We start from the raw sequence: 108,503 nt of genomic DNA, 5'->3' as shown, positions 1-108,503 counted from the left end.
AACAAACCGGACAGATTGTGTGCTACAAACCGGACATATCACGTGTTACTAACAACGCTTTACATTTTTGTTGACATAGCTCGCTTTTTATCATAGTTTAATTTTAGACTTTAAGAAGCGATAAATTGCTAATGGTGGAAAAAGTAAGTTTAAGGATAAATCTAACCTGGTAACCTTAACCGTTAAGAAAGGAGAGAGATCATGACTGAAAGCACTTACAAGGTTATTGAGATCGTGGGAACAAGTAAAAATTCGTGGGAAGATGCGGCGAAAAATGCCGTGGAAACTGCAGGAAAGACCCTCACCGACCTGCGGATCGCTGAAGTTGTTAAACTCGACGTGACCATCGAGGGCGGAAAAGTTGCTAATTTCCGGGCAAGAATCAACCTCTCATTCAAATATCAAGAATAAGACCTTTGCAAAATTGAAAATTGGCTTCAGAAAGGGCGAATTCGCAGCATCAGCGGAGCTGGATTGAAGATTCACGTAGCTAATGCAAGATTTTTTCGCAACCATTCTTCGCAAAGCGAAATGTCCGCAAAGGCAAATGTTTGAGCGCGCAGCGCAAGTTGTTGCCTTTGCAGTGAAGTGAGCGTTAGGGGGTGCATCACACGCGCCCCTCTGCCCTTAAGGCGGAATACATTCATGTCCCCCCATGGTCTGGCCGGGGTCAGAGCCCTGCCTCTTTTAAAATCTCCGGTACTACCTCCTCTTTCCCGATAGCCATAATATGGACCCCATCGCAGATCCGTTCCTCCTTGATCTCACGGATCATACGCCCGGCTATCTCGATCCCCTTGCCCAGGGCACTTCCCTTGGGGGCGGCGGCCATTTCATCAATCAGTTCCTGCGGCACCCTGACGCCCGGTACATTTTTATTCATGTAGCGGGCCATGGGGGCGGAGGTGAGAAGAATAATACCCGCCAGTATCTTCACGGGAAATTGACGGGCATAGGACATAAAATCTCTGAATTTATCCAGGTCGTAGATGGCCTGGGTCTGGATGAACTCCGCCCCGGCCTCTATCTTCTTTTCAAATTTGATCAACTGAGGCTCCAGGGGATTGGCCTCCGGGGTCACAATAGCCCCGGCACAGAAGGATACCGTACCGTCCAGTTCATTCCCCCCCAGGTCTTTACCCTTCTCGAGTAGGCGGATGGCCGCCAGAAGCTGGGAGGAATCCAGATCAAAAACCCCTCTCGCCTCCTTATGGTCACCTACCACGATGGAATCACCGGTCAGGCAGAGGACATTGCGTATCCCCCGACTATAGGCAAAGAGAAGATCAGCCTGGAGGGCCAACCTGTTCCGATCCCGGCAGGTCATCTGGAGAATAGGTTCCCCCCCCTGTTCCTTTACCAGAAGTGCTGCTCCCAGAGAGGGATAGCGCATGACGGAACTCTGGTGGTCGGTAAGATTTATCGCCGCCACGCAATCCTTCAGGAGGGCGATATGATGGATCATTTTTTCCAGGTTCGTTCCCTTGGGCGGACCAACCTCACTGGTAACGATAAACTTGCCAGAGGCTAAAGTTTCTTTAAAGCTTGCGGCCATGGCTTAGATACTCCTTTCTTCCTGGGGAACGAAAAAGACTCCTGGACGAGGAGCTACCTGGTGATTTCTCGGCCCCTGGTACCTCCGCATGAGGTCCAGCTTCCCTAAGTTCTCCAGGCGCTGGTAAATCAATGTCCAGGCGCAATCCTTTTGCGGGTCAATCTCACATTTTCCCTCCCTGGTTCCTCCGCAGGGACCATTGACGAGACCCTTGTGACAGGTGGTAACCGGGCAAATGCCCCCCGTCTCTCCGATGATGCAGATCCCACATTGGGAACAGACCTCATGAAATTCACCCAGACCTCGCTCTTTCCCGATAAAAAGGGTATCCAGGGCGGGTATCACGGCCCTCTCCAGCCTCCTGGCCACGGTCTGGACCCCAAAGGCACAGGTCATAATCAGAAGGACCTGGGCCTCGGAGATAGCTGATTGGTTTACGGCCAGCGCCTCCTGGGTGATTTCATCACAGGCCACGGGAAGTACCAGGTATCCGATCACCAGTCGGTTGGCGACCTCTAATTTTTCTTTCATCTGGAGGACCTCTGGCAGCCCGCCGGTACAGCAGAGGGTCACACAGGTCCCACATCCAATAATGAAAACCCGGCTATAGTCCCCCAATAAGCGTTCTATCTCCTCCATACTTTTTTGCCTTGTAATGGACCGAATCATGGAGTGCTCCTTTAGTTTTTACAATCCTTTAAACCCGCTTTCAGTAACCGCCGACTACCGCCTACCTCTCCAGGTCGCATCGGAGACAGCGGGTGGCCTCCTCCCTGGCCTGTTCCTCGGAAAAACCTGTTTCAATCTCGCGAAAATCTTGAATCCTCTCTTCCGGCCGGTGGGCGGGAACCTTCTGGCGAGGCATGACCTCCACCATCTCTTCCCCGGCGGCAAGGCGCACATCATCAACCACATGGACCTTTTCATCCCTGATCTCAATACGGGATGTGTCATTTCTCAGGTATTTATCAATGGCCAGGGCAGCCCGCCGCCCAGCCGCAATAGCATAGATCAAAAAAGTTGGTCCCGTAACAAAGTCCCCACCGGCAAATATCCCGGAAATGTTGGTAGATAAGGTGTTTGAGTCCACCTGGAGGGTCCCCCAGCGCGCCCGCTCTAACTTGCTGTCCGGGGGGAGGAAACTCAGGTCCGGCGCCTGGCCCACCGAGGGGATCAGGGTGTCCAGTTCCACAAAGAATTCTGATCCCTCTATGGGGACGGGCCGGCGGCGGCCGGAGACCTCCGTCTCCCCCAGACGCATTCGTATACACTCTATCCCTTTAAGTTTCCAGCCTTCGCTCACAATACGGGTGGGGCTGACGAGAAAGTGAAAATGAATACCCTCCTCCACGGCCTCCTGATATTCACTTTCTGTAACCGGCATCTCCTCCCGTGTACGGCGGTAAAAGACACTTACTTCTTCTGCACCCAGACGAAGGGCGGTACGGGCGGAATCCATCGCCACGTTTCCACCGCCAATGACCCCTACCCGTTTCCCCACAGAGACAGGCTTCCCTACCTTGACATCCACGAGAAATCTCAGGCCGTAGAGCAATCCCTCCAGACCCTCTACCTCTCCTGGTATCCCTAACTGACTGCTCCGCTGCGCCCCGGCAGCGATAAAGACCGCAGTGTAGCCCTCTTTCTTGAGGTCGTCCACCGTATAGTTCACATTGATGGGGGTACTGTAGCGGATCTCCACCCCCCTGGCCTGAATATGGGCGATCTCTCTTTCCATGACTTCCTTGGGAAGTCGGAAATCCGGGATGGCCACCCCTAACATTCCCCCTGCTACTGGCAGGGCCTCGAAAACTGTGGGGCGGTATCCCATCCTAACAAGAAAATAGGCACAGGAAAGCCCTGCCGGCCCGGCCCCTACAACGGCCACCCGCTCTTTCCTGGTCACGGGAAAGGGAGGAGGTGGTTCCCCGACATTCTCAAAGTACCAATCGGCGGCAAAGCGTTTTAAAGACTTGATGGCCACCGGAGCATCCAGCTCTCCCCTCCGGCACTTGAACTCACAGGGATGGCTGCAAATCCGTCCACAGATAGCGGGGAAGGGGTTCCTCTCCCGTATCAGTTCCGTGGCTTCAGCGTATCTCTCCTGGGCGATCAGGGCCACATAAGAAGGAACATCAATCCCGGCCGGACAGGTATGCTGACAGGCCGAGATAACCATGGCATCACAGACCGCTGCCGGACACTTATGCTCTTTGATATGGGTCTCATACTCTTCCCTAAAATAGGTCAGGGTAGAGAGTACGGGATTGGGACAGGTCTGCCCCAGGCCACATAGAGAACTCTTTTTCACGTTTTCGCCGATATTCCTCAGACGTTCAAGATCCCCTTCTCTCCCCTCTCCCCTGGTAATGCGGGTGAGGATCTTGAGCATCTGGAGGGTTCCGAGGCGACAGGGAGTGCATTTGCCACAGGACTCATCCTGGGTAAAGGTGAGAAAAAAGCGGGCGAGGTCCACCATGCAGGTATTCTCATCCATGACGATAAGCCCCCCCGATCCCATCATCGAGCCTACCTCCCGCAGAGAGTCATAATCAATAGGCAGGTCGAGAAAACGGGCCGGGATACACCCCCCTGAAGGCCCCCCCATCTGGGCGGCCTTGAAGTTGCGGCCCTTCGGGATACCCCCCCCGATATCGAAGATAACCTCCCTGAAGGTAGTACCCATGGGAACCTCCACCAGGCCGGTGTTATTGATCCGGCCGGTGAGGGAAAAGATCTTTGTCCCCTTACTCTTCTCTGTCCCGATATTTGCATACCATTCCCAGCCTTTCAGGATGATGGACCGTACATTGGCAAAGGTCTCCACATTATTGATGCAGGTGGGCTGCCCCCTCAGGCCAGCCTGGGCCGGGAAGGGGGGACGGATACGGGGCATCCCCCTTTTTCCCTCCACCGAGGTGATGAGGGCCGTTTCCTCCCCGCAGACGAAGGCCCCGGCCCCCTCTTTGATCTTAATTTGAAAGGAAAAATCCGTTCCTAAGATCCTGGACCCGAGAAGGCCAAGCTCTTTCGCCTGCCCCAGGGCGATCTTCAGGTGCCTGGTGGCGAGAGGGTATTCTGCCCGCACATAGATGTACCCCTCTGTGCTCCCCATGGCATAGGCGGCGATGAGCATCCCTTCCAGGACGAGATGAGGATTTCCTTCCAGCACACTGCGGTCCATGAAGGCCCCCGGATCTCCTTCGTCGGCGTTGCAGATCAGATACTTTGCCTTTCCGGGATTTTGCCGGGTAATGCGCCATTTAGTACCGGTAGGGAAGCCGGCCCCCCCCCGGCCACGGAGACCCGATTTTTCCACCCAGTCAATCACCTCTTCAGGGATCATGGAGGTCAGGGCCTTACCCAGAGCTGCATACCCTCCGCGGGCGATATAATCCCCTATCTCTGTGGGGTCAATCCGTCCATTATCACTGAAAACAATTCTCTTTTGTTTATCATAGAAGGGGATCTCATGATCGTAGATGAATTTCTTCCCCGTCACCGGATGGGTGTAAAGTAATCTCCCGATGACATTTTTCTGGATAAGGGTCTCGCGGACCACCTCCGGGACATCTTCCTTAGTCAACTGCTGATAGAAGATCTCCTCCGGCAGGATCACCGTCACAGGACCACGTTCACAGAATCCATGACACCCTGTCTTTTTGACATCAATCTTACCTTTAAGACCCTGTCTTTCTATCTCCTCCGTAAATGCCTTACGTACCTCCTCGGAGCCCCAGGCACTGCATCCTGTACCTCCACAGATCGTCACGCAGGGCTTGGCAGGATCCCTCTCTTGTATCAACTTCTGTCGGAAGTGGAGTAAATCTTCTACATTCCTCAATCTTTCCATGCAGACCTCTTTCACCCTAAAAACAGGAATAAATGCAGCCAAATCTTTGGCTATCTATAAGAATGCAAAACTGTCTCTATCTTCCTCGGATTCATCTTCCCATAGTAAGTGCGATTAACCACCATTACCGGTGCCAGGGCACAGGCACCGAGACAGGCCACCGTTTCCAGGGTAAAATGAGAATCCGGGGTAGTTTCTCCATCTTCGAGATTAAGTTCCCGCTGCACCACCCGCAAAACCCCTCTCCCCCCGCGCACATGACAGGCAGTACCCCGACAGACCCTGACCACGTTTCTCCCCCTCGGATACGTATAAAACTGGGAGTAAAAGGTGATGACACCCTGCACTTGAGAGGGAAAAACCTTTAAGACCCCGGCAATGTGAGGAAAGGTCTCTGGAGGAATATAACCAAAGACCTCCTGCACCTCCTGGAGAACCGGGATGAGGGCCTCGGGATCACCCCGGTAAGGGTTCAGAATCTCATTGAGCTTAGGCAGCGTCATCTCTGTCTGGTTCATCGTCAATCCTCTCAATTCTGACGGCACAACCTTTCTGAAGTTGTGATTTGGTCTCCTCATCCCAGAGGTGATCGAGGAGACGGTTCTCCCCCCTGCTGGGATAGCCATGGGAAGCAAAGATCAGCCCCCGGGGAAGATCAGGATCAAAGCGAATCCTGCTCTGTATCTCCCCCTTCCGCGAAATTATCCGTATCTCATCCCCTTCCGCAAGACCCAGGGCCGCCCCCTCCTCCGGCGAGATGGCTACGCAAGGATCGGGTGCCAATTTTTTCAGGCGTGAAGAGCGGGAGGTACGGGTCCCCCACCCGAGGTGGTGCCTGACCGCCCCTGTCATAAAGTAAAAGGGGAAATCCTCTTCTTTTTCTAAAAATTTCTGAGGTGTATCTGTCCCAGAAAGGAGAAATCTCGGTCGCACCTGCCCAGGGGAAAGCCGGCCCTCCCCTCTTACAAGGAGATGCGTGGGGATGCCCCCATAGAGAGGCGCCTTCTTTCCGATTTCCTCCCAGAGTTCCGTCGGCTCCTCCGGGGCAATCCTCTGGCCCAGTTTTTCCCCCAGACGCCGGAAGATCAGGCCATCGGGAAGACTATTCCCCAGGGGTGGGAAGACCTTGTTGATCTTCTGGATTCTGCCTTCAAGATTGATCACCGTTCCCTCCTTCTCGGCAAAAGATGCCGCCGGTAAAACCACCCGGGCCATGTTTGCCGTCTCGGTGAGATAGAGATCCTGTACCACAAGAAAGGGAATCCTGGCCAGAGCCCTCTCCACCCAGGCGCGATCGGGAAAGGAAATCAGAGGATTTTCACCCACGATATAGAGGGCATTAAGTTTCCCCTTGTCAGCGGCCTGGATCATCTCAAGCGCCGTCAGCCTTTCCTTCTCCGGTACCTGGTTGGCGTTCGCCCCCGAGGGCACAAAACCGGGCAGGAATTCAGGAACTAATCCCATACCCCAGGCCCCAAGGGTATTGTTCTCCTTGAGGAGGGGAAGGATACCGACGTCCCATTCTTCTGATTCTCCTTTCAGGATCATCAAATTAGACAAAGCCCTCACCAAGGCCACTCCCTCCGGCTGCTGGGTAACCCCATCTCCAAAGATGCAGAGGACTTTTGCGGCCTCACCGAGAAGCCTGGCAGCCTCGTGTAGTTTCTCATCACCGACACCGGCCTGTCTGGTCAGTAATTTCAGGTTTCCCCTTGTAAAGTTTTCTTCCCACTCTCGAAACCCGTCGGTATGGGCATGGACAAATTCCTTATTCCAGAAACCATTCTGGAGCATGATCCGGGTAATACCGTGGATGAGGCTCAGATCACCTCCCAGGGCCGGTCTCAGGTGCAAGGTGGCAAAACGGCTCAAGGGGGTCTTCCGGGGGTCAATGAGAATCAGGCGGGCCCCTGAATCACGGATGGCGCGTTTAAGGTAATAGCTCAGGACGGGGGCTGTCTCCGCCGGATTGGCCCCGATCACGAGAAAGAGATCCGCCTTTCCCAGTTCACTAAAGGATTTGAGCATCCCCGGTCGGCCCATGGCATCGAGTAGTACCTTAAAGGCCGGTGCAGCATAGAGACGACTTCCATTATCCACATGGGGAGACCCGAAGACGGATCGGGCGAGTTTCTGGAAGAGGTAGTTCTCCTCGTTGGTCAGGCGGGAGGAACCCAAAAATCCGATCGCCTCCCCCTTCTTCTTGTCCTTTATCGCTTTCAAGGAGGACGCCACAAGTTCCAAAGCCTCTTTCCAGGATGCCTCCTTCCAGCCCCCTTCCTCACGTAACAGGGGGGTACGCAACCGGTCCGGACTATGGATGAAATCCAATCCGAAGTGTCCCTTAACACAGAGAGTTACACCGTTACTGGAACCCTCTCCGTGGGGTCTCACCCGGATCAGGCGCCCATCCATAGATTCCAGCGCGACAGAACAACCGCAGGCACAGAGAGGACAAACGGTCTGGCTCACCTCCCTCCCCGTTCCCGGCCAGGGCAGCCCCACCTCTGTGAGAGCCCCTGTGGGGCATAGTGAAATACAGGTCCCACAAAAGGTACAATTGGATTTCTCAAGGGGTTGATTGAAGAGGGTACTGGGCCGGGCTTCGAAACCCCGGTTCAGATAATCGAGAACCCCTTCCACCACCAGGTCCTGATCCCCCCGAATACATTTGGCACAGAGGATACACTTACTCATGTCCCGCTTGAAGAAAGGATTTCTGTCCTCCGAGGGGAAATACTGGGGCATGGGATCCATATCTATCAGGCCTACTCCCAGATCGCTGGCAATCTGACGGAGCTGACACCGGTTTCCTTTATCACAGACCAGACAGGATTCAGGATGTGATGCTAAAAGCAGCTTCACCACTATGCGCCGGCATTCCAGGACCGGGGCTGAATCGGTTTTAATGATCATACCGGGCTGGATGGCAGTGACGCAGGCAGGAAGAAGAGCCTTCCGGTTTTCCTCTTCCACGAGACATATCCGGCAGGCTCCGATATCTTTCAGGTGCGGGTCATGACAAAGGGTAGGGATAGAAATACCCATCTCCCGTGCCAGGGCAAGGATGGTCATCCCTGTCTTTCCACTTACCGTGGTTCCGTTTATCGTCAGGGTGATGGTATCCAAAGTTCCTCCTTACAGTTCCATTGCTCTGAGGCTCATGGTACGGCCGGCTATTTTCGCAGTTTACTTCGCAGGTTTCAAGCCTGCGACTACTATCACTCCTATCACCACAGCCGGGACAGACAAGACCATCCTCTTGGCTGATTCCTGACCCTGACCCCCTAATAGAGCGTTTCGTAAGTTCCATGTCTTCTCAACAGACGAGAGTGTTCTGGAAACGGGACGGTTCTATTTATATTTGCAATCTCCTTTTCCCTTGCCTGCAATGTCGGCTTATGAGTTTTTATCATATTTAATAGGCCTCAATTGTATTTTGGCATATGCCGCTTAACTCGTTCCCAATTGCACTCAGGTGCAATTCTCCTCCCCAAAATGGGGGGATAGTTGCACCTCGGTGCGTTTATTCCAACTCTGGCTGAAGTGCCAGAATTCCCCTACCCATGATAAATCTTGTCACTAAGTTTATAGCTTAAAGTTTTGCCGCCTCGAGGTATTTGGAAATACGGTCCTCTGCCCCGATAGGAATGAAATGGACTCCCTGGCAGAGGTGCCTGAGCCCCTTCACCAGATCGCTGACAATTTCAATGCTGGCTTTCTCCTTATCCGGTGCCCTGGCCAGCTTTTCGATGACGAAGTTGGGCACCAGTCCCATCTTGACATGTTTGTTGAGGAAGAGACACATCTCCGCTGATCTCACGAGAATCACCTCTGCGATCACCGGGATCCGCATCGGTTCCACCCGTTTCATGAATTGGTTGAAGGAATCGAGATCGAAAACCGGTGTGGTAAGAAAATACTTGGTCCCTAAACTGGCCATTTCCTCCATTTCTTTCAATTCCAGGTCGGGCACCTTCTTACCACAACTGGCATCAATCCCCGCACCCACACAGAACCTACTTTTAACAGGTATCTCTCTCCCCGAAATGTCATGACCCTCACGGAGACCCTCGAGCACGGAGAAGAGCTTCCCCGAATCAACGTGAAAAAACATTATCTCCTGGAGGCTATCCCCGGTAATGCGGTAATCTTCCGTAAAGGTAAGAATATTTTCGATTCCTGCCTCGGAGGCGTGGAGGAGGTGATCCTGAAGGTCAAGCCGATTCTTCTCCCGACAGGTGGTCTGGAGGATAGGCTCAAATTTTTGTTCCTTCAACACCCGACAGGTTCCCATTATATCCGTAACCAATCCCTCGATCTTCAGTTCAGGAACGGTCAGGGCATCCACCCTTCCCCGGATCCGCTCCACACTTTGCGCGAGTTCCTGGACATCTGTACCGATAGGTGGCTGAACTTCTGAGGTCACCACAAATTTTTTGCTCTTTAAATTTTCTTCCAACTTCATAAATCTCTCCTCCTTACCCTTCACTTCTTTAAGCCCAAAAGTTTGGCCACCTCGAATTTCAATTGTTCCAGGGGAAGGGGTTTGGAAAAACAGGCATCCGCTCCATACTCCTTCATCTGTTTAAAGGCTTCATCATCAAGATAGGCCGAGAGAACGACGATCTTTGTATCCCTTGTTTCAGGATTGGACTTGATCTTCTGACAGACCTCATATCCGTTGATGTCAGGCATCATGATATCCAGGATTAAGAGATGGGGTTTGAAATGGCTTACCTGGAGGCCCGCCTCAAAACCATCTGACGCGGAGATCATCTCATATCCGTACTCATCCTCTTCGAGGGCCTGCACAATCGTCTCCACAATGATCCTGTCATCGTCCACAACAAGGATTTTCTTTCTTTCCTCTCCCCCTGGTTCTTCGGGCAGAGGCATTCCCCTCTCCTGGAGAAACTTATCCAGATCCTCTTTTTTAATCCTCCGATGCCCCCCCACAGTCTTATAAGCCTTGATGTAGCCTGCATCAATCCAATTGATGATCGTTTTGGACGAAACATTACAATACTTGCCTGCCTGAGAAACAGTCAGAATTTCCATGATTTTATCCTTTTTAGAAATATTATCAAATTTACTAACTTTCCTGATAATATAGAATTTATAACTTGTCAAGAAAAATTGGGGGGTCCCTTCAAATAGGTAAACCGATAGTAAAGGTAGTTCCCTTCCCCTCCTCACCGTCTACCCTGATCTCGCCACCATGACCTTTGATAATTCCATAGCAAACTGAAAGTCCTAAGCCTACCCCCTTTACCTTCTGTTTTGTGGTAAAAAAGGCCTCAAAGATTTTGTCCCTGATCTCTTCCGGAATTCCTATTCCTGTATCCTGAATATGAATCAGGACATTCTTTTTCTCCCTTGCCGTCCTGACGGTGAGGGTCCCTCCCTTGGGCATAGCCTCCATGGCATTTTTAATAATGTTCAGCATTACCTGCCTCATCTGATTTGTAGAGGCCATCACCTCCGGGATTTTACTATCCAAGTATGTCTCCACCTTGATATTCGATTCCCTCATCTGCTTCTCCATCACCGAGAGAATCTCCTCAATCAGCTCATTAATCCTGATGGGCGTCCTCTTTTCCTCTTCAGGCTTTGAGAAACTGAGCATGTTCCGGAGCATCTCCGAGAGCCTCTGAGTTTCCGAGAGGGATAATTCCAAAATCCTTCTCCGTTTACTCTGCGGGGGAATTTCAGTTTTGAGGAGTTCCAGTGTGTTCATAATACCGTAGATGGGGTTGTTCAACTCATGGGCGACCTGGGAAGTAAGTCTGCCCATAGCCGCCAGCTTTTCCGACTGGAGAAGGGCCTGCTGCGTCTTCTGGAGTTCTCTCTCTATCCTCAATCTCTCTCTCAAGTCCTTAAAGATACCCACACTGGCAACCTCTTTTCCCCCCCCATTGTAGATGATAGACGCCGAAAGGTCTCCCTCGATCAGTTCTCCATCCTTTCTCCGTTGTGTAATAGGAAAGGAAGTCAACTTTCCCACCCCTCCAAAATCAGGCATTTTCAGTTTCTTCATCACTTCCCTGGCTACGCCAGGTGGATAGATGTTGCTGATATTCATCTTTCCCACCACCTCCCCTGCCGTATAGCCCAGGATGTTTTCCGCTCCCCTGTTAAAGATGAGGATATTACCCTTCATATCAGTTACAAAGATCGCGTCAACCGAACTCTCAATCAGATTTGTTAAGAATTCGTTCGCCTCTCTCAGTTCTCTTTCCATCCTCTTTCTTTCGGAAACATCGTTCATGATCCCTTCATACCCTATGATCGTTCCCTTTTCATCCCTTTTTGCATGGGCAGTAACTAAAACCGTGATCTTCTCGCCATTCTTTTTCTTAAACTCCAATTCAAGCTCTTTAACGAATTCCTGTTTTTCAATCAAACCCTGAAAGGCCGTGCGATCTTCCGGCCTCATATAGAGATCCTTGGCGATATCAATCTGCAAAAATTCATTTTTATCCTGGTATCCCAACATCTCAAGCAAAGCCTGATTGCAGTCGAGAAAACGTCCCTCATTGGTACTGATATAGAGGCCATGCCGCACCCTTTCGAAGAGGTTACGGTATTTCTCCTCCGATTCCTTTAAATCCCTTTCGTACTTTTTTCTCTCCGTAATATCCCGGAGATAGGCATAGGTCCTTACCCCCCCCTGCTCCAACTTCTCAATGGTAATGCAGACCTCTGCATCCCTTTTTGTACCACTGCTCGTTATGATCTCCATCCCTGTACAGAGCCGTTTACTTTCATCCGCTCCCAATCCTGAATGCATTTGGGCAAGATAACCGATATCCCCCTCAATCAGGAGACAACGAAAATCCTTTCCTATCAATTTCTCTTTTGGGTATCCGGTCAGTTCAGAGGCAACGGTATTGGCGAACTCGATCCGGTACGCCTCATCGAAGACGATAATGCCATCATCACCCATCTCCGCGATCTTCTCAAAGCGTTTAGTCGCCTCATGGATGTCTTGCTGGATTACCTTTTGTTCAGACTCTTTTAACCTCTTCTCCAGATCGGTTACCTTTCGTTTCAGTGCTTCACAACTAAGGCTTTGTCTCATGATTGTCTACCCTCTTGCCCAACTTTACAATAACCGTAACTACTCGCTACAATTCACGGTAATTGCGGCCTGGGCAGAAGACCTGCCGCTTCGGCAATCTCCGACACCTTCTCCTCCCACTCAATGGCCATAATGTGTATCCCCCGGACGCCGGGGATCTCTTTTAACCTCTGGATCGTCTCCACGCAGATATTTATCCCCTCCTCTGCCTGCTGCTCCTTCGGCACCCCTTTCATCCTCTCAATCATCTCATCCGGCACATCCATTCCCGGCACCTGATTTTTCATGTACCGTGCCATCCCTACCGATTTAAATGGCGTCACCCCTGCCAGGATTGCACATTTCTCATGCAACCCCCGGTCTCTCACCATCACCATCCAGCGTTCAAACCGCTCCAGGTTATAGATACACTGTGTCTGGATAAATTCACAGCCGGCCTTTACCTTCTTTCCCAACCGGGGCGCCCGTATCTCAAAGGGATCTGCAAAGGGATTCTCCGCCGCCCCGATGAAGAGCATCGGTTTTCCCTTGATCTCCTCTCCACCAATAAATCTTCCCTCATCCCTCATTGTTCTCACTGCCTGAATCAACTGGATCGAATCTATGTCAAATACATTCTTCGCCTTCGGATGATCTCCGAACTTCTGATGATCACCGGAAAGACAGAGGATGTTGTTGATCGAAAGCGCCGCTGCGCCAAGAATGTCACTCTGGAGAGCAATTCGATTCCGGTCCCGGCAGACCACCTGGAGGATCGGATCAAACCCCATCTCCTTCAAGATCACACAGGAGGAAAGAGAGGACATTCTTACTACCGAGGTCTGATTATCCGTTACATTGACCGCATCCACCACTCCCTTGAGCAGCTCTCCCTTTTTACGCACTACTTCCGCATCGGCACCTCGCGGTGGCCCGCACTCCGAAGTAACTACAAATCCTCCTGCATCCAGGATCCGCTCAATGTTTGATCTGGTGTTTGTCATAGCCTCAAATCCTCCCTTACTCTCTTCCTCGGTCCCCCATCTCTTGCCGTCGTCCAATCCTTAACCGGGATAATCTCTTCATAGCGATCCATCTGGCCGAGTTCCTGCAACCGATCTATGATCAACTGCCAGCCACAGTCAACCTCTTTGTCAATCTCACACTTGCCTCCTGAAGAACCGCCACATGGACCATTAAGCAAGCTCTTCGCACAACGGGCAATCGGACATATTCCACCCGTCTTATCCAGGATGCAGCTCCCACAGCCCTGGCATCGCTCCGACCATACCCCCTGCTCCAGGGTCACCCCTAAGAAGGTGGTATTGACCGCCGGCACCACCAATTTCGACCGGTAAGTCTCTGCCACATATTGAACCCCGGCCCCACAGGCCATGGAGAGGATTAGCTCATAGTCTCCCACAAAGGGGCGGATCTGATCAATGTATTCATAATCACATTGACGTTCCAGGGTGTGTTCCTTTATCTCAACCTCATCCCCATCCTTTGCTCGGGAGAGTCGCAACTCCGAAGCGAGGACTCCTACCTCCCTCTGTCCTCCCACCGCACAGACCGTCACACATTCATTGCACCCGAGAAGGAGAATCTTCTTATAGGGTTTGACCATCTCTAAAATCTCCTCCAGGGGTTTACGATTTGCTACAATCATTGCTTCCTCCGATAATTACAGCGCCATAGAGACTTTACAGCCCCCCTGTCCTGTAATTCTTTACTCTGTAACTACTCAGGTGTTTAGGCTGAAGACCAAAGGCTGAAGTGTCCTAAAAGTCTTCAGCCTTCAGTCTATCTACCTGTTTTTACGGGAGACGGTCCCAGGGATCGAATCTTCTCCGTCATTTCTTTGGCTACTGCGGCAAACCGCTGCCCCTCAGCAGCAGACATGTTGTACATCTCTAACCGTGAACCACCAATCCCCGACTCATCCAGTAATTCTTTCACATACTGAACACGCTTCTTCGCCCTTAGATTACCTTTAAGAAAATGGCATTCTCCTTCGAGACATCCGGCCACAAATACACCATCCACCCCAGACTCAAAGGTGCGAAGAATCATCAGGATATCCACCCTTCCCGTACAGGGGACCTTCACAATCTTCACATTGCTGGGATAATCGAGCCTCATCGAACCTGCCAGGTCCGCTGCGGTATAGGCTCAATACTCACAACAAAAAGCGAGAACCTCCGGCTCAAAACCGTTATTTTCCACCATACCTCTTTATCCTACCTGTTGACACACGTCATATGTCATATGTCTTATGTCTTATGTCTTTTATATTACGACTTATGACGTATGACGTATGACTGATGTTTTATGACATGAGTGCCTGGCATTTGGCCTCAAGCTGGGCTTCGCGAAAATGCATCAGTTCTATGGCCATAGCTGGACATTCCGCCGCACAGGATCCACACCCCTTACACTTCGCAATATCAATCTCCGCCTCACCCCGGACGTTGATCACCGGCACTTCATAGGGACAGACCCTTACGCAGGTCAGACATGCCGCACACCGCTCACCATCTACCACCGCCACAACTCCCCCTACCAGTATCTTCTCTTTGGACAGGATGGTACAGGCCCGGGCCGCGGCGGCCATTGCCTGAGAGATACTCTCGCTGATCAATTTCGGGCCGTGTCCCGTCCCTGCCAGATAGAGACCATCGGTAGCAAAATCCACCGGTCTCAACTTCATATGGGCTTCTAAGAAAAACCCCTCTGCCGTGCGGGGTACTTTCAAGAGGTTCGCTAATTCCTTATTCCCCCTCGGAATGGTAGCGGCAGACAGAACCAGAAGGTCAGGCTTTAAAGCGACCCGTTCCCCGATGGTATCATCCATAAGGGAAACAAAGAGATTTTTACCCTCCTTCTTGACTTCAGGTTTATTGCCGGGGTCATATTTGACAAACATAATCCCTTCCTTACGGGCCTTCGTATAGTAAGATTCGAGGAGTCCATAGGTTCGCATATCTCTATAGAGGATATAGATTTTCGCACCGGGACTGAGTGCCTTCAATTTGAGGGCATTCTTCACCGCCTCCGCGCAACAAACCCGGCTACAGTAAGGCCGTTCTTCATTCCTCGATCCTACACACTGAATCATCACCACCTGTCTTAACTGTGTCGTTTCCTCCGGATGGGAGGCAATGCTGCCTTCCAGTTCCAACTGGGTAACAATACGGGGGTCTTCCCCATAGAGATATTCAGTGGGTTTCCATTCTTCGGCGCCTGTGGCCACGATCGTTATCCCATGCTCGATCTTCTGATAGTACATAGTCGGCGCCACCATGATCCCGGTGGAAAAGTTCCCTCTAGAGCCGCTGAAATCAACGACCAGCGCATTGGTGATGACGACGATTAAAGGATGAGCGGTCACCTGCCCGATCAAATCCTGCAAATATTCCTGGACGTCTTCGCCCTCGATTGTATAATGGATGTTCCTCGCATTCCCTCCCAGCTCGGCCTCTTTTTCAATCAAAAAGACCTCATACCCCTGCTGAGCCAGCTTGAGGGAGGCGGTTATCCCCGCTACCCCTCCTCCGATGACTAATCCCTTCGGGATGACCGACACGATTGATTCATGGAGAGGCTGAACCAATCTCGCATTGGCCATGGCCATCCGGACGAGGTCTTTAGCCTTAATGGTCGCTTTTTCTTTCTCGTGCATGTGGACCCAAGAGCACTGGTCACGAATGTTGGCCATCTCAAAGAGGTATTTGTTCAGCCCGGCCTCCCGGACAGTCTCACGGAACAGAGGTTCGTGTGTCCTCGGGGAACAGGAGGCAACGACGACACGGTTCAGTTTGTACTCCCTGATCGCATCTTTAATCTTTTCCTGGCTATCCTGGGAACAAGCGTAAAGACTCTCATCTGTGTAAACCACATTCTCCAAGTTGCGCGCATACTCCTTCACCCCGGGAACATTGACCACACCTCCAATATTGGTCCCGCAGTGGCAGACGAAGACACCGATCCGTGGTTCCCCGCCCCGGACATCAATCTCAGGAGGGAGGTCCTTCTTCTTCATCATGGTTCCCCGCACCCCGGCAAGGAGACCAGAGGCGTTTGTTACCGCGGCGCTGGCCTGGGCAACCGTCTCGGGAATATCCTTGGGTCCCTGAAAAGTACCGCACACATAGATACCGGACCGGCTGGTATCAAGAGGGGAAAACCCACCGGTCTTGCAGAACCCGTAGGCATCCAGCTCAAGGCCAAGTGTCTGAGCAACCTCTCTTGCACCCTTTGAGGGTGTAAGACCCACGGAAAGGACAACCAGATCGAATTCCTCCTCCTGGAGATGATTTTCGGAATCCACATAGGTGATCATCAGGTTTTTTGACTTTGGTCTCTCCGCCACCCGGGAGACCATCGAACGGATAAACCGGACCCCATGTTCCTCTTTTGCCCTCTCATAATAGGCATCGAAACCCTTTCCATGGGCGCGGATATCCATATAAAAGAGCGTGGGTTCCACATCCGGCTGATGTTCACGCGCGATGACCGCCTCTTTGATGGCATACATACAGCAGATTGAACTGCAATATTCATTGCCGCCCATCTCGGTCATATCTCTGGAGCCAGAGCATTGGATCCAGGCAATCTTCTTCGGGGTTTTCTGATCCGAGGGTCTTAAGATAGTTCCCTGAAATGGACCGGAGGGACTGAGGATCCGCTCAAATTGGATGCTGGTAATAACATTGGGAAAACGGCCATATCCATAGGCGGTCAATCGTCTCGCATCGAATTCGTCAAATCCCGGGCTCAGGATGATGGAGCCCACTTCCATGACGACCATTTCTTCCTGCTGGTCAAGATCAATGGCCCCTGCCTGACAGGCTTCCACACATTTCTTCTGACATTTTCCTCTGCTTAAAAAGAGGCAACTCTTTTCGTCTATAACTGCCTTCAACGGGACGGCCTGGGGAAAGAGGATATAGATGGGCTTTCGCCTGGCCAAACCTTCTTCAAATTCAGAAGGCACACCCTTTTTCATGATACAGGCCTCAATACACGCCCCACAACCTGTGCATTTGGAAATATCAATGTAACGGGGCTTCTTCCTTACGGTAACTCTGAAGTTTCCGGGCTCCCCCTCTACCTTTACTACCTCAGAGTAGGTGAGGACCTCTATATTCAGGTGACGACCTGCCTCGACCAGTTTGGGGGAGACGATACACATGGCACAATCGTTGGTGGGAAAGGTCTTGTCCAGTTGGGCCATGACGCCGCCAATCGCCGGCGAGGACTCCACCAGGTAAACATAGTAACCGGATTCGGCCAGGTCAAGGGAAGCCTGGATTCCCGCGATCCCGCCTCCTACAACCATGACGGCCCCTATTTTATCGGTCATATATCCCTCACAATGGATAAAATTCTAAACAAATTCAAATATCAAAATTTTAAACTTTTTTGTTTGAGTCATTTGTATTTTGAACATTTGTGCTTGTTTAGGATTTAGTATTTCGTATTTAGAATTTCTCTGCATGAATAAGCTTTAAATCAATCCCTTTTTACTCAGCATTTTGGTGGGGTCAACAATATGCCGGCCCAACCATTTTTTTACATCTTTATGGCCGAGTGCCAATCCCATTAACTCTGTAAAATAGAGGATAGGGAGGTTAAAGTTTTCTCCTGCCTCCTTTTCCAGCTCCTCCTGGCGGGTATCGAGATTGGCCTGACAGATAGGACAACCTACAACGATGCAATCTGCCTCTGCCTCTCTGGCCATAGAGAGGAGGCGTCCAGTCAATTTTTTTACAATATCTGTCCGCGCCAGCATCAGGGAGGATCCACAACAGTCAGTTTTATACGACCAAGGTATCGGCTCGGCGTCAATCGCTTCCACCACCCTGTCCATATGCTGAGGGTTTTCATGTTCTTTCACTCCCGTAAGCTGCGGGGGGCGAACGGCAAGACACCCGTAATAACAGACGACCTTAAGCCCGGAAAGGGGTCTGACCAGCCTCTTCTTCATCTCCTCTAAGACCGGCTCGTCGGAAAAGAATTCAAGGGCATACCGGATGGGAACACCTCCCTCCCCTATTTCCTTTTCCGCTGCCTTAAGCCGGCTAAAACAGGCTACACAGGGGACAAGCAGTTCCCTGGCGGATTTGTTGGCAATGTCAAGATTCCGGCCGGCAAGCGCGATGGACAACCGCTCATCCGTACAGTGGGCGGAACTTGCACCGCAGCAGTTCCAGTCCTCAAGCTCAGAAAGCTTGATACCGAGGATATCTGAGACGCCCCGGCATGACTCGTCATACTCCCTTGCCGTCCCGTGGAGGGAACATCCAGGGTAATAAGAAACTTCTTTCAACCTCTCTTTCCTTTCTCATAAACGTTGAAGATCTCCCTGATCTCTTTTTTAGAACTGAAGGGGGGGGGGAGGAGCCTAATCTTTCCCCGGCGGAACATCTTCCATCCCAACTCGGTGTCTTTGAGAAAGTCCCGGGTCTTAGACTTAAACTGGAAGATGAGGCCAAGCTCGTAAACCCTTCCCCCTTTTTTGATGGCATCCAAAAAGACGGAGTGGAAAATGGGAACGTCCTCTTCCCCTAACTTGACCCCCGCATGAATCGCCAAGTGCCTTAAGGTATCCATGACTCTGGCAATACTGATGTTATTGGGACAGCGAACGCCACAGGTATAACATGAGGCGCAAATCCAGATGGTCCTCGAAGAGAGAACCTTCTCCCGATGGCCGTACTGTATGTGGCGGAGGATCTGATGGGGAAGGATACCCATCGCATAGGCAACCGGACACCCTGCGGAACACTTCTGACACTGATAACAGCTATCTATTGTCTCACCGCTCGCATTAACTACTTCCGAGAGGAAAGAATCTCCCCTCTGGCCTCTCTTTTCGTCTTGATTCATCATTTATAAGACCTTCTTTTCCCTGAAGGTCGCAAATAGTTTGCGATATTAGCTATAAAGGTGGTACTTCTCCCTTAGTATCCAGGAGAGTTCCGGGAGGAAGGTAAACGCCCTTTCCACAATACATTCCTCAATAGTGGGAAACTGACATTTTTCCTGGATTTGTGCGGTTATCTCATCGCCCTCCTCGCTAATATCCCTAAGACAACACCTCGCTGGCGCCACCAATGCCCGTTCAGCAATCTCCTCAACTGTCAAATTCGTATACTGGGCAGCGACTTCCCAATAATCTATTAACCGATCAGCTAATGTCTCTGGTGTTTCTCTGGCGAGAATCGCTGATTCAGTGGGGATGATACCCCAGCATATAACACCATCGCCTCTCAGAAATTCAGCCACTGCACCGGCATATTCCCTGGGCATGAATTCAATTTGATAGGCATCAAAGGAGAGGATCTCAATCCCTAATTTCAGCAGGTAAGGCAAGTTCACATTAGCGCAAAGATGGAGACCCTTAGGACCTTCTAATCCCTGAAGAAAGCCCAGATAGTCTTTCTGAGCCTGGCGGTCGTTGTAACCGGAGTAACCACTAAACACGTAGCCTAGTCCTGGCTCATCCACCCAGACAAAGGCATCTGGATTCCTTTCTCTGAGCTCATGGTACTGGACATTTACCTTTTTCTGGATGAAGTCAAATAGAACAGCCCTTACCTCATCATTATAGATGATAGGCTTCCGATTCTCATCAATCACATTGAAGCCAAAACTCACTGGCCCGGTGATCTGCCCCCTGATGGCATAGCATCCTCCCGTCTCCCTCGCCAGAAATTTGTGATAAACCACCGAATACTTCTCGCTCAGGGCAAAGGTTTCGGTATCGTCCATTTTTTCAAAATAACCCCCCAGTTCCTGTTCAAACCTGACCGTACTAAAGTTAAGCCTCTTATTTTCAGTATCTACCACTATACCGGGGAAATTCTCTGATGCCTGGGCATACATATCCTCATAGAAGCTTACCCTGGGAAGCTGGGGCCAGAATGGAATATCCAGACTCAGGGCAAATTCAATGGCCTTCTCGATATCTGTATAGGGCATAATGCCCATCGCCGTTGTTCTGCATTGTGGCGGCTTAAGCATAATGATATTTCAGTAACTAACAAGCTTTACACAGGCAATTACAGGTAATCCAATAAGCCGTTCCCCATAATCAGGAAGTAAGCTCATAACCAACCCTTAGCAGTATTTTTTTAATGGACAGCGAGGCAGGTGAATCTTCGGGTAGCTCCAGTAAGGACTTACCTTTCAGGTTATATCCCCTCACATCGGGGTCATAGTCTATTCTTCCTGCATAAGTTTCGCCTGTGTTTCGTAAATATTCTTCCGCTTCCTCAGTAAATCTATAGTTCCCTATCAGGTAAAGGTGCTTATAGCTGATTTTTACCCCTCTTGCAACATGTTTAATCCTTTCTATGTGCTTTATTGACTTCTCTGAGGGATCTAATATGACAAACAAATCATCTATACGAGGTGTTATCTTTCGGTTCAAATGCTCTAACCCGGCAGGTGAATCCACCACTATTTTTTCATAGTTTTGAACCAGTTCAGAAATGGCATCCTTAATTATCTCATCGGCCATACAATAACAACCTGGGGTTAACTTTTCCCCCAGGGAGATAAGATCAAATTTTCCATCTTTATATAGACAATCACCACCTTTGATCATACCTCTTATTAAATCAGAAGTAGAACCATCATCTGTTCCCTTGATATCCCCCATTTCTCCAATAATATTGTAGAGCGCCTCCGATACGGTCCTTTTCCCTTCCTTTTCCAGATCCACACCAAGCATCCCAACTAAGCTTCCATCAGGATCAAGATCAACAAGCAAGATGGGATAGGCATTGATATATCTGGTAAATAAGACGACAAAGGACGATTTTCCCGTTCCCCCTCTTCCCGTAGAGACGATTATTTTACCCATACCTCATTAAACCAATTTTGCCCTGGCTAAAATATTCATGACAGCGAGGCAGGCAGGTGAATCTTCAGGCAAGTCGAGCAAGGATCTTCCTTTCAGGTTATACTCTTCCACATCGGTATCATAATCTATCTTCCCCAGGTAAGTTTCACCTGTAAGTTGCAGATATCTTTCTGACTCTTCATCAAACATATAATTTGCCACCAGATAAAAGTGGTTATAGTGGATCCCCACTGCCTTGGTAATATCCTTGACCCTTTCGATATGCTTCAGAGATTTCTCGGAGGGATCCAGGATAACAAACAGATCATCTATATCTGAAACTATCTTCCGATTTAAATGTTCCAGCCCTGCCGGTGAGTCTATGATAATATTCGTGTAGTTCTTGGCTACCCCGAGGATGGTTTTCTTTAATAGATGGTCAGGAAAGCAATAGCAGCCTTCGAAATCCTTTGTTCCCAGAGTGATAAGGTCAAACCTTACATCCTCATATAAGCAATCACTCCATATTAAAGACTCAAGCCTCTCGTTTACCGAAACCAGAGGACTCCCACCACCCTGCCTTTCATCAATAACATCATAGAGTACTTCACTTACCGTCCTTTTTCCTTCTCTGTGAAGATCAACTCCCAGCATATCTCCCAGACTAAGGTCAGGATCGAGGTCAATAAGGAGTGACGGGGGCTTGAGATAGCGACTGCTTAAGGCAACGAAGGTTGTTTTTCCTGCCCCCCCTCTTCCTGTGGAAACAATTTTTCTCGGCATTCTATTCTACACTTACAGCCATAGCCTTTCCCTTTTACGTCATACGTCTTTTGACTTACGACTTACGACTTACGACTTATGACTTATGACTATTTTCTATGGCGGAAGTTCACTAATTGGCGAAAGCTTTACTACCGCATTGTATTCAGGAGGGCAAACTTGAAGGCATGAGCTGCATTTAGAACACTTATTCTGATCAATAACCTTTACTTCCCCCTTCCCCCCTTTAATCGCCTCTGTTGGACAGACCAGGACACAATGTTCACATCCCCTATCACACTTCTCAGGGAGGATGTAATAGGCGATAAGCTCCTTACACACCAATGCCGGGCAACGTTTTTCCCCTATATGGGCCTCGTATTCATCTCGGAAATAGCGCAAGGTAGTAAGGATAGGATTAGGGGCTGTACTTCCCAAGCCACAAAGTGATCCCCCCTTCACGTCTTCAGCCAGGGCAAGGAGAAGATCAATGTCTTCCATTTTCCCTCTCCCTTTCGTGATGTCCTCCAGAATGTGGAGCAGATGTAAGGTCCCCAGGCGACACATAGTGCACTTACCACAGGATTCCCTCGTAACAAAGTCAAGAAAGAATTCGGCCGTATCAACAGCACAATCACCCTCATCCATAAAGATCATCCCACCTGAACCCATCATGGAGCCAGCCTCACGCAGGGAATCAAAGTCAACAGGGGTGTCAAGCAGACTTTCTGGAAGACAACCTCCTGAGGGACCACCAATCTGTACCCCTTTAAATCGTTTCCCATTTTGCATACCACCGGCAATATCATAAACAATCTCGCGTAATGTCGTCCCCATGGGCACCTCGGTGAGACCAGGATTGTTAACCTTGCCTGCCAGGGCAAACACCGCTGTACCCTTACTCCTTTTGGTACCAATCCCGGAAAACCAGTCTGCTCCCCACTCAATTATCAAAGGGACATAGGAAAAGGTTTTCACATTGTTTAACAGGGTAGGTTTGGCCCATAATCCAGCTTCTGCAAGACGAGGAGGTCTCGGTCTCGGTTCACTCCTCCTTCCTTCCATAGCAGAAACCAGTGCCGTCGCTTCACCAGAGACAAAAGCGCCAGCCCCCTTTGCTATCTCGATATGAAAACCAAAACCGCTACCCATAATATCATCCCCGAGGAAACCCAATTCCTTAGCCTGTCTCAAGGCAACCTGCGTTCGTTCAACTGCGAGAGGATATTCGGCACGAACATAGATATAACCCTCCCTGGCACCTATGGCATAGCCAGCAATAATCATCCCCTCGATAACTTGCTGTGGGTCGCTCTCCAGGATAACTCGATCCATAAATGCACCAGGGTCTCCTTCGTCTCCATTGCATATCACATATTTTGGTGTATCCTTAGCAGTGCGGCATAGTTCCCATTTACTGCCGGCAGGAAACCCGGCACCACCTCGCCCTCGGAGCCCTGACCCTTTTACCTTCCCAATTATCTCCTCAGGCGACATCCTCAGTGCTTTATCAAGACCACGATAGCCACCATTGGCGATATAGTGGTAGATATTTTTAGGGTCAATGTAGCCACAGCGACGTAGTATCAGACGTAACTCGTGTTCAAACCGGGAAAGTTCGGGGATATAGGGACCGTTCTCCCCCTCTGTCTCGAGGGTTCCCAGGGCAAGCTCCAGACAGGGGTCATCACCTAAGATGTAACCATCGATCAGACGTGGGACAAGCTCTGGAGTTATGTTATGATATACGATACGGAGGGATTCGAGTTTGGATATGGTAACCAATGGCTCGGCATAACATAGCCCCATGCACCCCGTCTCTATGACCGGGATTTCCATGCTTCGCCGAGCCAGTTCTTTATTGATGAGATCGGCTATATCTAAAGCGCCGGCTGCCCTACCACAGGTAGCTGTGCTTATGGTAATATAGATCCTATTCTGCAGGGTCTCCCATTCTGACCTTGCCTTATCCTCAACCTCCCTGAAAGTCATAGTATTATAATTTAATTGAGCCTGTTCCTGAAACTGTCAGGAACAGGTTTCTCTCCCTCCTGGAAGGCTGAGACCTTCTCTCAAGTCATCAAGGAGACAGAGAATCCTGCTTATAAGGTATCAGAGATTCCTCCACCTTAAAAGGTGTCATCCCCGGATAAATTTTAGTCTTTATTACTACAACGGGAGCCAGCATACAGCAGCCTATGCAGGCGACCCTCTCCATGCTAAATTTATAATCTTCGGTAGTCCCTCCTACCGTAATGTTTAACTCCCTCTCCAGGGCCTCCAGGATAAGGTTGCCCCCTGCCAGATGACAGGCGGTCCCAAGACAAACCCTGATCGGGTATTTACCAAGGGGAACAAAACGAAACTGATTATAGAAGGTAGCGACTCCCCAAACCAATACCTTCGGTATCCTGAGGAAGTTGGCTATCTCCTCCATTGCCTCCCGGGGGAGATAGCCCAACTCTTCCTGGATCTCCTGCAAGAGGGGGATCAACTCTCTCCTCTCTCCCCTGTACCCATGTATAATCCCGGCTAATTTCTCTCTTTCCTCCCCGGTCATCTCTTTTTTCAACTCTTCTTAATAAACTCGGGAAGGAATGCCGCCAATCCCATCGCCTCTCTGGGCCCAACCACAATTTCCCACCCCGGCAGGGCATCCTCTAATTCCCCTTTAATACGTGCCACCTTCCCGGGGATAACTAACTTTTTGTGTTTTACCCTCTCAGCGATGCCACATTTCTTGACGAATGCGGCAATAGAATCCCCGCTGAACTTACCCGCCGCCCAACCTGTAAGGACACCAAGCCCCTCTGTATCCTTCACACAGAGATAAGAGGGGATTTTAGTGGCCTCAATCGCCGACGCGACAATAAAGTATGTCAATGCCCAGTTTGAAGTGATCAGAACAGGCGACCCTTCAGCCGGTTCCCCTATTTCATAGTACTTCTCTTCTACCGCCAGGGGAAAGCGGGGGTCAGTATAGATATTAAGCCTCTGTACTAAAAGGGGAAGGAGAGAGTATTGGTCGAAATCGGAAAGGACGATTATGCCTGCGTATTTTACTATTAACAGGGCAGCGGCAAGGATCTCCTTCAGACCATCTTTGGCTATAAAACAAGGGAAGGTAATGGTTGGATAGCCGAGGGGTCTTACGCTCTGCTTTAAGGCCGCCTTCCTGATAAAAGTCTGATCTCTCATCGCCTCCATCAAGCTCTCAGAGCCCGGGTCCAGGATTAAATCTTCAACCCCCGCATCCTTTAACTTGCCAGTCAGAGATATCAACTCTTCTATACCTTTCCCACGAACCCCTATTGGTGTAAGCTTTTCTTTAATCTTCGGTATTGCCCTATCGAGGTTCTCTCCGGTTATCGGGTAGAGAAGGGGATTTCTGTCCGCACATATATCCCGGGCAGAAAAAAGGACATCCATATCCTGGGAGATCAATACCATGCCCGAGTCTACCGCATCATAGATTTTTTTCACCAGAGCTAAATACTTATTCTTCTCTCCCGATTCAAAGTATGGGGCCACAAGGTCCGCCTTCAGATTCAGACCAACCCAGGGGAACTGAAGATTTTTTATCTTTCTTATCTTCTCCTCCACTCTCGATTCATCTTCCCTGTCCGAGATGAGAAGAGCGATCCCTGGTGGGTGGATAAAGGTCTTATCATGACGATATATCACCTCCTCGTTCCCGATCTGCAACTTATCTTCTCCCGAGCCTATGGTAACGAGCCTTATTGGTGGCGCTAATAGATCCGCGAGCTTTGCCTTCACCTCTTCTGAGAGATAAGGGCACTTATCCACAGTCGCTCCGCCAGATACGAGCTTCATAGCGAAGGCAAAACAGGTGGGAAAACCACAATCTTTACACGGCTTCCTCCCGGGAAGCATCTTTACGATTTCAGACCCTGAAATTGGCATAACTACCCTCCTGATTGAATACTAATTTTGGAATTTTGAGAACTCCAGAGGTACAAGAAGGATGGTTCAATTTTCCTTCACCCTCTTTTTTCCCGGCAATTGCAGATAACGGGACGCCGGGGTTGGCGAATTCCCATTTACGATTCTCGAAAATCCAGATGTTGATAGCTGAACACTTACATTGAGATTATCCCGGAAGCTCAACCTCTCCCTTTACCCAGGGGTGTCCCACCCTTTCGAGGAATTCAGCGAGTTCATCGGTGCTTTTCACATCTTCTTCCGTAGCTATCTTATCATACACCCCATCCGCCTCGAGAGGTTCCCTGTACCTTTCCTTAATATCCTTGGGCAACCAGACCAACCTCTTCCTTCCTCCGTCTGCCTGGAAGAATTTTGGTGACCTCAGGAGCTCGAGAGCAAGGCCGCAAAAACCCTCTACCTGTTTGCCACCACTCGTGGCACCGGCCATACTGGAGAATTTCACCCCCGCCGGAGTGAGTCCCGTATAATCTCTATGGATGATGCCAAAGGCATCCACCTCAGGGATATAAAAACAGATAGCCTGAAAACAACCACAGGAGGTGTGAGGATGTTCAAAAGCGCTATGGAGATAGACTTTATCGTAGTTTCCCAGGGACTTTACCTTTACTACATCATCAGCCCCCCCATATTCCCCTTTGATAGGATCAAGACATTCTCCCTTCTGAAACCCGAATATAGGTCCTTCAGGGTCAAGTTTATAGGCAGCTTTACAATCAAACCAGTTCATCGCCCCACAGTTTGCCAACCGAGAGGGGACAATAATGCAGGAATGTGTGGGGGCAAAGCTCTGGCAGAGAACGCAGCAATAGAATTCGTCCACATCCTCATCCTTAAGACCCAGTGCCCTTTTATCTCTCGCCTCATAAACCTTTAAGGCTTCAGGAAGGAGTTCCTCCACCTTCTTCTCATCTGTAATGAAGGTAATGGAAATATTCTCGATAGCGGCAATTTCAGAGGTATAAAGGAATATCAGCATCTCTCCTATTTCCTTTAAGGAGTTAAGACCTTTCTTATAGGAATTCTTACTTAATCTGAGCCAGATATCGTTCCTCTGCGCTATATGCCAGAATCCCTCGATATAGTTGGCATACATGTGTATCCTTCTCTCGATGACCGGCTCCATATCTGGTTCAAGTTCCTCTCCGGCAACATCAATCAAAATCGCCAGGGGGTAACTCCCCCCCTCCTCCAGATCCTTCAGGTCCGGTCCGATAATCTCCACCTTCTCATGCTCTACCTCCTCAGGGCTCTTTAATCTTGCCCACTCAAACTTATGACTTATCTTAGGTCCGCCAAACTCAACATAGAGATCCTCTTTTCTTATGGCCTCACCCTCATACTGGGGACCAATGTCTACATGAAACTCTGACATTTCTTATCTCTCCTTTCTCATTCTTTTCCTTAAGACAGATTTATGAACTCATCCTCTAAGGTTGGATATTAAAGCCTCCAGGAATTCCTTCCATTGCTCATCCTTCTTGATATTGGGAAGTGAATAATTGGCATGGGGAAAGTAAAATTTACAAAGTGTCATGGTCTTTAAATGGGGGGCAAAATGCTTCAGTACAGAAAGACCTTGCTCGGCAAAATCACTCCTTATGCCAAAAAAGATTACCAGATCGTGGTTCCCTTCCTTTTTAACTCCCATCCAATCAGGGTCCTTGAGGGCATTTATTATCTCCACAACATCGTATTCGCTATCCGGCTTTACCCCTGCCTCCATCATCTTTACCTTAACATGCCCCGTAGCACATATCGGGATGCTGGCACTCTTTGCAATCTCAAAAGCGTACTCAATAAGAAACCTTCCGTTGAGCGAACCTTTGACCAGGAGAGGTCCAAGTACAAGAAGGGGTCTCTTCGCCCTTTTTATTAACTTAGCATATTCTCCAGCATCTTCTATCATCCTGGCCGATTTTATTCCTGTCAAGACATTTACCCGGTGAAACGGTACAGTTGCACTCATTTTCCCCTCCTCCTTTTAGATAACAGAATCCACAGAAACCTTGCTGGGGTAAGTGCCGATCAGAGTTGGAAGTCCCACAGGTTCCTTTGGTTTCCAGCCAATTTCTTGTAGATATACCCTCGCTTCCTTCTTATAGACTATGGGGAGATCGGCATCCCTGCGAACAAAGAGATGAAGATCTTCGGGAAGACCACCTCCCATGTATTTCTTGTACAGGGATATATAGTGATTCAGTTTTATCGCCCTTCCCTGGGGGGTATCATTCCTCCTTATGCACAGTTTGGCGATCATCACCATCGCCTTCTCCTTGGTCTCGCATACATAGGTGAGATGCTCAGGTGCAGGCTCTCCTGTATCAACGACTTCCTTCGTCCTTGCATCCATGACCCGCCAATCACCCTCCTCTTTTCTCGAGAGATATAGCCTCCTATATTTGGAGGAGTGAGGTCCCAGTATGACAGGAATACCCAATCTATTACATCCCGTACCAATAGCTGCCGCCTTCTGAGAATATGCCCCCCAGGCCACACCACAGGCACCGAGCCTGTTCAGGGTGTGATCGGCTACTACCTCGTAATTTCCCCTTAATGGGAGTTTGGCGAAGATATTAACTACCTTTATTGCCGCTCCCGTGATGTGGCTGTTAGCAACACAGGAACCTACATTTACTATCCCACCACCATCAAAATCGGGTGGGTATTTCTCATAGATGGTCTTGCCATCGGCATCCTTTTTCATACCCGCAACCATGGCCGCACAACCTGAGACAACGACGATATACTTCCTCTTGGCAAACTCCTCCACCATCTCGGCAAGGTCCTCTATATCAGGATAGTTGGAGCAACCGACGAAGGCAACAACTCCAGGGATCGTGCCCAGCGTTATGGAGGCCCCCACATTCCTGATCTCGGTATCCATAATAGGACCACGGCCTGCCCTTATCTTCCAGCTCTCCTTACTTGCCGCCGTCTGCATTATCTTGAAAATGGGAACTTCACGAGGACATTCCTCCTCACATTTTCCACAGCCGATACATCGTCTGAATTGCTCCCTTATGAGGTCAAAATTGCCCTTGGCAACCTCAATTATACCGTCACCAATGGAGAAGAGATTAGGGCATACCCGCTCACACATGCCACAATCGTTACATCTTTCTGCCAGTCCTTTAGCCTCTTCCTCAGATAGCCACTCTTTCTTCCTCTGGGGGGCAATCTCCATGGCAACCTTTACTGCCACCTCTGCTGCCTTCGCTGGTTCAAGGATAGCGAAATGTTTCTTCTCCCCGACCATCTGTTTTACTATCTCTTCCGTTGCCATCTCTGTGGCATCGGGAAGCCCATACATCGCCTTGTCCAAGGTGGCAATAAGCGCTGAGCCAGCTTTGGAGGCCTCTATCGGCATGTCAGTCCTGATGCACTGCTCATCGGTCATGATGACATCGGGGATACCTGTCCTGAGGAAGAAGAGCTGCCGGGAAAGCGGGCCAACGACCTTGGCCCTATCCGAGTATCTGGTTGTCTCCAGGGCAGTGCAGCATATACCACCGACCTCGACCTTGTCATAGAGGTTATTCGCCCTTAAGTAATCAATAAGTGCCGTAGAAGTAACCGGATTATGTCCCACCACTAAAATTACCGGCTTGGTCTTATCTATTGCCCCCCATCCCAGACCTACCAGGGGTGTCTCTGCAACGGAGGTAGGATAATTAAATCCCACGATCTGTGCGATATCGGCTGCCTCCATTCCCACATGATCCAACATACCGGCGTGCAGCGCTTTGGATTCATAATCCAGATAACTCCCCTCCTGCCCCGTATGAACGGAATCGAGAAGATGGGTAATCTCCTTATAGACATACTCGATAGCTATTTTAAGATCGCTTAGGGTCTCAGGCTTTAAGCCAATAACTGTCCTTATATGTGGCGCTTCCACCTCAATTCCTCTACCGAGATCTATCTTTTTATCCGGACCGTGCTTTTCAATCAGGTACTCCAGAATATGAGCGCCATGAGCAGTGTGGCATGAACATCCTATCAGGCAAGCTAAAAGCACCATCCTTGCCTGCTGCGTCGCGATATCAATACCACAGGCCCCTCTCCTGTCCTCAGTGAGATCACACTTCCCAAAGGTGCACAGGCAGCAAAGATCACAAAAAGGGGCATACCACGGCGCATACGTTTTGAGAAGCCTCATATCCCAATTTCTGAGAGCAGGAACCTCCGGCATTGGTGTGGGACCTACCGGTTCCCAGGCAATCTCTGCCTTTATCAACTTTTCAATTTCTTCTAACCTCTTTCTTATCTCCTTCAATTCAGCCATCTTTTCACCTCCTCACTAGATGGTTTCTCTCACCAATTTCAATGTCTCGGGATGTCTCAAAACAAGGATATTTGCCCCGGCCAGGAGAAGTGAGAGGGCTGTTATCCCTTCCCAGAGCAGGCCCTGTTCCTTGTTCTCTTTTGCTTGCTTTGCCTTCCAGCATTCATCACCAAGATTGGCAATAATCGGCATCTGTGTCATACTATCCTCGGTGACTATTCCGATCTGTTTTACCCTCTCCATTAAAGAAAAGCTGTACTCCATGCCATAGCCCAGCGGGGAGGATAGGGGATCAATGACAATCCTCTCCGGGGGGAGGAGCTTACAGAGTTTGACATTCAGTTCTTTAAGGAGATTGATATCGAGAGGTGTCTGGGCAATAGCGGTATGTCCATGGTCTAAGATTGCCTTTGCCACCACTGTATAATTCTCCTTTTGCACCGGACCCATAAGGAGATTCTCGCCATCACACACCTCGGCAACCTTAGAGAGAACTTCTCCGTCCTTTTTCTCATCCCCTGAGCCGTAGAGAACTAAGGGGAGATTTACCTCACCAATTATCCTCTTCACCATCGCTGCTGCCTCTTGAGCAGAGGTATCTTTCTCCGACGGATCGGTGCTGATAAGATAAAGGGCGATGGCATCTACGCCGAATTCCGCACATCTCTTGGCCCATTTTACCGGGTCGGATATTACATCCCGGAAAGGCTCGACTAAGTGATCTGGCCAATCCGTGGGTTTCATATCAAGGATTTGTAAGGCAAACCTCGGAGGGTTGGGACAGGATCCCTGGTCAAAGAAATGTAAGGGGAGCCTATTCTCCCCTCCGATCTTTATTGCCTTTTCTCCCTTGCCGATTGTCACCTCCCTTACCATTCCCGTATAAGCTTCAACTGGTGCCCTGTATTCCATTCTTTACCTCCTTCCCAGATAAGTAGCCTGTTCAACATCTCACAGATGCTTGAAAATCAAGGCTCTGTGAGCATCTCTTAATTCACTTCTACCGCAAATTTTGTTAAAATATCTCATCAATTCCATACGGAGGTCAGCAAAACTCAGCGAACTTGTTACACCACCTGAAACGATAATCCCAGGGGTTGAAAATCTGCCGTCTCCCGGCGCTCCAGTTTGGCTCTGATCTCTTCAAATCGCCTGACAGTTTCTTGTGAATACAGGCGGTCCCCACAGTGCAGGCAACCCTCAGCGTGCACCTTCAAGATGGCAGTATGAATCCCCCTTCGCAAGAGTTTCTCAACCTCTTTCGCCACCAATTCACCACCGCAAATCGGACACTTCTCAAATGGCATCATTGCTTCTTTCTCCTTTCCCGCCAGTTGATCCACAGATCGGGATCAGGCCGATAAACCATGATCAAGACGGCCCATCGGTTCTGCTCGTTATATGCCCAAACACTATGGACAGGATCGCCACCGAAGGTCCGACCGTATATCAGACAGCTCGGATACGGCCTGTTGGTCGGATAATCCTCGATGATTTCACCGTGAAGAACCGAGAAGTAGATTTCATCAAACGTGAGTTAATCGGCCCTCGGCTTCTTCATCAGCATGGTCGGTGATCCGAACTCGATTTGCTCGGATCGCTTCGATGATGCCGGTGATGCCCCTCCAGCCTTTCCTCGTTATAATTATCCGATAAAGCCACCGTTTTGCCTACCGGTTGCAGGCTAAAAGAAGCGCGATAGCATTTGTCGCGAAATCTTTTTCCTTTTAGCCTGATGTTAGCCGCCATTGCAAACAAATCAGACCGTGTCCTTATTTGCTCCAATTGGAGCCACCAAATCCGCCTGTCTTCATCACTGCCTTAATGTTATTGGGAGATGTAACCTTTAAATGAAGCTCACCCGGCTGAGCGTATCTGAAGTTCCGAGCGAAGCAAGGAATTTGGGCGGAGTGCCGAAGGCACGAAGCCAGATACGCTCTGTTATCTGCTGTTACGCCACTTTCGAATACAACACGATTGTTGAGGATGGATGAGCGTGTTTCGTGTTCGTAACGCCAATGAACTGCCGTCTTATCACATCGAGAATTGACGATGAGCTGGTCCATGGCGGTTCTCAAGTTGTTTCCTCCCATGGAACTATCTTCTCCAAGTCTGCTACAAGGGGTGGCAGGTCCTCCATGACCGTATCCCATACAATGTCGAGATTGATGTCAAAATACCCGTGGATCAATCGGTTGCGCAATCCAATCATTTTTTTCCAGGGTATATGGGGATGTTTCTCCCGAAAACCGATCGTCACACCATTTGCCGCCTCGCCAATTATCTCCAGAAGGTGTACCAGAGATAGTGATAGCATTTCGTCGCTATCTAAATCCTCCCTGGTGCGGTTTCGTGCAAAATGCATGGCCCTGCGAGCGGCATCGAGGATATGGCGGACACAAACGATGTCATCACGCTGCATATTGTACCACCGCTGCAGCTAAGACTTTATCCCTAAAATAGCGGCTCAGATCCTCGGGTGTGCGGAGATCCACCTTTCGTCCACCCATCATGGTGGATAATTCTTCTTCCATATCGAACAGACGGAAGAAACTGGGTGCCTTTCCGGGCTCGAATTCCACCAGGATGTCTATGTCGCTACCAGGTCCGAAATCATCTCGAAGAACGGAACCGAAGATGGATAGCTTTCGGATGTGATGCTTCTTACAGAATGATGCGATCTTGTCTTCAGGGAGTCCTATTTGATCTTTTTTTCTCACGGTTCCACCTTCACGATATCTATGGGAATGCTCTTATTGTTGCCTGGATTTGGACGGCTTGACATTCGTCTCACACCCATTATAGTGAGAGAGCTTTGCAAAAGGGGTTCATCGTGGCTCAAAATCTTTTTTCGCGTCTTGTGAGAGAAATTAATAAACCAACGAGAACAAACGGTGATATAAACATTTGTCATCGAGAAAAAATCTTTGATTCGCCACTCAGAACCCCTTTTGCAAGTTATGCAAAGGTCCCAGTGAGTTGTCATATACATATTTTTCTCTGTGCGTAATTGCAGATAACTTGTTCACAGACGACAACGTCGCCTTTTCTTTGAGTTTAGCGGTGTAGATGACGTTGTCGTCTACACCGCCCTATAGATTATTCTCCTTCCCAAATTATTAACTTTCCAGCCAGGCATCGGAATATAGCGTCTCACCCATAAGAACCCTGGTTGTCTTCGCATATTCAATTTCTTTCTGAGATAGAGAGGAGAGAGCGATCTTCTCACCATCCATGATCCGGTATATAAGGTTAACGATCTCCGGCATCTCCCCTTTCACCAGGCTCATAAACTCTTTATCCAGGGGATCGGCGATGGCAGAATAAAGTCCCATTCTCTCCAGCATCACGAGGTAGGTACGGTTAAGGATTGGCCTCAGTTGAGCTGGTACCCCATTGGATACGTTGGAAAGTCCCACTGTTGATTTAACCCCGGGCAGGACATCTTGAAGTATCTTGATAAATTCCAAACAGACGACGGCGGACCTCTGTCCTTCACCGGCAGTGCCCACGGGGAGAATTATGGGGTCTATCCAGATATCTTCATTGGGAATCCCTAATTCATTGGCATACGCCACTGTGTCCATGATGCTCTCGATCTTAGAATCAACGTCAGGCGGCATCCCTTTATCCGTCATGACCGAGATTATCACATCACAGTTGTATTTATTAGCCAAAGGGAGCACCTGCTCTTTGGAGTCGGTCTTCCCCGAGGCAGAGTTGAGTAAAGGTCGCCTCTTGCAAGCCTTCAGGCCTGCTTCCATAGCCACGGGATTCATAGTATCTATGGAGAGAGGTAAATCGGTAACCTCCTGCACTGTATTGACCAGCCATTCCATTGTCTCTTCCGTGTCCTTCTTCATGGGACCAACATTCAGGTCAATATAATCAGCTCCCGCCTCAGCTTGAGCCCTTGACAAGTCCTGAATTACCTTTGCATTTCTCTCCCTTATCGCTATGGAGACATCCTTTGCAATAACATGTATATTCTCACCTATAATTATCATCTTTTCCTCCATCATTTGTAAGTGTTCAGCTCTCAGCCGTCAGCTTTCAGTAAGAACAAAAGCTTGCCCTCCTTCTTTGGGTACCAAGGCGCCCACAGGACAAACGTCAACGCACTCGATACAGGTCTGGCACCCGGATACACTTAGAGGCTCGTCCCCAAAGGTGGTAACCCGCCGTTGAAAGCCACGATAGGCAAAACCAATAGCTCCTACACCGAGCTTCTCCTCACACACCCAAACACACCTGCCACAGAGGACACATTTATCAGGGATATATGTAAATACAGGACTGCTTGTATCTACCGGCAGATCCCGGAGAACTTTCCTGAATCTCTCTGTATTAAGTTTCACACCCAGATGCCTGGCAATCCTGTGTAATTCACATGAGCCCTTTTTAGGGCAGTGGGCACAATCGAGCAAATGGTTACTCAAAATCAGCTCAAATGCTGTTCTTGCCAGCCTTAAGGCCTTTGACCCCTTGGTATCAACTACCATCCCTTCTGTTACTGATGTCGTACAGGCAGTAACCGGCCTTTCCCTCCCCTCTACCTCCACAAAACATAAGCGACAGGAGGCAAAAGGTTCACCTCTTTCCCTGATGGCGCATAAATTGGGAATATAGACACCGTTATCGAGAGCTGCCCATAGTATCTTACTACCTACGAGAGTCTCTACTTCTCTACCATCTATATGGAGATGTACAGTTTTCACTGCCCGATTGTAAGCCTCCAGCTCTCAGTTGTCAGCTTTCAGCTAAAACAGGAAGATGCATAAATTCTAAATTCTGACCCCTGATCGCTAATGGCTAATGGCTGATGGCTTACTTATGGTTTAATCCCCGCAGCAAGTTTGGCAGCCTTGACGGTGTTCATCATCAACATCGTAATGGTCATCGGTCCGACGCCGCCGGGGACAGGGGTAATGGCGCTCGCCTTCTCCTTGACCCCTTCAAAATCAACATCTCCACAGAGCTTGGCCTTCCCCTCCGGAGTCATCCCGATCCGGTTGACACCCACATCAATGACCACAACCCCTTCTTTCACCATATCCGCTGTGACCGCATTGGGCTTCCCTGCCGCCACGATGAGGATGTCTGCCCTCTTGGTATGGAAAGCGATATCCTTTGTACCTGTGTGGCAGACCGTCACCGTCGCATTGGCCCCTTTCTGTTTCTGTAAGAGAATATTGACGATCGGTTTTCCCACGATGTTCGATCTGCCCACCACCACCACCTCAGCGCCATCTATTTTCACGCCTGACCGGATCAGGAGTTGCTGGATACCTGCTGGAGTACAGGGAAGGTAGTCGGCCCCACCGATCACCATTTTCCCTACGTTGACCGGGTGGAAGCCATCCACATCCTTTCGGGGATCAATGGCGTAGAGGACCTTCGTCTCATTGATGTGCTTTGGTAAAGGAAGCTGAACCAGGATCCCATGGATCTTCGGGTCATTGTTATACTGCTCAATCAGCCTGAGCAACTGCTCCTCCGTAATATCTTCCGGTTGATTGTCCTGAAGAGAGTAAAACCCTAACTCCTTGGCTGTCTTCTGCTTCCCGGTAACATAGCTCACCGAGGCAGGGTTCTGGCCTACCAGGATAGTAACTAAACCCGGCTCCATATTATACTTCTCTTTTAATAGAGCCGTCTCCTGTTTCAACTCCTCCCGGATCTGCCCGGCGATTTCATTGCCATTGATAAGCTTTGCCGTCATCTTTTTTCCTCCTTGGCGAAAATGCAGGGAATGCCCCCTACCATTTAAAAGAGCCCCATTACCCTACCGGTTTGTACATCAACATCCACCCTTCTAAAGGCCGGATCAGAACTGGTCCCTGGCATCAGGCTGATGGCCCCCGTCATCGGACAGAGGAACTTCGCACCGGCAAAGATCAGTACATCGCGAACCGGCAGGACCCACCCCTTGGGCACCCCCTTCAAAGTTGGGTCATGGGAGAGGGAGAGGTGTGTTTTTACCATCATCGTATTGAAATCCTTCATTGCAGGATCGGCCTCAAGGCGTTTGGCCTTGGCCTCGGCCTCAGGGGTCCAGCTAACACCGTCGGCACCGTATACTTCCCTGGCAACTGTCTCAACCCGCTGCCGCAGCGGCATCTCAAGAGGATAAAGGAACTTGAAGTCAACTTTGTCCTTACAAGCATCCATAACAACGTCGGCAAACTCCAGGGCGCCTTCACCACCTTTGAGCCAGTGTTCCGAAAGAGCGCAACGGGCACCTGCCTGCTCCGCATACTTTCGTACCATGGCAATTTCATCCTTGGTATCTGTATGGAAGGAATTAATGCAGACCACCGGACTGATCCCTGATTTCTTTACCGTTGCAATGTGGTGCAACAAATTGGCAATCCCCTTCTCCAGAAGCCCTAAATTTTCTTTTGTATACTCTTCGGGAAGGGGCCGTCCTGCCACCACTGTCGGCCCGCCACCGTGCATCTTCAGGGCCCTGATCGTTGCCGTCAGTACCGAAACATTAGGAACAAGACCACTGATCCGGCATTTCACGTTCCAGAATTTCTCAAAACCGATATCGGCAGCAAAACCGCTCTCGGTGACGTGATAATCAAACATCTTTAAACCAATGCGATCTGCAATAATAGAGGATTGACCAACGGCAATGTTGGCAAAGGGACCGGCATGTACCAGGCATGGCTGGTATTCCACCGTGCACATCAGGGTGGGATTGATGGTATTCCGCATCCAGGCAGTCATCGCACCTGCGCATTCAAGGTCTGTAGTAGTGACCGGCTTACCCTTTTTGTCATAGGCAACAATAATATTGCCCAGTCTCTCCCGCAGGTCCGGGAGGTCACGGACAATGGAAAGGATCGCCATGATCTCCGAGCTAACCGTAATGCCGAATTTGGAGGCCATCATGTAACCATCCATCCTGCCTCCCATGCCGATAATAATGTTCCGCAAAGACTGGGCGCAAAAATCCATGACCCAACCCATCTCTATATTGGTAGGGTCAATGTCTAAACGTTTGAGTTTACGCTTGGTCAGCTCGGCATCGTCGTAGTTTCGTTCGTGCTGCATCCGGGCAGTCAGGGCGACCATGGCCAGGTTGTGGGCATTGGTAATGTCGTTGATGTCGCCGGTGAGACCCAGAGAAAATTCAGTCATCGGAATGAGCAGGGAGATACCACCTCCGGCGGCCGTCCCCTTAATATTCATCGTGGGGCCACCCGAAGGCTGGCGGATACAACCACCAACATTTTTGCCCCTTTTGCCTAACCCCTCCAGCAATCCCATGAGTGTAGTCGTTTTTCCTTCTCCGAGGGGCGTAGGGGTAATGGCCGTAACTTCGATGTATTTTCCGTCTGGCCTATCTTTCAGTCGCTCAATAATCTTCATGAAGTCAAGTTTACATAATCTCCCCTGGGGAATAATCTCATCCTTTTGCAAACCCAGTCTCTCCCGCCATTCTTCGGGGGTAGGCATATTTTCCTCAGCCGCTTCCGCAATCTGCCAATCTGCATACTTTCTTGGATCTAAATCTGCAACCTTAGCACCCATCATTCATACTCCTCCTTCTTGAATTTTATGGCATAATTTCCATTTATAGAAATTCTGACGCTCGCCTTTTTAAGGGTTTATTGATTTTTTGTCAAGGGATATTTTATTAGAACCCTCTTCCCAAACTTGAAAAAATACTGGGGTCTATGACGTCCTATTTCTTAACTGACAGGTATCCTTTGGCCAGGGATGTATTGACGCGGACGACTTCCCTGTTTATATCCCTCATCGGGTAATCCTCTGTAATTTCAGGAAGCTGATCCGCCTGCTGTGAAGCGCTGATCACGGAACCAGCCGGGACATAGCGGTGATCCGCCACGGTCACCCCCATGAGGATCACCCCCGGTTCGATGACACAGCGCCTCCCCACAGAGGATTTAAAGACCAGGGCCTTCATTCCGACAAAGGTATCATCCATAATAACGGCCGGCCCATGAATCTGTGCCTGATGGGCCAGGGAGACCCTCTTTCCAATATAAACGGCATACCGCCTGCCATTTACTTCGTATAGATTCTTCTCCACGGCCTTTCCCTCGCTCTCCGTCTCGAGGGCATGGATAACAACCCCGTCCTGGATATTTGAATCATCACCGACATAGAGGAGCTGCCCCTCATCACCGCGGACGGATGCCATCGGCGCAACCATGATGTTCCTGCCAAGAACGACGTTTCCGATAACAGCCGCCAGGGTGTGGACATAGGTCGAAGGATCAATGACCGGCTCCGATACCTTCGTGCAAAAATCCGTTAATACATTCTTCTCTATCATATCATCACTTCGCAGTTCTTCTCTTCAGCAGCTCTTCCCAGACCTCACTGACAATTTCTCTCGTCCTTTCCACCGAACCCTGGTTGTTAATGACAACGTCGGCATATTGGATCTTATCATCAATGGGCATCTGGGAGGCAAGTCTCTCCACGGCATCTTCCCGGGAGCATCCGTTTCTCTTCATCAATTTCTCTATCTGTTCATCAGGAGAAATATAGACCAGCACAACAACATCCACTAAATGCTGCAACCTGCCCTCGATGAGCAGAGGAACATCTGACAGGAATATCCCGTCTGGCTTGGTTTTCCCGATCTCGGTTATCCTCTTCCGCCATTCGGGAATGATATGGGGATGAACAATACGGCCGAGGACGGCTAATTTCTCTCTGTCTTTAAAGACGATGGCGCCTAATTTTGCCCGGTTTATCGTCCTGTCCTCATTGAGGATCTCTGCTCCAAAATACTCCACAATCGCCTTCCAGGCAGGACGATCCGGTTCCTCCACGTAGTGGGCAATTTCATCAAGGTCAATCAGACATGCCCCTTTCTCCTGAAACATCTTTGCTACCGTAGATTTTCCGGAGGCAATCCCACCTGTTAGACCCACATTCAACATAATGCCACATCCATCGTAACTACTCAGGAGCCAGAATCCAGAATAGAAGCAGTGTATGTCTTCCACAACAACCAATTTGGTAAATTCGGAAGTAGTTACCTGTTTCGCAAATAGATGATGCGAAGCCCTTCGAGGGTAAGCATTTCATCAACCACAGCGATGCTTTTTGTTTCAGGTGCGATGATCTTCGCCAGTCCCCCTGTTGCCACAACCAATGGATCTGATTTCACCTCCGCTTTCATACGATCAATGATACCATCCACAAGGCTCGCATAGCCATACACGATTCCTGCCTGCATACTGCTTACCGTATCCTTGCCGATGATGGACCTGGGTTTGCTCAATTCCACCCTCGGCAGCTTCGCCGCCCGGGCAAAGAGGGCCTCAGAGGAGATCGTAATACCGGGCGATATACATCCCCCCATATATTCCCCTTTGCCTGACACATAATCAAAGGTAGTGGCGGTGCCAAAATCTACGATAATAAGCTCCCTCCTGTGTTTTTCATAGGCCGCAACGGCATTGACAATCCGGTCGGCACCCACTTCCCTCGGATTATCATAAAAGATCGGCATTCCCGTCTTGATGCCTGGCCCGACAATCAAGGGCTTGATAGCAAAATATTTACTGCAAACCGGCTCTAAGATATTCAACATCGGCGGAACGACACAGGAAATGATAATATCCTTAATTACCTTCGAGCTGATCCTGCGTGATTTATACAGATTGAGGATCAGCATCCCGTACTCATCCACGGTATGATCAACAACTGTCCTGATCCTCCAGTCATGTACCAGTTTATCTCCATCATATAAACCAAGGACAGTGTCTGTATTTCCCACATCAATGGCTAAAAGCATATTAACCCTTTATGATGGAAACATCACCGGCTATGATCCGCCGGGTAATGTTATTTTCATTAAGCAGGAGGAGCGACCCGTCTCCATCAATACCCACTACTTCCCCTCTCTGCACCTCATCTCCAGACATCACCTGGATATGTCTTCCTTTAATGATATCGTATTTGAGCCACATATCCCTTATCGGATCGAATCCCTCCCTGATGTACCTTTTATACCATCTTTCAAAACTATCGTACAATTTAACGGTCAAATCAAGGCGGGAGATATCGCCCCCTGTTTCCTCTCTCAGGGATGTTGCAATATCTTGAATAGCCTCCCCGAATGCATCCCTTTTCATGTTAATATTGATACCGATCCCCACAATGATAAAATCAATCCCTTTCCCGGATGTCCGCATCTCCGCAAGGATACCGGTCACCTTTTTCCCGCCGACCTGCACATCATTCGGCCACTTAAGGGTAACAGAAGGACAATAGAAGGAGAGAAGCTCGGCTACAGCAACGCCTGCCATAAGGGTAATCTGGGAAGCACGGGCAGGTTCCGTGGGGGGTCTTATGATGATTGACGTATACAGATTACAGCCCGCAGGTGATTGCCACGCCCTACTCAAACGACCTCTTCCCTTTGTCTGAGCATCTGCAACGACAACGGTCCCCTCGGAAGCACCCTTTAAGGCAAGCTTGAAGGCAACATCGTTTGTGGAGGCGACTTCACGGAAGAAGTGTACGCTGCTCCCTATCAGTTTTCTCGAGAGAAGGTCCCTTAAGATGTCTTCACTAAAATCCACCGGCAGTTTTCCGTTATCCACAGCAGGTTATGGGTCATGGGTTATTAATCCTTCAAATCCCGATCCCTGTTTCCTGGCCTCTGTTCCCTGATTTGCAAGGATATATCCGATGCCGTTACGGAGTGGGTCAGTGCGCCTACCGAGATAAGATCAACTCCCGTCTCGGCAATCTGTTTCACATTGGAAAGGTTGACACCTCCCGATGCCTCAAGTGGTATTCTTCCCCTGATGAGGGAAACCGCTTCCCTCATCTCACCGATACTCATGTTATCGAGCATAATCACATCCACCCCCGAAGCAATGGCCTCTTCAACCTCCCTCAGATTCCTGACTTCAATCTCCACCTTCAATGTATGGGGAATACGATCCCGAACCCTGGCCACAGCACAGGATATACCACCTGCCGCGGCGATATGATTGTCTTTGATCAGGACACCATCATACAGGCCAAACCGGTGGTTAAAACCACCTCCGATCCTTACGGCATACCTGTCAAGAACCCTGAGACCCGGCACCGTCTTCCTCGTATCCAGGATTTTTGCCTGTGTCCCCTTGACCTCGTCTACATACTGTCTCGTCAATGTGGCAATGCCACACATCCTCTGAAAAAAATTGAGGGCCACCCTCTCCGCCGTCAGAATGGTGCTGAGCTTCCCGGAGATTTCCGCCAAGACATCACCCGGTGCCGCCATCTGACCATCTTCCCTCTCGCCAGTAAACTTTAAATCTCCATCCGAGAAGAGAAAAACCTCTTTGAAAATATCTATCCCCGCCACCACCAGCGCCGATCTGGCCACCGCCTGCGCATAACCAACTTCTTCACCTGTAAGCACAGCACCAGTTGTAACATCCCCTGTCCCTACATCCTCTTCCAGGGCTGCCTGTATCAGCCAGGGTACGATAGATTTCATAAAATACGAGATCACTCGCCACGCCCCTTTTTCTTAAATCCTACTAAGCACTAAATCCTAAAACAAATCCAAATTTCAAAACTATTTTACTCTAATAAATTTCAAGGTGCGCTCTTCCAAATCATATTGTTTTGAATTTTTAATTTTGGCCATTTGAGTTTGTTTAGGATTTAGGATTTCGTGCTTAGGGTCTCCATTCCCATCTCCCGAACCTTTCTGATGGCTGCCTCCAGCATAACATGTTTATCCCTCAGTTCCCTGAATTTCTCCTCTTCCTTTTTAACCACTGTCTCCGCAGCCCTTGTCAGGAAATCACGGTTGGCCAGTTTTTTCGAGACAAAGGTCAGTTCCCTGGTCACCTTCGCTATTTCCTTTTCGAGTCTTGCCTTCTCTGCGGCAATATCGGCCATCCCTTCCAACAGAACAAAGATCCGCATGGAACCGACGACACCCGTCGCCGCACCCTTCGGTTCTCCCACATCACCCCTGATGGTCAGGGTCTCGAGATGGGCCAGATCCACGATGTAATCTTTCCCCTCTTCTATAACGGCACTCAATTCCTTATCCGGGACAGAGATAATCACCTTTATCCTCTGCGACGGCGCTATATTCATCTCGCCCCTGATATTCCTGATCTTACTGATCACCTCCATAATAACGGCCATCTTTTTTTCTGCCTCCGGATCCCGATTGTCATCATCGGCAGAAGGAAATTCACTAACCATAATGGAGCTGCCATTGTTGACCAGGGCCTGCCATATCTCTTCGGTAACGAAGGGCATAAAGGGGTGAAGTAGTTTCAGAGAAGTTTTTAATACGGTAAACAACGTATGCTGGGCGGCAAGTCTCCCTACAGGGTTCCCCCTCCCGTAGAGGACGGGTTTTATCATCTCCAGGTACCAGTCGCAGAGTTCGTGCCAGATAAACTGATAAATACTTGTGGCCGCTTCATTAAAGCGATACTCATCGAGGGCACTGATTATCTCGGTAATGGTTGCATTCAGTCTGTCCTTAATCCAGCGGTCGGCAAGGGATTCCCCGTCCCTTCCAACATGAACCCCCGCCGGGTAGTCTTTTAGATTCATCAGAGAGAACTTAGTGGCATTCCAGATCTTATTCACAAAAAACTTATAGCCCTCAATCCGCTCCTCGGACATCCGCACATCTCTGCCCTGGGCCGTAAAGGCGGCTAAGGTAAATCTGAAGGCATCGGCGCCATATTTATCAATCATCTCTATAGGATCTATAATATTCCCCCGGGACTTACTCATCTTTTCACCCTTTTCATCCCGCACAAGGGCGTGGAGATACACGTACCTGAAGGGTACATCCTTCATGATGTACAGCCCCATCATCATCATCCTGGCCACCCAGAAAAAGAGGATATCAAAACCGGTAATCAGAACAGAGGTGGGATAAAATGCCTTTAATGCCCCGGTCTTGTCCGGCCATCCGAGGGTGGAAAAGGGCCAGAGGGCGGAGCTGAACCAGGTATCCAGGACATCCTCTTCTTGCCTTAAGCTAATTTCACCGCAGGAAGGGCATTTATCCGGATCCCGGGCGGAGACAATCATCTCTCCACAGTTGTCGCAATACCACACGGGAATTCTGTGCCCCCACCATATCTGTCGCGAAATACACCAGTCCCTGATATTGTTCAGCCATTCAAAATAGGTCGCCTCCCAGGTGGCGGGTACGATCTTCGTTTTCCCTTTGACCACGGCCGTACTCGCCATCTTCGCCAGGGGTTTTATCTTGACAAACCATTGTCTCGAAATGGTCGGCTCAATGTCTGTCCCGCACCGATAACACTGTCCGATACGGTGGATATAAGGTTCCTTGCCGACGAGGAATCCTTCCTTCTCCAGATCCCCGACGATATTTCCCCTGCACTCGTAGCGATCCTGCCCCTGATAAAGACCTCCCCGTTCATTGATCACGGCATCGCCGTCCATGATCTTGATGGCTTCGAGTTTGTGTCTTGCCGCAATGGCAAAGTCATTGGGATCATGGGCAGGGGTGACCTTCACCGCCCCGGAACCGAACTCCATGCTCACATAATCGTCGGCAACGATAGGTATCTTCCTGCCGACCAAGGGCAGGATCACCTCTTTCCCGATTTTATCCCTGTATCGTTCATCGTTCGGGTTAACGGCAACTGCCGTGTCACCAAGCATCGTCTCCGGTCGCGTCGTGGCCACCACAAGCGCTACATTACTATCCGCAAGGGGATAGCGGATATGCCAGAGAAAACCCTCTTCCTCTTTATATTCCACCTCAAGGTCTGAGATAGCGGTGTGACAGCGGGGGCACCAGTTTACGATATAATCACCCTGATATATCAGACCCTTGCCATACAGCCTGACGAAGACCTCCCGCACCGCCCTGGATAAGCCCTTATCCATGGTAAAGCGTTCCCGAGACCAGTCACAGGAGCACCCCAGTCGCTTGAGCTGGTTGATGATTACACCCCCGTATCTTGCCTTCCACTCCCATATTCGCTCAATAAACTTTTCTCTACCGAGATCGTGTCTTGTGATACCCTCCCTCGCCAGTTCCTGCTCAACAACATTCTGGGTAGCTATTCCCGCATGATCCATCCCCGGCATCCAGAGGGTATTATACCCCTGCATCCTTTTAAACCGGATGATGATGTCCTGGAGAACATTATTCAAGGCATGCCCCATGTGGAGCATCCCCGTAACGTTGGGAGGGGGAATGACAATAGAAAATGGGGGCTTCGAACTCTTGTCCTCTGCCCGGAAGAAACCGTGATCAAACCAGAACTTGTACCACTTTGCCTCTGACTCGCGAGGCTCATAGACCTTACTCAACGACTTCTTGCCCATCTAAGACCACCATTAAAAAAACGTAAGCATTCAGCAGTCAGCCATCAGCAAGACAAAGAAAAGTAACGTATTATCCATAAAAACATTGCTTTAGCAAAAAGAGGGGGCTCGTCTAAGCATCTGTTTTTTACTGAAAGCTGACGGCTGATTGCTGAACGCTTACATTAATTAAACTATATCCATACCTTTCTGAAGTCAAGAAATTTCGCCGTCTTTGCCCTGCAACTCACAAAAACTTCCCCATCTGCTTCCGGATAGCATCGGTCTCGTGTGGAGAAAACCACTCGACATCCCTGCCCGGACCATCAATGGTAATCACCAGTTTCCCCCCATACCCTCTGGCCTTTTACTCTTGACACACATATTCCTCTCATCTATACTTTTCCCCGTGAGAAAGCAAGTTCCTATCAAATCCTATCAAAGAAAAGCGCTGGTCAGAAGGATTCGTATGTCCTCGATGCAAGGAAAGAGAATCACATTTTCAACCGGAAAGGAAATTAAACTGGTGTCTGAAATGTGGGTATCAAGCTTCAGTAACATCAGGCACCATCTTTCATAGCAGGAATTTACCTTTGTGGAAATGGTATTGGGCAATATATCGAGTTGCTCAAGACAAAAAGGGATTTTCAGCCATGCAATTAATGAAAGAAATAGGTGTTTCTTATCCAACAGCATGGTACCTTTTGCAAAAGATACGAGAGGCAATGAAAAAGCAAGATGAGCAATATATGTTATCTGGAACCATAGAAATGGATGATGGATATGTTGGTGGAAAAGAAGACGTACAAATACTATGACCTGATTATGGTCCTTTTTGTCACTGTTCTCATACTCAGTAATATCGCCTCTTCCGCCAAAATTGTGGACTGGGGCGTTGCGCTCTTTGGTGTAAGATTGGCGTTCGATGCGGGGACGATCCTGTTTCCCCTCAGTTATATCTTTGGCGATATCCTCACAGAGGTTTATGGCTATAGACGTTCGAGAAGGGTCATCTGGGCGGGATTTGCCTGTCTTACGTTTTCAAGCATTATTTTTTACATTGTAAAGATCCTCCCTGGAGAAGCCACCTGGGAAAGGTATGCCGGCCAAAACGCATACGATGCCATCCTGCAAGGGATGACATCGGGGGGTATTGTTCTGGCAAGTCTTCTCGGTTACTGGATGGGTGAATTCTCCAACGCCTTTGTTCTGGCCAAAATGAAGATCCTAACCAGGGGAAGGTGGTTATGGACACGTACCATCGGGAGCACCCTGGTGGGTGAAGGGGTGGATACGCTTTTTTTTGTCATTATTGCCACCCTTTTCGGGGTTTTCCCCGTCGCCCTAATGTTGAGTCTGATCATGGCAAATTATATCTTCAAGGTCGCCATCGAGGTCTTTATGACACCTGTAACTTACACTATTGTCGGGTTTCTCAAGGATGCAGAACGGGAAGACTTCTATGACTATCAAACCGATTTCAGTCCCTTCAGGATTTATTAGCAAACGTCCCTTCCCCGGACACACAATGTCTCTTTCAGGCATTTCTCTGTCATAGGAAAATTGGTACGTGTTCATGTCTTTAAAACAAGCTCAGGACCTCGCTTAAGGTCGGGTGAGGAAGCGTCCATTTTCTCAATTCCTTTTTTTTCATACTATTGGCCACGGCAAGGCTCATCGGAGCAATGAGTTCACATGCCTGTTCGCCAACGATCGTAACCCCGACGAGCATATCCTTATGAAACAGGGCCTTCACAAACCCATTACCTCGAAGTTCCACACGGGCCATGATATTGGCACCGTAGTGGGATCTTCTTACCTCTGGCTCTATACCATCTGCCTTAACCTGTTTTTCTGTTAAACCGACCCTGGCGACATTGGGATGTGTATAAACAACAAAAGGTACAGCGTCCTCTCTGTACGTCACCGAGCGATCTCCGTAAAGATGACTGGCAACAGCCCTGCCCTGCTGAATCGCACGGTGGGCAAGCATAATCCCCCCGGTCACATCACCAATCGCATATATACCTTCCACATTTGTCATCTGACACCCATCCACAAAAATACCCCTGTGATCATATTGAATGCCCAGTTGATTCAATTCATCGGTCCTTAATGAGGGTTTTCTGCCGGTACAGACCAGGGCATATTCGGCTGTTAGTTCAAGTGTCCGAGACTGTTGAGTTGCCGTTACCAGAATCCCATCGGGTACCTCGTGAAGCGTTTCCACCTTTGTTGATGTGTGGATGTCAATACCCAGACCGGTTAGATTCTGCTTCAGGAAACTGGCGGCTTCCTGATCTTCAAGGGGAAGCAATTGATCCATAAGTTCGATCACGCCTACCCTGACGTCAAGCTCGGCCAGGAATGTGGCAAATTCCACACCTATGGCACTTCCCCCCACAATGATAACGGTTTCGGGCAACTTCTCCAGTGCCAGGAAGCCGTCAGAAGTTAAAATGCGTTTTGAAGTTTCCACGCCGGGCAAGAGAAGAGGTTCTGAACCCCAGGCAATAATGATATTTTCCGCCTGGAGACGATTTATCTCCCCTTCCGCTGAGATCCATTGTACCTCATGAGGGGAGAGGATTCTTCCCTCTCCGACTTTCAATTCAACCCCGGCATCTTTTAACGATCTCTCTACACCGAGTGCCGAGATATTAACCGCGTGCTGCTGATGTCGCTTTATCGCCGAAAAATCAAAGGATGTCTTACCCACGTTAATTCCCATACGCTTCCCTCTTTTAAGGTCTGCGTATTGCCTGCTGCAGGCCAGCAGGGCTTTCGTAGGGATGCAACCCCGATGGGTACACGTGCCACCCCAGAGGTTTTTTTCGATAATGGCCACCCTGACTCCCCATCTGGCAGCATGTTCAGCCGCTGCATGGCCACCAGGACCTGCACCAATGACGACTAAGTCAAAAGTTTCAGACATGGCTAATCCTCGTCACCCCTCGCCCTTTGCCCTGCATAAGCTGCCCTATAAGAACTGCGCACCAGAGGGCTAGATTCAACATATCTGAATCCCATCTCGTAGGCCATCTTTTTGATTTCCTCAAATTCACCAAGAGAGTAATACTTCTTGACCGGCCAGTGGTTACGGGTTGGTTGTTGATACTGCCCAACGGTTAAACATTCACAATTAACCAGGCTCAGGTCACGGAGTAGTCTTAGGATATCTCTCTGTTTTTCCCCGAACCCGACCATAAATCCTGACTTGGTTACAACATTGTGTTGGTGTACCCGATGGAGCAGTTCCAGAGAAACCTCATAGTGTCCGTGAGGACGAAGATCTCTGAATAAGGCGGGGACTACTTCCATGTTATGGTTAATTACATCAGGTCTGGCATATATGATCCGTTCCAGGGCCTCCCGGTTACCCTGAAAATCAGGGACAAGTACTTCCACTTTACAGTCCGGGATTTCACAGTGCAAAGATTCCACAGATCGAGCAAATATCTCCGCTCCTCCCTCTGGTAAATCATCACGTGTAACCGAGGTAATGACGACATACTGCAAACCCAGCGTTTTAACAGCCTCAACCAGTCGCTCCGGTTCCTTCTCATCCACAGCCTGTGGTCTGCCGGGCGTTATGTGGCAATAGCGGCAGCCTCGTGTACAGGTATTGCCGAGAATCAAAAAAGTAGCTGTTCCTGAATGAAAACATTCGGTAATATTGGGACAGAGTGCTTCCTCGCAGACCGAATGCAGCTTAAGTTGCCTCAGGATTCCCTTTACCCGCTTAAATTGAAGGCTGCTGGGCAGCCTCACCTTGAGCCAGTACGGCTTCCGTTGTGCCACGTTATACTATAAATCCTTATCAGACAAGCAGACCCAAAAACCTCAGTATCTCAGCCAACTTTGGCTCTTTTAGGGAAACTGACATATGACATATGACTTATGACCTGTCATGTAATGAATGCATCATAAGTGGCGGCATCCATGAGTGTGTCCAGTTTGCTGGCATCGTCCATTTTAAGCCTGACTATCCAGCCTTCTCCAAAGGGGTCCTGATTGATGAGATCGGGCTGATTGTCCAGCCTGTGATTGACCTCGATCACCTCTCCGCTGACCGGTGCATAGACATCAGATACCGATTTAACCGACTCTAAGACGGCTAATGTTTCCCTCTGCTTCACTTTTTTCCCGATCTCCGGTAGCTCCACGTAAACAATATCCGTGAGCTGTTCCTGGGCATAATCGGTGATACCCACTGTAACCGAACCGTCCTTATTATCCAGGGCCCAGGTATGTTCTTTTGCATATTTTCTGTCCCCTGGATTCGGTTTAGACATGTTATGCTTCCTTTAACTTTTCTTGAAATAACCAGGCGAAGAATTCCTGCCTCTTCCTGGGAAAGTACACCGTTCCTTCATAGTCAATGACAAGTTTCCCTTCCAGATGGTCAATTTCGTGCTGTACGATGCGGGCAAGAAAATCGGTATATCGTTTGCTTATTTTACGACCATTGAGGTCGTGAGCCCGTATCTTAATTTCAGAAAATCTGCTAACCTCGACCTTGATTTCAGGACATGAGAGACATCCCTCGAACGCTGACACCTCTTCCCCCCGGAACTGTGTGATCCGGGGATTTATCAGGACGTCATAGTCATTTTCACTATTTATCCGTTCTTTCTCGTTAAATCCTTTAGTTCGAAAAACTATAATTCTTTTTTTAATTCCAACCTGCGGGGCCGCCAGACCTAATGCATCATCCCTTTCGAGGAAAGCATTGACCAGGGTTTTGATATCTCTTTGCTCATTGCTATCAATGGGGATCGGTACATCCACGGAGGGTTTTCTCAGGATTTGCGCCTCTTCTCCATTTATCCCCTCATCGCTCCACAGTGTTAAGATTCTCGTTCTGCACATCGGCACTTCTCCCGTGTAAGACCATTTCTTTTTGAAAATATAGCACCTCGGAGGTATTATTTCAATGATGAATAAGGGCAAAACAGGTGGTGGATTTATGACTTTTTAAATACCCTTGATAATTTTCAGTATCTCTGTTAGTTTCCTAAAACTAGCCAAAGATATTTGAAATTTTGCCCCTCACCCTTCCCCTCTCCCCGGCGGGGAGAGGGATGGAGTGAATGGCGAGGTACAGCTTTGATTGATGAGATTAATACCGAGAATTCATGACATCATTACCAGGAAAGCCCGGCAGAAGTTTGCCAGGGCGATGAGATTCAGAGATGGGGTGAAGCCGGATATCCCTACCTGTAGCCTTAGGAAGCCAAGACTTCTCTATATTCACATCCCCTTCTGTGAGAGGCTCTGTCCTTACTGTTCTTTCCATCGTGTCGTCTTTGAAGATACCCTTTGCCGAAATTACTTCCGTGCCCTCCGGAAAGAGATACTGCTCTATAGAGAAAAGGGCTGCGACTTCTGCGGCCTCTATGTGGGAGGGGGAACCCCGACCATCCTGATTGACGAACTGGAAGAAACAATAGCCCTGGCGAGGGATTGTTTTCGCATCGAGGAAATTTCCGTCGAGACAAACCCGAACCATCTGACAGATAAAAATATGGCGGTTTTGAAGCGGGCCGGTGTAAGTCGCCTTTCGGTGGGTGTACAGAGCTTTGACGATGGTCTCCTGAAGGAGATGGAACGGTATGATAAATACGGAAGCGGCGAGGTCATTACGGAACGGCTGAAGCAGACCCTGGGACTGTTTGCTACCCTCAATGCGGATATGATCTTTAACTTTCCCTCTCAGAGCATGGCAGGGCTCGACAGGGACCTGGACATCCTGATGGAAACAGGGGTAGATCAGATCACCTACTATCCGCTGATGGTTTCCGATTCCACACGAGGGGTAATCAATAAGACACTGGGACAGGTGGATTACGACAGAGAAAAACAGTTTTACCGCCAAATTGTAAAACGGCTGGCGCCGGCATACCGCTTCTCCTCGGCCTGGTGTTTCTCCAGAACAAAAACAGTCTCCATTATTGACGAGTATATCGTTGATTATGACGAGTATGCGGGGCTTGGCAGCGGATCCATCGGATACTTAAACGGCAGGTGTTATGCAAATACCTTTGACATCCAGGAATATATCGCCGCGGTAAACCAGGGGGAATTGCCTCTGCTGGCCTCCGGTAATTTTTCCCTTAAAGACAGGATACGTTATGATTTCCTGATGAAGCTCTTCGGCACGAAACTGGATGTCCCTGCCCTGCGCAAAAAATACGGTGGGAGGTTTTACAGATATCTCTGGCCTGATATTGCCGCTTTTATCCTAACAGGCGATCTGCGTTATCGCCCGCCCTGTTTCTACCTGACCAGACGGGGGTGTTATACGTGGTTGATCATGATGCGGGAGTTTTTTATTGCGGTAAACAACTTCCGTGATTTTTGCCGGGCCAAGATCGTGCCTTGATACTACTACCTTTGATGAAACCATAGAGCAGATGTGGATAAGGCAATGGCTGTTCTATGCAAATTCCGTGAAGTACGCCTCGGCCATGACCAGCGCCCGGACAGATAATATGTCTGCATAACTTGCCTGTCGCCATCATGACGGGCAGAAGGAACAGATTTGAATATGCCAATAATCGACAGCATCCATAAAGTTCTTATCATAGGATCCGGGCCAATCGTGATCGGCCAGGCCTGCGAGTTTGACTATTCCGGCACCCAGGCCTGTAAGGCCTTGCGAAAGTTGGGGTACAAGATTGTCCTGGTCAATTCCAATCCGGCAACTATCATGACGGATCCAGGCATGGCCGATGTCACCTACCTGGAGCCCCTTAACCTCCAGTCCCTGACGGAAATCATCGAAAATGAACGTCCTGATGCCATCCTGCCGAACCTTGGCGGACAGACCGGCCTGAACCTTACTTCCGAACTTGCCCGTGCCGGCGTCCTGGAAAAGTATGGCGTTCAGGTGATCGGCGTGCGGGTCGATGCTATCGAACGGGGAGAAGACAGGATCGCTTTCAAAGAAACTATGACACGCCTCGGCATCGGTATGCCCCGAAGCGAAGCCGCCTTAAGCGTTGAGGAGGCGGAAAAGATCGCCATCCAGCTCGGTTACCCGGTGGTTATACGTCCGGCATACACGATGGGAGGGACAGGCGGGGGGCTCGTTTACAATCTCGAAGAATTGAGAATAGTGGCCGGCCGCGGGCTATCGGCGAGCCTTATCGGCCAGATACTTATTGAGGAATCTGTCTTGGGCTGGGAAGAACTGGAACTTGAAGTGGTCCGTGACACCAAGAACCAGATGATTACCGTTTGCTTTATCGAGAATGTGGATGCGATGGGCATACATACCGGCGATTCTTACTGCACCGCTCCTATGCTTACGATAGCCCCCGAATTGCAGCAGCGGCTGCAGAAATATTCCTATGATATCGTCGAGGCAATTCAGGTCATTGGGGGCACCAACATCCAGTTCGCCCACGATCCGGAAACAGGCCGGATCGTGGTCATCGAGATCAATCCCCGGACATCCCGCTCGTCGGCTCTGGCCTCCAAGGCCACGGGCTTCCCCATCGCCATGATTTCTTCCATGCTGGCTGCCGGTCTTACCCTCGATGAAATACCCTACTGGCGGGACGGTACGCTCGACAAATACACGCCCTCCGGCGATTACGTGGTGGTCAAGTTCGCCCGCTGGGACTTTGAGAAGTTCCCCGGTTCCGAGGATAAGCTCGGTACCCAGATGCGGGCGGTAGGCGAGGTGATGAGCATTGGAAAAACCTACAAGGAAGCCTTCCAGAAATCCATCCGTTCATTGGAAAAAAGCCGCTATGGACTCGGTTTTGTCAAGAATTTCCATGACAAGCCCCTTGAAGATCTCATGGACCTCCTTGCGGCGCCTTCGAGTGAAAGGCAATTTATCATGTACGAGGCCCTGCGAAAAGGCGCCGATTGCGATACCCTCCATCGGAAGACCCACATCAAGCACTGGTTCATCCGGCAGATGAAAGAACTCGTGGAGATGGAAACGGAAATCCTCAAATATAAGGGAAAGATGCTGCCGGACAAACTGCTGATTGTGGCCAAGAAGGACGGTTTCGCCGACAGATATCTGGCAAAGATACTGGATGTCCCTGAAGCGGATATACGCAAACGCCGCACTGCTCTCGGCGTCGTGGAAGGCTGGGAAGCCGTCCCCGTAAGCGGGGTGGAAAATGCGGCCTATTATTTTTCCACTTACAATGCGCCTGACAGCGTTCCCACAAGCAATCGGAAAAAGATCATGGTCTTAGGCGGAGGTCCGAACCGGATCGGCCAGGGCATCGAATTCGACTACTGCTGCGTCCACGCCGCCTTTACTCTGCGCGATGAAGGCTATGAATCGATCATGGTCAACTGCAACCCTGAAACAGTCTCCACCGATTACGACACCTCGGACAAGCTCTACTTTGAACCTCTGACTGTCGAGGATGTACTCGCCATCTATGAAAAAGAAAAACCCGAGGGCGTTGTCGTTCAGTTTGGCGGACAGACGCCGCTGAACATTGCCGCCGAACTGGCGCAGTCGGGAGCAACAATCATCGGCACCTCGCCGGAAACCATAGACCTGGCTGAAGACCGCGACCGTTTCCGCAAGATGATGCAAAAGCTCAATATTCCCATGCCCGCGTCCGGTATGGCCTCCACCCTGGATGAAGCGGTCCGGATTGCGAAAGAAATCGGCTATCCCCTGATGGTCAGGCCTTCCTATGTCCTCGGCGGCAGGGGTATGGAGGTTGTCTATGACGAAGATATGCTGAAGCGCTATGTGGCCGCCGCTGTCGGCGTGACGCCAGAACGCCCTATTCTGATAGACAAATTCCTTGAAAACGCTATTGAGGCGGAAGCGGATGCCATCTCGGACGGCGCCGATGCTTTCGTTCCGGCAGTGATGGAGCATATCGAGCTGGCCGGCATCCATTCCGGCGATTCCGCATGCGTCATTCCCCCTATCAGCATCCCCGCCAGGCATATCGAAACCATACGTGAATATACCCGCAAGATCGCCGTTGAATTTAATGTTGTCGGCCTGATGAACATTCAATACGCCATTGCCGGCGATGTGGTTTACATACTGGAGGCCAACCCGCGGGCCTCACGCACGGTGCCCCTGGTTTCCAAGGTCTGCAACATTCAGATGGCGCGCATTGCCACGCAGGTCATGCTGGGGAAAAAACTTAAGGATTTCGACCTGAAACAAAAATCATTTCCCCACTTCGGAGTCAAGGAGGCCGTCTTCCCTTTCAACATGCTTCAGGAAGTCGATCCTCTCCTTGGCCCCGAGATGCGCTCTACCGGAGAAGTCCTGGGACTGGCCGATTCCTTTGGATTGGCCTTCTACAAGGCACAGGTCGCGGCCCAGCAGACGCTTCCCGGGGAAGGCACGGTGCTGATCACGGTAAACCAGAAGGATAAAAACGCCGTTCTGGAAGTGGCCCGAAGATTCGAGGAATTGGGTTTCAAGATCAAGACAACGGGCGGGACATGCCAATTCCTCGCCGCAAACGGCATCGCATCCGAACCGATTCTGAAGATGCACGAAGGCCGGCCAAATATTGTGGATGGAATAAAGAACGGGGAGATACAACTCGTTATCAATACGCCGACAGGCAGGCTCGGCACTCATGATGATTCATACATACGCAAGGCCGCCATCAAGTATAAAATACCGTATATCACGACCGTGGCCGCAGCCGTTGCGGCCGTAAAGGGCATTGCCGCCTTCCGCGAAGGACACGGAAGGGCAAGATCGCTCCAGAACTACCACGCAGACATCCGATAGATTACGAATAAAGATAGGGGCGAATACATGAAATCATTTGGAGAAAAATGCGGCATTTTCGGAATTTACTCCCCTGCGGCCTGTATTCAGGATATCTACCAGGGGATGGACTTTCTACAGCACAGGGGGCAGGAATACTGCGGCATTGCAACCTTTGACAGCCAGATCCGCCATGTAACCCATCACGGCAAGGCGGCTAATTCTTTCACCGAAAACGAATTTAACTACCTGTCCGGCAGCTCGGGCATCGGGCATGTCAGCCTGTCGGAACGCCAGCCGATGACCTGGCAATCACGGCTCGGACAGATATCCGTTGCCTTCAGCGGCAATATCATCAATTCTGGTGAACTGATCCGGGAAATGAAGGATCATGGCCATGCCTTTTACCGGGACTACGACACAGAGGTCATTGCCAAGATCGTTATGGAAGCGCCGGACATGGTCTCCGGCATCTCCGCCCTCTCAAAACGGATCAAAGGCGCCTATTCTCTTGTCATCCTGACCGAGGAAGGGATCTATGCCACGAGGGATGTCTATGGATTTCGTCCTTTAATCCTGGGTCAGGACGCCGGACGCTATGCCGTGAGCTCCGAATCCAGGGCGCTTCAGAACATGGATATGGAGATCTACCGCGACATTAAACCGGGAGAAATCGTCCTGATCAACGGCCGGGGTTTTCACTCTGTGAAACAGCTTGACTCCCCCCGGAAAGCGCACTGTTCCTTTGAATGGGCATACACCGCCAGCATTGATTCAATTATTGACGGCCTGTATGTCCAGGAAGCCCGGAACAACCTGGGCAAAAGCCTTGCCCAACGGGACATGGACGAGGCGTATATCGCAGCCGATATCGTCGCGCCGGTGCCCATGTCCGGCATTGGCCATGCCCTCGGATACCACCAGCAATCTGGGATCAAGTATCAGGAGGTGTTTCTTTACAACCGTTACGCCGACCGGAGCTATACCCAGTCCACACAGCATGCCCGCGAGCAGATGGCTAAACGCAAGCTCTCCGTTCTTCGCTACGCAGTGGAAAACACACGCGTCGTCCTTTGCGACGACTCCATCGTAAGAGGCACGCAGATTCTCCATAAGGTCAGGGATTTAAAAAAGGCCGGCGCAAAGGAAGTGCACGTTCGCATTGCCTGTCCGCCCTTGATGTATCCCTGCGATTTCGGGATTTCCACCCGTTCCTATGAAGAGCTGGCCGCCAGGCGTTACCTTAAGACCGGCAATATCCTGACCATGGAACAACTCAGGGATATGGAAGCCTGGATGGCGGACCAGATCGGCGCCGATTCCGTTAAATACAACAGCATTGACGCCTTCGTTGCCGCCCTCGACATTCCCAGAAAAGACCTCTGCCTGAAGTGCTGGGACGGGGTCAGCCCCATTAAAGACGATCTCAGGCTGGTCGAACCGCTGAGTCACATATAGAAACCGGAAGGCACGGCGGACCCTGTAGCACCAAAATCCCGGCGCTTGGCACTTATCTGTTTTCCGTAAAGCAGATTTCCAAGATTCGATCCACGTTAAAAACGCGCTTTTCCTTACGCGTCAGGCAATAGGCATTCATCCCGACAAAAGGATGCCCTTTATATTCCATTTCTCCGACAAAAAGCGGACGTATCGTGCGGCACGATTTTTCGTCTTTTGCTTTCAAGTAAAGGATATTCAGATTTTTCTTTTCTTTGATCGCTGAATGAATTATCTCCAGCTTATCTTCATGAGAGCATTTTTGTTCCGCCTTGTCGTATTGCATGCGCGTCAGAAATTGAACAATACGCCAATCCATCAGAATATGGCTTTTTTTCAGCGGCTGTTTCAGGATGATCCCATCCAGGGACACGCAGCGCGAAAGCGCCACGTACATTTGTCCATGAGCAAAAGTGCCTCGTCCCACATCAATGACGGCCTTCTCAAAGGTTTTGCCCTGGCTTTTATGAATGGTAACGGCAAAGGCCAGCCGCACCGGATATTGTGTAAACGAGCCAACGGCTTCGGAACAAAGCTCCCCATTCTTCAGGAAAAAACGGTATATTTTCCAAGTGTAGTAACCGATTTCCACAATATTGCCATTATCCAATCTGGCGGTAATGATCTCTTCGCCTTCGTCATCTTTTTTAAATCCCGTTACCTTGCCTATGGTGCCGTTGATCCAGCGTCCGTAGGAATCATTGTTCAGGAGCATGATCTGGGCGCCCTTTTTCAGTTTCAATTCCAAGGCTGTCGGAAGATATTCCTTGTCGAATTCCCCTTCGATCAGACCTTGCGCTTTCCATATTTTGCCGGGCAATTGGGAAAGTTGCCGCTCGTTGATTGAATCGGCCGTATCATTGACGCTGGTCAGCGAAATATAAAATTCATTGACGGGTGCTTCAAACAAGGGATCACAACGGCGGTTGAACAGCGCCAGATCGTCATCCGAAACCGTGCGGTTACGGATCGCGTTGAGCAGACGGATGAATTCATCATCATTCTGGCGGTAAACTTTTTCCAGTTCGACAAACTCCATATCCAGTTGTCCGAAAACTTCGGCGCTGAAGAAATAAGGGCTTTTATAATGCCCGCGGAATATCTCTTTTTCCCGGCTGGAGACAACGGGCGGCAATTGATACAGATCGCCGATGAAGATCATCTGCACGCCGCCGAAGGGTCTTTTTGGATCGGGACCGTTGAGCCGTAGGAATTTATCCACGCAGTCCAGCAGGTCGGCACGCACCATCGAGACCTCATCAATCACAATTGCGGTGAGCTTTTTGTAAATTGTCGGTTTGTCTTCTTCCTTGCTCTTTCTCTTTTTGATGGATGCCAGCGTCACATTCGGTTTGAAATGAAAAAAGTAATGGATGGTCTGCCCGCCTACATTGACGGCGGCCACGCCCGTCGGCGCCAGAATCACGGCATTTTTACCTGTGTGGTAACGAAAAAACTGAAGCAGCGTTGATTTACCGGTACCCGCCCGGCCTGTAATGAAGATGTTTTTATCCGTCTCTTCCATCAGCTCAAGCGCACGGCGGAACTGGGAATTGAGATCAATATCTTCAAGTTTTAGTATATTCCCTGTCATGGCGATGGATGCCCCTTCTCTTGCCGCAGGAGTATGTCCAGCGGACTTTCCGGCGCTTTCGACATATTCCTGAGAACATGGGTATAAATCATTGTAGTCTCAATGTTCTTGTGGCCGAGCAATTCCTGAACCTCGCGGATGTTTACACCGTTCATCAACAAATGTGTGGCAAAACTGTGGCGCAGCGTATGAACACTGGCATGTTTGGCAATCCCCGCTTTTTTCACCGCCGCCGCCACTATCTTTTGTATGGAACTGGGGCTTATATGGTGGCGGCGCACCTTCCCCGTCCGTGGATCGACGGAAAGCGTAGCCGAAGGAAAAGCATATTGCCATCCCCATTCCTTGCCTGCATTCGGATACTTGCGGTCAAGACCTTCCGGCAGATATACCTCGCCATGTTTCATTTCCAAGTCTTTTTCATGAAATTTCCTTACCCTGGAAAGATGTTCTTTCAGGCTTTCTTTTACGAATTCAGGCATGATGGTCATCCTGTCTTTGTCCCCCTTGTCTGCTCTGACAATAATCGAATTCAGACCGAAATCGATATCCTGAACACGTAACCGGGCAAGTTCCATGAGCCTCATGCCCGTGCCATACAGAATCTGGATGATGAGCAAATTTCTGCCCCCTATCTCGTTAAGCAGCCGTTTGACTTCATCCTGTGTCAATACGACAGGGATCTTTGACCCTCTTTTGGCCCGCACTGTTTTACTGAGGTCCTGGAGGTTAATCTTGAGTACTTCCCGAAAGAGAAAAAGCAGAGCATTGAATGCCTGATTCTGAGTAGATGATGACACCCTCTGCCTGACGGCCAGGTGACTCAGGAAATCTCTGACATCCGTCTCATCAGCACCACCCTTTTGCCAATCTTTGCCTTTTATAGCGGTAACATAAGCATAAAACCTCTGGAACCAATCTATGTAGGTACGTTCAGTACTGTAGGCATAATGTTTGATTCTTATCGCCTCCCGGAGCGTCTCCCGCATTTCCTGATAATCCGGAAACCTGTTCTGAAAAACGGGTTCAGCATTTAGTGACAATAACGAAACATCGCCGGACAGAAAATGATTCAGATAAAGCCCGATGGCGTTTTCCACCTGATGCACCTGCCAGTCCTGTAACTTTTGCTCTTTCATCAGGGAATCAAGAAAAAGCCTCTTTCTAAGCACTATTGATTTATCCTGATGCTTGTTGGAAAAGAAAAGGAATTTGCTCGTCCACAAGGCATAAAAGGAAACATGCCCCTCTGGTACGAGCTTATGTTCAACAAGATACTTTTGGAAATCAGGCAAAATTTCTTTCACAAACAGCTCCCTGTTAAAGGGTCGATAATATACCGATTACTTATTGGGTGATAATAAACATATTATCGGTAAATTTTAAAGAAATTTCTTTGACTTTTCAGATAAACCAGTCTAAATTTGCTGCATTCTTTTAAATATGACGACTATCGGGCAGTATGTAAGACATTACGTATATTAATTGTTAGATGAAAAAGAAAAAAGGAGGATATGGATTATGAAAACGCTTGCTGTAACTGATACTCTTGATTTATCAATCCCAGAGAGAATTCAACTGGTAGAGGACATTTGGGATACGATAGCTGTAGAAGCTGGCTCGGTCGAATTAACTGAAGAAGAAAAGAAGATAATCGATGAAAGATTAGAGGCGTATCATCAGAATCCTGATTTAGGTTCTCCGTGGGAGGATGTTTTCAAGAGAATAGTGAGCAAAAAATGAGATATAGAGTTATCATCAGGCTTGAGGCTGAAAATGACCTGAAGGAAGCTTTCTCTTGGTATGAAGACAAAAGGCAAGGATTGGGCTACGACTTTCTTTTGCAGGTTGATGCTGGGCTGAGATTCATAGAAAGAAATCCGAAGATTTGTCCAGCAGAGTATAAAGAAACAAGAAAATACCTCATCAAGAGGTTTCCATACAAAATAATCTATCTGCTTGAAGAAGAAAGAATAACTGTCTTAGCTGTAATCCATGGCAAAAGAAGTCCAAACTTAACAAAAAAGAGAATAGATAGCATCTAACCAGTCATTCAAGCCGACCGGGGATTCCCTTTGTGGTTCATAGCATGGTAGCGGCCCGGCGGCTTAATTCTACGTTAGGCCATTACCCTGTCGCAAAAAAGCAAATCAGAGCTTCAAAAAGGAGAGAGATAACGTGGAAGACATAAGCGATAAATTTGCGGGGTTCGCTGCATGGTTCATTGCCTGTTTTTCTATCACGATCTTATTGGATGCTATTTTTGGCATGCCCCCGGAGCGACCCTTTGTCGATTACGGGTGGATTTGGGTTTTGAAGCCAATCGTGTGGTCTATCCTCCTTATATGGGCCGCAATGGGTAAATATAAAAAACATTCAGATGAAGCCATGAGAAGAAAGTCATTAGAAGCGATATTGAAAATCAAGAACGAAGAGATTAACAGGTTGGCCAAATATATGCTTGTTTCTTATGCAATTGGAAAAGACATAATGTTTAAAAGTAAGGGAATACTTGAGAACGAAGTATTCAAAAGGCTTTTGGAGGATATTAAGGTAATATGTAAGAGCGAAAATGTACCCGAAGAGTGGGCTCGTGAATTGACAGAGGCTTTCAAACGCAAGGTAGAAGAGTACCGATCATTAGATGAAAAAAATTCTACCGAAATTATCAAATCAGTCTTGGAGGAATTAGAGAGTAGGAGAGGAAAAGTTTCCGAAGAAAGTAGGTAGGATGGGGGGCAGACTTGATTATTGATTTTATGAAAAGGGCAGAAGATAATCAGCGCCTAACAAGTCACTCCAGCGGATGGCTTACAGCCACCGCTGATTTCAGTCGTTCGGTTTCAAAATGTGCATAGAACAGATAATTGAAATTTCAAAGGGCCTGCTGACGCCTGTGATCGCAGCAGTTGCGACGTATATTGCCTGGCAACAGTGGCGAACCAACCGGCAAAAGCTTGAGCTCGATCTATATGAGAGAAGACTTCGCATATACGAGGAAGTTCAAAAAATTTTACGCATCATCGCGCGTGATGCTAAGGCAAGCCTAAGCGATCTTCTTGAGTTTCGCACGTCTGTATCTGAAGCGGATTTTCTTTTTGGACCCGAAATCAGGGAATATATCGACGAAATCTATACACACAGCTGTAATCTTGGACGATGGAATGACGAGTATCGCGACATTACACAAGTACATCCGGAAGGCTACGATCACAACAAGATTGTATCGGAAAAGCATAAGGAGCTTACCTGGCTCGTCGCTCAGTTTGAGCCAGCAAAAGAGAAGTTCCAGAAGTATCTTCGTTTAGGCAAATGAAAGAACCTAATAGTAGAGTGCACGTGTATGATCAGGGGCACAGCGGTTTTGGCAGAGGTTGCCGCGCATACGCATACCATCCGGAACATTGCGTGGAACGTTCGGTAGCAAAGGTCAATGGCAGGCCTGGCTGCCCCCTGACTTCAATGTTCAGTGTTATAATAAGAAAAGAAAAATGAAAAGATTTTTATTGATTGTGCTTAGTTTTATAATAGCCGGGTGTGTGCATAAAATTGAAATAACGCATTTCCAAACTGGTCAGGTATTACAAGGCAATTACAATGAACTAAATCGGATTGTAACAGTAGTAATGCCTGACGGCGAAGTTTTGAAAGGAAAGTATAGTGCTGTAAGTAATGCTTCCTTTTCTTTTGGCACAGCTACAGCTTTTTCTGGTGCCGCAACTGCGACAGGTTTTGGTTACGGTATATCGTCTGGAGGTAAAAGCCAAGCTTATGCATTGCTTAAAAGTAAAACATCAACTTTGATGATGGAAATAATTGTTGCTTACAGTGAATGGACGGGGCATGGCTTTGGTGAAGCCAGAACTAACGATGGAAGATCATATAAAGTTCAATTCTGAAATATAGCACCGAACAAATCATTCGAGAGGGAGCGGGAAAGGCTACGGCTTTTTTCGCCGCCATCGGTAAGCGCAAAATAGGGGCTCTATAGTTCTATCTTCAGTATGCGCTTCCCGCCCCCTCAATTCTGTCGTTACATGATAGAAAGATAATGCCGAGATACCACGATAGAGATTGCTTCTTTAAGTATGTGACAAATAAAATTGCCAAGTCGATAATCCAGAATCACACACTGAGATGGTCTTGCCCCGTCGATTTCAATGATCCGTTCGACCACAGATTTGCATTCTTTGAGGAGTCTCGCATTGAAGCCATTTTTGAACTGCTCGTAAAACGATTCGAGACGTACATCTGGGAACGAGATGATATTCAATATGATGAGACGCACCCTTTTGGCACCATTCTGGTTCTGTTCAAAAAAAATAAAGATGTAATACCGCGAGAAGCATTCCGGCGAAATGCTGAGACGATCAGACAACAGATTATTCAGGCAGGCCAGCGCGCCCTTGCGGAGTTCAATGAAGAGACAAGGCGTGCACGTTTTCAGACGAGAGTGTTGTGTTTAGCAGAAGAGAACGACAATCTGTTGATGTGGTCGCACTACACAGGATCACACACCGGAGCCGTCTTCAAGCTCAATGCAATCGATAAACTCGATGTCCCTCTTTTGGCAGCGAAGAAAGTGAGGTATTCCAGAGAGTACCCAGTACTCGTGGCCGAAGAGGAGTGGGTAGATCATGCACTGTGCATAAATCGAATAGATATGGGAAGACGCGAGGGCGACCTTCTTTTAGTAAAAGGTGAGGACTGGCGTTACGAGAATGAGTGGAGGGTGTCAATAACCGATGAAACGCATCCTCTGGGCGGCGCCATCGATTTCAGGGAGCCTTCGGAGGTATTCGGAGCTATATATCTCGGCTGCCGTATGTCTCGCAAGGACGAAGAGGAAATAATGGAATTGGCGGGTCAGAGTCTACCCAATATGGAAATATGGAAAGCGGTTGACGGGCAGAGAGCCTACAAGATTGAGTTTGAGCGGCTAAAGTAAAGGCCATGTAACCAGTCGCTGAAGCGGATCGGCCATAAAGCCGGCATCCCGCTTAGCTTTTTGTTCACGTCGCCTGCGGCGGCGTGAATGCCGAGTTGAGCTACGCTCTTCCGATTTGTCCCCGCCGCAAGCGGCGTGAACAAATCGTTCGAGCTGACAAAATTGCCTGCATAACCAGCCACTTCGTATCCGTTATGCATGCAATTTTGCAGCTCAACTCGGCATTGGGCTTCTTGAAACTATGCTCCATGCCCGGAAAAAATAGATAAAGATATTCTTGCAATAATAGTTTATAATCACCCCATTCCATGAAACGGAAAAGGGAGACATTATGGAACAAATTAAAACAAAAATAGAAAATGGTGACTGCTTAGAGGTGCTTAAACGGTATCCAGATAATTTCTTTAATTTAATTATCACTTCACCACCGTATGCAGATAGTAGAAGTAAAACATACGGCGGCATCAAACCAAATGAATATGTTGAATGGTTTTTGCCACGAGCAAAAGAATTCCTTCGGGTTCTAAAGATAGATGGCACTTTTGTTCTCAACATAAAAGAAAAAGCGGTCAATGGAGAACGCCATACATACGTAATAGAGTTAATATTAGCCTTACGTAAGCAGGGGTGGCTTTGGACAGAGGAGTTTGTATGGCATAAAAAGAATTGTTTCCCTGGAAAATGGCCGAACCGCTTTAGAGACTCATGGGAACGTTGTCTGCAATTTAACAAATCCAAGAAGTTCAATATGTACCAGGAAGAAGTCATGGTTACTATGGGTGATTGGGCAAAAACTCGCTTAAAAAAACTCAGCGACACTGACCGTACCAGGGATGAATCAAAAGTTAATAGCGGGTTTGGCAAGAATATTTCAAACTGGGTAGGTCGAGACGTGGCTTATCCTACAAATGTTTTGCATTTTGCAACCGAGTGTTACAACAAAAATCACAGCGCAGTTTTCCCAAAATCTCTACCGGAATGGTTTATTAAATTGTTCACAAAAGAGTACGATTGGGTACTTGACCCTTTTGCCGGTTCCGGCACTACCGCAGAGGTGGCCCAAAACTTAAACAGAAACTCCGTGGGCATTGATGTTCTTCCTGAATATTGCAAACTTGCACAAAAAAGGACAGCCCAGTATCAGTACAGAATATGCGAGGACGAAGCTGAATATGAAACCAATAACCAAAGAAAAACCAATAACCAAAGAAAAAATAGCGGAGTATGTCGAGAGAAAGATACCGGAGTTTCATCACAACCGAATAGAAAAGTTGAAGAAACTCAAATTGAAAGCGGTACTCAAGCGTAAAAATCCTTATCTTTTCAAGGTCAAGCATATCACTACCGCTGGCGATTTTATAAAAACGATTCTTGATGCTCATTTATCCTCACAAGAAGAAACATTATTCGGTAGCTTTCTCGAAGGATTAGCAATTTATATTTGCAACTATGTTTATCATGGCAGCAAATCCTCTGCCGAAGGAATTGACTTAGAGCTTGAAAAAGATAGTGCTAAATACATTGTTTCCATTAAATCTGGGCCAAACTGGGGTAACTCAAGCCAGATCAATAAAATGAAGGATAATTTTAGCAAGGCCAAGCGTATTTTGGGAACCAACATTGCTTCATCTCTCAATGTTATTGCAGTCAATGGTTGTTGTTACGGCAAAGACAACAATCCCGACAAAGGCGAATACCTGAAATTGTGTGGACAAAGATTTTGGGCCTTTATTTCTGGCAACGACAACTTATATACTGAAATTATCGAACCTCTTGGGCATCGAGCAAAAGAGAAAAACGATCAATTTCTTGAAGAAGACAGCAAGGTTATCAATAAGTTTTCCCTTGAATTTATGGAAATGTTTTGCGATTCAACCGGAGCAATTCATTGGGAAAAAGTAATTCAATTCAACTCAGGAAAGAAATAAGGCCCAACCAGGCGCTGGAGATAGACTGGGCAAAGCCGTGCCGGTTTTTGAGAGGCAGTATTTAACCGGTAGTTTTTATCTTTATCATAGTTTTTCTGTTATCGTTGCCCAGCCACTCAGCTTTACGTTATGGGAAAAACGCAAGGAATAATGAGACATGGATATTGAAATGCCTCGCTTGGATAAAACACGACTTACTGTCTCTTCCCTTGATGAATTTGTGGAAGAGAAACAGTACTGGCTGTCCCTTGGAAAGGCCGACCGTTTGAATGCAATCGAGATTAACCGAAGGATGGTCTATGGCACAGATCGAACTACATCCAGACTTCAAAGATTTCTTGAGACTGCTGAACTTACACAGCGTTGAGTACCTTATGATTGGTGGATATGCTGTGGGGTATTATGGCTATCCGCGTGCCACTGGTGACATGGATATTTGGATCGCGGTCAGCGAACTAAATGCCAGAAAGATGGCACAGGTGCTTCGTGACTTTGGGATGCCGGAAAGAGAGGCGATTAAAGATTTGTTCATCGAAAAGGACAAGATTATCCGAATGGGGATTCCCCCCATCCGGATCGAAGTAATAACGGGAGCCTCTGGTGTAAACTTCGATGAATGCTATTTGCGCCGAGAGGTAATAGATATAGATGGCATATCGGTGAACTTCATTTCGATTGAGGATCTTAAGACTAACAAGCAGGCATGTGGCAGGTATAAGGATCTGGAGGATCTGAAACATCTCCCATAACAATCGCATCAACTCGGACTGGCAATTCCGCTGCGCTTCATTGCCAGCCGGTTATGCTCGCCGTGTTGGGCATCACGAAAATGATCATGAAGAACAATAGAGAAAGCCCGCTGCATCGCCTAACACAGCATAAAAGCTTCGTCCGCCAGAGGCGGGTTCACCCACATTTTGGCTTCGCAAAAACTTCTTTTATGCTGATACCGTTATCCTCCCTATTTCTTTTGGTAATCTTCGCTTTTTTAAAATATTCAAATATGTAGACTTGTAGGTAGGTGTAGTCAATTATATCACAAAACAGAAACCCCAGACACACAGGGGTTTTACCCTTTCATCTAACAAAATTAATAATTAAACAAAAGTGCTTTATCCTTTTTTACAGGGATATCATGATTGCTTCATTTGAGGATTATTGGTAAGATGGCAAAAAGAAAGGACGGACAGTGGGATCGTTTATCTGGTGGATGAAAAATGCTTTACTTGGCGTAATTTCGCTTTTATTTCTGACCTTTGGGATCGTCAACCTTGGCAATTCCTATGAGCTGAAAAACCCTTTTGAATTCGTCATGACATTTTTTTCCGCATCTTTGATGATCATAATCAGTATCGTAGGCATCATTTACCCGGCGCTGCAAATATATTCCTTTCTGAAAAAGGACAAGGCGCAAGTAGTCGGATCAACCCATAGTACTGGTGAAGCCGGGTAATGCCGGTGGAGGGAAGGGGTTGACAGGCGGGTGTACTGAGGAAGGGAGACAATGCAGGACACAGAGCCTGGAGAAACATTGTGAACGGAACTGATTCGGCTATCAGAGATTATCTGTGAGCCTGCCTGAAGAGCCGGATGCGGAAAAGTGCGCCGTGGAGGACTCAAGGCTTGCAGGTGAGAGACCTGTCCTGGAAATTCCTCATTCATCCAGGTAGCTGGGAGTGAAGCCATAGGAGGTAACTCTTATAGCTGAAGCCACTCGACAAACTCTAACATGGGGGCGCGTCCATATAGCGGCTTTTCTTCCCTCTTCCCAACTCGCCACCGCTGATTTATTCACCAGTTTGAGGTTTGTTTACTTTGACAGATCAACTGCATCTGGTACGCTGGTACGGATACCACACCAACGTCCGCTTGAGGAAAACGGTGAGGTCTTCACAGGTGAAACGCCACTCGAGGTGGTTCAGGCCATGATCGGATAAATGTGGTATTTTCTTGACCCGTAAGATAATTTCTCATATATTTACTGTATTTACTTTCCTTTTTCCCACAATCACAATAGACATCAATAGGGAAAGAATAGGGGAGGAAAGGTTGTTGATCATGATGATGCGGGAGTTTTTTATTGCGGTAAACAACTTCCGTGATTTTTGCCGGGCCAAGATCGTGCCTTAAAGGCATGCCTCGAATGAATATGAAGGGTGAGAAGGGAGGAGAGGAACAGGCAGGGGAAAAGGAAAGGAATAGTATGGATGAGCGGAAAAAAGCATTGTTGAGCAGTCTTCCCAGCATTGATGAATTGCTGGTCCTTTTAGAAAAAAAGGGGATTTATGAAAAGGCGCCGCGGGAGATCGTAAAAGCTACCTGCCGGCAGGTGGTGGAAGATCTACGACACACAATTATGAAAACAGGGGGGGAGGAAATAAGTATCCGCCTGCCTGTGGCAAAGCAGGTTGCAGATAAGGTTACCGAAATCATCGAAGTCCTTCACCAATACCGTCTCCGCAGAGTTGTGAATGCAACGGGAACCATCCTGCATACCAATCTGGGCAGGGCCCCCCTCTGCAGGGAAGCCCTCGAAAGGGTGCTGGAGGTCGGCGGAGGATACTCAAACCTCGAGTTTGACCTGGCCAGGGGACAGAGAGGTCTCCGATATGACCATATACAGAGTATTCTCTGTGCCCTGTCAGGGGCGGAAGATGCCTTGATCGTCAATAATAATGCCGCTGCCGTCCTGCTGATTCTCAACACCTTAGCCGAGGGGAAGGAGGTCATCGTCTCGAGGGGAGAACTTATTGAAATCGGCGGTGAGTTCCGCATACCGGAGGTGATGGCCAAAAGCGGAGCCCACCTTAGGGAAGTGGGTACAACCAACCGAACCCGTATCAGCGATTATGAAAACGCCATCGGGGAAAATACCGGGCTTATCCTGAAGGTCCACACCAGTAATTTCAAGATGATGGGCTTTACCGAGGATACGGGGCTTGCATCACTGGTGGCGCTCGGTGAAAAACGTGGCGTGCCGGTAATGGAGGACCTGGGAAGCGGCTGTTTTCTCGAGCTGGACCATTATGGTCTGGAGAGGGAACCTACTGTTTCCGATGTCATGGAAACGGGAGTGGATGTGGTCTCTTTCAGTGGCGATAAACTGTTAGGTGGCCCCCAGGCGGGCATTATCCTTGGGAAAAGGGAACTCCTCCAGCGGATTAAGAAGAATCCCCTCAACCGGGTAGTCCGGATTGACAAATTGACCCTCGCCGCTCTCGAGGCAACGATGATCCAGTATTTGCGTCCGGAGAAGGCGGCCTGCCGTCTCCGGGTTCTAAAGACCCTGACGGAACCCCTGACGGATGTTACAAAGAGGGCAAAGAGGCTTCTGGCCATGCTGAGAAGAGCCCGCCTAAAAGGGTTAGTTTTATCTCTGAAGAAGGGATTCTCTATGGCCGGGGGAGGGTCTCTTCCCACCTGCGAGATTCCGACGATGCTGCTGGCCGTTCAACCGGGATGCATGTCGGCCAACTCCCTGGAGGAACGCCTGAGGTGTCTCGATGTCCCTATTATTGCGAGGGTCGCCGAAGAACAGGTCCTTTTTGATTTGAGAACGGTTGAAGAGGAGGAATTTGCCTTCATCAGAGATGGATTGAAACACGCCGTTTCCACATGAGTGAGAAATATACATTTATTGTGGCATGTCATGAAAGCGGCCTGAGGCTTGACATCTTCCTCTCCCGAAAGGACCTGACTCTATCCCGTTCACAGATCAAGAGGGCTGTGGATGAAGGACTGGTGCTGGTTAACGATCTAAAAGTAAAGGCAGGCTACAAATTAAGAAACGGCGATACCGTTCACCTCTGCAAGAAGGCAGCGGCAAGCTACCATGTCCTTCCCCAGAAGATTCCCCTGACCATTGTTTATGAAGATCCCTTTCTCCTTGTGGTTGACAAACCTGCCGGGATGGTCGTCCATCCAGCGCCGGGTCACGATCGGGGCACCCTGGTCAATGCCCTCCTCTTCCACTGCAAGGATCTCTCAGGAATCGGGGGGGTCTTGAGACCCGGAATTATTCACCGCCTGGATAAGGGAACATCCGGCCTGCTGGTCGTGGCCAAATCCGATGAAGCCCACCGGGGGCTTGCCGCCCAGTTCAAGAAACATCAGGTTCAGAAAAGTTACAAGGTTCTCGTGTATGGAGATGTGGAAGGGGATCAGGGCATGATTGATGCGTCGGTGGGAAGGCACCCCGTGGATCGAAAGAAGATGTCCACGAGGAGCAGGAGGGGAAGGGAGGCCATCACACGCTGGCGGGTCTCCAAGAGGTACCGGGTGGCAACCCTCCTCGATGTGGATACGGAAACGGGAAGGACTCACCAGATCAGGGTCCACTTAAACGCCATGAGTTACCCTGTGGTGGGGGACAACATCTACGGCAGCTCAAGAAGAGTCGGCGCCATAGGGGATCCGCTTCTGAGGGCAGAGATGAGAACAATGACCAGGCAGGCGCTGCATGCAAGCCGGATTGCCTTCTCCCACCCCATTAACAATGCGGAAATGACTTTTTCGTCTCCCATGCCGGACGACATGGCCAGGCTCTGTGATTTTCTCAGGCGTAGAAATCATCTTGTATGAACCCCTAAGAGGCATTAAAAAGTGCTTGACATGGTAAAAAGTTTGGTATAAAAAGAATAAAAAAGTAAGAAGATGTATGCTAAATCCTTCCTTTCTGGAATCTTAGAGTTCAAAATTGGCAACCCATTATCTTAATCCACATCCTTCTTTTCCAGGACTCAGTGTCTGATAAAACTGATATTTCTTTAAAGGAATACCGGCAGATTTATTGGAACCGAGAGGCGTGTAATACGTGCTGCAATCAGGGTGTGGGAAAAAACGTACAAGGAATCGGTTATGAATATTGAGGAAATCAAGAGACAACCAATCAGTAGGCTTACAAGTATGGCCAAAGAGTTAAATGTCAATGGTGCCAGCGGCCTGAGGAGGCAGGATCTGATCTTTGCTATTCTGCAGGCCCAAGCAGAAAAAAATGGGGTGATTTCCGGGGCCGGTGTTCTGGAAATCCTGCCGGATGGTTTTGGCTTTCTCCGGGCGGTAGATTATAACTATCTCCCCAGTCCAGATGATATCTATATTTCCCCCTCGCAGATCCGAAGATTCAGTATGAGGACCGGAGACACGGTCTCAGGTGAGGTCAGACCACCCAAGGAGGGAGAGAAATATTTTGCCCTTCTCAAGGTGGATACGGTCAATTTTGAGAATCCCGAGGCAGCGAGAGACAAAATCCTCTTCGACAACCTCACACCACTTTATCCTCAGGAGAAACTGAACCTTGAGGCCAATCCGGGAAACTTATCCACAAGGATTATAGACCTTTTTACGCCCATCGGTAAAGGTCAGAGGGGGCTGATCGTGTCCCCCCCGAGGGCGGGTAAAACGGTTTTACTTCAGGATATAGCCCACAGTATTACCACTAACCATAAAGAGGTCATTTTGATGGTTCTGCTGATTGATGAACGTCCCGAAGAAGTGACCGATATGCAGCGAAATGTGGCGGGGGAGGTCATATCCTCGACCTTTGATGAGCCGGCTGCACGGCACGTCCAGGTTGCCGAAATGGTCATTGAAAAGGCGAAGCGTCTCGTCGAACATAACAGGGATGTCGTCATCCTTCTTGACAGTATCACCAGGCTGGCCAGGGCCTATAATACGGTGGTTCCACCCAGCGGCAAGGTCCTGTCCGGTGGCGTTGATTCCAATGCCCTGCACAAACCGAAACGATTCTTCGGCGCCGCCAGGAACATCGAAAATGGGGGCAGCCTGACCATTATTTCCACAGCCCTCATTGACACAGGAAGCAGAATGGATGAAGTCATCTTTGAAGAGTTCAAGGGAACCGGAAACATGGAACTGCACTTAGATCGCAGGATCGCTGATAGAAGGGTGTTTCCCGCCTTTGACCTCATCCGTTCCGGTACCAGAAAGGAAGAACTCCTGATACTGAAGCATAACCTCAACAGGATATGGATATTAAGGAGGCTTCTTCAGGAGATGAATCCGTTGGATGCCATGGAATTTATCATTGACAAGATACGGAAGACAGAAACGAATCAGGCCTTCTTAGATTCCATGAATCAGTAAATTCTTAGGTGGATAGGCTGAAGGCTGAAGGCTATGAAGGTTTTGAATGGCTTGATTCGTGTCTTGCGAGATGTTTTATAGCCTTCAGTCTTCAGCCTTCAGCCTAAACAAAGGAGGGGAACGATGAAAAAAGGTATTCATCCAGAATATAAGAAAACAACAATTACCTGCGTCTGTGGGAACGTCATTGAGACCATGTCTACCAAACAGGGCATAAAGGTGGATATATGTTCCCGCTGCCACCCTTTTATGACGGGCAAACAGAAGATCGTTGATACCGCCGGCCGTGTGGAACGGTTCCATAAGAAGTACGGGGTAAAACAATAGTCGTAAGTCGTAAGTCATAAGTCATAAGTCGTAAGTTGAAAATTGAAAGACGTATGACATACGACCCCACAACCTACAACTGCCCATAGATGATGTGAAGTTATGTTCGACAGACTTAAAGATGTTGAGACAAGGTATGAAGAACTGGAAAGGCGATTGAGTAACCCTGACATCGTCGCCAAACCCCAGGTCTATCAGAAATATGCCAGGGAGCATGCAGATCTACGTGATCTTGTGAAAACTTACAGGGAATACGAGAAAACAAGAGGCCGTCTCGAGGAAGACCAGGATCTCCTGCGGGGAAATGACGAGGAGCTGAAAGAAATCGTCAAGGAGGAGATACCTCAGCTTAGGGAAAACTTAGTAGTTTTAGAAGACAGATTAAAGATTCTCCTCCTTCCCAGGGACCAGAATGATGACAGGAATGTGCTCCTCGAAATCAGGGCGGGCACCGGTGGTGATGAGGCGGGGCTTTTCGCCGGGGACCTTTTCCGGATGTATGCAAGACATGCGGAACTAAACCGGTGGAAGGTAGAGGTAATGAGCAGTAACCCGGCCGGTGGCGTAGGGGGCTTTAAGGAAATCATCGCCCTCATTGAAGGGAAAGGTGCCTATAGCAAGCTAAAGTACGAAAGCGGCGTCCACCGGGTCCAGAGGGTTCCCATTACAGAGGCCCAGGGACGTATCCATACCTCTGCGGTTACGGTAGCCGTCCTTCCGGAGGCAGAAGAGGTAGAAGTTCATATTGATCCCAATGAATTGCGAATTGATGTCTATCACTCCAGCGGCCATGGGGGACAGAGTGTAAATACGACAGATTCTGCCGTAAGGATTACCCACCTGCCCACCTCTCTGGTGGTTACCTGCCAGGATGAGAAATCCCAGCTTAAAAATAAGGCAAAGGCCATGAAGATCCTGAGGGCGAGGCTACTGGACATGATGGTGAAGAAGCAGAACGCAGAGATCTCGGAAGCGAGAAAAAGCCAGGTGGGAAGCGGGGATAGAAGTGAGAGGATCAGAACTTATAATTTCCCCCAGGGAAGAGTTACCGATCACCGTATAGGCCTGACACGTTATGATCTGGAGAATTTTCTTGATGGAAACATCCAGGAGATAATTGATGCCCTGACAACCCATTTCCAGGCCGAGGCGTTGAAACAATCTCTCCATTAGTCGTCAGTCATAAGTCGTCAGTCATAAGTCATGAACTATGAGCCTTCAGCTTTGAACTTTGAACTACCTATGGATATCCGGACTACCCTGAACATAACGGCTATTGACCTTGAGCGTAGAGGTCTTCCCACCCCCTGGCTCGATGCTGAGGTTCTCCTCTTTCATTATCTAAGAACTGACCGTCTCGGCCTCTACAGGCATCCCGAAAGGTCACTGGCAGACGAAGAGATTCGTGCATTCCAGTCCTGGATTGCAAGAAGGCAACAGTGGGAACCGGTTGCCTACATCGTTGGTCAGAAAGAGTTCTGGTCCCTCGTTTTTGAAGTCAACGACCAAGTACTCGTGCCGAGGCCGGAGACAGAAGTTCTTGTAGAGGAAGTCATAAAAGTCTGTTCAGAGATGGATTATAAAGATCCCAGTATTCTCGACATCGGCACGGGCAGCGGGGCCATCGGTGTCGCCCTGGCCTTTGAATTGAAGGAGGCACGGATTGTGGCTACCGACATCTCCCCGGGGGCTATCGAGGTCGCCATGAGAAATGCCCGCAAAAATGGTGTTGATGGCAGGATTTCTTTCCGGATAGGGAACCTGTTCGAGCCTGTGTCCGCAGAGAAATTTGATTGCATTGTTTCCAATCCTCCCTACGTCTCTGAAGGTGAATTTCATTATCTTCCCCCGGATGTCAGAGAGTTCGAGCCGGAATCGGCATTAGTAGCCGGAAGAGAGGGTACATCATTTCATGAAACTATCATCAGGGAGGGGGCTTTCCATTTGAAAGACGGGGGCTGGCTTTTCCTGGAGATGGGGGCCGGTCAGAGGGACCGTATCGCAGATGTCTTCAGGGAATCCGACCTTTATGATAATATAGCCTTTAGGACAGATTATGCCGGCATAGAGCGGGTCGCCATGGCAAGGAGGAAGGGATAAATGGATAAGATGGTCATCCACGGTGGCGAGAAACTCCTCGGCGAGGTCCAGATCAGCGGTGCCAAGAATGCTGCTCTCCCGATCATGGTTTCATCGCTCTTGGTGGACGGGTGGAATACCTTTCACAACATCCCTGATCTCGTGGACATCAAGACCATCAAGAAACTTTTAAGGAGTCTGGGAGCGGAAATCGAAGGGGAATCGTCTGTCAGGATAAGGACAGGTGAGATCGGCAGTTGTGAGGCCTCTTACGATCTTGTCAGGACGATGAGGGCTTCGATCCTGGTTCTCGGTCCTCTTGTGGCCAGGATGGGCAGGGCAAGGGTTTCTCTTCCCGGAGGATGCGCCATCGGTGACAGGCCGGTAAACCTTCATATCAAGGCCCTTCAGGAACTGGGGGCGGAGGTGGAACTGAGAGACGGTTATGTGAAGGCAAAGGCGTCGCGATTGAAGGGAGCATCTATCTATTTCGACATTCCCACGGTCACAGGAACGGAAAATATCATGATGGCCGCCTGTCTGGCAAAGGGAACAACCCTGCTGAAAAATGCGGCCAAAGAACCGGAAGTCGTCAATCTTGCCGAGGTATTGAGCGGTATGGGGGCAAAGATCAGTGGGGCGGGAACAGATATGATCATTATCGAGGGGGTTAATAGCCTGCATCCTGTGGAGGCTACCGTGATACCTGACCGGATTGAGGCGGGGACCTTTATGATTGCCGCCGGGATAACGGGAGGGAACGTCAAGGTCTTAGGATGCGACCCATCTCACCTTGATGCGCTGATCAATAAACTGCGTGATACCAGTATGGAGATAACCATAAGTGACGTTGGTATCGGGGCGAAAGGCAATAAGGAAATTAAAAACGTGGACATAAAAACCCTTCCCTATCCAGGATTCCCTACGGACCTGCAGGCACAGATGATGGCCTTTGTGTCGGTGGGTAGTGGATCCAGTGTGATTACAGAAACGGTCTTTGAAAAAAGGTTTATGCATGCAAGCGAGCTGAAGCGGATGGGGGCCGATATACAGATCAAGGGAAACACCGCTCTCATAAGGGGTGTCCCGAAGCTAAAGGGTGCACAGGTTATGGCCACCGATCTTAGGGCCTCCGCTTCTCTGATCCTTGCCGGGTTAGTGGCGGAAGGTAAGACGGAACTCTTGCGGGTCTATCATATTGACCGGGGATACCAGGAAATAGAAAAGAAACTTTCTACCCTGGGCGCCAATATAAGAAGGGTTGTTGTTTAGGATGAGAGTTATCCACACGGGTGATTTTAATTTTGAGGAGACTCTCCGGCGGCTCAGGCATCGGGGCAAGGTCTTTGATGAAGATGTCTGGACGATTGTCAAAGAAATCGTAGAAGATGTAGCCCGTAGAGGAGATCAGGCCCTCTTCGAATATACGGAAAAGTTTGATAGACAGACGATAAACGCCGGTACTGTCATGGTATCTTCCGGGGAAAGGGAAGATGCCATCAGGCAAGTGGAGAAAGAAGATTTGGAAGTGTTGAAACTGGCTGCCGGCAGAATAGAAAGATTCCACGAGAAACAGGGCACCCAAGGCTATTTTTGTTCCGACGAAGAGGGGATCGAACTTGGATTACGGATATTGCCCCTGGAACGTATTGGTATATATGTCCCCGGGGGCCTTGCCTGCTATCCCTCTACGGTGCTTATGGCGGCAATCCCGGCAAGGATTGCCGGTGTCGAAGAGATCATTCTTGTTACACCTCCCAGGGGAAGAGGAATAAATCCCCTTCTTGCCGCTGCCGCCAAGATAGGCGGCGTGAGGCGAATATTCAGGATAGGTGGCGCCCAGGCAATAGCCGCTCTTGCCTATGGCACCGAGTCAATTCCCGGGGTAGATAAAATTGTGGGACCAGGGAATGCTTACGTAGCAGCGGCAAAAAAGATGGTCTATGGTCATGTTGCAATTGACATGATTGCCGGTCCCAGTGAGATTCTCGTCATTGCTGACGGGAGGGCCGATGCTTCCTTTGTGGCCGCCGATCTGCTTGCCCAGGCCGAGCATGATGAAATGGCGAGCGCTGTCCTTCTGACGCCTGATGAAGTGTTTGCCCACCAGGTGACCTCAGAGGTAAAGATGCAACTGGATAGCCTGCCGAGAAGAAACATTGCGGAAAATTCCTTGCAGGAATTCGGTGCTATTATTGTCACGGAAAGTATTGATGAGGCCATTGCCATTGCCAACCGGTTTGCCCCGGAGCATTTAGAATTGATGGTCGAAAAGCCACGGGAAGTACTGGACAGGATCAGGAACGCCGGGGCTGTATTTCTTGGATACTGGACACCGGAGGCGATCGGAGATTATATTGCAGGTCCCAACCACATACTTCCCACAGGGGGGACGGCAAGGTTTTCCTCCCTGCTGGGGGTTCATGATTTTGTGAAGCGTACTAGTATACTGTCTTTTTCTGATGGGGCTTTCCAGAGGTATGGTGAGCAGGCAGCAAGACTTGCGAAGCTGGAAGGTCTTGATGGTCACCGAAGATCCATTACCATGAGGATGGCACGAAAGAAAACTTGACAAAATATACATTTTGATTATCTTTTAGCCGGACTGTTGCCGTAAATCCAGCGATTTTGCGGGCGTAATTCAGCGGTAGAATGTCAGCTTCCCAAGCTGGACGTCGTGGGTTCGATTCCCATCGCCCGCTCCAATAATCCCTTCCACCACTGTAAGCGTTTAGCTATCAGCGGTCAGCCATCAGCTTTTGAATGAAAACTGAACGCTTACGATCTGCTTAAGAAACCTGATTTTTTTCTTGCAATACCAATCTTTCTGTGCTAGATTAACTTTAAATCATCGTATTTTACTGATGAGTGGGCTCTTTGCCCACTTTTTTGTTGTAAGCTATGACTTTTCAAGCATACAGGGAGAAGATCAGACAACTGGTAGAGCCTGTTATCGAATCCGAGGACATGGAACTGATTGATGTTGAATGTCTGAAGATGAAATCCCGATGGATTGTCCGAATTTACATGGACAAGAAAACAGGCGTTACCCTCGAGGATTGTTGTGAAATAAGCAATCAGGTCGGTGATATCTTTGACATTCACGATGTGCTTCCCGGTTCCTACACCCTGGAGGTCTCCTCGCCCGGTCTGGATAGACCACTTGTGAGAGACAAGGATTTTATAAAATACAGGGGATGCAAGGTACATGTCAGGATAGCTGAAAAGTTAGAGGGGATAAGAAATTTTCGGGGGAGACTGGTTGACTTTTGTGAGGAAAAGGGAAAGAAGCTATTGGTTGTTGACATCACAGGAAAGATCTATCGCATACCGAGAGATATGGTGGTCAAGGCAAATCTTGAATATGAGTTCGATAAGGATATCGGGTATGGGTCATTGAAGGGGGTTACGGATGAACCTTGATGATGACCAAGGAGGATTTTTAAATGGTGCCAGAGCTTAAACGTCTGATTGAACAGATGGGTAAGGACAGGGGTATTGATAAAACTATCATCATAGATGCCCTGGAGGCTGCCATGTTAACAGCGGCACGAAAAAAACTGGGGCCCCATGTGGACATCGAAGCCCATTACAACGAAGACTCCGGGGAAATCGAGCTCTTCCAGTTTAAAACCGTAGTGGAAAAGATTTTGGATCCCGACGTTCAGGTATCCCTTGAAGAGGCAAGAAGAAAATTTGATGAAGGAGCAGAACCCGGAGACAGTCTCGGTACGAAGATAGAAGCGAACACCTTTGGCAGGATCGCTGTCCAAACGGCCAAGCAGATTATCATTCAGAGGGTGAAAGATGCGGAGCGAGACATCATTTACGAAGAGTACAAGGATAGAAAAGGTGAGCTGGTTAACGGTTTCGTTCAGAGATTTGAGGGGGGGAGTATTATCGTTAATCTTGGACGTGCAGAAGGGGTGATCCCCCCGGCCGAGCAGGTCTACAGAGAGATGTACAAGCGGGGAGAGCGTATCCGGACCTATATATGTGATGTTAAGAAGTCATCAAAAGGTCCCCAGATCATCCTTTCGAGGACCCATCCTAATTTTATCAAGGCCCTCTTTGAAATTGAAGTTCCCGAAATCTCTGAGGGATTTATTGAAGTAGTGAACATTGCAAGGGAACCGGGTAAAAGGACCAAGATTTCTGTGAGAACTAAAGACAAGGATATAGATCCGGTTGGCGCCTGCGTTGGTATGAGAGGGAGCCGTGTACAGAGTGTCGTCCAGGAATTGAGAGGGGAAAAGATCGATATTGTCCCCTATTCTGATGATCAGGCCACGTATGTATGCAGCGCCCTGTCTCCGGCCAAGGTTAACAGGGTCCTTATGGATGAGGAAATGCGTTCCATGGAAGTTATTGTTCCCGATGATCAACTGTCTCTGGCCATAGGGAAAAATGGGCAGAATGTCAGGTTAGCTGCTAAACTAACAAGATGGAAGATTGACGTCAAGAGTGAATCTATGGCAACAAGACAGGACGAAGAGGGGTACAAGTCCCTCATGAAAATACCAGGTATTGGCCGGGTGACGGCAGAGCGTCTCTACGGAGAAGGATTAAAGAGTGTCGCCACGATCGCTGCGGCTGATCCTGAGATGTTGTCTTCGATTCCTGGTGTGGGTGAGAAAACCGCCTCGCGCTGGATAAAGGAGGCAGGCAAGATAATTAATGAGGAGATTGTGACTATTCAGGTGGATAGACTGAAGACTGAAGGTTGTTAGGAAACTACAACCTTCGGTCTTCATCTAATGGCCTAATAAATGGCTTGATTTGTGCCTTGCAAGATGTTTTATAGCCTTCGGCCTTCAGCCTAAACACCTGAATAGTTACTCCATAATAGGAGTGTTTCAAGAATGTCTAAGAAGAGAGTTTACGAGTTAGCCAGAGAACTGGGCCTTGACAACAGGGAACTTATCTCTCGTCTGGAAAGACTCGGTATTGCTGTGAAGGCGCACTCAAGTACCATTGAAGACTCTGACGTACAGAGGATCAGGAGGGAATTGCTATCCGGTGAACCTCTTGAGATGGTTGAAGAAAGAATAAAATCCAGCGTGATCAGAAGAAGAGCCGTTCGCCCCCATATCGAGGAGGTAAAACCGGAGGCAGTTGAGGAAGGTGTTCCTGCCCCGCCCGAAGAAGAGAAATGGGAAACACCCCCGGAAGAAGTCACCCGGATGGAAGTAGTTACAGAGAAAGAAGTGGAGGTTCGGGAGAAACCGATGCCAGCCTGGCAAGCAGTGGAGAGTAAACCGGAAGAAGTGGTTAGCGAAGCAAAACCCACCTCCTCTTCTGCCTCCATGCCGGTATCTGTGAAGGATAAGAGGGAGCTGCCTGTAAGGCCTGAGAAGAAAAGTGCCTTATCTGTTCGAATGCCGAAGAAGGCCAGGGCGGAAATTAAAAAAGAAACTCCGGAAAGGCTGAAGCTTGCGGTCGTTAAGGAGGTCCTTCCTCCTGAAGAGGAGAAACCGGCGAAAAGGGAAGGGGAAAAACCGAAGAAAGAGTGGAAAAAGCCAGTAGAAGTATTAATAAAAGAGCAGCTACCAATACGGAAAAAGGTCTTTGTTAAGAAGATTGTAGGTAAAAGGGACAGGTACCTGGAAAAAGAGACGGAAGAGGAAAGAATTGCGAAGTGGAGGGAAGAAAAAAAGGTAGCTGCCGTCAAAATGAAAAAGACGGTTATTACCGTACCCAAAGCGATTAAGAGAAGGATAAAGGTGGGCGAGGCGATAAGCATTGGTGACCTTGCCAGAAAGATGGCGGTTAAGGTAACTGAGGTGATCCGCAAATTGATTCCCATCGGTATGATGGTAACTATTAACCAGTCTATTGATCGTGATGTCGCTACTATCGTTGCCAGTGAATTTGGATATCAGGTAGAACCTATCGTTGCCGAATATGATGAATCCATGCGAAAAGTAGCTATACCCCGGGGAAATCTCAAACCAAGGGCACCGGTTGTCACTATCATGGGACATGTTGACCATGGCAAGACATCCCTTCTCGATGTCATCAGACAGACTAATGTAATTGACGGTGAGGCAGGCGGCATTACCCAGGCTATCGGGGCCTATCATGTACATATCAAAGACAGGGACATCGTCTTTCTCGATACCCCCGGTCACGAAGCCTTCACGGCTATGCGGGCCCGAGGGGCTCAGGTCACAGACATTGTTGTTCTTGTCATTGCCGCCGATGACGGGGTTATGGACCAGACCATTGAGGCTATCAACCACTCAAAGGTAGCCGGTGTTCCCATCGTTGTGGCGATCAACAAGATTGATAAACCGGATGCCGATCCGGGAAAAATCAAGCAAGCGTTGACCGAATATGATCTTGTGCCCGAGGAATGGGGTGGTAACACCATATTCTGTGAGGTATCTGCAAAGAAGAAAACAGGTATCGAGGAACTTCTCGAGATGATTCTTCTTCAAGCGGACGTTATGGAGTTAAAAGCTGATCCCGATCGGCCTGCCCGTGGCGTAGTTATTGAAGCAAAGCTTGATCGGGGGCGTGGACCGGTGGCAACGGTTTTGATTCAGGAAGGTACCTTAAGAGAGGGAGATGCCTTTGTTTCCAAGACAGAGGCTGGCAGAGTCCGGGCCATGATCAACGACCAGGGACAACGGATCAAAGAGGCGCTACCATCAATGCCTGTGGAGGTTATTGGATTTTCAGGGGTTCCTCATGTGGGTGCTGAATTCGTCTGTGTGGAAGACGAGAAGAAAGCACGCAGTATCGGAGAGTACTGGCTCAGAAAAGAACGGGAACGAGAACTTTCCACTTCTGCAAAGATTACCCTCGAACAACTGTATCAGAGAATTAAAGAAGGGAGCAAGGAATTCAATGTCATTATCAAATGTGACGTACAGGGGTCAATTGAGGCCCTGACTGAGGCCCTGAACAAACTGAGCACGGCGGATGTGAAATTGAAAATTATCCACAGTTCAACAGGCACCATTACAGAAACAGACGTAATGCTGGCCTCGGCATCAAATGCAATCATTCTCGGTTTTAATGTCAGACCCACCAGCAGGGTGATAGAGTTGGCGGAGGCGGAAGGTGTTGAAATCAAGCTCTACGATATTATATATAATGTAATTGCCGATGTGAAGGCCGCCATGGAAGGTCTTCTTGAACCCCTTTACAGAGAGGTGGTCCAGGGCCGCGCTGAAGTCAGAAAACTATTCAAAATACCTAAGGTAGGAACCATTGCCGGCAGTTATGTAACGGATGGGAAGATTACAAGAAAGTCCAATCTCAAGCTGGTGAGAGACGGTGTGACGATTTACGATGGCAAACTGCTCTCCCTTAAACGGTTTGATGAAGATGTAAAAGAAGTGCAATCGGGGTTCGAATGTGGTATCGGGGTAGACGGCTTTAATGATATCAGAGCGGGGGATACCATTGATGCCTATGTTAGCGAAAAAGTAGAGAGGAAATTATAAACAAACAATAGCGGCAGCCGGCGAAGACCAGTAAAAACGGAGAAATGAGAAATGGTCGTCGGATATGGAATCGTGGATTTGTGGATTAATGAAAGCAGATCCCTGAAGGAAAAAAGGGGGGGACTGAGCAGAATATTAAAGCGAACGCAAAATACATTCAATATTTCTATTGCTGAAATCGGTGATAATGATCACTGGAAGCGGGCGAAAATCGGTTTCAGCGTGGTAGGCAACGACAGAAGTTACATCAATGGGAAAATAGACCATGTCTTGAGATTTATAGACAGCCTCCAGCTTGCCGAGGTGGTAAATACAAAGATTGAAATTGCCAGCTTTTCCGAGGCGACAGATTCGTGTGATTATCTGGCAGATAAGTATTAGTATGATGAACTTTAAAAGGGCAAGCCGGGTAGCCGAGCTTATCAAAGTGGAGATTTCAGATATCCTGCTAAAGCGTGTCAAGGACCCACGTATTGGGCCAATTACTATCACAGGTGTAAAATTGACCGATGATCTCCGCCTGGCAAGGGTATTCTTTGTTGAGATGGGAAAAGATACATGCTCTGATGAAACCAGAGCAGGCCTCCAGAAGGCAACAGGTTTTTTGAAAATGGAGCTGGGGAAGAGATTACAATTGCGGCACATACCGGAGATCAGCTTCGTGTATGATGAATCATTTGCCTATGGAAGTCGTATAGAAAAGCTTTTAGCAGAAATATAATAGGTAAGCTGTCAGCTTTCAGCAAAAACAAAAAAATACCTTAAGGATACATATGGTTCTCAGGATCATTGATATTATCAATAGTTGCCAGGTTTTCCTTATCACCTCTCATGTAAGACTCGATGGTGACGCCCTGGGTTCGGAATTGGCCTTGTACCATATGCTTCGTTATATGAAAAGGGAGGCTGTTGTTTACAATCAGGATAAAACCCCTCAAAATTATCGTTTTCTTCCCGGCAGCGATGCTATAGTCCACCAACTTCCACCGGTGGAAAAATTTGAAGCTGCCTTTGTCCTGGATTGCAGTGAGCTGGAACGTGTGGGGGAGGAGGCAAACAAGATAAGACAGATAAAGCGGATCATCGCCATTGATCATCACATTTCCCGGGGAGGTTTCTGTGAGATTGCCTATATTGATCATCAGGCGAGTTCCACGGGAGAGCTGCTTTACCGGCTTGCAGAGCAGATGTCCCTCGAACTGACAGCGGAGATGGCAACCAATCTGTACGCTGCCATTATGACGGATACGGGAGGATTTCGCTACGGAAGCACAAGGCATAGTACCTTGATAGCAGCGGGAAATTTGCTAGAAAAAGGTGCCAATCCACAGTGGATAGCGGAGAACATTTACGAAAGCAAACCGCTAGCTAAAATTAAGCTCTTGAAGAAAGTGCTTGAGACCCTGACTTTTGATAGTGACGGAAAGATCGGCTCCATGGTAGTTTTACAGAAGACCATCGAATCTGTTAGGGCATTGCCGGAGCATACCGAAGGTTTTGTAGATATACCCCGTTCCATCGAGGGAGTGGAAATTTCCATCCTTTACAATGAATTGTCGGAAAATTACTTCAAGATAAGTTTCCGATCAAAAGGGAAAATCAATGTAGAACGGATTGCCAGGGCATTTGGAGGGGGAGGACACACTAATGCTTCGGGTTGTGAGGTTGAAGGGGATATTGAAACGATCAGACATCGTGTACGGGATGTGATCAAGGCTTGTGTTAAGTGAAGTCCCGGGCCATGGATGGTATTGTTGTGATAGATAAGCCTTCAGGAAAGACATCTTATGCTGTGGTCTCGGATGTCAGGAGGTTGCTCGGTGTAAGAAAGGCCGGTCATACGGGCACCCTGGATCCTCTGGCAACAGGCGTCCTTCCCGTATGCATAAATGAGGCAACGAAGCTCGTACAGTTCTTTTCGCCGGACAGCAAGGAATACCGGGCAACGATGTTACTGGGGGTAGAAACTGACACCCTCGACATGGAAGGGAAAATAACCGCTCAGTGTGAGCCTCATGTTGAAAGAGGCGCTATAGAGGAGGTGTTGCGTCGCTTTGTCGGAAAGATAGAGCAACTTCCTCCCCGTTACTCGGCGGTTAAATTTCAAGGAAAACCGCTTTATAAATGGGCAAGAAGGGGGATCGCCGTTGATCCACCTCCGAGAAACGTTGAAATTTATACCATTGTGGTCGAAGCAATAGTATTGCCATACGTGACATTTAAGGTATCCTGTTCCAGTGGTACCTATATACGTTCTCTCTGTTCCGATGCGGGCAAAATGTTGGGATGCGGGGCATGTCTTGCGTCGTTGCGAAGAACAAGGAGTGGCTGTTTCCACGAAGGATTGGCGGTGTCCACTGAGGATATTGACAACGAAAAAAAACGAGAAGTGCTCGTCGCAAATATCGTGCCTCTGGTGGACACCCTGCCGGAAATCCCCGCCATCAATGTGGATCAGGCATTGGCAGAAAAGTTCAGGGGAGGCTGTCAACCAACTGCCAACGTTCTTAGTGTAAATCGTATTCCTTTTCTTGCCGCCGGAGATGTGGTAAGGTTTGTGTCGCATGATCGTTGTCTTGTTGCGCTAGGAAAAATGCTTTATGCTTCGGATCAAATGGCTTCGTTAAATGGAAAGAAACAGGTGGTCAAAATCATGAGGGTATTTAATAGCGGTCAGCAATTAGCGGTCAGGAAGAAGCTTGAAAGCAGAACGCAGAATGCTGAACGCGCTGAACGCCGACAGACAGTAAACATCTAACAGGGTAAGACTTTGTTTTTACTGAACGCTGAATGCTGATAGCTGAACGCTGATAATTGAGAGGGAGGAGATAAAACGGTGTTAGATGCTGAACAAAGAGGGAAAATAATTGGTGATTTTCAATTGCACGCAAAGGACACAGGATCCCCAGAGGTCCAGATTGCGCTTATGACGGCGAGGATAGTATACTTAACGGAACATTTTAAGGCCCACAAAAAGGACCACCACTCCCGTCGAGGACTTTTGAAGCTCGTCGGGCAGAGGAGGAAACTTCTCGATTATCTGAAGAAAAAGGATGGGGAAAGATACAGGAGAGTGATTCAGCGCCTCGGTTTGCGAAAATAGGCAAAAAACACAAGTCGTACGTCGTAAGTCTTCGAGGACATATGACGTATGACATACGACTAAGAAAGGAAAACAAATTATGAGTAAAGTATTTAGCACAGATTTCGGAGGGAGAAGTATCTCCCTGAAAGCGCATTATGTGGCAGGTCAGGCCGATGGCGCGATCCTTGTGACCTATGGCGATACAGTCGTTCTCGTGACTGTTGTCTCCTTAAAAAACGCAAGGGAAGGACTCGATTTCCTGCCTCTTACAGTTGATTATCAGGAGATGACCTTCGCCGCGGGAAAAATCCCCGGCGGTTTTTTTAAAAGGGAAGGTCGTCCCAACGAGCGCGAGACATTAACCTCAAGGATCATCGACAGATCAATACGTCCTCTGTTTCCTAATGGCTACTTTTATGAGACACATGTTGTGGCGAATGTGCTTTCCGCGGATAATACAAATGATACCGCAGTGGCGGCCATGTTAGGCGCTTCGGCTGCCCTTGAAATATCGGATATTCCCTTCGAGGGACCGGTTGCTGGTGTCAGGATCGGCCGGCTGGACGGGGAATTTTTATGCAACCCATCGGCAGAGGTGTTAGAAAAATCGGACTTGAATCTCTTCTTAGTCGGCAGAAGGGCACTTCCCGGTACGGAAGGTCGTGAATTTGATGTAAACTTGGTAATGCTTGAAGGAGAGGCTCGTGAGGTTGAGGAAGATGTGATCGTTGATGCCATCAACTTAGGATTGGACGTCATTCGCCCCTTAATCGAACTTCAAGAATGTGTACGTCAGAACATCGGAAGAGAAAAGAGGGTTGTAAAGCTATCTCCCACGGACCGGTCCCTTGTTACGAAGGTTGCCAACGCCGCCGCGGAAGGTCTTAGAGATAGCTATACTACAGGGCCAAAGCTGGAAAGATATGCAAAACTCGATCGTCTCAGAGAGACGGTAATCGAGGAGATCACCAGAGAGGATGCGGGACTTCGTCCTCTGGTCATGGAAATATTTGAGGATCTTGAACGAAACACTATCAGAAACATGATCCTGCACGAAAAAAGAAGGAGCGACGGAAGATCCAACACAGATATCAGACCGATCAGTGCTGAGGTTGGAATTTTGCCGAGGGCCCACGGATCGGCCATCTTTACCAGAGGTGAAACCCAGGTCCTTGCCGCCCTGACACTCGGTACATCCTCAGATGAACAACGAATGGATTATATCGGCGGAGAAGAGATGAGGTCGTTTATTCTGCACTACAATTCCCCCCCCTATTGTGTTGGAGAAGCACGACCTTTAAGGGGCCCGGGAAGAAGAGAAATCGGACATGGCGCTCTCGCCAGAAAGGCCCTGCTTCCCATCCTCCCCGCCGAGGAAGAGTTTCCCTACACCATCAGAATCGTTTCCGAGGTCCTGTCGTCCAATGGTTCATCTTCCATGGCCACGGTGTGCGGTGGCGCCCTTTCCCTGATGGATGCCGGTGTACCCGTGAAGGACGTCGTCGCCGGGATTGCCATGGGTCTGTTGAAAGAGGATGAACAAGTAGTCATCCTGTCCGATATCATTGGTGACGAAGACCATGCAGGTGATATGGACTTCAAGGTGTGCGGGACAAAAAAGGGGATTACGGCCATGCAGATGGACATCAAGATCAGCGGGATTACACAAGATATCCTGAGAAAGGCTCTCTACCAGGCAAGGGAGGGAAGGTTTTTTATCATTGAAAAGCTAAGGGAGACCATCGCTGAGCCACGGAATGATATATCCATGTACGCCCCGAGAATCACCATGGTAAAGGTAAAACCGGAGAAGGTAAGGGACGTGATCGGTTCCGGAGGGAAAAATATCAGGCAGATTGTCAGTGAAACGGGAGTCAATATTGATGTGGAAGACGACGGCACCGTGACCATTGCCTCCAGCGATGCAGAAGCCGCAGCCAGGGCTGTGGCCATGGTCAAGTGGCTGACTGAGGATGCGGAAGTAGGAAAGGTATATCGCGGCACAGTCAAGAAGATTGTAGACTTTGGCGCTTTCGTGGAGATACTGCCAGGTACGGAGGGGTTGGTGCATATCTCACAACTTGCCAGGGAAAGGGTTAATAAGGTCACGGATATCCTGAAGGAAGGAGACGAAGTGCTGGTGAAGGTCCTTGAAATTGACAGGCAGGGGAAGATCCGGCTCTCCAGGAAGGAAGCATTAGGGGAGGACACGGTATAATTTTCCTTCAGAAAAATCCGGCCGGCCAGAAAGGATACATCGGGGACAATGTACTATAGAACCGTTCTGGATAATGGTATCAGGGTTATTTCCGAGGAGATTACCCATGTCAGATCAGTATCCATAGGGGTGTGGGTGCAGTGTGGTTCCCGCAATGAAAATTTGAAGACAAACGGGACGGCTCATTTCATCGAGCACATGCTTTTCAAGGGAACAGAGAATAGATCTGCCTTTGATATTGCATCGGCTATTGATTCTGTCGGTGGTATGATGAATGCCGCCACCGGGAAGGAACTAACCTCTTTTTACGTCAAGATACCTGATTATCATCTGGCCCTGGCGATTGACCTGCTTGCCGATATATTAAAAAACTCGCAATTTGATACCGCAGAAATCAGTAAAGAAACAGCGGTGGTCCTTCAGGAGATCAATATGGTGGAGGATTCACCTGATGATTATATTCATGACTTCTTCGATGCCATATTTTGGGATGGCCACCCCCTTGGTCGTCCGGTTTTAGGGACGAAGGAAGTGGTGGAGAGATTTAACAGAGAGGCCCTCCTCAATTTCTTCAATGCCAGATACAGAGGAGATAACCTTGTGCTGACCGCCGCCGGTAATCTGAAACATGATGTCCTGGTTGATCTGGTTCGGCGCGCCTTTGGGTCACTGGCGGAAAAGGCTGTCAAGGACGAGGCCACTACGCCGGTAGTTTCATCAAAAGAAGCCGTCCTCAAAAAGGATCTGGAGCAGGTGCACATGGTAATCGGTACCCTTGCCCCCTCTGCAAGCAGTCTCCAAAGATATCCATGTTTTTTGATGAACGCCATCCTCGGTGGAAGTATGAGTTCAAGGTTGTTTCAGGAAATCAGAGAGAAAAGAGGTCTGGCTTACGCCATCCATTCCTATATAATCCCCTATACAGATACGGGTATGCTTGGCATTTATGTGGGAACCAGCGAGGAGAAGGTATCCAATTGCATCGGTTTGGTTCTTGAAACACTGAAAGGATTATGCGGTGGTCTGTTGACAAAAAAAGAACTGACCTTGGCCAAGGAATTGGTCAAAGGTAATTTCCTCTTGGGTATGGAAAGTACCGATAATCGCATGATGAAGCTGGCCAGGGATGAAATATACTTAAAAAGATATGTGCCGCCGGAAGAGGTTCTCGCTTATATAGATGCCGTTGGCGTAGAAGATGTCAGGGTGCTGTCCTGCGAGATATTCAACCCAGATACCATAAGCTTAGTTGCCATCGGCAGGGTTTCGGAAAAAGATGTGAGACTCGATTAGAGGTCAGAGGAAAATGTTCATGAAAAAATATAAGGTAGATAAAACTTATAAAGAGATCAACGAAAAGATAAAACAGGGAAAGGCCATTGTTGTAACGGCTGAAGAGATGAGCGATATTGTGGACAGACATGGCGCGATTGAGGCAGCCCAAAAGATTGATGTCGTCACCACCGGTACATTCAGTCCCATGTGTTCATCAGGCGCCTTTCTGAATTTTGGTCATACCGCCCCGAAGATAAAAGCAGCCAAAATCTGGCTTAATGATGTGGCAGCCTACGGTGGTATCGCCGCCGTTGATTGTTATATCGGGGCAACAGAAGTGGCTGAGGGAGACCCTCTCAACAGTGTCTATCCGGGAGAATTCAATTACGGCGGGGGACATGTCATCGAAGACCTCGTGGCAGGAAACGTGATCAGACTACGGATGGAGGGTTACGGCACGGACTGCTATCCGGCCCGGAAACACGAGAAGAATATTACGATCAACGATCTGCGCGACGCCATCCTTTTTAACCCGAGGAATGCCTATCAGAACTACAATTGCGCCGTCAATATGTCTGATAAGATCATCTATACCTATATGGGGATACTGAGACCACGCATGGCAAATGCCAATTACGCTACCTCGGGGCAGTTAAGTCCTCTTTTCAATGATCCCTATTATAAAACTATCGGTATCGGGACAAGGATCTTTTTGGGAGGCGCTCAAGGTTTTGTGGCCTGGGAGGGCACACAGCATAACCCTCATGTCCAGAGGGGGAAAAACGGGGTTCCTAGAGAAGCGGCGGGGTCAATTGCCGCTATTGGAAACCTCAAAGAGATGCGTCCCGAGTGGCTTGTGGGAGCCAGTATGCTCGGATATGGGGTTTCCCTGTATGTGGGGATCGGTATTCCCATTCCCATCCTGAATGAAGAGATGGCACGTTATACGGGAGTTAAAGATGAAGATATCTTCACCCAGGTTTATGACTACAGCGTGGATTACCCGAAGGGAGGAATGGCCAAGAGTCTTGGCGAGGCCAATTACAAAGAGTTAAAGAGCGGCGCCATTGTACTGAACGGTCAGAAGGTAGCTACCGCCCCCTTATCAAGTTACGTAAAGGCGAGGGAAATCACCGATATCCTGAAAGAATGGATTGAACGGGGAGATTTTCTTCTGGGAGAGCCCCAACAATGTCTTCCCTCTGACAATATCTTAGAGTAGGGCGGCGCCTCCTGGTGCTAAATTATTTCTTTACTTTTTATAAATTTCTTTGTTAAGGTCTCATCCAGAATGAAAGTGGGCAGGTACCTTATTGTTATTGTTTTATTTATGGGGTTTCTCATCACCTTCGGGGACCGGGGGCTTGTTGATAACTACATGATGAGAAAAAAACTTCTACCACTGAAAAAGCTAAATTGTGAAATTTATCGTGATAACAGAGAATTAAAAAAAACAATTACCCTGCTCAGGAGTGACTTATCGTACATTGAAACAGTAGCACGAAACGAACTCGGAATGGTCAAGAAGGGTGATATCGTTTATCGCTGCGCAAAATAGAGTGGTGATTCAATGTTTAATAATATTAAAAATTTGTTTCCCGGCAGCAAACAAGTTGTGGGACTTGATATTGGCTCAAGCTCGCTGAAACTTGCAGAGATACTGGAAACACCGAAGGGATACCTCCTGAATCATTTCTCCCAGATTTCCCTCCCGAGAGGGGTGATCGTAGACGGCGTAGTAGTGGAACAGGAGCAACTAACCGAAAAAATCAAAGAGCTTTTCAAATATAGTGGCTGTAAGCGAAAAAGGATCGTAACCTCCCTTTCCGGGCATTCCGTCATCATTAAAAAAGTTAGCTTTCCTGTGATGGACGAGGGGGAACTGCGCGATTTGATCAACGATGAGGCTGGTAAGTATCTACCATTCGATAGTATGACTGAGGTGAACTTCGATTTTCAAACTCTGGGAGAAAATGAGTTCAATCCCAACCAATTAGATGTATTACTTGTTGCCGCAAAGAAGAATATTATCGCTGGTTATACGGAGGCCGTTAAAAATGCAGGACTTTCCGTGGTAATCATGGACGTTGATTCCTTTGCCCTCGAGACGATGTATGAAGAAAATTATGATTTTGCAGAGGACGATGTGGATGTCCTCGTCAACATCGGGGCAAGTATAACAAATATCAATGTGGTTAAAAATGGGATCTCGGTTTTTACGAGAGATTTTAACCTGGGGGGTAATGCCATCACGGAGGCGATCGGGGAGAGGCTCAGACTGACCTTTGAAGAGGCGGAAAAGATCAAGATCGAAGGACCGGATGGTGATGAACTGGCAAAAAGCGAATTTAGAGAAAGTATGCTTACTTACACCGACCCCCTTTGTTCAGAAATTGAAAGGTCTATTGATTACTTCAAATCAACCTACGGGAGGGAAGAGATCAAGCATGTCCTGCTTTCCGGTGGAGGCGCAAAGATTCCCGGTATAGCTGCCGATCTGTTTCAGAGACTAAGCATCGAAACGGAGATCATCAATCCCTTTAAAAAAATCGTCTTTAACAGGAATGTCCTGGAGCCGGACTATCTGGAAAGTATCGCTCCTATTGCCACTGTAGGGGTGGGACTGGCCTTACGAAGAGAAGGTGACAGATGATCAGGATCAATCTCCTCCCCTATCGGGAAAAGGAAAAAAAGGAAAACCTGAAACGCCAGCTCACCATCATCGCTGCCTCTTTTACCGTCTTTCTTCTTCTCCTTGTATCCTTTCAAATTTATATCAGCACGAGTATCAGCAACCTTGAAAAAGAGGTCAAAGACAGAGAGGAGAGGCTTGTCGTCCTGACAAAGGTTATTGGCGATATCGAAGCTTTCAAAGCTGATAAGAAAGACTTAGAAAAAAAGCTCGACATTATAAAAACCCTTGAGGAAAACCGGCTGGTCCCTGTGCGCATGCTGGATGAATTGACCACGCTGGTTCCCACAAAAGATCTCTGGCTGGAAAAGTTTTCCGAAAAGGGGAAGGATCTCCGTATTGAAGGTGTCGCCAGGGATAATATTGCTGTTGCCCGTTTCATGAAAAATCTCGAACTATCAAATTACATCAAATCGGTTGATCTGATTTCCTCCAGGCAGACGGAGATCTCCGGTATCAAACTGCAGCAGTTTATCCTGACATGTGCACTCAGGTAAGAATGGATGTAGCATATGGCAATGACATTGGATGACATAAAGAAGATGTCCCCCCAGAAGAAGGCATTGATTGTCTGCATACTCTATTGCGTTCTTGGTTACTTTTACTGGTTTCTCTTTTTGCAGTCAGCCCTTGAGAAGAGAGGAACCCTGCAAACAAAGTTATCCGAACTTCAGCAACAGGTTACGGAGAAAGAGCGGATAGCTGCCGAGAAGGATAAGTATGTCAGAGAGGTCGGGGTCTTGAAAGAAACCTTCCGGATGGCGTTGACAAAGCTTCCCGATCGTAAGGAAATACCCGGCCTCCTTAGCGCTGTCGAACGGGCAGGAAAAAGCGCCGGGGTGGAATTTATCCTGTTTGAACCGATAGCTTCCGAGAAGAAACCATCAGAACAAAAACCACCCCTGAAGCCATCTGAACCAGAGCAATTTTATGAAGAGATACCTATCAGGATCACAGTGAACGGTAGCTTTCATCAAACCGCCCTATTTTTTGGAAAAGTGGCCAGGCTTCCCCGCATTGTTAATATCGAGGATGTATCCATGGTAAAGGAGAAGGATGTAAAAGGGTCAGGACATCTCCTTAGCACATCCTGTGTGGCAAAGACCTATATGTTCGTGGAAAAATCAGATGGGAAAAACAGCGAGGCCGATGAAAAAAACAAGTAGTTTTTTCACAGGTGTTGTAGCCTGTGTTTTAGTTTTTTCTGCAGGACTGTGGGGGGAGGTCGCTGCGGCATCAGCCGGTGCCGATCTACGGATAGGTACGGAAAAGAATCCAGCAGCCTCTTATATCTATAATCCTGTCGGGAAACCGGACCCTTTCCAACCCTTTATAGAAAAGGAGATAAGCAAAAAAAAGAAGGCGGAAAAATTGCAGACTCTTCCCATATCGCCGTTGCAAGGGCTTAGTATTGACCAATTCAGACTGGTAGGTATCGCCGGTGATGATAAGCGCAGGATGGCAGTAGTTGAGGATGTAAGGGAAAAATTTTATCCCCTTTTCGAGGGGACATATATAGGCCGGAATAACGGCAGGGTGGTTAAAATACTTGCCGATCGTGTCATTATTGAAGAAAAAGTCAAGACCAGTGCAGGAAAGACTCAGGTAGAGCAAATCACGATAAGACTCCACGGAGAAGAAGATGAGGTAAAACCATGAAAAAAAACATGCAAAAGATATTGGCAGCTTTTTTAATTGGTTTTGTAATGTTTTTCGGAGCATTCGGGCCGGCAGAGAGTGCACCACCCGGGCCGCCGGATGCGGGGAGAACAGAGGTATCCGGGGTGCAGGGAGACGTGGGTTACCTTGAAGACATCACCTTCGAAAAGACAAGGGGTAAGGAAAGGGTTACCCTGATGGTTTCGCAGCAACCTGTCATCAGTATTGAAAATCAGGCGGGTAGTGCTGTGCTGATGAAGCTGGAAAACATGTTTGTACCGGAGGAACTCAGACGGCCCCTCGGCGAGGGAAAGCTCACCAATATCATAACTGTCTCGCCGGCCCAGAAGATCCTTGAGGGGGAACAATGGGTCTACTTAACAATAGGTCTTAAGGAGCGAGTTCCTTACAGTGTCAGGCAGGAGGGACAGAAATGCATTATTGATTTCAATGTGGCCAGTCTTGCAGAGGCGCTTACCCCGACAGGTGAAAAGCCAGCTTACGAGGCCAAGGCATCCCCCCTTACCGGCGAGGAAGTCAAACCACCTGGGGTGGTGACTAAAGAGGAAAGAGAAAAGCCAAAGTACACCGGCCATAAGATATCTCTCGATTTTCAAGAGGCAAACATTAAAAGTGTCTTCCGATTATTGTCCGAACTGGGTGGAGTCAGCATTGTCTCCAGTGATGACGTCAAAGGGAATATAACTGTGCATATGGAAAATGTCCCCTGGGATCAGGCCCTCGATACCATACTGACTATCCAGGGCCTCAGCAAGAGACAGGAGGGCAACGTCATCACCGTGATGACCCTCGAAAGGATAAGAAAGGAGGAAGCTGACCAAAAGGCTCTCGCGGAGGCCCAGAGGAAGGCGGAGGAGCTTGCAAAAGAGGCGGAGCAGAAGCGCCTTGTGGAAGGGGGAAAGCTAAGACAGATCTCCATAGAAGCCAAAATTGTCGAGGTTACGACGGACTTTTCAAGGGAACTGGGGGTTCAATGGGGTACCGGCTATAAGAATGTGTGGGGAGCCAAAGATTACGGTGTACTGGCAGGAACTGGCGGAACTACCACGACCGCCCTTCCTGGTGGCATAGGGTTAACCACGAGCAATATTGCGGTGAACTTTCCCTCTGCCACTCTTGCTGGAACGCCGGCAATTGGCGTCATCCTCGGATCAAGCAAGTTTATCCTGGATGCCAAGTTAGAGGCACTTGAGGGTACAGGTGAGGGTAAAATAATCTCCTCTCCAAAGGTTACCACTCTCGATGGGGAAGAGGCAATAATCCAACAGGGTACTAAGGTTCCTGTTGTGACGCCCGGGACGGCCAATAATCCGCCGACTGTTGACTACGAGAGAGGAAAAGCGGTTCTGGAATTGAAAGTCACACCCACAATCACAGCAGAGGGGAAAATTTCTATAAAAATCAAAGCATCTAATGATTATCCGGACTGGACCAAAGGTGTGCAGGGGAATCCGTCGCTTAATATAAGCGTGGTTAAGTCGTCCGTAGTGGTAGGGGATGGAGATACGATTGTGGTGGGAGGAGTTTATAAGGAAATTGAATCTAATGTTGTAAGTGGCGTTCCTGGGTTGTCGAAAATACCAATTTTGGGGTGGTTGTTCAAATCCCAGACAAAAACAAAAGAGAAAAGGGAAATTTTAATCTTCGTTACCCCCAGGATCATTAAGTAGAGAATGAAGCAAATTAAGAAAATCTTATATTTTATACCTGTCTTTATGCTCTTGGGAATGATAGGCTGTGCCACTAATCGCTGGAAACAGGAGGAAGGAAGAGTTCATCTGAATATAGGAATTGCCTATATCGAATCGGGACAATACAATGCTGCTTTGAAGGAGCTTCTGGAAGCAGAAAAGCTCACCCCAAAAGATCCTAAGCTTCATTATTTTCTTGGCATAGCCTACTACTATGGGAAGGGGCTTAATGAAAAGGCAATTGATGAATTTAACAGGGCGCTGGATTTAAAACCTGATTATTCGGAGGCTCATAATTTCCTGGGTACAATTTACCTGAGTAAGGGTCTCTGGGACAAGGCCATTGAATCGTTCAATAAGGCACTTTCTAACATTCTTTATGATACCCCGGCAGTAGCGCTTTCCAACATGGGATGGGCCTATTATAAAAAAGGAGATTATCAGATATCGCTCTCCAAATACCAGGAAGCGATTGCCAGAGAACCGAACACCGCACTACTCCCTTTGATAGAAAAGAATATGGGCATGGTGAGTTTTGCCCGGGGGGATATGGATAGAGCGGTAAGGCATTTAAAGAAATCCCTCGAACTGGCCCCTTCTCTTGCTGAATCCCATTACTGGTTAGGGGAATGCTACATTAGACTGAACAACAGGGAAGAGGCGAAAGCAGCGTTTCGGGCTGCCATCAAACTGGCCCCTGAATCAGAATATGGTATCAAGGCAAAGAAAAGCCTTGATGCCATTACCCTTCCTTGAATTAATTTTGTTCAGAAAAGCTGATGCCTGAACTTCCCGAAGTAGAAACCCTCTGTCGTCAACTTAAAAATGTCATCCTGGACAAGGAAATCCGTAGCTTCGAGATACTTGATTCGAAGCTGACCGCGGGGGAAGAGCTGGAGGGAAGAAGAGTTCTCTCCGTAGGCCGTCAAGGTAAGGTGCTGGAGATAAAACTCGATGCCGGTATAACGATGCTGCTCCATCTTCGTCTGACAGGCAGACTTTTGTGGCAAAGCGATAGTAATCTTCCCTTTCCTCACACCCGCTTTACGATTTTCTTTCTTCAGGGTAGACTTGATTGTATAGACCCACGACGATTTGCGACCCTATCGGTCCAAAAGACTATCGGTACTAACTTTGCCGCTCCGGTAATTGACCCGCTCAAAGATTTCTGTGCCTCTCGACTTTGGGAGATGGCCCGGAGGAGAAAGGTTCCTGTGAAATCCTTCCTGATGGATCAACGTTTCATCGCCGGGATAGGAAACATTTACGCCTCTGAGATTCTCTATGAAGCCTTTGTGAATCCATGGCAGAAGACGGACTCTCTGTCACCGGCAAAATGGCAGGAAATAGAGGAGGCAACGACCTCCATCCTCAAGAGGGCAATTGCCTGCCGGGGTACAACGGTATCCGATTGGCGTGATCTGTTTGGTCGTAAAGGAGAATATCAACATTACCTGAAAGTTTACGCTCGTGAGGGGTGTCCCTGCCCTCGTTGTCAGGCTACAATTCAATGTATACACCTCCATGGAAGGGGAACCTATTTTTGTCCTACCTGCCAGAAACCTGAGTGGTAATGGGTAAACAGCGAAGATGAAGCGTTTTCGACCGGTCAATATGACGGGTGAATTCTCAGACAAAGGAGAAAAAAACAGCGCCATGAGCAGGAAAAAGTATCTCATCCTATCTGTCTTTTTTATCAGCTTAATCGGGTTTATTTCACCGGTTCTTTCCTTTCCAGGAACCGTGGAAACAAAAATCAGCTCCAGTGCGCTACAGTCCTTTATAGAAAACACCTTTCCGGTTACATTCACTGCAAACGCTAAGATACTCGGTGCTACAAAGGTACCGTTCAACGTAAAGCTGACCAATCCCCTGCTGGTTCTCCTTTCACAACCCACGGGGACGAAAAAACCCTTCCTACAGTTAAATATGGATTATGAGGTCTCAAGCATCCCCGAGATAAAAAGTTCTGTCCAGGGACAAATCTCAGGTGACCTCAATCTTACTGTTTCGCAGGACCAGGAGTATCTTCTTATATCACTGGGGGAAACCTATTTGCCCATTCTTCCCTCTATTAAGATATCCCTTCACACCATGGTCAAACCAATAAGGGTACCTCTTTTTAAGAGTCTTCCCGTCAAGATGAATGGTTATGATATCTACGCAAGATTCAGCAACATCTTGATAAATGTGGAAGATGATCATCTGGTCATCAAGAGCGAGGTGACATTTGAAAAGAAATCTACAAACGAAGGCGCCGCGCAGTTGAACACGGGACGCCATGGCGCTCTAACTCACGCGGGACTAATCGGTAGATGGGTTTTCCCCTTCGGTAGATGACGGTTCAAGACGTTTACCCGTTACCGGACAGCAGAGGAGACTTGCCTCCTCGTACGGCCTTGTCTCAAACTGCAGGACAGGGTGATCAACCTTGAAACGGCAGAACAACAGCTCACGCACCTTAGCGGCGAGTTCGTCAACTTTGCTCAACATTTGATCGGGAACGATGATATGGGCGGCCAGTGCCACTCTTTCGGATGACATATTCCAGACGTGGAGATGATGGATTTCCTTGATGCCGTCAATGGCCTCGATATCTTTCTGGATGGCCTCAACATCTATCCCCTCCGGTGTGGCATTCATGAGAATAAAAAAGGCCTTTTTCAGGATGTCCCAGCCGCCGAACAGGATCATCGCCACGATGACCCACGAAACAATCGGGTCGAGCCAGTACCACGGCCGGTATATCCATACAATACCCAGGAGGAACACACCGAAGGAAGTCAGGGCATCGCTCAGCATATGGAGAAAGGCGCCACGGATATTGAGGTTGACCCTGGCCCCGGAGCGCAGCATCAGAGTAGAGATCGCATTTGCCAGAAAACCGACAAAGGCGCCCCACATCACGATTTGTCCCTGTATGGCCTGGGGGTTCTGGAGCCTCTTCCAGCCTTCAACGGCAATATAGAAACCAATGCCGTACAGTAATGCCACACTGAATACCGCGGCAAATACTTCGAAACGCTTGTAGCCGAAGGTATGTTTAAGCGTTGGCCCGCGCTGGCCGATGCGAAGCGCCACATAGCTTATCAGTACCGATATAAAATCCCCCAAATTGTGAAGGGCATCGCTTATCAGAGCGATACTTCCCGCCATAACGCCGATGAAGATCTGAACCGCCGGAATAATCAGGTTCATCACCATAGTTACCAGCAGGCGCTTGCCCCAGGATGCCTCGATATTATTGTCTTGAAGGGTCATAATTAAACCTGTCCGCAGAGGGTTGCCATTTTGCTTACGCGCCATGTGGCTTGCAGGTTAAATGACAGATTCCCGTTGGTGTTTCCACCGTATAGGGGAAATACCTTTTTTTAAAGAAGACGGCTACATTCACCAGGCTTATCAGCACCGGCACCTCCACAAGCGGGCCGACCACGGCGGCGAAGGCCTGCCCTGAATCTATGCCAAAAACAGCTACCGCCACCGCAATGGCCAATTCAAAATTATTGGAGGCAGCCGTGAAACTCAGGGTAGTGGACTGCTCATATGTGGCGCCTACCTTCATGGAAAGATAGAAAGAGATAAGGAACATGACCACAAAGTAGATGCCCAGCGGAATTGCAACCCGGATAACATCCACGGGAAGCTGGACAATATACTCTCCCTTGAGAGAAAACATCACAACGATAGTAAAGAGCAAGGCAATTAAGGTTATCGGACTGATTCGGGGGATAAATTCTTCCTCATACCAGCGCTGGCCTTTTATCTTTAAGCCGATGACGCGGGTGATGATACCGGCGATAAAGGGTATCCCCAGGTAGATGAAAACACTTTGGGCGATCTGGCCGATGGAAATATCTATCAGAGCGCCTTTAAGGCCCAGCCATTGGGGAAGGACTGTAATAAAGATATAGGCATAGAAGGAGAAGAACAATACCTGAAAGATCGAGTTGAAGGCCACGAGTCCCGCACAGTACTCCCTGTCCCCGGCGGCAAGATCGTTCCAGACAATGACCATGGCGATACAGCGTGCCAGGCCTATCATGATCAGTCCCACCATGTATTCGTAATGTCCCGCAAGAAAGGTAATCGCCAGGAGAAACATCAAAATAGGCCCGATGATCCAGTTTTGAACAAGGGAGAGGAGCAGGACTTTGACGTTGCGGAATACATGGCTCAACTGCTCGTATTTTACCTTGGCAAGCGGCGGATACATCATGAGGATCAGCCCGATGGCAATAGGGATATTGGTGGCGCCGACCTGAAAGAGACCAACCACCTCCCGTATGCCGGGGAAGATATACCCCCAGATTACACCTGCAAACATGGCGAGAAAAATCCAGAGGGTGAGAAACCGTTCCACTACAGGCAGTCTCCTGTTGCTATTTGTAACCATTTCAATTTCCTTTCCTGAATCGTGTTTACCAGTATCCGTTCTTTTACTTTCCGAGCCAACCCGTTCTTTCATAGTTCCTATATAGCAATATTCGAGGGGAACAGCCGCTATCTCTTACAGAGGATCTCTCGATTCAGGGTGGGAATCTTTTCCACGAGACGCGTGATCTCAGGATCATCTCCGAGCCAATGTTTCAGGTTCTCCAGGAGGATAGCAACATAGGGATTCCTGCTATCCTCAGTTAGATAATAATTAACCCATAAACCATCTTTCTTGCAGCCCACCAGTCCGGCATCCTGAAGCTGCTTTAGATGTTTTGAGACAGTTGGCTGGGCTATTCCAATGGCCGCCTGGATCTCACATACACACATTACCTTGTGCTGGAGTATCTTGAGCAGCTTCACCCGATTCGGATCGGAAAGCGCCTTCATCACCTTGATAAATTCCTTCATGGATACACCCTTATCCCTTCTGAGCCGCAGGTTTATGAATGTTTCGTGAAACTTTTGATATTATTTATATTGCTAATTAGCAATATATAGCAGCCGTTGTCAAGAAAATTTTCCGCAATTTTGCATAGGTGTTTCATTTATGTACATTAAGTGGAAGGTGTATTGCTTGGAGGTAACGGGAGGTCAAGGTCGTGTCAGGTTTTTTGTAACTACTCAGGATACAGGGCCAGAATGGAAGTAATTTTATTTTATTCTGTATTCTGACCTGACTCCTGGAGTAGTTACCGTCTCTTCATGCCTTCTATCGCCGTCAGTACGTCGGAGGTCCCACAGAATTTCTTTTTTCCCCCATCCTGGCGTATTACTACTATCGTGGGAGTAGAGGTGACCCCATCTTCGGCCAGGTAGCGGGAGAAGATATCAAAAGTGGGCTTTGGATTAAAGGGCTTGAATTTCACGTTTCGTTCTCTCAGCAGGTCTTCGATTTTTTCTTTTTCTGTGATATTTCCACGGGCGGCCTCAAATAGGACCTTCCTTGCCAGGAGGGCACGGTTGAAGTCATTTCCCTCATTGAGGATGTACAGAAAGTACCGGATGTATAAGCTGGCCTGCTTGTGGAGCGGAGTATCAATGAAAGCAATGGTGATCACATTCTTCCCCACCAGATCGGAAATCGTGGGTTCTAATTTTGGTTCTATGGAAGCACAGGGATCACAGAAATAATCAGTATACAATCTTACTTCTATTTTGCCTTTCCCAAAGAAAGGCATGATGGTATCAGCCGCATAAGAGGGTGTAAGAGTTCCCCTGAACAAGGCGAAAAGAAGGAAAAAACCGAGAATCAGGAAAGCAACAATAAGGGCCTTCTTTGACTTTTCAAAGTTGAATGTAAAAAGAACAATGACCACCGCGGCGAACATGAGGCAACAGGGACAATACAGACCAGTTCTGATCTGGTACCCTATGAGGTATATCTCCGCCCCCATACCGAGGACAAGTAAAAGAAGATTCAATGTATCCCTTCTCAGGAGATTGAAAAGAATAATTAATCCCATATATGTGATGCCCAGGTATTTCAGGTCTATGCCGGCAAAACTCTCTTGACTGTATGTGCAGGATCCCCTGCAAGTGGTGTAAAAAAAGATAATGGACATCCCGGCAAGGGCAAGGATAATGTTAATCAACCGTCGCCGTTCTCTCGCTTTTCTTATAATTTTTACCACCCCGAAACGAAAACCTGTCTGTGCCTGATTACTTTCTGACATAGCGCTCCTGATTTAACTACGGATATCCTGCCGGAGAACTCTGTGTTCCAGGCTTTTATTAAACATGAGAACCTGCCTCTTTTTGTTGTTACTGCAATTCAGACACTGGACTTCAGACTTTAGATGCCAGACTTTTCTACGGCAGTTCTTCTCATCTGAGATGTCAAACCCCAATCCTCCCCTTCAGTCTAATGTCTGAATCACAATTGTTGTTCCGGTAAGATTGAAAAGCTTGCAATTTTATAATAGTATTAGTGCGAAAAACACAATAAAAAATGGTATTCTTATGGCAAAACCGGCATTCTGGAATAATACAAAGAGATACTATGATTTAAAAAGTTTCTGGCGCAATCAGTTCGGATGCAGTGTTTACAAGCTGCAGATTGACGCCGGTTTTACCTGCCCGAATCGTGACGGCACCATTTCCACGGGAGGATGCATCTACTGCGACGGCCGGGGTTCCCGCCTGCGACAGGCGGGTCCTCTCCCTTCCATCAGCGAACAGATCAGACGCGGCAAGGCATATTACAGGAAGCATAAGAATGCTGGAAAGTTCATCGCCTATTTCCAGACATTTACCAATACTTATGGAACGTATCAAAAACTCAAGACTCTCTACGACGAAGCCCTGTCCGAGGAAGACATTATCGGCATATCCGTCGGCACACGCCCGGACTGTGTCCCTGATGACATCATCGGGCTCTTTAAGGCCTATGCAAAGCAATACCACACCTGGCTGGAATTGGGCCTTCAATCTATCCATGATAAAACCTTGCGGCTTCTCAACAGGGGACATTCGGCTAAGACCTTTCTCGATGCCGTCTTCAGGGCTTCGGGAGGTGATATCCATATCTGTACGCATATCATTGTGGGGCTGCCGGGGGAGACGCGGGAAGATATCCTGGAGACGGCAAAGGTTATTTCCACCCTGCCGATCCACGGTATCAAGATCCATCTGCTTCTCGCCCTGAGGGGAACCGCCCTCGGTGATCTCTATGAAAGGGACAGGATCAGGATGATGGAAAAGGAAGAGTATGTCCATACGGTATGTGATATACTGGAGATACTACCACCGGAGATGGTCATCCAGAGGCTGACCGCCGATGGTTACCAGGATATCTTCCTGGCTCCCACCTGGGCCATCAACAAAATGGATGTCCTCAATGCGATTGACAGGGAACTGGAGAGAAGGAATACCTATCAGGGGATCTATTGCAGAGGGAAAAACCAGATAAAAGGTGGTAAATGATGATCGCTATTTTAGACTATCGTGCAGGAAACCTGACCAGTGTTGCCAGGGCACTTCATTATCTGAACCAGTCCTACCGGATTACCGCCGACCCGGCGACATTACAGGAAGCCACCCACCTTATCTTTCCCGGGGTTGGGGCGGCCGGCGAGGCAATGTCTCATCTTCGCCAAACACATCTGGATCGGTGTATCCGGGAGTGGGTGTGTACGGGAAAACCGATGCTGGGCATCTGTCTCGGTACCCAGGTGATCTTTGAACACAGCGAAGAAGACGATACCGTCTGTCTGGGAATCGTCCCTGGTTGCGTCAGGCGATTCCCAGAAAATTTGCAACATGATGGCCAGTATCTCAAGGTTCCCCACATGGGGTGGAATCATGTGGCCTTTCAAAAGGAACACCCTGTTTTTCGGGGACTTCCCGAGGGGTCTGAATTTTATTTTGTCCATTCCTATTATCCGGTACCAACCGATGATCGGTGGGCCATCGGCTGGACAGATTATGGCATACAGTTTTGTGCGGCCCTGGCCCAGGAAAATTTAGTAGCTGTGCAATTCCATCCGGAAAAAAGCGGGAGGCCTGGTTTACAGATACTGGCCAATTTCTGCCGGTGGGGGGGGGGGCGGAAATGCTGAGTAAACGGATTATTCCCTGCTTGGATGTACGTGACGGCAAACTGACAAAGGGCATCAAGTTTAAAAACAACGTGGACATTGGTGATCCGGTGGAGGCGGCACGACAGTATTACGAACAGGGTGCCGATGAGATTGTTTTTTATGACATCACGGCCTCCTCTGATGGTCGTGACATCATGATTGATGTGGTGCGGCGGGTGGCAGAGACGATTTTCATTCCCTTCTCCGTCGGCGGTGGCATCCGTACCGTTGAAGATATGAGGCGTGTCATCCTGGCCGGTGCCGAAAAAATCAGTATCAACTCAGAGGCGGTTAAAAGGCCGCCGTTGATCAATGATGGTGCGAGGGCGTTTGGTAAGCAGTGTATCGTCCTGGGGATGGACGTCAAAAAGGTAACTAAGAGCTTCAGAATCCCTTCCGGCTACGAAGTCGTGATTCATGGCGGACGGAAATATACCGGAATTGATGCCCTGTGGTGGGCGAAGGAGGCAGAAAGACTGGGAGCGGGGGAGATCTGTCTGAATTCGATTGATGCCGATGGAACACAGACTGGATATGAAATCGAACTGACCCGGCTCATCTCATCAAATGTTCGTATCCCTGTCATTGCCTCAGGGGGGGCAGGAAAGCCTGAGCACCTTCTGGCTGTTCTCACCCGGGGAAAGGCGGACGCCGCCCTGATCGCTTCCATGGTCCATTACAGGACTTATACGATCTCTGAGATTAAAACCTATTTACATGAACATAGCGTGAAAATCAGGATAGAGTGGTGATTTCCCCCCCCATTTTGGTTCACCTTAGGCTGACAGAAATGTAAGCAAAGAAGAGTGTATTCACCGCACAGGTTGGAAAACCTCAGTATGGTAACGGAAAGGAGGTAACAGATGGAAATTTCCGGGGAAACATTAAAGAAGATTTATACTACAGGTTTTGCAGGGCTTATAGCCTACATCATGGCTGTGGGAGAGAAGATTGGTAGAGAAGAGGCGATAAGGCTTCATGCGAGGCTCCATGCCGGGATGGCTGAGATGATAAAGGAGAACCTCTCCCACTTGGGCATAACCGGCAATGACGCCCGTGCCGGCATGGCCCTTATAGATGCCGTAATGGAAGAACACTATCCAGGATTCTTCAAGTTAATGGAGAGGGAGCGCACTGAAGATACTCCCCAAAGGGTGGTCGGGAGGCACAAGGGGTGGTGTGCCGCTCTGGAAGCCTGCCAGATGTTAGGGATATCCCCCAAGGACTTCTGTCCTATTCCCCATGAGGAGGGACTTACCCCTCTGGTTCAGGTTTTGCACCCAAAACTACATGTTAGATTGGGCAAGATCAGGCCGGAAGAGGAGTATTGTGAATTGATAGTCGAGCTTAAGGACTAACATTTTAAAGCCTCTACAAAAAAATTGGGCACCTCATGATTTTGCGCGCATCAATGTAACGTAGTAGTAAAAAGATTTTTGACAATTCACAGAGAGGGGTAAGGATTGACGGATGAAGCCGGATGAGTTATGATAAACTAATAATGCTCCCCCCTTTACGGGGCTGAATTGTTTTACATCTGAACACTGCTTAACAAGGAGGAGTTTTATGGATATTGTTGATGCCATAAGAACACGAAAGAGCATCAGAGGATTCAAGCCCGACCCTGTTCCGAAAGAGATTCTCAGGGAGATCCTAAAAATTGTGGGGCGTGCCCCTTCGGCGATGAATACCCAACCATGGGAGTTTACCGTGATTACAGGAGAAGTTCTGGAAAATGTAAAACGGGTCAATGTGGAGAAGCTCAATTCCGGGGAGCAACCCCATCCGGATCACGTGGCGGCGAAGTGGCCTGCTGACAGCATCTATCGGCACCGTCAGGTGGAACTCGCCAAGCAGATCTTCCAGCTCATGGGGATACAGCGGGAGGATAAGGAGAAGAGGGCGCGATGGATGGAACGGGGCTTCCGCTACTTCGATGCACCGGCGGCGATCATTATTTCCGTGGATAAAGCGTTAAGCGAAGCGGGACCATTACTCGATATTGGTGCCGTGATGCAGACCATCTGCCTCGCTGCTCTGAACTACGACCTCGGTACCTGCATCGAGGATCAGGGGATAATGTATCCCGGGGTATTGAGGAAATTTGCCGGCATACCTGAGTCCAAACGGATAATAATTGCCATAGCCATCGGCTATCCCGACGGGGATTTCCCGGTAAACAAACTGGAAAGCGCCCGGGAACCCATAGAAAGCGCCACGACGTGGTGCGGCTTCGTATAGTAAGGGTGTGACCTGATAGCAGCATCCTTGACGTATCTGACCGCAGCCGTAAGAGAGAAAGTGGCTGCGGTCTTTCACATTTGTTAGAGGGGGATTGACGTTGCCGGGAAGGATTGTTGTTCTGCCTGAGGAACTAACCAACAAAATAGCGGCGGGAGAGGTCGTCGAGAGACCGGCATCCATTGTCAAGGAGCTTCTCGAAAACGCCCTTGATGCAGGGGCGACAGATGTGACTATTGAGCTTGAGAAGGGCGGGTGTGGCTCCACAAGAATTACCGATAACGGCGAGGGTATAGAGTGTGAAGATGTGCCGCTGGCCTTTGCACGATATGCCACCAGTAAGATATACCAGTTTGACGATATTTACAGAGTAAGTTCCTTTGGTTTCCGGGGAGAGGCCCTCCCCAGCATTGCCTCTATCTCAAGGGTCGAGATGGTTACCAGGAAGAGGGAGTCTGTATCGGGTACGAGGGTGATCGTTGAGGCCGGGCAGGTCAAGGAAATTGCCGCTGCGGGATGTCCTGTCGGTACATCCGTTCTCGTCACCCGTATCTTTGATTCCGTCCCCGTCCGCAAGAAGTTTCTCAAGGCAGAGATGACCGAACAGGGACATTGCCTTGATGTGATCACAAGGGCGGCCCTGTCCCATCCTGAGGTGAAGATGAAGGTTGTGACCAGGGGGAAGGAAATTTTGAATATTCCCGCCACCCAGGATGTCTCTCTGCGGGTCTCCCTCGTTATCGGCGCCGATTTCATGGATCATATCCTGCCGGTAAAGGGAACGAGGGACAATATAAGCGTTAGTGGATTTGTGTGCAGGCCTGAGTTTACAAGGTCCAGCGCCAGGCACATCTATTGTTATGTGAATAAGAGATTCATTCGGGATTACCTTTTGAACCATGCCGTGATGACGGCTTACAGGCGTTTGCTTGCTGTCAGGAGGTATCCTGCCGTTGTCCTCTTTGTTGATCTTCCCCCCGGCGAGGTAGATGTCAATGTCCATCCCGCCAAGATGGAGGTTCGCTTCAGAAATCCCCGGGATGTATATGAAGTTGTCGTGAGAGTTCTGGCGGGGGCGCTGGCCGGTATCTCTCCTATAGCAGAAACACCGGCTGCGCCTGTTTTATCATGGGGGCGGGGAAGCCAGGAAGGGCGCCGGAGCGGGCTTGAAGAAGCGCTGAGGCGGTACACCGTTTCTTCGGGAAAGGGAAAACTCTTCTTTGAGAGAGCCTTTGCCGACAAAAAGGAGGAACAGGTTGATGCGGCCATGCCGGAGGAGACCGCCGAGGAGGATTTTGCTTTCCTCACGGGAATATCCTTTGCCGATCTTGAATATGTGGGGCAGGTTGCCGGAACCTATCTCGTTTTTTCTGCTCCCGAGGGGTTGATCCTCGTGGATCAGCATGCGGCTCATGAGCGGATTCTCTTTGAGAAATTCAGGGAGAAGCCCTCTGCATCGGGAGGCGAAAAGGCGGTCGGCCAGCGGCTGCTGATGCCGGAGGTTATCAGTCTTCCACCGAAAGATTTTTCCTTTCTCATGGAATCCAGACAAGTCCTCGAAGAGGCGGGGATAGAGGTGGAACCGTTTGGCAAGGATACGGTTGTCGTAAAAACCGTTCCTGCCATACTGCCCAATGTTGAGTCGAAGACAGTGATCATGGATCTCCTGGGGGAATTTTCAGAGACCGGCCATCCACTGAACCTGCAAGATAAGAAGGATAAAATCTTCGCCTTTCTGGCCTGTAGGGGGGCCGTAAAGGCAAACCAGAGGCTTTCGGCGCCGGAGGTGGCCAAGCTGTGTAGAGACCTGGATGCCACGCCGTTCTCCTCCACCTGTCCCCACGGAAGGCCTGTTTATATCTCTTTTAGTTTCAGCGATATGGAAAGGATGTTCAAGCGAAGGTGAGGCAGGCGATATGAGCAGGGAAGAACTTAAGCCCCGTTTGATCATCATCGTTGGCCCCACAGGTGTCGGCAAGACGAATGTGGCCATTAGGCTGGCAGGCGAGCTGGGAGGCGAGATCATCGGCGCTGATTCGATGCAGGTCTACCGGTATATGGATATCGGCACCGCAAAACCTACATTGGCAGAGAGATCACAGGTGAGACATCATCTGTTTGACGTTGTCAACCCGGACGAAGAGTTTAATGCCGCCATGTTTGTAAAAGAGGCGGGGGCGATCATTGAGACGTTAAATCGCCTGCAAAAGCCTGTCTTTGTAGTTGGCGGTACGGGTCTATATATCAGGGCGCTGTTGGGTGGGCTTTTTGAAGGCCCCGGCGCCGATGAAGATCTGAGGGAGGTTTACCGTCAGGAGGCGGCCCGCCACGGTAAAAGATACCTCTATGAGAAGCTGAAGGTTAAGGATGCAAGGGCTGCCGCCCTGATTGATGCCAATGATATCAGCAGGATTATTAGGGCCCTTGAGGTCGTGGAGCTGACCGGTAAGTCCATTGTGGAACAGCAAGAGGCTCACCATTTCAGGAATAACCTCTATGAATGCCTCAAGATCGGTCTGATGATGGAGAGAGAACAGTTATATGCCAGGATCGAGCAGAGAACAGAAAAGATGATAGAGGATGGCTTTACCGATGAAGTCCGTAATCTATTAGCCATGGGTTATGATGAAACCATCAAGCCAATGCAGTCCCTCGGTTATAAACATATCGTGGGTTATCTGCGGGGGGAATACTCTCTTGGGGAGGCGGTCAGGACGATAAAGCGGGACACAAGACGCTACGCCAAACGTCAGTTGACCTGGTTTAAAGCGGATAGGGATGTCGAGTGGTTTTCTCCACATGATGTTGATGCCATCCGGAAGCGGATCGGGGAGTTTTTGTGAGTTTTAGGGCAAGGACGGTGAAACTTCTTGACTTTAGAAAGGCGGTCCGGCCTCTGAGCTTTGAAAATCTTGCCTTTTTGGGATCGCCAAAGCGATAAGCCCCGATCTTACGGCCATCACTCCCGGTAACGCGGAACATCTCCAATGGGATGCCTTGTTCCTTTACATTCCGAGCTGCCCTCGGGGGATGGTTGTATCCGTACTTCTCCTTCAACTCCTCAGTTGTGATCTGCCCATGCTTCAGGATATGGTCAATTACTGTGCGGGGCCGCTTAGCTGTGACTGCCTTGCACTTCTTCACAAATTCGCGGGGCAGATCCTTCGCTTTCATTTGCGGCCCTCCATAAGGCAAAGTTGCTCTCCCCGTGTGTAGCGATATACGGTCGGAACATGGGCCAGTTCGTCGGCAAGGCTTGGGGACAGGTACAGCGACTCAATGGTAACATCGGCTCTGCCCAAGAGTGTTGCTTGGGTAGACCGGCCTGCATAAAGCTCAATCAATGTCAGATTAAGTTCCTCCGGGAGGGTTTTGCCGAAAGTCTTGGCTCCAGTGCGACCATCGTAGCTGACCAAATAGCGAATGCCTTTGGTTCAAACTATCGAGCGCTTCGACGAATTCGCAGAACTGCACGCTTTGTAGATATCGCGTGTCTCTGTTGCCACAAACCCCTTGGTATGGAGGATCCATATAGACAAGATCGGCTGGTGTAACCCTTTCAAGAACGTCACGATAGTTCACCGACGTGACAGTTGTCTTCCCCTTCAAATAATACGAAGCGCCAAGAATCTGTAGGCGCATTGTTTCCGGTCGCATTCCCTGTCGCCTGTTATCTGGACTCTGGTTAAATTCGCCTTGTGAATTGTATCGAACAGAGCCTTTAACACAACGAGCCAGCAGGTATAGGAAGAGGTCACAACGGCCAGTACGATTGAAGTCATTCCGTGCTTTGTCATAGAAAGACCGTGGGTCATCTAATTGCTTTCTCCACAGCGCTTCATACTGGGAGGCAATTTTTTCTGGTGTTTCGATGATGGCACGCCATAGGTCCATAAGGGGCTTGTTTAGATCATTGATATGGTAGCGATGGCCAAGTCTATTCACTGCAGCGGCTATGGTAATGGCAGCCGAACCAGCAAATGGCTCGTACAGCGTCCCGACCTTTTGCGGGAAGTACCGAAGGATATCCACCGCAAGATTTCTCTTGCTGCCTTGGTATGGGATAGGATGTGGAACTGTCCTTGTCTTCATGTTATCTGTTCCTTCTCTATACCCCAACGGCGGAGCTAAGCGGCGGCACGAGCATGCAGGGCCGCGTAGCGGACATTGCAGGCGCAGTGCTGACCGCTTCAGCGTATTGTGTATGCCCGGCACGGGCGTGAACTTATGGGGTGCAAGGCCCCCTCCCCCTGTACGTGAATCCTGTAATGTCGTGAGACATAACAGAAATATTAGCCGAAGGCAAGTGCGGAACCGCGAGGAACCGTCCGAAGGAAGCCGGAGTGCAAAGCTATGAGCCGACGAACAGAAACAGCATACAAGGCCCGGTCTCCGGGCGAGTTAGCACAACATAACGAAGCCCCGGATTCAGGAGACAGGGTAAATGCTGCGGTTGTGCAGCGACAGTTCACGTTCTTATCCGGGGAGACCTGCTCCACATGCATTCCGTTAGGAAGGCGCGGCTTCTGGCAACAGTTGCCGTGATGGAGCAGGAGTCAGCAGAGGCCATAGTAGACAAAGGACTCCACCACTTATGACGGTGTGGCCCGTCAGTCTTTGGGAACCGCCCGGTGCGGACCCGCATGCCGGGTGGTGTGGGGGCTGGGGGAGAAAATCCCCCGGCTACCCGATTCGGCTATTTCTTTTGTTCGACGAGTTCAACATTGGCCTTTGTGCGCGGAAACCACGCCGCTTCCTTTAGCTGGAAAACAATCGGCTTTCCCTGCGCGCCAGCCGGCATATCGGACAGATAAATGCTGTCGTCAAACAAACCCTTCCCTTCGATCGTCTCCACGGAAACGTTGCTCTCGTATTTCTTATCGCCGCCAAATGAAGTTTCATACGTCATTCTGAGGAAATAGTGCTTCACTGGAAACGAATCGATCTCTTGAGCGACGCCGGAAACCTTCAGTGTCGGGGATGTGTATTCGCTGGAAGCAGCCTCTATTTTGGAGGATAGAATAGTGGCCCTTATTTTTGGCTCCTTGGCAAGGTATTTGAAATCCCCTAGGTCAGGCGCGCAGCCTGACAGAGAGAATCCGACAGACATGATGATTGGTAGTATGATCTTTTTCATATTCCTTGCCGAACAATTATTATACAAATTTCCCATTATTGCTAAATTTGCCACAATCTCTGTATAAAATCAATTTAAATATCTCCTGATTATTACCTTTTTTGTGTCAAGAGTAAATAGAATTGTCCGCTTTTGTAGCAAATGAATTGTCCG

At 48.8% G+C, this 108,503-nt stretch carries 103 protein-coding genes and 1 tRNA gene; 53 read left to right on the top strand and 51 right to left on the bottom strand.

Features of this window, described 5'->3' with window-relative positions:
• The first annotated feature begins 201 nt into the window (after positions 1-201).
• Positions 202-411: a dodecin family protein gene (locus QMD03_00520; protein MDI6775720.1), complete on the top strand. Its 210-nt coding sequence runs from the start codon at positions 202-204 to the stop codon at positions 409-411.
• 259 nt (positions 412-670) lie between these two features.
• Here QMD03_00520 and QMD03_00515 read toward each other — a convergent pair whose 3' ends face one another.
• The 25 genes from QMD03_00515 to QMD03_00395 all read right to left on the bottom strand — a co-directional run bounded on the left by QMD03_00515 (position 671) and on the right by QMD03_00395 (position 31,645).
• Positions 671-1,555, bottom strand: coding sequence for a methylenetetrahydrofolate reductase (locus tag QMD03_00515; protein ID MDI6775719.1), 885 nt, complete (start codon positions 1,553-1,555; stop codon positions 671-673).
• A gap of 3 nt (positions 1,556-1,558) precedes the next feature.
• Complete coding sequence (locus QMD03_00510) at positions 1,559-2,224, bottom strand: methylenetetrahydrofolate reductase C-terminal domain-containing protein (GenBank protein MDI6775718.1); 666 nt, start codon at positions 2,222-2,224, stop codon at positions 1,559-1,561.
• A gap of 61 nt (positions 2,225-2,285) precedes the next feature.
• Positions 2,286-5,408, bottom strand: a complete 3,123-nt coding sequence (nuoF, locus tag QMD03_00505) for an NADH-quinone oxidoreductase subunit NuoF (GenBank protein MDI6775717.1) — start codon at positions 5,406-5,408, stop codon at positions 2,286-2,288.
• Positions 5,409-5,458: 50 nt separating this feature from the next.
• Positions 5,459-5,926 (bottom strand): NADH-quinone oxidoreductase subunit NuoE, encoded by a 468-nt coding sequence (gene nuoE, locus QMD03_00500; GenBank protein ID MDI6775716.1) that lies wholly within the window; start codon positions 5,924-5,926, stop codon positions 5,459-5,461.
• The gene (locus tag QMD03_00495) at positions 5,898-8,537 is read right to left on the bottom strand and encodes a molybdopterin-dependent oxidoreductase (protein MDI6775715.1); all 2,640 of its coding nucleotides are present in this window, start codon (positions 8,535-8,537) and stop codon (positions 5,898-5,900) included. The genes nuoE (QMD03_00500) and QMD03_00495 overlap by 29 nt, the downstream gene beginning before the upstream one ends.
• Positions 8,538-9,003: 466 nt before the next feature.
• On the bottom strand, positions 9,004-9,876 hold the full coding sequence (locus QMD03_00490; GenBank protein MDI6775714.1) for a methylenetetrahydrofolate reductase: 873 nt from the start codon (positions 9,874-9,876) through the stop codon (positions 9,004-9,006).
• A 20-nt stretch (positions 9,877-9,896) separates the two neighbouring features.
• Positions 9,897-10,469, bottom strand: coding sequence for a response regulator (locus tag QMD03_00485; GenBank protein ID MDI6775713.1), 573 nt, complete (start codon positions 10,467-10,469; stop codon positions 9,897-9,899).
• Between the two features lie 91 nt (positions 10,470-10,560).
• Positions 10,561-12,492: a PAS domain S-box protein gene (locus QMD03_00480; protein ID MDI6775712.1), complete on the bottom strand. Its 1,932-nt coding sequence runs from the start codon at positions 12,490-12,492 to the stop codon at positions 10,561-10,563.
• A 53-nt stretch (positions 12,493-12,545) separates the two neighbouring features.
• Positions 12,546-13,475, bottom strand: a complete 930-nt coding sequence (locus QMD03_00475) for a methylenetetrahydrofolate reductase (protein MDI6775711.1) — start codon at positions 13,473-13,475, stop codon at positions 12,546-12,548.
• Entirely contained in the window at positions 13,472-14,140 is a 669-nt protein-coding gene (locus QMD03_00470; protein MDI6775710.1) for a methylenetetrahydrofolate reductase C-terminal domain-containing protein, read from the bottom strand. Before QMD03_00470 ends, QMD03_00475 begins: the two co-directional genes overlap by 4 nt.
• Before the next feature lie 134 nt (positions 14,141-14,274).
• Positions 14,275-14,700: a hydrogenase iron-sulfur subunit gene (locus tag QMD03_00465; protein ID MDI6775709.1), complete on the bottom strand. Its 426-nt coding sequence runs from the start codon at positions 14,698-14,700 to the stop codon at positions 14,275-14,277.
• 100 nt (positions 14,701-14,800) lie between these two features.
• Positions 14,801-17,836 carry a CoB--CoM heterodisulfide reductase iron-sulfur subunit A family protein gene (locus QMD03_00460; GenBank protein MDI6775708.1) on the bottom strand — a complete coding sequence of 1,012 codons (3,036 nt, stop codon included), beginning with the start codon at positions 17,834-17,836 and terminating at the stop codon, positions 14,801-14,803.
• A 144-nt stretch (positions 17,837-17,980) separates the two neighbouring features.
• Positions 17,981-18,802, bottom strand: coding sequence for a CoB--CoM heterodisulfide reductase iron-sulfur subunit B family protein (locus QMD03_00455; GenBank protein MDI6775707.1), 822 nt, complete (start codon positions 18,800-18,802; stop codon positions 17,981-17,983).
• The gene (locus tag QMD03_00450) at positions 18,799-19,365 is read right to left on the bottom strand and encodes a 4Fe-4S dicluster domain-containing protein (protein ID MDI6775706.1); all 567 of its coding nucleotides are present in this window, start codon (positions 19,363-19,365) and stop codon (positions 18,799-18,801) included. The genes QMD03_00455 and QMD03_00450 overlap by 4 nt, the downstream gene beginning before the upstream one ends.
• A 45-nt stretch (positions 19,366-19,410) precedes the next feature.
• Positions 19,411-20,499, bottom strand: a complete 1,089-nt coding sequence (locus tag QMD03_00445; protein ID MDI6775705.1) for a hypothetical protein — start codon at positions 20,497-20,499, stop codon at positions 19,411-19,413.
• A 70-nt stretch (positions 20,500-20,569) separates the two neighbouring features.
• Positions 20,570-21,343: an AAA family ATPase gene (locus QMD03_00440; GenBank protein ID MDI6775704.1), complete on the bottom strand. Its 774-nt coding sequence runs from the start codon at positions 21,341-21,343 to the stop codon at positions 20,570-20,572.
• 6 nt (positions 21,344-21,349) lie between these two features.
• The gene (locus QMD03_00435; GenBank protein MDI6775703.1) at positions 21,350-22,105 is read right to left on the bottom strand and encodes an AAA family ATPase; all 756 of its coding nucleotides are present in this window, start codon (positions 22,103-22,105) and stop codon (positions 21,350-21,352) included.
• A 96-nt stretch (positions 22,106-22,201) separates the two neighbouring features.
• On the bottom strand, positions 22,202-24,076 hold the full coding sequence (locus QMD03_00430) for an NADH-ubiquinone oxidoreductase-F iron-sulfur binding region domain-containing protein (protein ID MDI6775702.1): 1,875 nt from the start codon (positions 24,074-24,076) through the stop codon (positions 22,202-22,204).
• Positions 24,077-24,164: 88 nt separating this feature from the next.
• Positions 24,165-24,656, bottom strand: a complete 492-nt coding sequence (gene nuoE / locus QMD03_00425; GenBank protein ID MDI6775701.1) for an NADH-quinone oxidoreductase subunit NuoE — start codon at positions 24,654-24,656, stop codon at positions 24,165-24,167.
• Positions 24,653-26,008 (bottom strand): acetyl-CoA decarbonylase/synthase complex subunit gamma, encoded by a 1,356-nt coding sequence (gene acsC / locus QMD03_00420; GenBank protein ID MDI6775700.1) that lies wholly within the window; start codon positions 26,006-26,008, stop codon positions 24,653-24,655. Before acsC ends, nuoE (QMD03_00425) begins: the two co-directional genes overlap by 4 nt.
• A gap of 187 nt (positions 26,009-26,195) precedes the next feature.
• Positions 26,196-27,422 carry a CO dehydrogenase/CO-methylating acetyl-CoA synthase complex subunit beta gene (gene cdhC, locus QMD03_00415; GenBank protein ID MDI6775699.1) on the bottom strand — a complete coding sequence of 409 codons (1,227 nt, stop codon included), beginning with the start codon at positions 27,420-27,422 and terminating at the stop codon, positions 26,196-26,198.
• Positions 27,423-27,470: 48 nt separating this feature from the next.
• The gene (gene cdhB, locus QMD03_00410) at positions 27,471-28,016 is read right to left on the bottom strand and encodes a CO dehydrogenase/acetyl-CoA synthase complex subunit epsilon (protein MDI6775698.1); all 546 of its coding nucleotides are present in this window, start codon (positions 28,014-28,016) and stop codon (positions 27,471-27,473) included.
• 15 nt (positions 28,017-28,031) lie between these two features.
• Positions 28,032-30,335, bottom strand: coding sequence for a CO dehydrogenase/acetyl-CoA synthase complex subunit alpha (gene cdhA / locus QMD03_00405; GenBank protein MDI6775697.1), 2,304 nt, complete (start codon positions 30,333-30,335; stop codon positions 28,032-28,034).
• 15 nt (positions 30,336-30,350) lie between these two features.
• Positions 30,351-31,247, bottom strand: a complete 897-nt coding sequence (locus QMD03_00400; GenBank protein ID MDI6775696.1) for an acetyl-CoA decarbonylase/synthase complex subunit delta — start codon at positions 31,245-31,247, stop codon at positions 30,351-30,353.
• Positions 31,248-31,402: 155 nt separating this feature from the next.
• Positions 31,403-31,645 carry a YgiT-type zinc finger protein gene (locus tag QMD03_00395; protein ID MDI6775695.1) on the bottom strand — a complete coding sequence of 81 codons (243 nt, stop codon included), beginning with the start codon at positions 31,643-31,645 and terminating at the stop codon, positions 31,403-31,405.
• Between QMD03_00395 and QMD03_00390 the strand changes: the two genes are divergently transcribed.
• On the top strand, positions 31,636-31,911 hold the full coding sequence (locus QMD03_00390) for a hypothetical protein (GenBank protein MDI6775694.1): 276 nt from the start codon (positions 31,636-31,638) through the stop codon (positions 31,909-31,911). The genes QMD03_00395 and QMD03_00390 overlap by 10 nt on opposite strands.
• 498 nt (positions 31,912-32,409) lie before the next feature.
• On the opposite strand, the gene QMD03_00385 is transcribed toward QMD03_00390, so the two are convergent.
• The 12 genes from QMD03_00385 to QMD03_00330 all read right to left on the bottom strand — a co-directional run bounded on the left by QMD03_00385 (position 32,410) and on the right by QMD03_00330 (position 44,672).
• Positions 32,410-32,757: a DUF86 domain-containing protein gene (locus QMD03_00385; GenBank protein MDI6775693.1), complete on the bottom strand. Its 348-nt coding sequence runs from the start codon at positions 32,755-32,757 to the stop codon at positions 32,410-32,412.
• Positions 32,747-33,055, bottom strand: a complete 309-nt coding sequence (locus QMD03_00380) for a nucleotidyltransferase family protein (protein MDI6775692.1) — start codon at positions 33,053-33,055, stop codon at positions 32,747-32,749. Before QMD03_00380 ends, QMD03_00385 begins: the two co-directional genes overlap by 11 nt.
• A 399-nt stretch (positions 33,056-33,454) precedes the next feature.
• Entirely contained in the window at positions 33,455-34,342 is an 888-nt protein-coding gene (locus tag QMD03_00375; GenBank protein ID MDI6775691.1) for a dihydropteroate synthase, read from the bottom strand.
• A gap of 39 nt (positions 34,343-34,381) precedes the next feature.
• A complete protein-coding gene (locus tag QMD03_00370) occupies positions 34,382-35,053 on the bottom strand; it encodes a 2Fe-2S iron-sulfur cluster-binding protein (GenBank protein MDI6775690.1) in 672 nt (223 codons plus the stop codon).
• Positions 35,054-35,166: 113 nt separating this feature from the next.
• Positions 35,167-36,057, bottom strand: a complete 891-nt coding sequence (locus tag QMD03_00365; GenBank protein ID MDI6775689.1) for a tetrahydrofolate dehydrogenase/cyclohydrolase catalytic domain-containing protein — start codon at positions 36,055-36,057, stop codon at positions 35,167-35,169.
• Positions 36,058-36,101: 44 nt separating this feature from the next.
• Positions 36,102-37,880 carry a formate--tetrahydrofolate ligase gene (locus tag QMD03_00360; GenBank protein MDI6775688.1) on the bottom strand — a complete coding sequence of 593 codons (1,779 nt, stop codon included), beginning with the start codon at positions 37,878-37,880 and terminating at the stop codon, positions 36,102-36,104.
• 151 nt (positions 37,881-38,031) lie between these two features.
• Positions 38,032-38,646 (bottom strand): carbonic anhydrase, encoded by a 615-nt coding sequence (locus QMD03_00355; GenBank protein MDI6775687.1) that lies wholly within the window; start codon positions 38,644-38,646, stop codon positions 38,032-38,034.
• 4 nt (positions 38,647-38,650) lie between these two features.
• Complete coding sequence (gene coaE, locus QMD03_00350) at positions 38,651-39,262, bottom strand: dephospho-CoA kinase (GenBank protein MDI6775686.1); 612 nt, start codon at positions 39,260-39,262, stop codon at positions 38,651-38,653.
• 95 nt (positions 39,263-39,357) lie between these two features.
• Positions 39,358-40,122, bottom strand: coding sequence for a type III pantothenate kinase (locus QMD03_00345; protein ID MDI6775685.1), 765 nt, complete (start codon positions 40,120-40,122; stop codon positions 39,358-39,360).
• Between the two features lies 1 nt (position 40,123).
• Positions 40,124-40,912, bottom strand: a complete 789-nt coding sequence (locus tag QMD03_00340) for a biotin--[acetyl-CoA-carboxylase] ligase (protein ID MDI6775684.1) — start codon at positions 40,910-40,912, stop codon at positions 40,124-40,126.
• Positions 40,913-40,956: 44 nt separating this feature from the next.
• Positions 40,957-41,823 (bottom strand): carboxylating nicotinate-nucleotide diphosphorylase, encoded by an 867-nt coding sequence (nadC, locus tag QMD03_00335; GenBank protein ID MDI6775683.1) that lies wholly within the window; start codon positions 41,821-41,823, stop codon positions 40,957-40,959.
• A 170-nt stretch (positions 41,824-41,993) separates the two neighbouring features.
• Positions 41,994-44,672 (bottom strand): valine--tRNA ligase, encoded by a 2,679-nt coding sequence (locus QMD03_00330; protein MDI6775682.1) that lies wholly within the window; start codon positions 44,670-44,672, stop codon positions 41,994-41,996.
• Between the two features lie 572 nt (positions 44,673-45,244).
• Here QMD03_00330 and QMD03_00325 point away from each other — a divergent pair.
• Positions 45,245-45,469: an IS1595 family transposase gene (locus QMD03_00325; protein ID MDI6775681.1), complete on the top strand. Its 225-nt coding sequence runs from the start codon at positions 45,245-45,247 to the stop codon at positions 45,467-45,469.
• On the top strand, positions 45,435-46,154 hold the full coding sequence (locus QMD03_00320) for a queuosine precursor transporter (GenBank protein ID MDI6775680.1): 720 nt from the start codon (positions 45,435-45,437) through the stop codon (positions 46,152-46,154). Before QMD03_00325 ends, QMD03_00320 begins: the two co-directional genes overlap by 35 nt.
• 79 nt (positions 46,155-46,233) lie before the next feature.
• On the opposite strand, the gene lpdA is transcribed toward QMD03_00320, so the two are convergent.
• The 4 genes from lpdA to def form a co-directional block, all read right to left on the bottom strand.
• Complete coding sequence (lpdA, locus tag QMD03_00315) at positions 46,234-47,586, bottom strand: dihydrolipoyl dehydrogenase (protein MDI6775679.1); 1,353 nt, start codon at positions 47,584-47,586, stop codon at positions 46,234-46,236.
• Positions 47,587-47,588: 2 nt separating this feature from the next.
• Positions 47,589-48,452, bottom strand: coding sequence for a lipoyl synthase (lipA, locus tag QMD03_00310; GenBank protein MDI6775678.1), 864 nt, complete (start codon positions 48,450-48,452; stop codon positions 47,589-47,591).
• Positions 48,453-48,559: 107 nt separating this feature from the next.
• Entirely contained in the window at positions 48,560-48,946 is a 387-nt protein-coding gene (gcvH, locus tag QMD03_00305; GenBank protein ID MDI6775677.1) for a glycine cleavage system protein GcvH, read from the bottom strand.
• A 1-nt stretch (position 48,947) separates the two neighbouring features.
• Positions 48,948-49,523 (bottom strand): peptide deformylase, encoded by a 576-nt coding sequence (def, locus tag QMD03_00300; protein MDI6775676.1) that lies wholly within the window; start codon positions 49,521-49,523, stop codon positions 48,948-48,950.
• 244 nt (positions 49,524-49,767) lie between these two features.
• Between def and QMD03_00295 the strand changes: the two genes are divergently transcribed.
• The 3 genes from QMD03_00295 to QMD03_00285 all read left to right on the top strand — a co-directional run bounded on the left by QMD03_00295 (position 49,768) and on the right by QMD03_00285 (position 55,839).
• Positions 49,768-51,036 (top strand): coproporphyrinogen III oxidase family protein, encoded by a 1,269-nt coding sequence (locus QMD03_00295; protein ID MDI6775675.1) that lies wholly within the window; start codon positions 49,768-49,770, stop codon positions 51,034-51,036.
• Between the two features lie 165 nt (positions 51,037-51,201).
• Positions 51,202-54,402: a carbamoyl-phosphate synthase large subunit gene (carB, locus tag QMD03_00290; protein ID MDI6775674.1), complete on the top strand. Its 3,201-nt coding sequence runs from the start codon at positions 51,202-51,204 to the stop codon at positions 54,400-54,402.
• Positions 54,403-54,429: 27 nt separating this feature from the next.
• Positions 54,430-55,839 (top strand): amidophosphoribosyltransferase, encoded by a 1,410-nt coding sequence (locus QMD03_00285; protein MDI6775673.1) that lies wholly within the window; start codon positions 54,430-54,432, stop codon positions 55,837-55,839.
• A gap of 52 nt (positions 55,840-55,891) precedes the next feature.
• Here the strand turns inward: QMD03_00285 and QMD03_00280 are convergent, their stop codons facing one another.
• Both QMD03_00280 and QMD03_00275 read right to left on the bottom strand, forming a co-directional pair.
• Positions 55,892-57,472, bottom strand: coding sequence for an AAA family ATPase (locus tag QMD03_00280; protein ID MDI6775672.1), 1,581 nt, complete (start codon positions 57,470-57,472; stop codon positions 55,892-55,894).
• Entirely contained in the window at positions 57,469-58,779 is a 1,311-nt protein-coding gene (locus tag QMD03_00275; GenBank protein MDI6775671.1) for an integron integrase, read from the bottom strand. Before QMD03_00275 ends, QMD03_00280 begins: the two co-directional genes overlap by 4 nt.
• Positions 58,780-58,993: 214 nt before the next feature.
• Between QMD03_00275 and QMD03_00270 the strand changes: the two genes are divergently transcribed.
• From QMD03_00270 to QMD03_00080, 39 genes are all read left to right on the top strand, one after another.
• Complete coding sequence (locus tag QMD03_00270) at positions 58,994-59,215, top strand: addiction module protein (protein MDI6775670.1); 222 nt, start codon at positions 58,994-58,996, stop codon at positions 59,213-59,215.
• Positions 59,212-59,517 (top strand): type II toxin-antitoxin system RelE/ParE family toxin, encoded by a 306-nt coding sequence (locus QMD03_00265; protein MDI6775669.1) that lies wholly within the window; start codon positions 59,212-59,214, stop codon positions 59,515-59,517. Before QMD03_00270 ends, QMD03_00265 begins: the two co-directional genes overlap by 4 nt.
• A gap of 133 nt (positions 59,518-59,650) precedes the next feature.
• Positions 59,651-60,202, top strand: a complete 552-nt coding sequence (locus QMD03_00260) for a hypothetical protein (GenBank protein ID MDI6775668.1) — start codon at positions 59,651-59,653, stop codon at positions 60,200-60,202.
• Between the two features lie 118 nt (positions 60,203-60,320).
• Positions 60,321-60,788 (top strand): hypothetical protein, encoded by a 468-nt coding sequence (locus QMD03_00255; GenBank protein ID MDI6775667.1) that lies wholly within the window; start codon positions 60,321-60,323, stop codon positions 60,786-60,788.
• Between the two features lie 175 nt (positions 60,789-60,963).
• Complete coding sequence (locus QMD03_00250) at positions 60,964-61,371, top strand: hypothetical protein (GenBank protein MDI6775666.1); 408 nt, start codon at positions 60,964-60,966, stop codon at positions 61,369-61,371.
• A 152-nt stretch (positions 61,372-61,523) separates the two neighbouring features.
• Complete coding sequence (locus QMD03_00245; GenBank protein ID MDI6775665.1) at positions 61,524-62,420, top strand: DUF2971 domain-containing protein; 897 nt, start codon at positions 61,524-61,526, stop codon at positions 62,418-62,420.
• Between the two features lie 331 nt (positions 62,421-62,751).
• Positions 62,752-63,729, top strand: a complete 978-nt coding sequence (locus tag QMD03_00240; protein ID MDI6775664.1) for a site-specific DNA-methyltransferase — start codon at positions 62,752-62,754, stop codon at positions 63,727-63,729.
• A complete protein-coding gene (locus QMD03_00235; protein ID MDI6775663.1) occupies positions 63,620-64,348 on the top strand; it encodes a PmeII family type II restriction endonuclease in 729 nt (242 codons plus the stop codon). The genes QMD03_00240 and QMD03_00235 overlap by 110 nt, the downstream gene beginning before the upstream one ends.
• Before the next feature lie 157 nt (positions 64,349-64,505).
• Positions 64,506-64,715 (top strand): hypothetical protein, encoded by a 210-nt coding sequence (locus QMD03_00230; protein ID MDI6775662.1) that lies wholly within the window; start codon positions 64,506-64,508, stop codon positions 64,713-64,715.
• Between the two features lie 7 nt (positions 64,716-64,722).
• Complete coding sequence (locus QMD03_00225; protein MDI6775661.1) at positions 64,723-65,097, top strand: hypothetical protein; 375 nt, start codon at positions 64,723-64,725, stop codon at positions 65,095-65,097.
• 1,394 nt (positions 65,098-66,491) lie between these two features.
• Positions 66,492-67,967, top strand: a complete 1,476-nt coding sequence (selA, locus tag QMD03_00220; GenBank protein MDI6775660.1) for an L-seryl-tRNA(Sec) selenium transferase — start codon at positions 66,492-66,494, stop codon at positions 67,965-67,967.
• Positions 67,964-68,929, top strand: coding sequence for an RluA family pseudouridine synthase (locus QMD03_00215; GenBank protein MDI6775659.1), 966 nt, complete (start codon positions 67,964-67,966; stop codon positions 68,927-68,929). The genes selA and QMD03_00215 overlap by 4 nt, the downstream gene beginning before the upstream one ends.
• Positions 68,930-69,205: 276 nt before the next feature.
• Entirely contained in the window at positions 69,206-70,453 is a 1,248-nt protein-coding gene (rho, locus tag QMD03_00210; protein MDI6775658.1) for a transcription termination factor Rho, read from the top strand.
• A gap of 123 nt (positions 70,454-70,576) precedes the next feature.
• A complete protein-coding gene (rpmE, locus tag QMD03_00205) occupies positions 70,577-70,780 on the top strand; it encodes a 50S ribosomal protein L31 (GenBank protein ID MDI6775657.1) in 204 nt (67 codons plus the stop codon).
• Between the two features lie 102 nt (positions 70,781-70,882).
• Positions 70,883-71,953, top strand: coding sequence for a peptide chain release factor 1 (gene prfA / locus QMD03_00200; GenBank protein MDI6775656.1), 1,071 nt, complete (start codon positions 70,883-70,885; stop codon positions 71,951-71,953).
• A gap of 51 nt (positions 71,954-72,004) precedes the next feature.
• Complete coding sequence (gene prmC / locus QMD03_00195) at positions 72,005-72,880, top strand: peptide chain release factor N(5)-glutamine methyltransferase (protein MDI6775655.1); 876 nt, start codon at positions 72,005-72,007, stop codon at positions 72,878-72,880.
• Positions 72,881-74,131, top strand: a complete 1,251-nt coding sequence (gene murA / locus QMD03_00190; protein MDI6775654.1) for a UDP-N-acetylglucosamine 1-carboxyvinyltransferase — start codon at positions 72,881-72,883, stop codon at positions 74,129-74,131.
• Position 74,132: 1 nt separating this feature from the next.
• Positions 74,133-75,431 (top strand): histidinol dehydrogenase, encoded by a 1,299-nt coding sequence (gene hisD / locus QMD03_00185; GenBank protein ID MDI6775653.1) that lies wholly within the window; start codon positions 74,133-74,135, stop codon positions 75,429-75,431.
• A 58-nt stretch (positions 75,432-75,489) separates the two neighbouring features.
• Positions 75,490-75,564, top strand: a tRNA-Gly gene (locus QMD03_00180).
• Positions 75,565-75,760: 196 nt separating this feature from the next.
• On the top strand, positions 75,761-76,282 hold the full coding sequence (rimP, locus tag QMD03_00175) for a ribosome maturation factor RimP (protein ID MDI6775652.1): 522 nt from the start codon (positions 75,761-75,763) through the stop codon (positions 76,280-76,282).
• 23 nt (positions 76,283-76,305) lie between these two features.
• Complete coding sequence (nusA, locus tag QMD03_00170; protein ID MDI6775651.1) at positions 76,306-77,589, top strand: transcription termination factor NusA; 1,284 nt, start codon at positions 76,306-76,308, stop codon at positions 77,587-77,589.
• A gap of 132 nt (positions 77,590-77,721) precedes the next feature.
• Positions 77,722-80,313 carry a translation initiation factor IF-2 gene (gene infB, locus QMD03_00165; GenBank protein ID MDI6775650.1) on the top strand — a complete coding sequence of 864 codons (2,592 nt, stop codon included), beginning with the start codon at positions 77,722-77,724 and terminating at the stop codon, positions 80,311-80,313.
• A 51-nt stretch (positions 80,314-80,364) separates the two neighbouring features.
• On the top strand, positions 80,365-80,694 hold the full coding sequence (locus QMD03_00160; GenBank protein ID MDI6775649.1) for a DUF503 domain-containing protein: 330 nt from the start codon (positions 80,365-80,367) through the stop codon (positions 80,692-80,694).
• 1 nt (position 80,695) lies between these two features.
• Positions 80,696-81,034, top strand: coding sequence for a 30S ribosome-binding factor RbfA (rbfA, locus tag QMD03_00155; GenBank protein ID MDI6775648.1), 339 nt, complete (start codon positions 80,696-80,698; stop codon positions 81,032-81,034).
• A 52-nt stretch (positions 81,035-81,086) separates the two neighbouring features.
• Positions 81,087-82,043: a bifunctional oligoribonuclease/PAP phosphatase NrnA gene (locus tag QMD03_00150; GenBank protein ID MDI6775647.1), complete on the top strand. Its 957-nt coding sequence runs from the start codon at positions 81,087-81,089 to the stop codon at positions 82,041-82,043.
• Positions 82,044-82,054: 11 nt separating this feature from the next.
• Positions 82,055-83,071: a tRNA pseudouridine(55) synthase TruB gene (truB, locus tag QMD03_00145; protein MDI6775646.1), complete on the top strand. Its 1,017-nt coding sequence runs from the start codon at positions 82,055-82,057 to the stop codon at positions 83,069-83,071.
• 78 nt (positions 83,072-83,149) lie between these two features.
• Positions 83,150-83,416 (top strand): 30S ribosomal protein S15, encoded by a 267-nt coding sequence (rpsO, locus tag QMD03_00140; GenBank protein MDI6775645.1) that lies wholly within the window; start codon positions 83,150-83,152, stop codon positions 83,414-83,416.
• Between the two features lie 79 nt (positions 83,417-83,495).
• Positions 83,496-85,616, top strand: coding sequence for a polyribonucleotide nucleotidyltransferase (locus QMD03_00135; GenBank protein MDI6775644.1), 2,121 nt, complete (start codon positions 83,496-83,498; stop codon positions 85,614-85,616).
• Between the two features lie 48 nt (positions 85,617-85,664).
• The gene (locus QMD03_00130; GenBank protein MDI6775643.1) at positions 85,665-86,909 is read left to right on the top strand and encodes a pitrilysin family protein; all 1,245 of its coding nucleotides are present in this window, start codon (positions 85,665-85,667) and stop codon (positions 86,907-86,909) included.
• Between the two features lie 19 nt (positions 86,910-86,928).
• Positions 86,929-88,113, top strand: coding sequence for a homocysteine biosynthesis protein (locus QMD03_00125; protein ID MDI6775642.1), 1,185 nt, complete (start codon positions 86,929-86,931; stop codon positions 88,111-88,113).
• A 69-nt stretch (positions 88,114-88,182) separates the two neighbouring features.
• Entirely contained in the window at positions 88,183-88,449 is a 267-nt protein-coding gene (locus tag QMD03_00120; protein MDI6775641.1) for a septum formation initiator family protein, read from the top strand.
• Positions 88,450-88,461: 12 nt separating this feature from the next.
• Positions 88,462-89,544, top strand: coding sequence for a type IV pilus assembly protein PilM (gene pilM / locus QMD03_00115; GenBank protein ID MDI6775640.1), 1,083 nt, complete (start codon positions 88,462-88,464; stop codon positions 89,542-89,544).
• Entirely contained in the window at positions 89,541-90,080 is a 540-nt protein-coding gene (locus QMD03_00110) for a PilN domain-containing protein (protein MDI6775639.1), read from the top strand. The genes pilM and QMD03_00110 overlap by 4 nt, the downstream gene beginning before the upstream one ends.
• Positions 90,081-90,095: 15 nt before the next feature.
• Positions 90,096-90,749 carry a type 4a pilus biogenesis protein PilO gene (pilO, locus tag QMD03_00105; protein MDI6775638.1) on the top strand — a complete coding sequence of 218 codons (654 nt, stop codon included), beginning with the start codon at positions 90,096-90,098 and terminating at the stop codon, positions 90,747-90,749.
• Positions 90,712-91,242 carry a pilus assembly protein PilP gene (locus tag QMD03_00100; protein MDI6775637.1) on the top strand — a complete coding sequence of 177 codons (531 nt, stop codon included), beginning with the start codon at positions 90,712-90,714 and terminating at the stop codon, positions 91,240-91,242. Before pilO ends, QMD03_00100 begins: the two co-directional genes overlap by 38 nt.
• On the top strand, positions 91,239-92,933 hold the full coding sequence (locus tag QMD03_00095) for a secretin and TonB N-terminal domain-containing protein (protein ID MDI6775636.1): 1,695 nt from the start codon (positions 91,239-91,241) through the stop codon (positions 92,931-92,933). The genes QMD03_00100 and QMD03_00095 overlap by 4 nt, the downstream gene beginning before the upstream one ends.
• Positions 92,934-92,936: 3 nt before the next feature.
• Entirely contained in the window at positions 92,937-93,710 is a 774-nt protein-coding gene (locus tag QMD03_00090; GenBank protein ID MDI6775635.1) for a tetratricopeptide repeat protein, read from the top strand.
• 23 nt (positions 93,711-93,733) lie between these two features.
• Positions 93,734-94,528, top strand: coding sequence for a bifunctional DNA-formamidopyrimidine glycosylase/DNA-(apurinic or apyrimidinic site) lyase (mutM, locus tag QMD03_00085; GenBank protein ID MDI6775634.1), 795 nt, complete (start codon positions 93,734-93,736; stop codon positions 94,526-94,528).
• A 16-nt stretch (positions 94,529-94,544) separates the two neighbouring features.
• Positions 94,545-95,294, top strand: coding sequence for a hypothetical protein (locus QMD03_00080; protein ID MDI6775633.1), 750 nt, complete (start codon positions 94,545-94,547; stop codon positions 95,292-95,294).
• On the opposite strand, the gene QMD03_00075 is transcribed toward QMD03_00080, so the two are convergent.
• The 4 genes from QMD03_00075 to QMD03_00060 all read right to left on the bottom strand — a co-directional run bounded on the left by QMD03_00075 (position 95,259) and on the right by QMD03_00060 (position 99,067).
• The gene (locus QMD03_00075; protein MDI6775632.1) at positions 95,259-96,215 is read right to left on the bottom strand and encodes a cation diffusion facilitator family transporter; all 957 of its coding nucleotides are present in this window, start codon (positions 96,213-96,215) and stop codon (positions 95,259-95,261) included. The genes QMD03_00080 and QMD03_00075 overlap by 36 nt on opposite strands.
• Before the next feature lie 34 nt (positions 96,216-96,249).
• Positions 96,250-97,422 carry an ACR3 family arsenite efflux transporter gene (arsB, locus tag QMD03_00070; GenBank protein ID MDI6775631.1) on the bottom strand — a complete coding sequence of 391 codons (1,173 nt, stop codon included), beginning with the start codon at positions 97,420-97,422 and terminating at the stop codon, positions 96,250-96,252.
• A gap of 35 nt (positions 97,423-97,457) precedes the next feature.
• Positions 97,458-97,802, bottom strand: coding sequence for a metalloregulator ArsR/SmtB family transcription factor (locus tag QMD03_00065; GenBank protein ID MDI6775630.1), 345 nt, complete (start codon positions 97,800-97,802; stop codon positions 97,458-97,460).
• A gap of 281 nt (positions 97,803-98,083) precedes the next feature.
• Positions 98,084-99,067 carry a thioredoxin domain-containing protein gene (locus QMD03_00060; protein ID MDI6775629.1) on the bottom strand — a complete coding sequence of 328 codons (984 nt, stop codon included), beginning with the start codon at positions 99,065-99,067 and terminating at the stop codon, positions 98,084-98,086.
• Between the two features lie 286 nt (positions 99,068-99,353).
• On the opposite strand from QMD03_00060, the gene QMD03_00055 reads away from it, so the two are divergent.
• The 7 genes from QMD03_00055 (at position 99,354) to miaA (ending at position 106,056) form a co-directional block, all read left to right on the top strand.
• Positions 99,354-100,316 (top strand): TIGR01212 family radical SAM protein, encoded by a 963-nt coding sequence (locus QMD03_00055; GenBank protein ID MDI6775628.1) that lies wholly within the window; start codon positions 99,354-99,356, stop codon positions 100,314-100,316.
• Positions 100,313-100,951, top strand: coding sequence for an imidazole glycerol phosphate synthase subunit HisH (gene hisH / locus QMD03_00050; protein ID MDI6775627.1), 639 nt, complete (start codon positions 100,313-100,315; stop codon positions 100,949-100,951). Before QMD03_00055 ends, hisH begins: the two co-directional genes overlap by 4 nt.
• The gene (hisF, locus tag QMD03_00045) at positions 100,945-101,724 is read left to right on the top strand and encodes an imidazole glycerol phosphate synthase subunit HisF (protein MDI6775626.1); all 780 of its coding nucleotides are present in this window, start codon (positions 100,945-100,947) and stop codon (positions 101,722-101,724) included. The genes hisH and hisF overlap by 7 nt, the downstream gene beginning before the upstream one ends.
• A 111-nt stretch (positions 101,725-101,835) precedes the next feature.
• Positions 101,836-102,330: a hypothetical protein gene (locus tag QMD03_00040; protein MDI6775625.1), complete on the top strand. Its 495-nt coding sequence runs from the start codon at positions 101,836-101,838 to the stop codon at positions 102,328-102,330.
• A 208-nt stretch (positions 102,331-102,538) separates the two neighbouring features.
• Entirely contained in the window at positions 102,539-103,213 is a 675-nt protein-coding gene (locus QMD03_00035) for a nitroreductase (GenBank protein MDI6775624.1), read from the top strand.
• A 100-nt stretch (positions 103,214-103,313) separates the two neighbouring features.
• Positions 103,314-105,119: a DNA mismatch repair endonuclease MutL gene (gene mutL, locus QMD03_00030; GenBank protein ID MDI6775623.1), complete on the top strand. Its 1,806-nt coding sequence runs from the start codon at positions 103,314-103,316 to the stop codon at positions 105,117-105,119.
• A gap of 10 nt (positions 105,120-105,129) precedes the next feature.
• Positions 105,130-106,056: a tRNA (adenosine(37)-N6)-dimethylallyltransferase MiaA gene (gene miaA / locus QMD03_00025; GenBank protein MDI6775622.1), complete on the top strand. Its 927-nt coding sequence runs from the start codon at positions 105,130-105,132 to the stop codon at positions 106,054-106,056.
• Here the strand turns inward: miaA and QMD03_00020 are convergent.
• From QMD03_00020 to QMD03_00005, 4 genes are all read right to left on the bottom strand, one after another.
• Complete coding sequence (locus QMD03_00020; GenBank protein MDI6775621.1) at positions 105,977-106,387, bottom strand: hypothetical protein; 411 nt, start codon at positions 106,385-106,387, stop codon at positions 105,977-105,979. The genes miaA and QMD03_00020 overlap by 80 nt on opposite strands.
• Positions 106,384-106,557 (bottom strand): hypothetical protein, encoded by a 174-nt coding sequence (locus tag QMD03_00015; protein MDI6775620.1) that lies wholly within the window; start codon positions 106,555-106,557, stop codon positions 106,384-106,386. Before QMD03_00015 ends, QMD03_00020 begins: the two co-directional genes overlap by 4 nt.
• Before the next feature lie 7 nt (positions 106,558-106,564).
• Positions 106,565-107,305 (bottom strand): DNA adenine methylase, encoded by a 741-nt coding sequence (locus QMD03_00010; GenBank protein MDI6775619.1) that lies wholly within the window; start codon positions 107,303-107,305, stop codon positions 106,565-106,567.
• Between the two features lie 604 nt (positions 107,306-107,909).
• Entirely contained in the window at positions 107,910-108,350 is a 441-nt protein-coding gene (locus QMD03_00005; protein MDI6775618.1) for a hypothetical protein, read from the bottom strand.
• Positions 108,351-108,503: the final 153 nt, after the last annotated feature.

The organism is Syntrophales bacterium (genome assembly GCA_030018935.1).
In the GTDB taxonomy this organism is placed as follows: domain Bacteria; phylum Desulfobacterota; class Syntrophia; order Syntrophales; family CG2-30-49-12; genus CG2-30-49-12.
This window is presented reverse-complemented; position numbering and strand designations above follow the sequence as displayed.

What these genes read in the sequence shown, in the direction of transcription:
- QMD03_00245 (MDI6775665.1), top strand. Translation starts at nt 61,524, where the DNA reads ATGCCGAGATACCACGATAGAGATTGCTTCTTTAAGTATGTGACAAAT.
- rpmE (MDI6775657.1), top strand. Translation starts at nt 70,577, where the DNA reads ATGAAAAAAGGTATTCATCCAGAATATAAGAAAACAACAATTACCTGC.
- QMD03_00515 (MDI6775719.1), bottom strand. Translation starts at nt 1,555, where the DNA reads ATGGCCGCAAGCTTTAAAGAAACTTTAGCCTCTGGCAAGTTTATCGTT.
- QMD03_00265 (MDI6775669.1), top strand. Translation starts at nt 59,212, where the DNA reads ATGAGATATAGAGTTATCATCAGGCTTGAGGCTGAAAATGACCTGAAG.
- truB (MDI6775646.1), top strand. Translation starts at nt 82,055, where the DNA reads ATGGATGGTATTGTTGTGATAGATAAGCCTTCAGGAAAGACATCTTAT.
- QMD03_00330 (MDI6775682.1), bottom strand. Translation starts at nt 44,672, where the DNA reads ATGGGCAAGAAGTCGTTGAGTAAGGTCTATGAGCCTCGCGAGTCAGAG.
- def (MDI6775676.1), bottom strand. Translation starts at nt 49,523, where the DNA reads ATGTGCAGAACGAGAATCTTAACACTGTGGAGCGATGAGGGGATAAAT.
- QMD03_00400 (MDI6775696.1), bottom strand. Translation starts at nt 31,247, where the DNA reads ATGGAATACAGGGCACCAGTTGAAGCTTATACGGGAATGGTAAGGGAG.
- coaE (MDI6775686.1), bottom strand. Translation starts at nt 39,262, where the DNA reads ATGTTGAATGTGGGTCTAACAGGTGGGATTGCCTCCGGAAAATCTACG.
- QMD03_00150 (MDI6775647.1), top strand. Translation starts at nt 81,087, where the DNA reads ATGGTTCTCAGGATCATTGATATTATCAATAGTTGCCAGGTTTTCCTT.
- QMD03_00130 (MDI6775643.1), top strand. Translation starts at nt 85,665, where the DNA reads ATGTACTATAGAACCGTTCTGGATAATGGTATCAGGGTTATTTCCGAG.
- QMD03_00100 (MDI6775637.1), top strand. Translation starts at nt 90,712, where the DNA reads ATGGGAAAAACAGCGAGGCCGATGAAAAAAACAAGTAGTTTTTTCACA.
- QMD03_00250 (MDI6775666.1), top strand. Translation starts at nt 60,964, where the DNA reads ATGAAAAGATTTTTATTGATTGTGCTTAGTTTTATAATAGCCGGGTGT.
- QMD03_00035 (MDI6775624.1), top strand. Translation starts at nt 102,539, where the DNA reads ATGGATATTGTTGATGCCATAAGAACACGAAAGAGCATCAGAGGATTC.
- acsC (MDI6775700.1), bottom strand. Translation starts at nt 26,008, where the DNA reads ATGCCAATTTCAGGGTCTGAAATCGTAAAGATGCTTCCCGGGAGGAAG.
- rho (MDI6775658.1), top strand. Translation starts at nt 69,206, where the DNA reads ATGAATATTGAGGAAATCAAGAGACAACCAATCAGTAGGCTTACAAGT.
- rimP (MDI6775652.1), top strand. Translation starts at nt 75,761, where the DNA reads ATGACTTTTCAAGCATACAGGGAGAAGATCAGACAACTGGTAGAGCCT.
- QMD03_00075 (MDI6775632.1), bottom strand. Translation starts at nt 96,215, where the DNA reads ATGACCCTTCAAGACAATAATATCGAGGCATCCTGGGGCAAGCGCCTG.
- nuoF (MDI6775717.1), bottom strand. Translation starts at nt 5,408, where the DNA reads ATGGAAAGATTGAGGAATGTAGAAGATTTACTCCACTTCCGACAGAAG.
- QMD03_00065 (MDI6775630.1), bottom strand. Translation starts at nt 97,802, where the DNA reads ATGAAGGAATTTATCAAGGTGATGAAGGCGCTTTCCGATCCGAATCGG.
- QMD03_00055 (MDI6775628.1), top strand. Translation starts at nt 99,354, where the DNA reads ATGGCAAAACCGGCATTCTGGAATAATACAAAGAGATACTATGATTTA.
- QMD03_00355 (MDI6775687.1), bottom strand. Translation starts at nt 38,646, where the DNA reads ATGATAGAGAAGAATGTATTAACGGATTTTTGCACGAAGGTATCGGAG.
- rbfA (MDI6775648.1), top strand. Translation starts at nt 80,696, where the DNA reads ATGATGAACTTTAAAAGGGCAAGCCGGGTAGCCGAGCTTATCAAAGTG.
- QMD03_00520 (MDI6775720.1), top strand. Translation starts at nt 202, where the DNA reads ATGACTGAAAGCACTTACAAGGTTATTGAGATCGTGGGAACAAGTAAA.
- pilM (MDI6775640.1), top strand. Translation starts at nt 88,462, where the DNA reads ATGTTTAATAATATTAAAAATTTGTTTCCCGGCAGCAAACAAGTTGTG.
- nadC (MDI6775683.1), bottom strand. Translation starts at nt 41,823, where the DNA reads ATGAAATCTATCGTACCCTGGCTGATACAGGCAGCCCTGGAAGAGGAT.
- gcvH (MDI6775677.1), bottom strand. Translation starts at nt 48,946, where the DNA reads ATGTCTAAACCGAATCCAGGGGACAGAAAATATGCAAAAGAACATACC.
- selA (MDI6775660.1), top strand. Translation starts at nt 66,492, where the DNA reads ATGAATATGAAGGGTGAGAAGGGAGGAGAGGAACAGGCAGGGGAAAAG.
- QMD03_00020 (MDI6775621.1), bottom strand. Translation starts at nt 106,387, where the DNA reads ATGAAAGCGAAGGATCTGCCCCGCGAATTTGTGAAGAAGTGCAAGGCA.
- cdhB (MDI6775698.1), bottom strand. Translation starts at nt 28,016, where the DNA reads ATGAGTGCAACTGTACCGTTTCACCGGGTAAATGTCTTGACAGGAATA.
- lpdA (MDI6775679.1), bottom strand. Translation starts at nt 47,586, where the DNA reads ATGTCTGAAACTTTTGACTTAGTCGTCATTGGTGCAGGTCCTGGTGGC.
- QMD03_00470 (MDI6775710.1), bottom strand. Translation starts at nt 14,140, where the DNA reads ATGATTGTAGCAAATCGTAAACCCCTGGAGGAGATTTTAGAGATGGTC.
- cdhA (MDI6775697.1), bottom strand. Translation starts at nt 30,335, where the DNA reads ATGGCTGAATTGAAGGAGATAAGAAAGAGGTTAGAAGAAATTGAAAAG.
- QMD03_00375 (MDI6775691.1), bottom strand. Translation starts at nt 34,342, where the DNA reads ATGATAATTATAGGTGAGAATATACATGTTATTGCAAAGGATGTCTCC.
- QMD03_00475 (MDI6775711.1), bottom strand. Translation starts at nt 13,475, where the DNA reads ATGACAAACACCAGATCAAACATTGAGCGGATCCTGGATGCAGGAGGA.
- QMD03_00285 (MDI6775673.1), top strand. Translation starts at nt 54,430, where the DNA reads ATGAAATCATTTGGAGAAAAATGCGGCATTTTCGGAATTTACTCCCCT.
- QMD03_00135 (MDI6775644.1), top strand. Translation starts at nt 83,496, where the DNA reads ATGAGTAAAGTATTTAGCACAGATTTCGGAGGGAGAAGTATCTCCCTG.
- cdhC (MDI6775699.1), bottom strand. Translation starts at nt 27,422, where the DNA reads ATGTCAGAGTTTCATGTAGACATTGGTCCCCAGTATGAGGGTGAGGCC.
- hisF (MDI6775626.1), top strand. Translation starts at nt 100,945, where the DNA reads ATGCTGAGTAAACGGATTATTCCCTGCTTGGATGTACGTGACGGCAAA.
- QMD03_00460 (MDI6775708.1), bottom strand. Translation starts at nt 17,836, where the DNA reads ATGACCGATAAAATAGGGGCCGTCATGGTTGTAGGAGGCGGGATCGCG.
- QMD03_00345 (MDI6775685.1), bottom strand. Translation starts at nt 40,122, where the DNA reads ATGCTTTTAGCCATTGATGTGGGAAATACAGACACTGTCCTTGGTTTA.
- QMD03_00360 (MDI6775688.1), bottom strand. Translation starts at nt 37,880, where the DNA reads ATGATGGGTGCTAAGGTTGCAGATTTAGATCCAAGAAAGTATGCAGAT.
- QMD03_00040 (MDI6775625.1), top strand. Translation starts at nt 101,836, where the DNA reads ATGGAAATTTCCGGGGAAACATTAAAGAAGATTTATACTACAGGTTTT.
- nuoE (MDI6775716.1), bottom strand. Translation starts at nt 5,926, where the DNA reads ATGAACCAGACAGAGATGACGCTGCCTAAGCTCAATGAGATTCTGAAC.
- hisH (MDI6775627.1), top strand. Translation starts at nt 100,313, where the DNA reads ATGATGATCGCTATTTTAGACTATCGTGCAGGAAACCTGACCAGTGTT.
- QMD03_00320 (MDI6775680.1), top strand. Translation starts at nt 45,435, where the DNA reads ATGTTGGTGGAAAAGAAGACGTACAAATACTATGACCTGATTATGGTC.
- hisD (MDI6775653.1), top strand. Translation starts at nt 74,133, where the DNA reads ATGAGAGTTATCCACACGGGTGATTTTAATTTTGAGGAGACTCTCCGG.
- QMD03_00445 (MDI6775705.1), bottom strand. Translation starts at nt 20,499, where the DNA reads ATGCTTAAGCCGCCACAATGCAGAACAACGGCGATGGGCATTATGCCC.
- QMD03_00230 (MDI6775662.1), top strand. Translation starts at nt 64,506, where the DNA reads ATGGATATTGAAATGCCTCGCTTGGATAAAACACGACTTACTGTCTCT.
- QMD03_00440 (MDI6775704.1), bottom strand. Translation starts at nt 21,343, where the DNA reads ATGGGTAAAATAATCGTCTCTACGGGAAGAGGGGGAACGGGAAAATCG.
- QMD03_00225 (MDI6775661.1), top strand. Translation starts at nt 64,723, where the DNA reads ATGATTGGTGGATATGCTGTGGGGTATTATGGCTATCCGCGTGCCACT.
- infB (MDI6775650.1), top strand. Translation starts at nt 77,722, where the DNA reads ATGTCTAAGAAGAGAGTTTACGAGTTAGCCAGAGAACTGGGCCTTGAC.
- murA (MDI6775654.1), top strand. Translation starts at nt 72,881, where the DNA reads ATGGATAAGATGGTCATCCACGGTGGCGAGAAACTCCTCGGCGAGGTC.
- QMD03_00480 (MDI6775712.1), bottom strand. Translation starts at nt 12,492, where the DNA reads ATGAGACAAAGCCTTAGTTGTGAAGCACTGAAACGAAAGGTAACCGAT.
- QMD03_00005 (MDI6775618.1), bottom strand. Translation starts at nt 108,350, where the DNA reads ATGAAAAAGATCATACTACCAATCATCATGTCTGTCGGATTCTCTCTG.
- QMD03_00365 (MDI6775689.1), bottom strand. Translation starts at nt 36,057, where the DNA reads ATGACGGCAAAGCTTATCAATGGCAATGAAATCGCCGGGCAGATCCGG.
- QMD03_00385 (MDI6775693.1), bottom strand. Translation starts at nt 32,757, where the DNA reads ATGCAGCGTGATGACATCGTTTGTGTCCGCCATATCCTCGATGCCGCT.
- QMD03_00010 (MDI6775619.1), bottom strand. Translation starts at nt 107,305, where the DNA reads ATGAAGACAAGGACAGTTCCACATCCTATCCCATACCAAGGCAGCAAG.
- QMD03_00510 (MDI6775718.1), bottom strand. Translation starts at nt 2,224, where the DNA reads ATGATTCGGTCCATTACAAGGCAAAAAAGTATGGAGGAGATAGAACGC.
- QMD03_00395 (MDI6775695.1), bottom strand. Translation starts at nt 31,645, where the DNA reads ATGATGCCATTTGAGAAGTGTCCGATTTGCGGTGGTGAATTGGTGGCG.
- nusA (MDI6775651.1), top strand. Translation starts at nt 76,306, where the DNA reads ATGGTGCCAGAGCTTAAACGTCTGATTGAACAGATGGGTAAGGACAGG.
- QMD03_00280 (MDI6775672.1), bottom strand. Translation starts at nt 57,472, where the DNA reads ATGACAGGGAATATACTAAAACTTGAAGATATTGATCTCAATTCCCAG.
- QMD03_00060 (MDI6775629.1), bottom strand. Translation starts at nt 99,067, where the DNA reads ATGTCAGAAAGTAATCAGGCACAGACAGGTTTTCGTTTCGGGGTGGTA.
- QMD03_00485 (MDI6775713.1), bottom strand. Translation starts at nt 10,469, where the DNA reads ATGGAAATTCTGACTGTTTCTCAGGCAGGCAAGTATTGTAATGTTTCG.
- QMD03_00490 (MDI6775714.1), bottom strand. Translation starts at nt 9,876, where the DNA reads ATGAAGTTGGAAGAAAATTTAAAGAGCAAAAAATTTGTGGTGACCTCA.
- QMD03_00120 (MDI6775641.1), top strand. Translation starts at nt 88,183, where the DNA reads ATGAAAGTGGGCAGGTACCTTATTGTTATTGTTTTATTTATGGGGTTT.
- mutM (MDI6775634.1), top strand. Translation starts at nt 93,734, where the DNA reads ATGCCTGAACTTCCCGAAGTAGAAACCCTCTGTCGTCAACTTAAAAAT.
- QMD03_00125 (MDI6775642.1), top strand. Translation starts at nt 86,929, where the DNA reads ATGAAAAAATATAAGGTAGATAAAACTTATAAAGAGATCAACGAAAAG.
- QMD03_00430 (MDI6775702.1), bottom strand. Translation starts at nt 24,076, where the DNA reads ATGACTTTCAGGGAGGTTGAGGATAAGGCAAGGTCAGAATGGGAGACC.
- QMD03_00295 (MDI6775675.1), top strand. Translation starts at nt 49,768, where the DNA reads ATGAGATTAATACCGAGAATTCATGACATCATTACCAGGAAAGCCCGG.
- prfA (MDI6775656.1), top strand. Translation starts at nt 70,883, where the DNA reads ATGTTCGACAGACTTAAAGATGTTGAGACAAGGTATGAAGAACTGGAA.
- QMD03_00450 (MDI6775706.1), bottom strand. Translation starts at nt 19,365, where the DNA reads ATGATGAATCAAGACGAAAAGAGAGGCCAGAGGGGAGATTCTTTCCTC.
- miaA (MDI6775622.1), top strand. Translation starts at nt 105,130, where the DNA reads ATGAGCAGGGAAGAACTTAAGCCCCGTTTGATCATCATCGTTGGCCCC.
- QMD03_00160 (MDI6775649.1), top strand. Translation starts at nt 80,365, where the DNA reads ATGGTCGTCGGATATGGAATCGTGGATTTGTGGATTAATGAAAGCAGA.
- QMD03_00390 (MDI6775694.1), top strand. Translation starts at nt 31,636, where the DNA reads ATGGCATCATTGCTTCTTTCTCCTTTCCCGCCAGTTGATCCACAGATC.
- QMD03_00090 (MDI6775635.1), top strand. Translation starts at nt 92,937, where the DNA reads ATGAAGCAAATTAAGAAAATCTTATATTTTATACCTGTCTTTATGCTC.
- pilO (MDI6775638.1), top strand. Translation starts at nt 90,096, where the DNA reads ATGGCAATGACATTGGATGACATAAAGAAGATGTCCCCCCAGAAGAAG.
- QMD03_00110 (MDI6775639.1), top strand. Translation starts at nt 89,541, where the DNA reads ATGATCAGGATCAATCTCCTCCCCTATCGGGAAAAGGAAAAAAAGGAA.
- QMD03_00240 (MDI6775664.1), top strand. Translation starts at nt 62,752, where the DNA reads ATGGAACAAATTAAAACAAAAATAGAAAATGGTGACTGCTTAGAGGTG.
- QMD03_00080 (MDI6775633.1), top strand. Translation starts at nt 94,545, where the DNA reads ATGAAGCGTTTTCGACCGGTCAATATGACGGGTGAATTCTCAGACAAA.
- arsB (MDI6775631.1), bottom strand. Translation starts at nt 97,422, where the DNA reads ATGAAAGAACGGGTTGGCTCGGAAAGTAAAAGAACGGATACTGGTAAA.
- QMD03_00435 (MDI6775703.1), bottom strand. Translation starts at nt 22,105, where the DNA reads ATGCCGAGAAAAATTGTTTCCACAGGAAGAGGGGGGGCAGGAAAAACA.
- QMD03_00215 (MDI6775659.1), top strand. Translation starts at nt 67,964, where the DNA reads ATGAGTGAGAAATATACATTTATTGTGGCATGTCATGAAAGCGGCCTG.
- QMD03_00255 (MDI6775667.1), top strand. Translation starts at nt 60,321, where the DNA reads ATGTGCATAGAACAGATAATTGAAATTTCAAAGGGCCTGCTGACGCCT.
- carB (MDI6775674.1), top strand. Translation starts at nt 51,202, where the DNA reads ATGCCAATAATCGACAGCATCCATAAAGTTCTTATCATAGGATCCGGG.
- QMD03_00270 (MDI6775670.1), top strand. Translation starts at nt 58,994, where the DNA reads ATGAAAACGCTTGCTGTAACTGATACTCTTGATTTATCAATCCCAGAG.
- QMD03_00095 (MDI6775636.1), top strand. Translation starts at nt 91,239, where the DNA reads ATGAAAAAAAACATGCAAAAGATATTGGCAGCTTTTTTAATTGGTTTT.